We start from the raw sequence: 92431 nt of genomic DNA on the forward strand, positions 1-92431 counted from the left end.
AAACTTTCCAAATAGGTGCGCTCATCCTCAGTTAAACGCACAATATATTTCTTTGCCAATCTATCGTTCCCCAATAATGTAAAAAACCTACTCTATGGGGATTTTATACGACAAAACAAGACTGACTGAGTACTAGTCATCCAGCGAAAGCTGTTTGGGGAAGAGCATCCTGATGTGGCCATCTCACTGAACGACGTTTCCACTTACCTCAGTGCTTTACACAAACACAATGAAGCGCTTGATCTTACCCAACAGGCATTGATCATTCGGCAAAAACTATTGGGCGATACGCATCCCGACTCGATACTGTCTCTGCACAATGTGATTCGCTGTTTGAAAAATGCTGGCCGCAAAACAGAAGCTATCCAGCATTTCCATGTACAATTTCAGCGGCTGAAACCTGGCGACCCCCACTATCAGTATTTTCTTGAGCTAAGGGCCGACTTGTACCCCGGCTTTCGCAAGCCTACCCAGAAATCCGGTAAGGGCAAAAAAGGCCGTTGAGGCCGGTTGTTGCGCAGTCGGGTAACTCACAGCCGGATGGGGGTATGTTGCCCCGTCCGAAACGTTTTGCGTTGGTTAGGTGTAGCCACTTAGCTCAGACATCGTAAAAACGTTAGTGACTGAGTTGCAAACCCCGTTCCGCTTGGACCTAAGTTGATGCTAGCCATGCCGTAACCCAACCACAAACGGACAATTCATGAAAAATATGACCATCAACACCCGCACCGAAACCGACTCCTTCGGCCCCATACAAGTGCCTGCCGACAAATACTGGGGCGCGCAAACCCAGCGCTCCCTGATTAACTTCAAAATCGGCAATGAACGCATGCCTCGGCCTTTGATCCGCGCGCTGGGTATCGTCAAATATTGCGCCGCACTATCGAATATCGCACTGGACAACATCGATCCCAAAATCGGCAACGCGATAGCCGACGCGGCGCGCGAGGTTATCGACGGCAATCTCGATGACAACTTTCCTCTGGTGGTCTGGCAGACCGGTTCCGGTACGCAATCCAACATGAACGCCAACGAGGTCATTTCCAATCTGGCTATCGAACGCCTTGACGGCGTTCCGGGGTCTAAAACGCCGGTTCATCCCAACGATCACTGCAACCGCAGCCAGTCCTCGAATGATGCTTTTCCAACGGCCATGCATATCGCTACGGTCGAGCAGTTGCACCAGTTATTGATCCCCTCGCTTCAGCATTTGCAACGCGCGCTGTCCGATAAATCCCAGTCATGGAGCGACATAATCAAGATCGGGCGAACGCATTTGCAGGATGCGACCCCGCTGACATTGGGTCAGGAGTTTTCCGGTTACGCAGCCCAGGTGCAATTCGGTATCGACCGGATTAACGACAGTCTCAAACGGCTGTATCCTCTGGCGCAAGGCGGCACTGCGGTGGGCACCGGCCTGAATTCAAAGTCCGGTTTTGGCGAAAAGTTTGCCGAAGAAGTTGCGACGTTTACCCAGCTGCCTTTCGTTTCTGCGGCCAATAAATTCGAGGCATTGGCCGCGCATGATGCGATGGTGGAAATCTCCGGGGTGTTAAATACTATCGCGGTCAGCCTCAATAAAATCGCCAATGATATTCGCTTGTTGAGTTCGGGACCGCGCTCCGGCATCGGTGAACTGTCGCTGCCTGAAAACGAACCCGGCTCTTCGATCATGCCGGGCAAGGTGAATCCGACCCAATGCGAAGCGATGACGATGGTTTGCGCACAGGTCATGGGCAATCACACCACCGTCACCTTTGCCGGAGCGCAAGGGCATTTGGAACTCAATGTTTTCAAGCCGGTCATTATTTATAACGTGCTCCAGTCGATCCGGCTTATCGGCGATGCGGCGGTCAGTTTCACCGATCATTGCGTTGTCGGCATTGAGCCGAACATCGACCGTATTGCCGAGCTGATGGAACGTTCGCTGATGCTGGTGACTGCCTTGGCTCCGCGCATCGGTTACGACAATGCGGCAAAAATTGCGAAGCTGGCTTTAAAAAATCGCAGCACGTTACGTGAAGAGGCGGTTTCCGGCGGGTTTGTGACCGAAGAGGAATTCGACAAGCTTGTTCGTCCGGAAAATATGATTTTTCCCCAATAAAGAACGAAAGAGAATACCATTAAGCGGTTAAGTACTTTTGATAACGAATAGAGGAGAATAGACCATGCATGTAACATACGAACTGGCCGAACAGGCAATGGCTGCGGCCATTGCCGAGTCAAAAAAAATCGGTACACAGATGTGTATCGCCGTAGTGGATTCCGGCGCTGACTTAAAGGCGTTCGTGAGAATGGACAATGCCTGGGTAGGTAGCGTGGACATTGCGATCAAGAAAGCCAAGACCGCCTGTTTCTTCGCGATGAACACTGGACAAATCGGTCAGCTATCGCAACCGGGCGGGCCGCTTTACGGAATTGAACATTCTAACGACGGGCTGATTACCTTTCCCGGAGGCGTTCCTATCGTTGACAAGGATGGCGTTCTAATCGGCGCTGTCGGGGTCAGCGGCAGCTCGGTAGAAAACGATCATCGAGTCGCCAAAGCCGGGGCTGAAGCCATCGGCGTTTCCGATTTGCCGGAACACCCCTGGAGAACCTGAGTCCAGAACCATCTCCGGGTTGATCAGATAAAGAAATCTTTCAAATGCGGATTAGGCGCTCGGCGAAGTCTTTGATGATTTAAAGACTTCGCCGACAATAATCGGCTCAACTTTCTGTCTAGCCCGAATTGCTTGTAACAACAATGCCCCTTTTTTCAATCAGAGACGCTATTCAAGCGCTATTTTTCCCTCGATGCAGTGACTGATGCCGACAGCAGGAGCTTCCAGCGTCATTTTAATCTCTAGGGTCTCAGAACCGTTCAATTTTCCGGCCTCAACCGCTTTGAGAACAGCATGTTCGATTTCGCGTTGTGATGTGACTCCAACAATTTTGAGATATTTTCTGATTTCCATGTTAAATGTATCTTCATTCATTTTGACCTCCTAAAGGCAAAGTTTGTGCATTCCATAAACAGAATCGATGGAATTCGATGTTTAGCCTAGAAACTAGCACCCCATTCAGGGAGCCGTCAAGAAGTTACTCAAACGTTTAACAGAAGGACTCGTAAAGGTTTAGTCACCATAAAAAACAGAACACTGAGCACAATCGGCCTTTAGCTGATCGCCAGGAAACGCATATCCTGCTTGAATTCAATATCCATATCTTGTACAGAAATTAACGAAATTAGCGTGAAAACTTATGATATATTAAATAGAGGAACATCTAATTGAGGCTGGCTCTAGGGAAAATGCCAAGCAAATTGTCGGAGGTTTGTCCTGATACCTTGACAAGGCTGTTATTATCACAGTCATTGTCTCGTTAGGTGTAATCTGTGCCTATCGACGCACTATTCAGCGGCGCATGCATGCCCTGACCGATATTGAGGTTTCTTCCTCGGCTTCGGTTACGAATAGGTCCGGATCAAGGAAAAGAGTATTTACGCTAGCCGAAGTGGATTCTACGGAACAACGGGAGTATTTCATCATGCGCAGAGCCATTACCGCGATTTCGTTTATGTTGTTTGGGGCATCAGCACTGATTTTTATTTCAGCGCTTTTAATCCCTTTGCTGAGAGAATCGACTTTACAGGGGGGAGATAGCAAAACAGAAGTCTATAAATTGTTTGGCTCTCTCAAGAAAACTATCGAAAAATCGGCGCGGAAACTAACGCAGTATCCCGTTGTTATTAACAAATTGGACTCATCCGTAACGCAATCTGAAGGCAAGGTTGAGCAAGACCAAACGATTGGATCAAGCACATCCATTCAATTGGAAGATGCTGCCGTCCTTCCATCACCGGTTGCGTCAAACGATAACGCAATTGATAGAAACCGGGGGGATTCGAGCGCTATGCAAGCACTACAAACCTCTCCTGAGACAACTATCCCGCGAATCGATCAGAAGAAATCGCCAGAACAAGCAAATCCAGTGGGTACAGAGGAAGAACGTTCTCCTCAGCACGAACCGATAAGCCTGCTCGTTCTTGGCGAAGGCTCGTTTTCTCCGGGGGAGATAAGACCCAAAGCCAATGTATACAAAGCGATCGATAAAATTATCCCGCTTATCAACGCGCGGTCTTTGGATAAGGTCCTTGTTGAGGGGCATGCCGACAAAGCGATACCGGATGGTTTTAGTCCTGCCCAAGCGTCGAAATGGAATAAAATCGTCTCAATGCAACGTGCAAAAGCTGTTGCTCGGGCGCTGAAGAAAAAAGGAGTCGCCAGCGACAGAATCATTGTCAATGGTTTTGGTGACACTGTTCCGCTTGCTTCCAACCTGACTCAGGAGGGCAGGTCGAAGAATCGCCGAGTGGAGATAAAACTCTCGCCCGAGCGACAGTAATATTTAAATTTCACTCTGCTTGGAAAGCATTTGTCGTTAGAAAACCTGCCGATTGAAAACGTTTCTGATCCGGCATGTTTTTTCGACCAAGTCTACTATAGGTCATTGCTCAGTCGCATGATCGATAGTCTAGGACGGGAAGAAGTTTGATGGTGGTCGATCGGTACAGAAACAACCACCTTTACTCAGAAACTCATGGCGTCTGTTCCCGAGAAAATCAGAATAATCTGGTTGGGCGAGCCGCCGGATACCAGTGAAGAGTTGTTGCTTTTTCTCACACAGGAATTACAAGCCCTGAATCGTCCGATAGGGTTAAGCTATTAAAGTAGTATTCGCTAAAGCTCCACAACGGCGGCAATCGCTGCCTGGTGGTTATGGATGAAGTGCACAAAATAGCCGATGCTGTGCTGAGGTGTATCCGTCTTTTGAATAATCTGGAACAAGGTAGTATGTATGTATACAAATCATTTTTCATTACAAAGCCTGCCGTTTGAAAACGTTTCTGATCCGGCATGTTTTTTCGAGCAAGGCGATTATAGCCGTGTGCTCAGTCGCATGATCGATAGTTTATGGGCAGGAAAAGGCTTGATGGTGGTGGCGGGGCCAATTGGCACAGGGAAAACCACTTTGAGTCAAAAACTCATGGCGTCCGTTCCCGAGAAAACCAGGATAATCTGGTTGTCCGAGCCGCCGGATAGCAGTGAAGAGTTGTTGCTTTTTCTCACACAGGAATTGCATATCAGTTCCGAATCGTCCGGCAGAATTTTTGTTTTAAGGGATATTAAGGCGTATTTGCTAAAGCTTCATGACGAGGGCAATCGCTGCCTGGTGATTATAGATGAAGTGCACAAAATATCCGATGATGTACTGGAGTGCGTCCGGCTTTTGAATAATCTTGAACAAGGCAGTATTAAGCTTATCCAAATGCTCCTGATTGGGCAGGATGAATTCCTCGTTAAATTGTCCCGGCCTGATCTGGAGTCGTTTAAACAGCGGATTTCCTGGTTGGAGTCCATTGGCAAGATGACTCCTTTGCAAACGCATGAATATATTATGCATCGGTTGAAAGTCGCGGGGAGTCAGTCAAGGATTTTTACTGACGATGCCCTGGAAACTGTCATAGCTGTTGCTCGAGGTACTCCTCGCTTAGTTAATACGTTTTGCGATAGGGCGCTTCGTGTTAGCTATGAATCCAACAAAACTATAGTTGATCTGGATAGTGTGAGACGAGCAGCCGATGAAATAGGGTTAGGGAGCGAGGTTTTTTTGTGGCTGATGAGTCGTCGAGGGGAGAAAATGGCGCAAAATGCTGTACTGCAAACTTCGTCCTTAAAGGATGACTCCAACTCGGCTGCGTCCGATCCAAGAAGAAGAAGAGAAACCGCGCCCGTTGACAAAACCCGGTCGACGCGTACACATCAGGATAATTCCTCATGGACGTTTCCGATATTGCTACTTTGTGGCTCTATTTTATTGTTTGCAGCGAGTCTTTGGTTTCTCTTTGGCTTAGAGTAAACACGTGAGCGTGAACTCGATACGCTTATCAAATAAACTGAGGCAAATACAAACTCATCGTCTGAGATTGACCGTTACCTGTTATTCGCCAGTTTCAAAAAGCCAAGCTCAATAGCTGCGATCCAGATTTGTAATATTTTTAACGGGATCACAGTCGCCACTGCTCCTGGTAATTACTGTTATGCGGGATAACGTGGAGCAAAACGTATCCGCTTAAACGCTTTGTTGGGCGCTTTTTGACTAAGGAAATCTCAGTCATGGCTGCTGTAGTCTTCATCTATCGGACGTCCGCTAAGGGTCTTGCGTCCTGTGAACATTGCAGAAATAATGCTGCCACCTTCGCGCATATCAGTCATTATCACCGCTGCAACGTGCAATACAACGGTGGCAATCAGAAAATAAAAGTTATACACATGGGTCACGGCAAAAGGCTTTCGGAAAGCACGCATGCTCTGGTAAGCCGTTTCATCATACAGGGCCGGCGCATAGGGGACTAAGGCATCGGGCGCAATACTCGGTGCGGCCACCCACTGCGCTATCCAATGCCCGAAAGGCGGGAGAAACAAATCGGTGCCCGCCAGCACCAATCCGGTGACCGCCTGAATGGTGATCAGGAGAAACAGCAGGGCGGCTCCCAAGCGTCCTGCCGGATTGTGGCCGATATACTGTTCCGGGTGGTCGGAGAAGAGTGCGACGACATAGCGGCGCAACGCGTGAAAGTATCCCTTGCCGTTCGGAAGCACCGAGTTCAACTTCGCGTAGCGATTACCCAAAAAGGCCCAAATAAAACGCCAAATCAGATTGATCGCAAACACGTAGCCAATCCACGCATGGACTGTCTTGAGCTTTATTTTGCCTGCATTTGAGACGTCAAGACTGCCCGCATTCAGGATAACCAGACCGACAGCCATCAGTGCAACAACACACAATACATTAATCCAATGAAACCAACGGGTACCTGCATCCCAAACAGGGTGCGATTTGAGAACTGTCATTAAAGGTGCTCCTTAAGAATTTAAATATGTTGTTAGTGTGGAAACGCAACTTTCATTATATCGACACGAACCCGCCTTTTCAGCCGATTTTCAAGTACGGATAGCGCATGGCGCCCAACAAGCAGTTAAACAGGTCCGCATAATTTCCATCATAGTTTAACAAAAATCCAGGAATTACCGCCTAAGCTGGGTAACATGAGTTTTACTATTGCCAGATCAAATCTGAACTTCTGCAAATGACTCAAAGTCGTTTAATCGCGCTCGGATGACGGCTTAACATGGAAAACGTTCCCATGACTTCACTTGGCGTAGCGCGTAGGAACGAGGAAAGGCCTGAAGTTTGAATATCTACAGGCAAGCACTTAGGCAAAGATTGCGGATCATGATTTCCTCATCAGCCGGAACGATCAGCACCGGCTTGTGACCGGCAAGACTGATTTCATTGCTCCCGGAATGATTGGCCGTCCGGTCCAGAGCAAATCCCAGAAAGGCGAGCGGAGCGCAGATTTTTTCACGGACTTCGGCAGAATGCTCACCTATTCCGGCGGTAAAAACCAGTGCATCAATGCCGCCCGCCTTGGCCGCAAAACCGCCTATCGCCGCCCGCACTTGACGGCAAAAATAGTCGACGGCAAATTTTGCGTTGTCACTGTCACTGGCAAGCAGCTTATCCATTTCCGAACTTTCACCCGCAGACAAAGCCAGTAAGCCCATGTTGTGAAACACCATGTCGCTTAATTTTTCAGGAGTGTACCGTTTTGCCAGCTCCAGCATGACGCCCGGGTCGAGGTCGCCGCTACGGGTTCCCATCGGGATGCCGCCCGCCGGGGTATAACTCATCGTGGTGTCCACCGATTTCAGGTTTTCCAGCAAACAAAGACTGGCGCCGCTGCCCAAATGCGCGACGACCACTTTTTTATAAGCCACGTCGCCTAACATCCCCGCAAGCATGCCGGCAATGTAGGCGTAATTGAGCCCATGAAAACCGAAGCGGCGCATGCCAAGTTCGTTCGGAATCGGCAGGCGTTTAGCCAACTCGGGCAGGGTGCTGTGAAAAGCCGTATCGAAGCAGGCGATTTGCGGCACAGCGAAGCGTTGCAGACACAAATCCAGGCCGAGCAGATTGCCCGGCAAATGTAGCGGGGCAAGATGAATCAGCTGTTCCAGACGGGAACGCTCAGTAGCATCAACCCGCCTTGCCAGATCAGTCATGTCGCCGCCATGAACAAAGCGATGCCCCACCAGTTCCGGCACTTCACCGGCCAAATCGTGCAACAGCTGATCGAACGCTTCTCTTTGATCATGCAGCTGTTCATAGCGAAAATTGCGCCGCGCACCGCTAGCTGCAAACAGGCTCGCCTTGATCGAAGACGAGCCGCTGTTAATGGTTAAGACTGAACGGTTCATCGTAAAAACGGCGATTCGTCCACGAAAAACACGAAAGACACGAAATAAAACCGATTCAGCCATTCATTCTTTGCGCAACTATCTTCGGCAATTGCTCCATACATTGCTCTATCTCCTGCCTCCATGCAATCGATAGCTTGGTATCTCATTTTTCGTGCTTTTTGTAGTTTTCGTGGATAAATTATCTTTTTCAGGTTCATCAATACGGCCACACCCAGTTGTCGACCTCGGGCAGATCGGTGCCGTATTCGTAAGCATAGTTGCGGCATTCGATCTGCTTGTCGCGCATGTTTTCTTTGACATGGGCTCCCGCTACACGCAACGCCGGGATGCGGTTGATCGCGTCGATCACCAGGCTGAAACGGTCGATTTCGTTCTGGATGGCAAGCTCCAGCGGCGTATTGATGCTGCCTTTTTCCTTGTAGCCGCGCACATGCAGGTTTTTGTGGTTGTTGCGACGGTAGGCCAGACGATGAATCAACCAGGGATAACCGTGGAAGTTGAACAGAATAGGTTTATCCAGCGTGAACAGGCTGTCGAAATCCTTGTCCGATAAACCGTGCGGATGCTCGGCTGCGGGCGTCAGTTTGTAGAGATCGACTACGTTGATAAAGCGAACCTTGAGTTCGGGGAAATTCTCGCGCAGCAACACCACGGCGGCCAGCGCTTCCTTGGTGGGAATGTCGCCGGCGCTGGCTATCACCAGATCCGGTTCCACGCCTTGATCGTTGCAGGCCCAGTCCCAGATGCCGATACCCTTGGTGCAATGTTTGATCGCCGCATCCATGTCCAAAAATTGCAGATGCTTTTGCTTGTCGCAAACGATCACGTTGATGTAATTGACGCTCTTTAAACAATGATCGGCAACCGTCAACAGACAGTTCACGTCCGGCGGCAGATAGATGCGCGTCACTTTCGGACTTTTGTTGACTACCACATCGAGAAAGCCGGGGTCCTGGTGAGTAAAGCCGTTGTGGTCCTGCCGCCATACGGTGGAAGTAATCAGCAGGTTCAGCGAAGACACCGGCGCACGCCAAGGGACTTCCTTGGACATGGCCAGCCATTTGGCATGCTGGTTGAACATCGAATCGATCACATGCACAAAGGCTTCGTAGGTGGAGAAAAAGCCGTGGCGGCCGGTCAGCAAATAGCCTTCCAGCCAGCCTTCCAGCGTATGCTCGGACAGCATCTCCATGACCCGTCCGTCAGGCGACAGTTCGCCGCCATCGGCGTCTTCCGGCAGATAGTCGGCCAGCCAGGTTTTCTTGCTGACTTCATACACGTCGTCCAGCTTGTTCGAGCTGTTTTCGTCGGGGCCGAACACGCGGAAATTGTTCATATTCAGGCGCATGATGTCGCGCAGGAACTTGCCCAGCGGACGGGTGTTTTCAGCGCTGGTGGTGCCCGGCTGGGTCACGACGGTGGCGTATTCGCGGCAGTCCGGCATATGCAGGGCTTTGCGCAACAAGCCGCCATTGGCGTGAGGGTTGACGCTCATACGCCGTGCGCCCTTGGGTGCCAAGGCTTTAAGTTCGGGTAACAGGCGGCCGTCTTGGTCGAACAGTTCTTCCGGCTTGTAACTGCGCAGCCAGTCTTCGAGCTGCTTGAAATGCTCAGGCGTATCGCGCACGTTGCCCAAGGGTACCTGATGCGAGCGCCAGAAGCCTTCCACTTTTTTACCGTCAACCTGTTTCGGCCCGGTCCAGCCTTTGGGGCTGCGTAACACGATCATCGGCCAGCGAGGGCGAATAGGCTGACCGCTGCTGCGGGCTTCCTGCTGAATGCGGCGAATTTCCAGTACACAGTGTTCCATCGTCGCCGCCATGGCTTGATGCATGGTGTCCGGGTCGCTACCCTCGACAAAATAAGGCGTCCAGCCGTAGCCCTTGAACAGGTTTTCCAGTTCCTCGTGCGAGATGCGCGACAGGATGGTCGGGTTGTTGATCTTGTAACCGTTCAGATGCAGGATCGGCAATACTGCGCCATCACGGATCGGATTCAGGAATTTGTTGGAATGCCAGGAGGTCGCCAGCGGCGCGGTTTCGGATTCGCCATCGCCGACCATCACCGCGACGATCAGCTCGGGATTGTCGTAAGCCGCGCCGAAAGCATGCGAGACGCTGTAACCGAGTTCGCCGCCTTCATGAATCGAGCCCGGCGTTTCCGGCGTGCAATGGCTGCCGATGCCGCCGGGAAAAGAGAACTCTTTGAAGAACTGGCGCATGCCGTGCTCGTCTTCGCTCTTGTTCGGGTAAATCTCGCTGTAAGCGCCTTCCAGGTAAACAGGGCCGAGCACGCCCGGCGCGCCATGTCCTGGACCTGCCATGAAAATAGCGTTCAAATCGTACTTGTTGATCAGGCGGTTGAGATGGATATAAGTGAAGGAGAGACCGGGACTTGAACCCCAATGCCCCAGCAAGCGACTCTTCACATGCTCCAGCTTGAGCGGTTCGCGCAGCAGCGGATTGTCGCGCAGATAAATCATGCCTGCCGCAAGGTAATTACAGTCGCGCCAGTAGGCGTCGATCTTGCTGATGTCTTCTTGCGGTAGCGGGGTTTGCTGGACGGTCATGGCTTATACATCCTTGGGTTGGTTGCAAATGGGTCGGTTGATTTTCGGTGCTATACGTTCTGATTTTGACGTTGTTTGATCGTCATTTAAGATGATTTCCCGCGTTCATTTGGGGCATAGGTATCTACACAACTTTAAATATATATAATCAGTTGGTTAGGGAAATATAGTCGGTTTTTCATAAAGATAATCACCTTTACGAGGTGAGTTTTGACACTCAATGCAGTCAGTTGTTAACCAGAAATCATGAATAATCGAATTTAACCAATTGTTTTATAAGTCATTAAACTTGTGTAGATACTTATGCATTTGGGGTGGGCTTTTACGACCATGATCTTGCTAGGTTTTGGTCGATTCAAATAAATATATGCGGCATATGACCTATATTACCATGTGAAATGCCTCAGTCACTCGTGTAATGATTTGTTTTGAGTCCAGCAGCGATGCGGCTTTTAAGCACTTTCCATCGCGCAAACTAAAATATTTAGCAGTTACCGTGCCATTTTGCGCGGCTTATTGTCGCGCGGCAATCGGTCACATTTCCAAGGATGATTTTAGTCACTAGACTGGTTGCAACTCTTGCATCACTCCCTATGTTTAAGGGATTTAGAGTTGACTGTCCTTCCTTTTAAATGCGGTCAGCAGCCCTGGCCGCATCTTTTTAGCCTACGGGTGGAATCATGAAACGGAATTACCAAACTGATACATCCTACGCCATTAACGATCAGGATTTGTTCAGACAAATCGCTTTCCATGAGGCGGGTCACGCTGCCGCCATTTATCTTTACAATAAACAAAAACAACTGACTCCGGTGTATTTTCAAATCACTATTAAGGCCTCGAATCGCCAAAAAGACAGCCCCTGGAACACCGGCCCATTAGGCTATGATCACTTTGCCGCAGTTGTAGAAGGAGGTCGCCTTATCCACAGTCTGCCGGTTGCGATGATTGAAAGCACGCATTATTTCTCAGCCACTGAGCAAGATGCGTATCAGACCGCTTTTGAAGCGGATATGATCAATTTGTTGATCGGCCCTTTAGCGGAAGCAAAGCACGTGGCCTTACGTGATGATGAGCCGTTTAATGCTCAACTGGTTAACATCAATGCCTTGCATTATTACGGCGGCACATCCGATCTTGAAAAGGTTTATGAGTATCTGGATACTTTTATCGCAAGCAGGAGTCGGCAACAAGAGAAGTTGGTTGAGCTGTTTGACAAAGCCTTTCAGTTTATAAACTCACCGATTTATTGGCAGGCTATTGAACGTCTGGCGGATTATATTCTTAAAAACAGAGAAAACATCATCAGCTGCGAGGAGTCGATTGCGGTGATGGATCAAAGCGGGACGCGTCAGAAAAGGCGATTAATACCGGTGATGAGTCTTGTAAGCTAAGCATCCATCGCACATTTGATTTCACGTTAGTTCCCAAACTACGCAGATAGCGCGATCCAATGGCTTGTTTGCCGTATAATGAAAAATACGGACTTTGCATCGTGTAACTTACAGACCATGATTTATCGACTTTTAGCAGACTTCGTTCTTATTCTCCATTTCCTGTTTATCGGCTTCGTCATTTTTGGCGGTTTGCTGGCGTTACGCTATGCCTGGATTGCGCTGGCTCACATACCTGCTGCCTGCTGGGGGGCATTCATTGAATTGACCGGCGGCGTGTGTCCGCTTACGGTAATCGAAGTCGGGCTTCGCCGAATCGCCGGGGATTCCGGCTACTCGGATAGCTTTATTGAACATTATCTTCTACCCGTCATTTATCCCCTTGGACTCACCAGAGATATTCAATTTTGGCTGGCGGGTTTGGTCGTGCTGATCAATGTTGCAATATACGGGGGGCTTGTTTATCGATTGTGGATTTCCCGATCAATATGCCGTCGAAGAGGCAGTTGACATTAGCTGCGCTAAATAATTATTCCATTGAGTGCCTTTCCATACTTTAACCAATGGCACCGGTGATGGCGCTATCGAGTACAGCATGATTGTACAAACGGTCATTAATGCCGAGGCCGTCATACTGTTATAGCTGAATAATTTTAACGCAGTACCAAAGGATTTTTTCATCCTTAAATTGGATAAATTAGTGCTGTAGAGTTCGTCTAATAGCAAATGAACGATAAATCCCAGGGCAATGAAAATACCGTTTAGCCAAGCATGTAAAACATCCCAATGCAGTAAACGATAGCTGATGCAGGTCATTAATAAGCCAAAAAACAAGGCAGCCAACACTGAATGGAATACGCCGCGATGTACGGTAAGACCGTTAAACAAGGCAAATAGCCCATAACGAATAAACAGATAAGTGCCGGCCGCAATCAGCACTAACAGGTATGGCGCATAACCGCTTTTTAACGTATGGAGCGCCGCCGCTACGCCCATTAAAGATAACACGTTAAACAACAGTTTTACCGGTCTTGAGTTGTTCGCATCAATATCGGGCAATAGTCCGCCTAATGTGCCCAGGAAAACGAGCCAGGGTATGTCGGCGTTGGTGATCAAATGGACATTAGCGACGATCAGAGCGGCCCCGATGCTGGCAGCTGAAGCGACGAATAAATGGGTGTTAAAATTGGCCATGTAAAACAATAATCCCTTAAATCTAAAAAATCCAGTATGGCATTGCCTGGCTCTACATTAAGCCAGATATTTGCCTGCGATTACCTCGGTTATTCCCGTGTTAGGTAACTTACAGTGAATAAAATTGGAGGAGTGCAAGCTTTGCTTGTACAGCAGGGAGCCTGCACTCCTGAAACCATGAATGTCGGGCAACAGTTTTTTGTTGTCCGGCACAAGCTTACAACTGATTGGCTGAGTTACCTTAGGTTAATTTATACCAGTAAATTAACCAGAATTTGTTCATAAATACGGGACAAAATCTCCAGATCTTCCGCGCCGACATGTTCATTGATTTTATGGATGCTTTCATTCAACGGGCCGAGCTCGATAACCTGTGCGCCGGTCGGAGCGATAAAACGTCCGTCCGAGGTGCCGCCGCCGGTGTCATCGAGGGTTTCAAAGCCGGTCACGGTTTTGATCGCGGCGTGGGCGGCATTGATTAATGCGCCCGGTTGGGTCAGGAATGGATTGCCGGACAAGCGCCATTCCAATTCGTATTTGAAATCGTATTTGTCCAGTATCGCGCGGGTGCGTTGCTTGATGGTTTCCTCGTCCAGTTCGGTGCAAAAACGCAGGTTAAACTGAACGGCCACGCTGCCGGGGATGATGTTTTCTGCGCCGGTTCCGGAGTTGATATTGGAAACCTGCAAGCTGGTCGGCGGGAAAAACTCATTGCCCTGATCCCAGACTTCATCGATAAGGTCTTTTAATGCCGGGGCAAAAGTGTGTATCGGATTGTCGGCAAGCTCGGGATAGGCGACATGGCCTTGGATGCCTGCAATGGCCAGTTTGGCGCATAAAGAGCCGCGCCGACCGACGCGAATCACGTCGCCGACTTTTTTGTCGCTGGACGGCTCGCCTACCAGGCACCAGTCTATTTTCTCGTTGCGCTGTTCCAGCACTTCGACGACTTTAACCACGCCGTTGGTGGCGATGCCTTCTTCGTCGCTGGTCATCATCACCGCGATAGAGCCTTGATGGTCCGGGTGCCGATCAATAAAGCGTTCGACGGCGGTGATAAAGCAGGCGATGCCGCCCTTCATATCGGCAGCGCCCCGGCCATAAAGCTTGCCGTCACGAATCGTCGGTTCAAAAGGCGGTGAAACCCAGGCATCCAAAGGGCCGGTAGGCACAACATCGGTGTGACCGAGGAAGGTCAGTAGCGGTTTGGCTTCACCACGTCTCAGCCAGATGTTTTGGGTATCTTCAAAGTCCAGGCGTTCTTCTTTGAAGCCCAGTTTGGTCAAACGTGCGGCCAGCACATCCTGGCAACCCGCGTCTTTTGGGGTTACTGATTCGCGGCTGATAAGGTCTTTAAGCAGATCTAGGGTGTGGTTCATAGTCATTCGGTTGGATGGTTATTGGCAGGTTTGCAGCATACATCAAGCTGTAGGGGCGAATTCAGTCGCCCCTACAAAGTTTGCGGCATACCCACCATCCTTGGCGAAACCAAGGATTAACTGGTCGCCGACATCTAAAATCGGACGCTTAATCAGGGTGGGAGTGGTCAGCATCAGGTGCATGGCTTTTTCTAAAGTCAGATCGCTTTGCTGTTCGCTACTGAGCTGTCGCCAGCTGGTGCTGCTGCGGTTAAGCAGTTTGTTCCAGTCCAAATGCTCGGTAAAATGCTGTAGCAGTTCAGGCGTCAAGCCATCGGTTCGAAAATCGTGGAACCGATAGGCTATGCCGTTTTGATCCAGCCAATTGCGCGCTTTTTTGACAGTGTCGCAGTTTTTGATGCCGTAAAGCGTGTGCATGGTTTTTACAATTGGCCGTTTAGCAAATCATCTATGCTGGGCAGTTGTTTGTCGGATTTGCAGCGGATTTTATAAAGATCGACGAACTCCATAAAAGCTTGTTCAAGGTCTGCCAGAATTTCTTCTTCGTTTTCGCGCTCATCATCGGGAACATCCGTGGAGTCCAAATATTCATGCTGCAGGGCGACTTCGCTGTTTAAAGCAAGCGTCGCGTAAATGATGGCATTGTTTGAAATTTGTTCGCTCATGGTATTGGCCTTGGTTAGGTAATGGGTGGGTTAGTATAGCTATTTGGAAAAGCTTTGTCTGTATACGTAGGGCGTGCTGTGCGCGCCTTAGCTACCAAGGCGCGCACAGCATGTCCTACAGCGATGGGGGTGGCAGTCAGAATTAACTCTATGCGTAAGAGCAGTTCTTAGTCCTGCTCTCTAAAACGAATGGTTAGACCTTGTAAAAAATTCCTCAAAATCTGATCGCCGCATTCCCGGTGATGTTTATGGCCTTTTTGTCTGAAAAAAGAGCTGAGCTCGCCTTTGGACAATTCAAAGTCGGCCAGTTTTAAGGTGCTGAGCATGTCCTCTTCTTTAAATTCCAGCGCGATTCTCAGTTTTTTGAGTATGGTGTTATTGGTTAACGGCTCCGGTTTTTTGGGCTGCTCGGGTTGATTTTCCTGCTTGCCTCTTCTGTAGATAATCAAGCCGTCTAGAAATTTTCCCAGCAGCTTGTTGTCAAGATCGACATAGTCGGCTTCATTATCTTTTTTGAGCAGCGGCAGTAACTCATCTCGAGTCATTTCTACGTCGCTTAAGGCAAAAATATCGATCATGGTTTGATCTTTAAGCTCTAAAGCGTAGCGTACCCGGCGTAATACATCGTTGTTAATCATTGTTTGTTATTGATTGGGTTGTATTTTAGGACTTAAAGACTGGATTGATAAATCCAGTCTACACACTACTAATTTGTGCGGTCAATTAATAAGCCATTTCACCAGTTCTTTTGAAGCAGTGGCAAAAATAGCTCCGAATGCGAGCTAAACGACACCCATAATTTCTAGGGCTAGTCCTTCAACAGCAAATTCCTTAAGCTGCTGCTGAGCATTTTCATCGCCGACTTCTCGCTCACGGCTTTCATTGGTTAAAGCTTCTGACATACTTTGACTCTCTTGCTTAAGCATCTGTTGAATTACAAACATCGCCATATTCGTTTGATTGAGGTTTTCTTCCAACAGAGTAACTCGTTTATCAAGAGACAATGAGTTTGGTACTGGGCGTAAAATATGAGGAAACAATGAGCCCTGCGCACAGGTACTAGACATACCGTTGAGAGTAAGAGTGATGTCGTTATTTTTATCTTCGAATTTTGGGAAACGTTTAAACCATTCAGAAATTATGTCGTGTAGTTGTGGACGCTCAAGCGACTTTAGAGTTTCATTAACCCCATAGACCACCGTGCATATTCCTAATAATTCGAGTGTAAGTCCAGTCAATCGAAACCGATCTTCACCCTCCAGCTTTTCTGGGAATATGAGCCAGAAGAAGAAAAATACACCAATAATCGAAAGCACAGTAATCCAGACTTTCTTTTCTTCCCAAAGCCATTTGGCAACTCGAATAATCCAGCGTCCAAATTTTTTTATCCAATCGATTATTGGTTTCATTTATCACTTTTCTCAAGTTAATTCAGCGGTAGTTGCCGGGTTAGTTCAACACTAATCCGACTCTACATAATCAATCCCTCAACAACTCATTAATACCGGTTTTGCTGCGGGTTCTTTCATCAACCTGCTTGATGATCACGGCGCAATACAGGCTGTAGCTACCGTCAGCAGAAGGCAAGTTACCTGGAACCACAACTGAACCGGCTGGAACGCGGCCATAGCTGACTTCGCCTGTCATGCGGTTGAAGATTTTGGTGCTTTGACCGATGTAAACACCCATTGAAATAACCGAGCCTTGTTCAACGACAACGCCTTCGACGATTTCCGAGCGGGCGCCGATAAAGCAGTTGTCTTCAATGATCGTTGGACCTGCTTGTAAAGGCTCCAAAACGCCGCCGATGCCGACACCGCCGGAAAGATGCACGTTCTTGCCGATTTGTGCGCAAGAGCCGACGCTGGCCCAGGTGTCAACCATGGTGCCGCTGTCGACATAGCCGCCGATGTTAACGAACGAAGGCATTAACACGGCTCCCGGCGCAATGTAAGCGCCGTGACGGACGATGGCATTAGGTACGACGCGCACGCCGGATTTTGCAAAGTCGTCCGGTGAATAAGTGCTGAATTTGGCTTCAACCTTGTCGTAATAACGGCTGTTGCCGCCTTCGATCACACGGTTTTCGTTGATTCTGAATGACAGCAATACGGCTTTTTTCAGCCATTGGTTGACGACCCACTCGCCGCTGGTTTTTTCGGCAACACGGGCTTTGCCGCTATCCAGTAAGTTGATCGCTTCTTCAACGGCTGCGCGCACTTCAGCGGATACGTTGGCCGGGGAAATGTCGGCACGGATTTCAAAGGCTTCGTTAATGATGTTTTCTAGTTGTGACATGGTTTCTTTTATAAAGAGTTAAGGAAATTTTTTATGCGCTGCGCGGCTTCTATACATTCATCCAAGGGCGCAACCAGTGCAATTCTGACGTGGTTTAGGCCGGGATTGATGCCGTCAAAATCACGGGATAAGTAACTGCCGGGCAGTACGGTAATGTTTTGTTGGGCAAATAGCTGCTGGGCAAATTCGGTATCTGAAATCCCCCTCAATCCCCCTTTTTCAAAGGGGGAGGCCGAAGGCAGGGGGATTTTCAACCAGACGTAAAAACTGGCAGGCGGTTTGGTGACGGTGCAAACGTCGCCGAGAATATCGATGAAGGCCGCGAATTTTTCCCGGTACAAGCGACGGTTTTCGACAACATGATGCTCATCCTGCCAGGCTTGAATGCTGGCATGTTGGGTAGGCAAAGGCATCGCGCAGCCGTGATAAGTCCGGTATTGAAAATAGGGTTTCAATAGCTCGGCGTCACCCGCGACAAAGCCCGAGCGCAAGCCCGGCGCATTGGAGCGTTTGGACAAGCTGTGGAAAATAACGCAGCGCTTGAATGCCGTGTTGCCCATGTTATAGGCGGTTTGCAGCAAACCCGGCGGCGGATTGCTTTCGTCGTCATAGATTTCGGTGTAGCACTCGTCGGAAGCGATCACAAAATCATATTTTTCCGCCAGTTTCAGCAGTTTTTCATGGCCGGCCTGATCGATCACCGAGCCGGTCGGGTTGCCGGGCGAGCATATGTAAATCAACTGGCAGCGTTGCCATATTTCATCCGGCACTGCGTCAAAATCCGGTAAATAGCCGGAGTCTTCCAGCGTGTTCAGAAAATAGGGCTCAGCCCCTGCCAGCAGGGCCGCGCCTTCGTAAATCTGGTAAAACGGGTTCGGCATGATCACGACCGGGCGCGGTATCGCCAGGGATGGCGTGTATGCCGCAAGCCTGTCGGGAACGGGCGCGGCCTTGGTCGAATCGATCAGGCACTGGGCAAAGGAAAACAAGGCTTCGCGGGTGCCGTTGACCGGCAAAACCTGGGTTTCAGGGTTAATGACATCAGCCGGAATCTGAAAACGTCGGCTGATCCATTCGGCAATCGTCTGCCGGAGTTCAGGCAGACCTTTGGTAGTCGGGTAGTTAGACAAGCCATGCAAATGGGTTAACAGTGCTTCCTGGATCAAATGCGGGGTGGCATGAGTTGGCTCGCCCATAGACAGGGCGATATGCGTCTTGTCTTTAGACGGAACAATGCCTTGTTTAAGTTGCGCCAGTTTCTCGAATGGGTAGGGATGTAAGTATTTTAAATTAGGAGTCATCGATTAGTTACAACGCGGTTGTTTACCCTGTGCTTGAGCTTGCTGGAATAGTCCCATGGCTTGCGGCATGCGCTTTTCCAAGTCTTGAATACGGGTGGCATGCGAAGGGTGAGTCGACATGAATTCTATCGGTTGCTTGCCTTGCGATGCCTGTTCCATTTTTTGCCACAAGCCGATGCTTTGCCTTGGATCAAAGCCGGCTTTTGCCATTAAATCCACGCCGATCATGTCGGCCTCGCTTTCATGGACGCGGCTGTAAGGCATCAGTATGCCGTATTGCGCGCCGACTCCCAGCATGCCCAGCGCCGTTTGCCCGAGGGCGGTTTGGGGGGCGCTGACTGCCTGAATGATGCCCATGCCCGAACTGACCGCCATTTCTTGCGATGCCCGCTCATTGCTGTGTTTTGCGAGGACGTGGCCGATTTCATGGCCGATGACTGCAGCCAATTGATCCTGATTGTCGACCAGTGTGAGCATTCCGGTATGTACGCCGATTTTATTGCCGGGCAAGGCAAAAGCGTTAGGCGAGGCATCTTCAAAGACCACAACTTCCCAGTTGCCGCCTGTTTCCCGGGTAATGGCTCCGGCGATGCAGCTTGCCAGCTGATTATATTGACTGTTAGTGCTGACAGGTTTTTGTTTTTTCAGGTTATCAAAAGCCTGCAAGCCCATTTGATTAATTTGTGTATCAGGCATGAAAACAAGTTGGCTTCTACCTGTAGGGCTAGTGATGCAGGCGCTTAATAAGCAGGCAGTTATCAGAGCTGGGAATATTTTTTTTAACATAAAAAATGGCCGGTAGTTTCAGTAGTACCGGCCATTTTAACGTAACTTTTTATCTGAGGTTTAAAAATGTACTTACTCAGGTTGCAGAATTTTGGTGAACATCTCATCGTACTGTTCTTTTGACAATACGCCGCTGACCCCGGTACGTTGATGTGTCTTGTCGAAGAAATAGGTTCTGGGTAGTTCACCATACCATTTGGGATCGATTTCAAATTGCAATTTCTGGGGGTTTTCATCGGCATAAACCCAGTTTTCAATATCAGATAATTGATGTTTTTCAAGTATCGTCTGGATTTGTTCAGTTGCCGATAACTCATCTGCCGCCAGCATGATCATTTTGAGTTCAGGCCTGCTTGTATGAATGCGGCTTAACAGCTCCATGTCTTTCAGGCAGGAAGAGCAGTTTATCGACCAAACCACCAGCATGAACGGCTGATTGGGGTTATTTGCCAATAGTTGCTGATAGCTTCCTGAGGTAAATGCCGATGGCTCTGCTTGTGCAGGCGTGTTAAGGCAAACTAAAAGAGGCAACAAAAGGCAAGAAAAAAGTTTTTTTAGACGCATAATGAATTTTTTATCAAGTAATGGGTGATTCAATGCACTGGAATTAAACGGTAACCTTCGTTTTTGCTATTCCACGAGACGAAGACATCATTATTATTGCTCAGCAAGAACGGGAAGTCGACTTCGGAGGTGCTCTCTGCGATGACTTCGGTGGGTAGCCAAGTCCGGCCGCCATCGTTCGATTGCATCAGCAAAAGTTGCGTTTTGCTGCCGTCAAATTCGATCCAGGTCAGCATGATATGCTTGCCTTTAGCCATGATATCAGGATGACTGGGTAATTTATTCGGGTTGCCGAATGATAATGGCGGCGAGAAATGCTGTCCCCGGTCGGATGAATAAGCATAGAACAGTCCCTGGCGGACACTGCCTTGGGTAAACCAGGCGATATGGTAGTTATTATCGCTGATCGCAATTGCCGGACCGTGATCGGGACATGCTTCGATTTTCCAGTCGTCAAAAGTGGCCCGCCATGCAAGCGGCTCCTTGTCGTCAGCCTGGATTTTAATCAGCCCATGATCACGAATACCGCCGGGATAAATAAACCGGGTAAACAAAACAGGTAGTGCGTCGGCATCGAAAGCGGCGGCGACACGACAGCAATCACAGACAGAATCGGAGAGTTTCCGGGTGGAGAGGTTAAGAGCGCTCCGATCATCAATCGTTGTGTAGTAAATCGCGTTGCCTAACTGCTTCCAATCGGTGCGGTCGCGTTCGTCATGCCAGAAGACATAGGTCTGACCTGACGGACTTAAAGCCAAATGTCCCTGAAAAGAATTCGCTTCGGCCGCTTTATCGCTTAATGGCGATGGCGTCGAAAAACTGTGGCCATTATCGGCGGACACGCTAAAGTAAATGGATACCGGTTGATCGCCTTCGGCCGCATAAATAATAGTGATTCGGCCGGAGGGATCCACAGCGATGCCGGGTCGGTTTTCACCGCTTACCTTGATGCGTTGCGCTTTTGTATTGATAAGTACAGGGGCACTGAATGTTTTGCCCAGATCGGTCGAATAATCGACATAAACATGCTGTTTTTCCGGTACGACTCGCCACAAGCGCCCATCCGGGCCAAATGCGGCAGAGACGAACAGACCGCCGCCGGCAGGATAATGGCTGTAATCTGCCGTTCCGGCTTTAAGATGGTCCTGATTGCCATGGCTACAGGCGCTCAACGCTAAGGCGCTGATTAGCAGCAGGGTGGGCGCGACCTCAGTCGCCCAGTGTGCCAAAGAGCGACTGAAGTTGTGCCCACAGAGTCGTCCAATAGATCCCTTTTTAGTGGTTTGCTTACTGAGGTGAACGGCTTTTTTTATGACTGAAAAATCAGAAAAATTTATCATATAATTAATTTAAAACAGGCAAAAATATTAGAATACGGCGACAAAACGGTAAGTAATCCGGTACTCAGGGTCTGTCTGAAATCCGTTGTGGTCCGTCACTATTGGCGCACCTACCGAAAGGGCGGTGTTCCAGCTTTTTCCGCCGGAGTACCGGATGCCCGGTGAGATGTAAACAGTATGGGTTCCTGAATTCGGATCATTCTGTCCATCTGTTTTTTGTCGATCCTGCCACTCGCCGTTAAGCTCCAGAACAGCCGTCCATGGAGCATTATTGCTGGATGAGAACAGGTTGTTGCGAGCAGGTGCCCCAAAGGCGTAAGACAGCGCAAAGTTATAACCGAAAAGATCGCCAAGGTCAGTTCCCTGCGTGCCTTTGGTTGTTACTGTGTAAAGGGCGCTAGTATCAAAAGAAAACTGTCCCATGGCGCGGGTGAAAGAAAGCCCAAATGAAGGGTCCCAGGAGCCGCTGCCGGGCTGAGAGTGGGTCTCAAAATTGGTGCCTTGATTATCCTGTATTCCGGTGGCACCGGTCGGGGTTTTTAGGCCGATGACCAGCGAAGCATGGTTTAAGTTATCGGCACTGTGGAAAAAACGATATTGGCCAAAGAAGGATGCGTCGCCAATACCGTTAGAGTCGCCCTGGTTATTGACTTCATCGACAGGATCGCCGTCGTGGTGTGCGTGACCCGGTGAGCTTAAACCGAAACGCAGTACATAAGGAAGTCTGACACCCAGTGTCAAGTCATCGGTAAGGCCATAAGCGGCAAAAAGCGAAGGCTGAAAAAAAGATTTAACACTGTGAATATCGCCATGGGCATCATCAATCGCATTATTCTTGACGTCGAGTAAGGTGGCATCAGAAGCGTTGTCGATGCTCACAAATTGGGTGATCAGGCCGCCAGCCCATACGCCACTGGGTAGTGTGACCCCGGTTTGAGTGATAATCGGCGATGCGGTGCCAATCCCGAAACCCAGTGAGCCGTGGTCGGCCATAGCAGTGCCGCTGTAGATAGCAAACGCAGAGCTTAAAGCCAGCGTAAGCGGTATTTTTTTCGGGTGGATCATGGCTATCCTTTATATTTATTATTTAAGTTCTGTGGCGATACTGCAAAAATCTTTAGCTGACTAGGCTGGAACAGTATAAATAGATAATGGTGGCTTATCTTTTTAAAACATAACAACATTCTACTATAGTAACAAAAGACATTGGTAAGGCCCAGTAAAGTGAGTGGAATCGCGGTCTGTACAGTTAAAAAGCCCCAAAACAGCTGGATTAGAAATATTAATTGTAATCAGGATTCAATAAAAAGCAGTTATTGTGCCAGATATTGTTACCATTCCGTGAGGCCAGTAAATTCAGGGCCGGTAAGAATATTTCAGCGAGCTAGATGTTCTTTAAAAAGCAAAAGAGTGTCATATGACCTATTTTAGTGTGTTAAATAACACAGTTTAATTGCGAGTGGTGTGGCCGGTTTGCAGAAAGCAGCAAAGCGAGTCTTATAATTCAGCAAGTTTTCAAATACGGCGATCCTATCGCCATATATCTGTTGTAGAGTAAGGTTGTAGAGAAACAATGAATGCCCTTTTTGCTAAATACGGTATTGTGGTTTTGGAGTTCAAAACTTGCTCTGGTTGTTTTGCGGTTCCGGTCAGGCATCACCCAGCAATAGCGCAAAATTTCAGTGTAACAGGCTACCAATGCCGGTTTATTAGCTTAGCGGGCGCCAGTAATATGTGATACAACATGATAAGCCGATATTACCGGCTATTGCATCGGCTTTTGATTTGGAAGATCATTGGATAAACACAACAACCGGATAATATTATGGCGATAAATACCAACAGGCCCACATCCCCGCATTTGCAAGTCTACAAGCTGCCTTTAACCGGCATTATTTCTATCGCCCACCGAATCACCGGCATTATGCTCTCAGCCGGTTTGATCCTATTCGTTTATGTCATTTCGGCGCTGGCAGGCGGCGAAGATTCCTATACGGTAATGCAGGCCGTCATGAATCTATGGTTGTTCAAACTGGTCTGCTGGGGCTTTATTTATGCATTGTTTTTTCACCTGTGCCATGGCGTTCGCCATTTGATTTGGGATTCCGGCAACAGCTTTGAACTGGATACGCTAAACCGCTACGCGATGATTGAGCTGGCGGCATCATTGGCGCTGACTTTAATGACTTTTGCGTGGGGGTATTATGGACTATAGAACGCCTTTATCCAGGGCTAAGGGCTTGGGTTCTGCCAAGAGCGGAACGGCTCACTGGTGGATGCAGCGCGTCACCGCCGTAGCGCTGATTCCGTTGTCTTTTTGGTTAATCTATTTTCTGGGTTTGAGCGTGACGGCCCCTTATCAACAAACCGTAGACTGGTTGGCATCGCCTGTTAATAGCGTCTGCATCGTGGCGTGGATCATCGCCGTTTTCTATCATGCCGCCTTGGGTTTGCAGGTGGTGATTGAAGATTATGTCGCCGCCGAAGACCCCAAGATTATTTCAATCTGGGCTGTCAATCTGGCTTTCTTGTTTTTGGCGATTGCGGCTTTGCTGGCTGTGTTTCGCATTGTATCGATAGGGTAACTCATGTCTGCAGATTATAAAATTATTGAACATGCTTACGATGTGGTTGTGGTTGGCGCTGGCGGCGCTGGACTTCGCGCTACCTTGGGCATGGCCGAAAAAGGCCTGAAAACCGCCTGCATCACCAAAGTATTTCCCACCCGCAGCCATACCGTCGCCGCGCAAGGCGGCATCAGCGCGGCTCTGGGCAATATGGGCGAAGACGACTGGCGCTTTCACATGTACGACACCGTCAAAGGCTCCGACTGGCTGGGCGATCAGGACGCGATTGAATACATGTGCCGCGAAGCCATGGCTGCAGTTATCGAACTGGAGCATTACGGCGTGCCGTTTTCGCGCACCGCCGACGGCAAAATCTACCAGCGCGCCTTCGGCGGCATGACCACGCATTACGGCAAAGGCACCGCACAACGTACTTGCGCGGCGGCCGATAAGACCGGTCATGCGATTTTGCATACCTTGTACCAGCAGTCGTTAAAACATAAGGCCGAATTCTTCGTCGAATACATTGCGCTGGACTTGATCATGGAGGATGGAGAATGTCGCGGTATTTTGGCCTGGTGTCTGGATGACGGCTCGCTGCATTTGTTCAAATCCCATATGACTGTATTGGCGACCGGCGGTTATGGGCGTACCTTTTTTTCCTGCACCTCGGCGCATACCGTGACCGGCGACGGTAACGCGATGGTATTACGCGCCGGTTTGCCGTTACAGGATATGGAGTTTATCCAGTTTCACCCGACCGGCATTTACGGCGCAGGCTGTTTGATTACCGAAGGCGTCAGAGGCGAGGGCGGTTATCTGACTAACTCTGAGGGCGAGCGCTTCATGGAGCGCTATGCGCCAACCGCCAAAGACCTGGCTTCACGCGATGTGGTCAGCCGCGCGATGACCATTGAAATCAATGAAGGTCGCGGCGTAGGCCCACTGAAAGATCATCTCTATCTGCACATCGAACATCTTGATCCGGCTATTATTCACGAACGCTTGCCGGGTATTTCCGAAACCTCGCGGATTTTTGCCAATGTCGACATCACCAAAGAGCCGATCCCGGTGTTGCCGACCGCGCATTACAACATGGGCGGCATCCCCACCAATTATAAAGCCGAAGTGGTTACCTTGAATGGCGACGATCCTGATGCCGTGGTGCCGGGCTTGATGGCAATCGGCGAGGCGGCCTGCGTATCCGTGCATGGCGCCAACCGCTTAGGCTCAAACTCGTTACTGGATATTGTGGTGTTTGGTCGTGCTGCTGCTATCCGTTGCGCAGAGCTTATCAAACCAGGCACTGCATTAAAGCCACTAGCCAAGACTGCCTGTAATAAAGCCATCGCCCGCTTCGATAAAATCCGCCATGCCAATGGCAGTCGCTCGACTTCCGATATCCGTTTGGACATGCAAAAAGTCATGCAAACTAAAGCGACGGTGTTCAGAACCGGTTCCACCTTGACTGAAGGCATCAACGCGATGGCGGAAGTCAGAAAAACCTTTGCCGATGTCAGAGTCGTCGATAAGTCCTTGATCTGGAATACCGACCTGGTCGAAACGCTGGAGCTGGATAACTTGCTGAGCCAGGCCACCGTAGCGATTAACGCCGCAGGCAACCGCACCGAGAGCCGGGGCGGCCACGCACGGGAAGATTACCCGAGCCGCGACGACCAAAACTGGCTGAAGCATACGCTGACCTGGCTGGACGGCGATCAGGTAAAAATCGATTACCGGCCGGTGCATATGTACACATTAACCGATGATGTCGACGTAATTCCACCAAAAGAGAGGGTGTACTGATGGCTGAATTTACCCTGCCTAAAAACTCGGTGTTAACCGAAGGCAAAACCTTTAAAGCGCCAGCCGGAGCAACCAACATCCGCCGCTTTGAAGTGTATCGCTGGGACCCCGAGTCCGGCGAAAACCCGCGCATCGATGCATTCGAACTGGACATGGATAAGTGCGGCCCGATGGTGCTGGACGCGATCCTGAAAATCAAGAATGAAGTCGACAGCAGCCTGACCTTCCGGCGATCCTGTCGCGAAGGCGTGTGCGGCTCCTGCGCGATGAATATCAACGGTAGGAACAGTCTAGCCTGCACCAAAGCCATCGATGCTTATCCCGGTACCATCAAAATCTACCCGTTGCCGCATTTGCCAGTCGTTAAAGACCTGGTGGCGGATCTGACCCATTTTTATGCGCAATACGCGTCGATCAAGCCGTGGATAGAAACCCAAACCCCGCCGCCTGCGGATTCCGAGCGCCTGCAAAGCAAAGAAGACCGGGAAAAACTGGACGGCTTATACGACTGCGTGCTGTGCGCCTGTTGCTCGACCAGTTGCCCCAGTTACTGGTGGAACAGCGAGCGTTACCTGGGCCCTGCGGTGCTGCTGCAAGCCTACCGCTGGCTGGTCGACAGCCGCGACGAAAATACCGGCGAGCGGCTGGACGAACTGGAAGATCCGTTCAAATTGTACCGTTGCCATACGATTATGAATTGCACCGATACCTGTCCTAAGGGCTTGAATCCGGCCAAGGCCATTGCCGAAACCAAGAAACTGTTGGTGCAGAGAAAGTTGGGCTGATGGACGAACTGGCTCAATTAAAGTGGCAATGTCGGCGGGGGACCAAGGAGCTGGATTTTCTGTTGAATCGTTATCTGGAAGCGGGGTATTGGGTCGCGGATCAGGGAGAGAGGGCTTTGTTTGTTGAGCTGTTGAAGTTTGAGGATGATCAGTTGATCGGGGTTTTGATGGGGGATTTAGAAGTTAGGGGGATGGAGGTTTTGGCTGGCAAGGTCAGGGCGCTTGCGGTGGCTGGGGTTTATAGGATGTTTAATTAGTTAAGCCATGTTAGGTTACGGTATCGCTAACCCGACACTTCACGGTAAATTACACATTAATAGAGGCACTTATATGCAAACATTAAAAAAACAATTAAAACAAAATCTGATGTTGATTTTTTTCAGCATTCTGCTTCCTGCTAATATTGCAATGGCAGGGACAGACCAAGCAGACCAAGAAAAACTTCTTAGGGCGCGTGTAAAGAGCTATGAGCAAAATACAGATCACACAACCCATTTAACCCCTGTCGATAAGAGCCTGGAGTTTCATGGCGTTTTTTACGGTTATCTCCCTTGCAACGATTGCGATGGAATTAAAGCGACACTGTCGTTAAAACAAAACAACAATTATCTGCTGGTGACCCAGCCAGCAAAAGAATCCTCAAAAGAGTTTTATGAAAAGGGAAAATATAGCTGGAATGATGAGACCCATACCGTTGTTTTAACGTCACGTAAGGAATCAACCCTACGGCAATATCGTATTGAAAATGAAGGAACGCTCATTCAGCTTAACAGCGATGGAACGAAGGTGACAGGTAAGTCAGATCGCTATACTTTACGCAGAAGCGATACGGTAAAGTCACGTGAGGTACATATTCACTAGTTCTAACGTTTCTGTGATGCCTGAGCTAAGCGGCTACACATACCAACGTAAAATAGTTCGAACGGGGCAACATGCCCCGTCCGGCTATATGTAGCTCCGGCGGGGGCCAATCTACGCAGCAGGCTCTGGTTAACAAAAAACCAGTCCTCAGGTTGGGACGGCCTCCCAATAAACGGTTAAAGCTTACTTGATCTCTTTGGTAATATTTTATTAATTTTGATCATACAAGGTTGGGTTAGGCGCTAGCCGTAACCCAATGCTTCACGCAGAAAATGTCAGGTTATTATATTACGCTTGGCAATTGCTCCTGTATTTTTCTACCTCCTGCAGAACCCACGGGGATGTGGGGAATGCAGATATTGCAGGAGCAAATATCTGTTCATGGAGTCGTAACCGGATCTACCGGCAAGGTTACGGCAGCATCAAACGTTCGGGACAGGATTCAAAACGACTGGAAAAAGGTCTATATCCTTACGCGATTGGAAAGCAGCCATTAATCAGTTTATGATGCTGCTTCAGGATAAAAGTCTGATTTTTATGTAATGGCAACTTACACGATCCATGTCCAATCTGTTATAGATTATTGAAAACGAAGTTTTTAATTTGATGACTGTAAACAGGGTTACAATTGCTTCCATCCGACTTTGAAAACGTATAACTTTAAAAAATAAAACTCATTGAAAATCAATGGGTAAGGTCTTAAAAAGTATGCGATTTTAACTCGGATGATGGGCGTAGAGCAGTATCTCAACGAAATTAAGGATTTTATGGAAGAATTATTTATTGGTTGGCTTAAGGAGTACGGTTACATTATTTTGTTTCTGTGGAGCATATTCGAAGGGGAAATGGGCTTGATTATGGGGGGAATCCTGTCCCATACCGGTGATATGCAATACTGTATGACAATTTTTGTGGCGGGTCTGGGTGGTTTTACTGGCGATCAAATCTATTTTTACATTGGCCGCTTTAATAAAGGCTATATTCAGCGCAAACTGCATAAGCAGCGGCGTAAGTTTGCCATTGCGCATTTGCTGTTAAAAAAATATGGTTGGCCCATTATTTTTATGCAGCGCTATATGTATGGTTTGCGTACTGTCATTCCCATGTCTATTGGTATTACCAAGTATTCGGCAAGAAAATTTGCATTAATTAATCTTCTTAGCGCATGGGTATGGGCCGCAATTACCGTAACACCTGCTTATTTCTATGGTGAGGAGATATTAAGCTTATTGCGTGTTGCTAAAGAGCATTGGTATTTTGTACTGCCAATAGCTGGAGGGGTTCTATATGGAATCTATGCCTATGTTCAAAAACTTGAGCGACATTTTTTAGAAAAAAGGAATAACCGTTTTTTGAACATTGCTGAACAGAAGCCGGGTAGCTCCCAAGAGCTATAGCGATGCACATCGTATATCCTTTCCAAATGCTGTAAGGAGCATGCGGAACCCGGGGTTGCTGGCGGGCGATAAAATCCCCCTTTACACGCGATCTGCGTACATCTGGAATGTCGTTAACTCCCGCACCCGTGGCGGAATCGGCTTTGGCAACGACGATTTTGGGAGTATGCGATTTACGATGGCACCGATTTTCAAAGGCATATCGATTATATCCACTGGAATCCGGTATAACATGGGTTGACCCAATGCGTTGCCCTTTATGCTGCTGCTTGATCCGCTGTTGCTTTTAAACAGCAAAGAAGAGATTTTACTCTTTATGTCCTTTCGTCAACCAAAGAAACGCTCCGAGGGCCACAAGCAAAAAACTGCCGCCGAAAAGTATGCTGACCGGATAATACAGATTGCCAGCCAATTCTAACTCACTATATTTTATAATCATTATCAGGGCTTCCAATACAAGCGCAATGCAGACTGTTCCGACAAATCGGGTGATTATTCTTCTGATATTAGAGTATGTGTTTTCTTCTTCATCTGAAGAACAATATTCCTTACTAATGCCAGCACCAAGTTCAAACATAGCTAAGGCGATAACAAACGTATTAATGGAATGTATTACCGTTGACATGAATTCTCCCTGAGGATTGAACGCATAATCTACAAAGTTATAACTTGCGATAAGTATTAATAAAATCGACAAAGCATGAAACATTACGGCAAATATTGTTCCCACTATCTTTTTATAGCCTATCAAGATACAGCCTCCTATCGGTGAAAAGAAATCACTTTGGCCACTTTAACCCGTTAAGAGGATCCGCGCTAGAGACGGTTGGGGTGTTTCGGGGCAGGTTTTAAATGCTGCCTAAGCAGGTTTTATTTTGAAGAAATACAAAAATGCAAGGCTGCCTGCAAGCGGGACGGCGTTTGCAATCCCGTTCCTAACGTTTCTGCGATGTCAGATCTAGGCCGCTACATTTAGCCAACGCAAAATGTTTTGGGCTGGACAATATGCCCCGTCCTGCTGTCGGGCGAGGGAATAAAAAAGAGCAAGTTGTTTCATGCACGTTCCTCGACAGACATATCCCGAGCCTCTGACGAATCTAAAATTTGAATGTTCGGTAGCATTATTGAATTGCCCCTACCAGTTCTATTTCTGAAAGAATATCCTCCGAATTTTGAATGCCGATAAACCTTGCCCAACTGTTGCAAGCTAAAAATTGTCATCGCCCCGTCTTCTTCCAAAATAGAAATGTACAGGGCTATCAGCATATTAGAATAGTCTAGTTCAGCCTCTAACCAGTCGGCTAATTCTTTGCCGGACTCAAATTTTCTGGCCAGGGCTTTGTAATAAGCCGCTTCTGATATCCATTGATGCCGATTAACCGGCTTTACGGCATGGCTTAGCATTGACTGGAATCATGTTGTTTATCTCAACTGATATTTTGTAACGCCGCAATACGCTCTTCCAAGGGTGGATGGCTCATAAACAACTTGCTGAGGCCACCCCTGCCGTTAATACCGAATGCCGCCAGTTGCCCGGGCAGGTCTTGCGGCTCGTATTCACGTTGCAAGGCATGAAGAGCGCTGATCATTTTTCCCCGACCGGCCAGCTTGGCGCCGCCGGCATCGGCTTTAAATTCCCGGTAACGCGAGAACCACATGACCAGTAGTGAGGCAAGAAACCCCAAGGCAATTTGCGCAACCATCTGTGCGAGAAAATAACCCATGCCATGCCCCCGTTCGTTTTGGAGGATGACGCGGTCGACCACATGACCGATGATGCTGGCAAAAAAGTAAACGAAGGTGTTTACCACGCCCTGCATCAAGGCCATTGTCACCATATCGCCATTCGCGACATGAGTGATTTCATGACCGATCACGGCTTCAACCTCATCGTTGCTCATGCGTTGCAGCAAACCGGTACTGACAGCTACCAATGCGCTGTTCCGGTTCATTCCGGTAGCAAAGGCGTTGGCTTCCGGCGTCTGAAAAATACCGACTTCCGGCATGCCGATGCCCGCCTGTTGGGCTTGTTTAGCTACAATAGTCAGCAGCCATTGCTCGGTTTGGTTTCGTGGTTGCTCGATAAGCTGAACGCCCATGGCCTGTTTTGCCGACCACTTCGACATGGCTAAGGAAATGACCGAGCCGGTCATGCCGATGATTGCCGACATGACCAGCAGTGCGTTAAGGTCGATATTGATGCCCTGTGCATCTAAAGTACCGGTTAAGCCCAACAGGCTAAAGACAATACTGATTACAACCATTATTGCGACGTTGGTCGCCAGAAAAAGAAAAATTCGCATCATCGTGAAGCCTGCTATATCAAGTGAAATTATCAGGGGCTAAAAACTATGCCTTGGGAATCGTAATGGTCAGCACACCTTTATGGTATTCGGTTGTCATTTTGGCCGCGTTGATAGGGCCAGGTAGGGTTAATGCCCGTTGGAATTGACCGACGAAACGCTCCCGGTATTGGTAGCTACCATTTTTATCATCCGTTTCATCCTTTGCATGCTCGGTTTTAATGGAAATGCGCAAGACCTGATCTTCCAGTTTTACATCCATGGATGATTCATCGGCACCGGGCGCATTCACCGTCACAATATAACGATCCGACTTTTCCTGTAAATCCACGTCAGGTGCAGCGCTTAAATTGCCTAAAGGGGTTTTCATATGAAAACGCGAAAATGAATTATCGAACATCCGTTCCATTTGATTTTGCATGTGCTGGATTTCCGCATAAGGATTCCAGGTCCGTCCCTTAAAGAATTCGTCATCCATAACCGACTTGGGAAGACTCGATGGTTTGGTTCGTGGATCTTCAGCCTGACTATACGGCTCGGTCAGCTTATTAAGCCGGTCATTCAGTCGATAGGTCATATAAGCTTGTATTCCCAGAACAATCACTAGGGCAGCGGCTAAAGCGGCAATGGTTTCATTTTTCATTGGTTTTCTCCAGGAGAAAATGCCGGTGTGGCAAGGTCGTTTTAAGCCTTGTTATTCGTATTTATCCGCTTTCAATGTTTCGGAAGAGGCGGGAAACGCCGGTTTCAGCTTCCGCTAAACCGGTGTTTCCGATTTGCGGGACTAACTGATTTCAATGCTTTTGCGCTTGCTCTTTTCGGTTTTGGGAATGGTCACTTTCAATATGCCATCTTTGAACGATGCTTTTGCCTTGTCGCCATCGACATTGTCGGGTAAGGACAGGGTGCGCTGAAACTCGCCATGCGATATTTCGCGGCGAAAATATTTGCCTTTTTCCTCTTCCTTTTTTTCCACCTTGGTGGAAGAGCGGATGGTAATGGTCTGGTTGTTAATGGATATCTCCAGGTTTTCTTTTTTAACGCCTGGCAATGCCGCCTGAACTTCTATTTCATTGTCGTGATCAAGAATATCGACTTTTGGAATGCTGATTTCCGGCAGGGTAGGTACATTCCAGTCCAGCAAGCGTGGCCATCTGCGGGAGAGGAAATCATCAAAAAAATTATCAAATTCATTGAACGACACCAGTCCGCCTAGCGATGTTTTGGGTGATAATTCAGAACTTTTTTTTGTGGTATCTATCTCTTTATTTGACATGATTTACTCCGGTAAATTGATTGTAAAATAGTAGTCTAACGAGGCATCGCGACTTGTATCTTGTTGTATTGTTACAGCAAAAATTCCCGTTCGGCCTCAAGCCAGTCTTCAAGTTCATAGCCTGGTGAAAAATCCCTGTTTTCGGCCTTGAGATAGGCTATTTCAGCAATCTTGGCGTCACGATCGGGAAGACATATCGTTGAGCGGTCTTCGTCAGACGTTGAAACTTCTTGATTTTTAGTCGCTTTAGTTGCTTTAGTTTTTTTAGCAGTTACAGCCATTTTTCACCTCTTTATATGATGGATAAGGATCGCCCTTTGAGTTATTTATGAAACACAATCAACACTATGTATTCTAAATAGGAAAATAAAAAAAAATATTAGTACGAACACCTAATGCCCTGGCTTTATTGAGCATCCTAAAAAATCAGTTGAGCATCAAGCTAACGAGACCCTGCAAATGTGGTTTAATTGCATCAACTAAATTTAATCTGAGGAAAAGATGTTTAAGAAATATTGTGTCGTACTCCTTATAACAACCGTTTTTGGGATTGCGCAGGTTTATGCGGATCCAACCCGTGCTGCAATTGCCAGTGCGCATCCTCTGGCGACGGCAGCCGGTTTTGAGGTTTTGGATAAAGGCGGCAATGTTTTTGATGCGGCCGTGGCGGTCAGTGCAACATTGGCAGTGGTTGAACCCTCCGGTTCTGGGCTGGGCGGTGGCGGGTACTGGTTGTTGCACAGGGAGCAGGACGGTTTTGAAACCATGATCGACGGGCGCGAAAAAGCGCCGTTGGCGGCTCATCAGACGATGTTTTTGGATAAGGCCAGCAAGGTGATTCCCCGTTTATCGCTCGATGGCGCGTTAGCGGCTGCGATCCCCGGACTGCCTGCGGCTCTGGCGCATTTGTCGGAAAAATACGGACGCTTGCCGTTGGCGGAAAGTCTGCAACCTGCGATAAGGGCGGCACAAAGCGGTTTCGCCATCGGTGAAAGACATCGAAAGCTACTCAAGTTCAGGGCCGGGCTGATCAAAAAACACCCGCAGACTGCACGGATATTTCTTAACGACGGCGATATTCCCGAGCCTTATTCAATACTCCGGCAAAAAGACTTGGCTCATACCTTAAGGCAATTGGCTGATTCGGGACGGGATGGATTTTATCGCGGCGAAGTAGCCGATAAGCTGGTGGCAGGCGTCAACAAGGCGGGCGGCATCTGGACAAAACAGGATCTGGCGTCTTATCAGATTGTCGAGCGGGAGCCGGTAACGGGGAATTATCGCGGCATAAAAATCACCAGCGCCGCGCCGTCGTCATCCGGCGGTATCGTGTTGATTGAAGCACTGAATATTCTGTCCGGTTATGATTTGACGCAGGCCGATGAGCCAACCCGAAAGCATCTTATCGTCGAGGCCATGCGCCGTGCTTATCATGATCGGACCTTGTATCTGGGCGATTCGGACTTTATCGACATGCCGGTTAAGCGCTTGTTAAACGAGGATTATGCGGCCGGATTGCGCAGCAGTCTGCGACTCGATAAAGCGTTGCCCAGCGGCATGCTGTCAGGAGAAATTCAACCGCAGCCAGAGGGCGTCAACACCAGCCATTTTTCGATTATTGATGAACAAGGCAATCGGGTTGCCGCAACCTTAAGCATTAACTTTCCTTTTGGTGCGGGTTTGGTGGCGCCTGGAACCGGCGTATTGCTGAACGATCATATGGATGATTTTGCCAGTCTGCCAGGCGCTATGAACGGTTACGGGCTGGTAGGCGGTATCGCCAACGCGATTGCGCCGGGCAAGCGTATGTTGTCCAGTATGACGCCCACTTTTCTTGATGACGGGCATCATGTCGCGGTGTTGGGAACGCCGGGCGGCAGTCGAATTATTTCGATGGTGCTGTTAGCCGCGCTGGATTTTGCCAAAGGCCATGAGCCGGACTCATGGGTGCAAGTGCCGCGTTTTCATCATCAATTTATGCCGGATGTGATTGAATATGAACAAGGCGCACTGACGGCGGATGAGCAAACCCGGCTTGCCGCAATGGGGCATCAGCTGAAAGTAGCGCGTTACCACTATGGCAATATGCAGGCGGTACAGTGGAATAAAACCACGGGTCAATTGATTGCGGCCAGTGATCGTCGGGGCGAGGGCTGGGCTGTTGTTGGGCATTAAGTTTATATTGTGGGCGCGAATTTATTCGCGCCCACAACATTCGACCATAACGACTTTCGGCTTAACTTAATGGCACAGTGACATGGTGCATGGGAATGAGAAAATCAGTGAAAACATCAGGATTATGAATGCCGACATTATCCAAATATGGCATGGCAATATTGTTGCCGATGATGAGCATTACCAAAGCTGCTGGCGCGTTCTCGATGCAGCCGAGCAGGCTCAAGCCGAAAAATTCAAACACGATTGGCTGCGCAAACGCTACGTCGAAGTGCATGGTCGCTTAAGAAATGTTTTAGCCCAAACGCTTAACGTGGCGCCGGAAAAGATCAGTATAAAAAAAGCCGAACACGGCAAACCCTATCTTGCCGATAATCCTGAACTGGCGTTCAATCTGTCCCATTCAGCAAATACGATGGTGATTGCCGTAGGCTGGAATTGTCAGTTAGGTGTGGATGTGGAGTGCTGTAAACCCAGAGCCAGTCTTGCCGCGCTGGTCGATAAATGTTTTGCCGAAGAAGAAATAGCTTATTGGAGCCGGCTGCCGGAAGTTCAAAAAACAGTCGAGTTTTATCGCTTCTGGACGCGTAAAGAGGCTTTCGTTAAAGCCACCGGGCGCGGTATCGGCTTAGGGTTAAATCATTGTGTGGTTAATCCTGAAAACCAGGCTGGGTTTTTAAGGGTCCCGGTTAATTGCGGCCAGGCTGCAATGTGGCAGGTGCGGGATATAGCTTTAGGGCAGGGCATTTGTAGTGCATTAGTGACGGACAAGGAAATTGCTGGAGTTAAGCTTGTAGATTTGGATCTGTAACTCTCCTGAGAGGCTGTCCGAATCAAATCGTCGATGTGGCGTAGATAAAAAAGGGCGGGTAACTAACCCGCCCTTTTTGGTATGCGGAAACTCTGGAGCGTTTTCGGTTTGTCTGTATCCGTTAACCTTACTTAAGCACTTTCAGTTCCACTCTGCGGTTGTTGGCCCGACCTGCTTCGGTTTCATTGGTGTCGACGGGTTGGGTTAAGCCGTATCCGCGAGCGGTCAATGCGGTGTCTGCATGGACGTATTTGTCGCTTAAATAGTTTTTAACCGCCAGTGCGCGGCGTTCGGATAATGCTTGGTTGTATGCCGCAGTGCCGGTGCTGCTGGTGTGGCCTTGTACTTCAATATTGATGCCGGGATTGTGTTTGATGACGTTAACGGCATTATCGAGTTCAGCATAGTAATAGGGTTTGATGTCGCTCTTATCGTTGTCGAATTTTATATCAACAATCCAGCAGCCGAATGGGTTAACGTGAGCGCCTTTTAAGGTGTCCGGGCATCTGTCATCGCAATTATTAACGCCGTCGGCATCATCATCGAGCATTAAGCAGTCGGCAACCGGTGGTGTGCCGGATTTTAGAAAAACGCTTTGTACAAATTTGGCCATGTCGGCGGTACTGGAAATCCGATCAGCCGTGGTGCTAAATCCGCAGCCGCCCATGTTGGAGAGGTTATTTAATACGATTTGACCTTGATTGTCTTTTTTATTGCCTACCCAGACGGTATAAACGCATAATCTGTCGCCATACTGTTGCTTCAGGGATTGAACTGCGGCATAAGGATTAGCGTCCAGTCCATAGCCATCGCTGAGGATCAAAACGGCGATGTTGCCGGTTGTGTTTGATAAATCGTTGGCTGTTCCCTCAATTCCGTTAATCATCGGTGAGCCGCCGCTTGCGCAGGTCAATGTATCGATACCGCTACCGAATGATGATTTTGAGTAGGGGGTTGGAGCTTGGTTAAGCCGGGTGAATCCCCATTCCAGGCAGGGGCCGAAACCAAAGCTGCGAATGCTTGAAGTCATTTTTAGATCGGGAAGGGTCAGGTTTATTCTGTTCAGGATTTCTTTTTCAACGGAGAGTTTGGTAGGGGAGGACTGGGCCGGATAGCCTAGGCCACGATAAGTTTCGGCCATTGATGATGAGGAATCATTGAGGACAAAGAAATTATCGGTTTTTTGAACATACTGTCCTGAGGCGACCAAACCATTCAGCTCTGCCGGGTGAAATACATTGAAAGTGCTCAGCGGTTGCGAAGCGCAGCCCGATAGAAGTGCGCTGGCAATAGCGGCTGCAATGATAAATGTTTTTTTCATGGAATATCTCCTGGTTACCAAATCGTTTAAGATAACAGGATGTTATCCAGCAGCCATTGGCGTTAAATTGAACAGGTAAGCCTAAAACAATCACTTGGGATGGTTACCGGCTCCAGGATATAGGAAATAGACTACTTATAAAATCGGTGGAAATACTTATTGAAAAAAATGATTGGTTAAATTCGGGTCAATAGCAAGGCGCGATCCACGAAAGTACCAGAAAATCGATGGGATGTTGGTGCGGAAAACTTATATCCCCGGCTTGCATTCATCAATCTCATTGTTGAATGCAAGCGCTTTCATCACTACGTGGGGTGGATAATACGCAGGTAGTTGCTATCTGTAACATCAATTAATATTAGCCTTCAAAGGCAGCTGGTTTTCTGGGGTAATGTATCTTTAGCTCTCGGCGTGAAATAATGCGGGTTTTTCAATTAAAGAAAAAGGGGGTTCCATTGATGTTCAAATTAATCATGTTAGCTTTGTTATTGTTACTTGGCCCGGGTGTGCAGGCGGAACAACAAGCACTGCAGGATGATGTCCGACAAGCCGCAATGCAAGGCAATGCAATGGCTCAAGCTAAATTGGGGGCGATGTATTTATTAGGTCGTAACGGCGTTGAAATAGATGAGCAAAAAGCCGCCGAATGGATGTTAAAATCTGCAAATCAAGGCGTTATTGAGGCTGAAGTGGTTATGGCGGCGCTATACGACCGGGGCATCGGTGTGAAAAACGATGTTAAAATGGCGACAGCGTGGTACCAAAAAGCCGCCGCCCAAGGGCATGGCCCTTCATTGGCTATTTTGGGCAAGAATGCCGCCGCCAAGGGAGCGATTGCTTTTAATTATCAAGTGATGCGCTTGACTGCCTCCAAGCAAATCCCGAAAGAATACGCTAACAGAATTTTACTGACGAAATAATATCAAATGAGTATAAAAACACGTTTTGCCCCGAGTCCAACGGGTTATCTGCATGTAGGCGGTGCCCGCACTGCTTTGTTTTCCTGGCTTTATGCACGCAAGCATGGCGGAAAGTTTATTTTACGGATCGAGGATACCGATCTGGAACGGTCCACGCAGGAATCGGTCGATGCCATTTTGGAAGGCATGACCTGGTTGGGACTGGAATATGATGAAGGGCCGTTTTATCAGACCCATCATTTCGATCGGTATAAGCAGATTATTCAGCAGTTGCTGGATCAGGGCGATGCCTATTACTGCTATTGCAGTAAAGACGAACTGGAGCAGTTGCGTACCGAGCAAATGGCTAATAAGGAAAAGCCGCGCTATAACGGCAAGTGCAGGGATGTTGTCGGGCCTAAGAATGATCGGGAAGCCGTCATCCGTTTTAAAAATCCTGTCGATGGCGTAGTAACCATTCCCGACTTGATTAAAGGTGACATTGTGGTCGGTAATAAGGAATTGGATGATTTGATTATCGCCAGGGGCGATGGCACGCCGACTTATAACTTAACGGTGGTGGTTGACGACATGGATATGCAGGTCACGCATGTGATACGCGGCGACGATCATATCAATAACACGCCCAGGCAGATGAATATTCTTCAAGCCCTGGGTGCTAAACTGCCCAAATACGCGCATCTTCCGATGATTCTCGGTTCTGATGGCGCCAGGTTGTCAAAGCGCCACGGTGCGGTCAGTGTGATGCAGTTTCGTGACGACGGCTATTTGCCCGAAGCCTTGTTGAATTATCTGGTGCGTCTGGGTTGGTCGCATGGCGATCAGGAGATTTTTTCTGTTGATGAAATGATTGAACATTTTGAGTTGGAAAATGTCAATGTGTCGGCATCGACATTCAACACCGAAAAGCTGTTATGGCTGAATCATCATTACATTATGACGGGTGATCCTGCTCATGTGGCGCGTCATTTAAGCTGGCACATGGGCGAACTGGGTATCGACCCTACCGAAGGGCCGAGTCTTGTCGATATGGTCAAGGCGCAACGCGAACGCTGCAAGACCCTGGTTGAAATAGCGGCTGCCAGCGTTTATTTTTACAAGGATTTTGACGCCTATGATGAAAAAGCGGCTAAAAAGAATTTTACCCCAGCCGCGGCAGAGGTTTTGGCGCGGTTGCATGATGACTTTACTGAGGTAACAGAATGGCAGGGTGAGGCGCTGCATCAGATTGTACTAAATCTGGCTGAAACCATGGCGCTGGGTCTGGGTAAGGTTGCTCAGCCGTTACGTGTTGCCGTTTGCGGTTCAGCGGTTTCGCCGGCGATTGATATTACCTTGTCATTGCTGGGCAAAGAAAAGACTTTGGCGAGAATACGGCGAGCCATAAATCATATAAATAATTTAAATTAGTATTGGACAGGATGGATAATTAATGTACAATGCCGGTTCTCAACTTAGGGGCCATAGCTCAATTGGGAGAGCGCAACACTGGCAGTGTTGAGGTCAGCGGTTCGATCCCGCTTGGCTCCACCAATAGTTGATCAGTTCTAGTCCCCATCGTCTAGTGGCCTAGGACACCGCCCTTTCACGGCGGTAACGGGGGTTCGAACCCCCCTGGGGACGCCATTATATTAAGGCCTATAAGCATAGGCCTTTTTTTATAGTTTTGCTTTTTGTGCTGTTCGAAGCATAAATAAGTAAGTTGATGTACAGTTGAGTATAGGCTGACTAAACCAGTTTAGTCCCCATCGTCTAGTGGCCTAGGACACCGCCCTTTCACGGCGGTAACGGGGGTTCGAACCCCCCTGGGGACGCCATTAATAGAAGGGTTATCAGAATGATAACCCTTTTTTTATGCCTGTCAGTTTGATTTTGCGATCAGATCCTGCCAAATAATTCTTATCAAAAGCGATGGTTATTCTATAAAATAGAATTTCCGTCATCATGACGGCCTGACCAGAGAAATAGGCGCAGCACACTATTCTGTTCAGGACTGATTGTTTTAACGAATAGAAAAACAGGGTTTGGAATGCATGCGCACACATTAGATCGTCTGAAACACGAGCACGATTTTTCAGTCATTAATAGGAAAGGGGAGCGGCGAACCAAGCTGGTTCTGATACTCACTTTTTTAACCATGTTGCTGGAAATAGCGGCAGGTATTCTGTTTGGCTCGATGGCGCTGCTGGCCGATGGCTGGCACATGGGCACACATGTTGCCGCGTTCATGATCACCCTGGTTGCTTATCGCTATTCCCGAGTTCACGCGCATGACCAGACCTTTGCGTTTAGCTCTGGAAAAGTGGGCGTTTTAGGGGGATACACCAGTTCTGTTGTCTTGGGCGTTGTGGCTCTGATCATGTTGATCGAATCGGGGCAACGCATCGTTCATCCGCAGCTCATCCATTTTAATGAAGCTATCGCTGTTGCAGGCTTCGGCTTGTTGATTAATTTGATTAGTGCGCTGCTGCTCAAAGATCATCATGGACATGATCATAATGACCACCATGACCACCATGACCATAATCTCAAAGCGGCTTATCTGCATGTGCTTGCCGATGCGTTGACTTCAGTGCTGGCCATTATCGCACTGGTATTGGGTAAATATTATGGCTGGAACTGGCTGGATCCGGTTATGGGTATAGTGGGTGCGCTGATTATCATGCAATGGTCCTATTCTTTGATGAGAGAGACCAGTCCGGTTTTACTGGATGAAAGCATAGCGTTGAAATATAAATTGGCGATAAAGGAAAGAATAGAAAGCGACGCAGACAATCGCATTTCAGACCTGCATATCTGGCGGGTAGGCCCCGGGCACTTTGCGATAATCGTCTCGATAGTGTCGCATGATCCCAAAGCGCCGGAATATTATAAGGAGCTATTAAAAGGGTTCCGTTACGGAGGCATCAGTAAATTGTCGCATATTACCGTTGAGGTAAATCGATGTGCAGGGGATTTTTGTATTAAATGAGGCCGAAAATGTTTTCCTACATTCCTGTAGGAAAAGTAAAGCTGTCAGCTACCGGTTCAATTTGGAAAATTCTGTTAGGCATGCGCGTGTTATAGCTTTTTTCTAAGCCATCCTGATTGCGTTCGCGTAATTTAAAAGCATTACAATCGGCTATCAAATAGGTGCCAAATGGAGTTTCAATCGCATCCTGAACCCATTTAACCGGATAAAACCGGCTCGTGCCGGGAATCTTTTTTTGAAGAGTAAAGTTTTTATCAAACAACAACACTTCACCTTTGCGTGAATTCGATAACATATAGCCAGTGGAATGAGGGCGAATATGGTGTGCGCCATTCAAGTCTCTGATGACAATATCAAGCTTTAACGTCTCTCTGTCGATTCTGGCGACCACTCCTTGATAAAATAAAATAGTCAGGATTTTTGTCGGATCATAAGGGTCGACAATGGCAGAGTTAAGATGGGTTGTTTGTAACCGGCCGGGATAATTCTTAAGTCGATGATCCTGTTGCTTATCAATGACACGCGTGCCGCCGCCATGGGCCTGATCGTAACCCTGTTCAGTAGCCCACCATGACCAGATAAGGTTGCCGTTTAAATCGAACTCCAATAAAGCATCAATGCCGCTGGCAGTCACTAATAAACCCTTTTCGGTCCGGCGCAATGAACGGACTTGGGTGAGTAATGGGCTGCGTATTTCCAGATCGATCTCGCCTTTATCATTGATTCTGGCGATATGCTCATCCCCGGCGACGCCGTCCTTACAGCAGGGTAATCCGGTAATAAAATACAAGCCTTCGCCGGCAACATATTGCATGCCAAAAGGTTTGACCGGATGATAACTCGCCAGTGATTTCATTCCGCCTAGCTTGCCATTGTGTTCAAATAGTTCAATTTTTCCCCCAGGTAAACCGCTAAAGACATCATTAGAGCGGTCGGCGCCTCTGATTATTCTGTTTAGCCTAAATTTTACATAGTCCCAGTTAGTTTGAGGATAAGAAACAACAAACTTCATCGATTTATTCATTAAGTGCTCTTTTGGTTTAAATTTGCGAATTATCTGGCAACGGGGCTTAAAGTGAAATGGAACGGGAAGTAACGCCCGTACTCGCGATATGTCATATTTGCAGGAAACAATGATACTTTATGAAGCTTGAAAAACAAATGCCAAAGCCTGATTTTTTAATTTAAAAGAGATTTTCCAGGGACAATTAAGCTGCTCGGTTGGCTGTGTCATAGAAACTTAATAGAGATGTCATCAAGCTTTCACATGGCTTAATCAGAATAACCCTTTGAATTAATTATCAAGGGTTAATCGTCATGAATAGATTTACACCGAACAATCTCAATATAATGACGACATCATTGGCAGTGCTTGTTTTGGGTTTAATGGTAACTTGGGGCATTGAGCTATTGGTTAAGGAATTGTTTCGCATGGGGTAGGCTGTGCATCGCGCACCATTTACGAATGCCAACGGTTTGGGTAGCGAAAAGGGCGATGCCCAACTGAAGATTTATCAGATCGCGACCTGTGTGGCAACTTGATTTTTACTTTCACGCTTGTTGGCATACATGACTTGGTCGGCATGATGTAGCAATGCTTCCGCGGTGTCGCCGTGTTGTGGATAGGTGGCAATGCCGATGCTGATATCGGTGGTGATGGCGTTGTTTCGGTAGTTGAAACAGCTTGCGACCAATGTTTCCTTGATGCGCTTTGCCACCAGTTCTGCCGTTTCTATGGTGGTGTCCGGCAGTAATACGGTGAATTCGTCGCCCCCGTAGCGGGCTGCGGTGTCGCAGCCTCTTAAGCAGTGACGGAAGTTGTCGGCGATAGTTTGCAACAACAGGTTACCTGCTTCGTGACCGTATTGGTCATTGACGATTTTTAAGTTATCGCAATCTCCCAGTAATAGACTGAAAGTATGTCCACCGCGCCGGGCTTGTTGCAATTGTTTTTCCAATAGTTCCATGAAGGCGCGGCGGTTGTAGAGACTGGTTAATTCATCGGTTTGCGCGGTGGTTTTGATGCGGCTGAAAGCGTGGTAGATGTCGTTAGACAACATGGTGGTGATGTAACCCACCAGTAACATAGGAAATAGCCACATCAACAGGACGCTGCCTTGGCTTAGGGAAAAGAACTCGCCGCCAGGTAGGCCGCTTTTGCCCAAATACAGATAACAACTGCCGATTAATAGCACTTCCAATAATGTCGTTAGCTTGCCTAAAGCCAGGGCGCTGGTGATGATGGGTAGAAAGTACAAGTTAAGCAGCAGGCTGTCTTGGCGTCCGGTGTGCCAAACGAACCAGGTGATCAACAAGATCATGACCCACGTTTCTAAGGCTAGTTTCCAAATGTTGGCTTGGGTAAAAAAGTTGAGGTAATGAAATGCCATAACGAAGCCTGCGAAAGCGCAGAGGCCGCCTAATAAAAAGATTTTAACGCTTTCCTCGGTATGGCCCACCACCAGATAGAACAACATCAAGACCAGCAGTAGCCATTCAATTTCCGCGACGGTACGGGAAAAGCCGCTCAGGGCATCAGGCTCTTGATTGAGACGAAAAAATGGCTCTTTGGTCATGACGGATTTTCTCGGTTAATAGTGTTGAATATAAAGGGAGCCGGCTCAAATTCGCTATTCTAACATAATCATTACGCAGCAGCCGTGTAGGTTGCCGCGGTGGATGAGTAACACCTAACTCACAACCAGCCTTTCCGTTTAAAAAACCAATAAGGTGCAATCCCCGCCAGCAGCATTAAGCCCAGTGCGCCGGGATAACCCAGGCGCAAACTGAGCTCCGGCATAAAGCGAAAATTCATGCCGTAAATGCTGGCTACCAGGGTAGGAGGCAGAAATACCACGGCGGCAATGGAAAAAATTTTAATGATCTTGTTCTGGGCAATGTTGATAAAGCCCTGGGTCGAGTCCATCAAGAAATTGATTTTATCGAACAGGAAAGTGGTATGCGACATTAAGGTGTCTACGTCGCGCATGATTTCCCGCGCCGTTTCCTGCAATTCGGGTTGATTGCGCAAATGCCGTTGCAGAAAGGATATGGAGCGTTGTGTATCCATCAGGCATAGTCGAATTTTACCATTGCTGTCTTCCAATTGAGCCAGCTGATCAATGGCGTTTTCAAGATCGGAATCAATTTCTTCCAGTACCAGATAACTGACATCTTCCAGTTTACGATGAATATCTTCCAGCGCATCGGCGAGATTTTCCACTTTTTGTTCAAACATCAGCACCAGCAATTCCTGTGGTGAATGCGCCTCTACCTGCCCGCGCCGGGCGCGCATCCGTAGCAGGCGGAAATCGGCCAAGGCACCATCGCGCAGGGTAATTAAGCGGTCGTTTTGCAAGATAAAGGCGACGGTCGCTGTGCTGTGCCGACCTTCACTTTGAGCAAGAAACAAAGAGCGTACATGAATGCCGGTGTTGTCGGTAAAGTAACGCGCCGAAGACTCGATTTCTTCCACATCATCCGACTCTGGCAACTCCGTACGCAAAAAGGCTTGTAGTAGCGCCCGCTCACTGTCGCTGGCATCGTGGGCATCTATCCAGGCGGCTTTAGCCACTGCCTGCTTGAGTTGATTGTGATGCGGCGTTTGTTCTTTGAGCCGACCCTTGTCGATATTGAATAGTCGTAACATGAATATATTCTCTTTTTTATTATTCAGGCAGGCTATCCGGACGAATCAGCGTGACTAATGTGGCGGCACCTTCGGACAGTTCTGTCCAAGCGCCTTTGAAAGTGAGTTGGGCTAAAGCGGCGGTAGGCAGATATTTCCCGTTAGCCGATAACGGAGCCGAATGGGAGGTTAATTTTAATAACAAGTCTTCCAAGCCAGGGTTATGGCCGACCAGCAGCACGCGTTGATCTTGGTGGCGGGATTTTAGTACCGCAAGCAAAGTCAGGACGTCTGCTTGATAAATGCGCGAGTCGCAGACAATGGCCGACTCGTCTATGTCCAACTGCCTGCAAACCCGCTGCGCCGTTGTCAGTGCACGCGTAGCCGGAGAGCTGAGTATGGTATCGGGTATCAAGTGCTGCTCATGCAGCCAGCGTCCCACCCGCTTGGCGGCGCGCCGACCGCGTTTATTGAGCGGGCGGGAAAAATCATCCATATCAACCGACCAATCTGATTTGGCATGTCGTAATAATAAAAGTTCGTGAGTCATAAGATTTTTTGTCTATGGAAGGTGATATCAGGGCACTTTCGTGCCCGTAATACTATCGTAATACTATACCAGTTAATGTTTACAGTTTTGTTAAATCAAAAGTAAAAAAATACCTGAAGCGTAGGTAATGTAAGGTGTTTGGTATGACAGTTGTCCGGTCGGACTGGTGGTATTACGTATTGATTGCAGGGATTTGTTTCCCTATACTGCAAATGATTAAGTAATATCAACTGGTTTTTTAAGTTAATCAATGCGCGATAAAAATGAGGTGAGTCATGTCAATAAAAGAAGATTTTGAGAATTTATTAGTTAAGCTGCAAGTAGAACGCGATGAAATCAATTTAAAACTGCATCTGGCTTCTATGGAGGCCAAACAAGAATTTGAAGAAGCCGAAAAACAATGGCGCAGTTTAAAAATCAAAGCCGCTGAAATAGCGGATGATTCGGTGGAAACTTCAGAAGAGTTTATTGCCAAGGCCAAAATAGTCGGTGAAGAACTTAAAGATGCCTACTACCGTATTGGCAAGCGCTTGGCCGATTAAGCTGTATATAGAAAAATTTATAAGTTGAAAACACTCTCTTGCTAAGGGGGTGTTTTTACCGAGACATCAAATTTGTCGCTTATTTACTTCCATTTTCTGCGCGACATTGAGGTTCTGCCGGTTTTTGTTCTCCGATGCGATTAAGTCCGTTTTTTCCAGATGTCTAAATCTTAAACCCTATTCTTTTTTCAGCTAGCCGCGCCGGCACTGTATTCCTTTGCAGTGCATATTCTTATACACAAGTGTCTATGAGACATCTACGCTCGTCATTCTGTCCGTGGTGTGAGGGTTTCACAGACATCCGGCGCTTTTAAGCAACGTACGAGATTCGAAAGTTACCGTTCATGATGCTGAATAGCGACATTCATGCCGGTGCAAATTTGTGTATAAAGCACATGGAAGCGAGAAAATCCGATCCGCAAATCTTAATCGATACCACTTACATTTAACTGTCTGATATTAATCAAGACGACTTTTGTCTATAATCGGGAGAAATTTTAAACCCGCGTGGAGCAACGCAAATAAAACGTTGTTTTTTATCATAAGGGTCAGGTTCCAGTTAACAGGAGTCACAATGTGAACCCACAGAACAAGATTTTATTTGCAGGCGATCCGCATGGGAATTTCAAACCGTTGATAGCGGCAGTGCATGAATACAAACCGGAAGCCGTTGTGTTATTGGGGGATTATGATTTGGATATGCCCTTGGAAGTCTATTTGCAGGAAATTGTCGGCTTAACTCAAATCTGGTGGATTGCAGGGAACCATGATTTTGAAACGCCCAGCAAGCATAAGCATTTGTTTGATTCAGCGTTGGCTGATAACGGTTTGCACTTGAAGGTCACGGAAATAGCAGGATTGAGAATTGCCGGTTTAGGCGGTATTTTTTTGGGCCGGGTCTGGTATCCGCCGCAACAGCCTAAATGGCGAGGCAAGCAGCATTATCTGCATAATCAGCCTGCCAATAGTCGGCATACGGCCATGTCGTTAAAATACAAGGGGGCGATTTGGCATGATGAGTTTGAAGCATTAAAGACGCTGAGAGCGGATATTTTGGTGACCCATGAAGCGCCGGGGTCTCATCGGCACGGCTTTGATGTGATTAGTGAGTTGGCCGCTGCGATGGGAGTAAAAAATATCTTTCATGGTCATTTGCATGAAAATTATGCCGGCATGATTAAGAATAATATCAAGGTAGTCGGTGTGGCAGACAGGGCTGTTGCCGATTTGATGGGGAATACGTTAATGCATGGAAGTTAATCGCTGGGTTTTACGCGATTGCTTCAAACCCAGCTTACCATTTGCCGATCTACGCCTGACGGCTTAAATAATCCTCATAATTACCATTAAAATCAACAATCCCGTTCGGGGTTAATTCGATAATCCGTGTGGCTAGCGATGACACAAACTCCCGGTCATGGCTGACAAATATCAAGGTGCCGGGATAGTTTTCCAGCGCGGTATTCAGCGATTCAATCGATTCCATGTCCAAATGGTTGGTCGGTTCGTCCATTACCATGATGTTGTTCTTTTGCAGGATCAGCTTGCCGAACAACATGCGGCCTTGTTCGCCACCGGAGATGACTTTAACCGATTTGTTGATGTCGTCTGCGCTGAACAATAACCGCCCCAAGATGCCGCGTATGGCCTGGTCGTCGTCCGATTCTTTGCGCCATTGACTCATCCATTCGATAAGAGTGGTATCTTCGGCGAAGTCTTCGGCATGATCCTGAGCAAAATATCCCACTTCCGAGTTTTCCGACCATTTAACCTCGCCGGCATCCGCTGTTAAATCGCCGACCAAGGTGCGCAGCAGGGTTGTTTTACCGATACCGTTAGGGCCAATAACAGCAATGCGTTCACCGACCGGAACCATCAAATTCAAGTTTTTGAACAGGGGTTGGGCGTCGTAACCTTTAGTTAAGTTGTCGACTTCCAGTGCTAAACGGTGCAATTTTTTGGTCTGGTCAAAACGGAGAAACGGATTAACCCGGCTTGAGGGTTTAACTTCATCCAGTTTGATTTTATCCAGTTGTTTGGCGCGCGAAGTGGCTTGTTTGGCCTTGGAAGCATTCGCCGAGAAGCGTCTAACGAAGGTTTGCAGTTCGGCAATCTGGACTTTTTTCTTGGCGTTTCCAGCAAGTAAGCGTTCTCTAACCTCGGTAACGGCTACCATGTAATCGTCATAATTGCCGGGATAAACACGCAACTCGCCATAATCCATATCGGCCACATGGGTGCAGACGCTGTTTAAAAAGTGGCGATCATGCGAGATGATAACCATGGTGCAATCGCGTTGGTTCAGAATGTCTTCAAGCCAACGGATGGTGTTGATGTCCAGGTTGTTGGTCGGCTCATCGAGCAGCATGATGTCGGGATTGGAAAATAAAGCCTGTGCGAGCAAGACTCTCAGTTTCCAGCCCGGCGCTACCGAGCTCATCAGGCCGTTATGCTGTTCCAGCGGAATGTCCAGACCCAGCAATAGTTCGCTGGCTCTGGATTCGGCGGTATAGCCGTTAAATTCGGCGAATACTGATTCCAGCTCGGCGGCGTGCATGTAGTCGTCCTCGGTAGCCTCCATGTTGGCGTAGATCGCGTCGCGCTCGGACATGGCCGCCCACATCTCGGCGTGTCCCATCAGTACCACGTCCAGCACACGGTAGTCTTCATAAGCGAACTGATCCTGGCGCAAGTTACCCAGGCGCTCATTGGGGCTAATGCTGACGTTTCCCGCTGACGGTTCCAAATCACCGCTCAATATTTTCATGAAGGTCGATTTTCCGCAGCCGTTTGCGCCGATCAGGCCGTAACGGTTGCCGTCGCCGAATTTGACCGAGACGTTTTCAAACAGGGGTTTAGCCCCGAACTGCATGGTGATGTTAGCTGTAGAAATCAAGTTTTTGTTCCGAAAATTAAAAGTAAAAAAGGTAAAAGGTGCAAGGCTAAAGGCAAAAGGTTTAAAACGTGCTGTTAGGTTAAACAAGCCATGTTTCAGGCACTATAGTGGCCGTGTTTTGATCGTCGCTGACCCAAATCTGCCCGTCCTGGATGCTGATTTGTAATTGCATGGTGCGCTTTACCATCGGTGCGAGCTGATCGGTAGCTGATTTGGGCAGGTTAATAACCGTCAGGTTTTTAAAGCGTTCCAGCTTGGGTTGAATCTGGTTCCACCAGATAGTATTGCGTCCGCCATAGGTATAAAGGATGACTTTATCGGCACGACTGGAGGCTTTGCGGATGCGTTTTTCATCGGGCATGCCGACATCAATCCACAGTTCAATGTCGTCGGTCAGGCTTTTTTGCCAGAGCTCGGGTTCGTCGTCTGTACTCAGGCCCTTAGTAAATTGCAGGTGTTCATCGGCATTGATCACAAAAGCAAGCAGACGCGCCATCATGCGCTCTTCGGTTTCCGAAGGATGCAGGGCAATGGTCAGGTTATGCGGTTGATAATAGCCTCTGTCCATGTCGGCAATCTGACAGTCGGCTTTATAGATGGTTGACTTAAGCGCCATTGAGCGATTTTTTACGGCTTTGAAAAATAAAGCCGTATTCTAACAGATTTTAGCCTTCGAATGTTCTACAGTAACAGCTTATCGTCTATGGCTATAAAACGGTCGGCCGAATTAATCAGCGAGGGCGCGGTCAGCGCAGGGACTCCGTAGACTTCCGTCGTTACGCCGTAAACGGTTCGGGCCTTGTCCAGTAACAGATCGAAGTCGCCGTCGCCGGATAATAAAACAATCACATCAGCCTTGGCGGCATAGTCGATCGCATCCAGCGTAATGCCGACGTCCCAATCACCTTTTGCGGAACCGTCGCTACGCTGGATGTAAGGCTTTAGCTTGACGTCAAAGCCGATATTCCTGAGTATCTGCTGAAATCCCTGCTGCTTGCTGTCGCCCTTGTCGATCGCATAAGCAAACGCCGCGACCACTTCCCTGCCTGCGGTCGCCTGCGTCCAGAAAGCAGCGTAGTTAAAATGCCGCTGGTAGCTTTGCTTGGTGGTGTAATAGATATTCTGCACATCGACAAAGATGGCGACTTTTTCCATGTCGTTATTTGATGAATGAGCAGCAATAATCGCTAGGGGTTTTAACTTTCATGGTGAATGCCGCATTGACAGGCACATTGAAAGATTCGCCGCCTTTGATGCTTTGCCATTCGGCGCCGGGCAATAAAACGTCCAGATCGCCGTCGATGATTTCCATTAATTCCGGATCGGCGGTGTTGAAAGTGTATTCGCCGGGCAACATGAAGCCCAAGGTTTTTGACGAACCGTCTGCGAACTTGACAGTCCGGCTGCTGACATTGCCACCGAAGTAAACATTGGCTTTTTTGACGATAGTTACGTTATTGAATTCTGACATGGGTTTCCTTGATGGAGAATAGGTAATAAGGCGCGCAATGATACCAGATTGTGTTGATTTAGTCAGATGCCGGCTTTGTAAGGGAACTCGGATGCCAAAAGTAGGCGCCTCTAGGCGATGCTGATTAAGCAGATTTTTCTTTTCTTCTTTTATTGTTCACAGTCTCTGGAGCGTGGGAACGATACAAAGAAAGCACTCGAATGCCTGCTTACGACCAAAACCGTTCTTCCGACTCACAATCAACATTTTCAGTGAACAATACAAAGGATGGTTTATCATCAACCAAAAATAAAACCAATAAACTCTAATCAGTGGCTACTTTTCTCGAACTCTACCAAAGCTTGGACGATGATCCTTTAAAGCGGGGCAAGCAATTTGAACGCTTTACTAAATGGTTTCTCAAAAATGACCCCGAATGGGCAACTCAGGTTGATCAGGTCTGGCTGTGGGAGGAATATCCCAAACGCTGGGGCGTCGATTGCGGTGTCGACCTTGTTTTTCAACATAAAAATGGCGAAATCTGGGCAGTACAAGCCAAGTGTTACTCATCTAATCATGACATCACCAAACACGATGTAGACAAGTTCCTTAGCGAGTCTAACCGCACGGGTATCGACAAGCGCCTGCTGATTGCCACCACGGACCGGATTGGCAAGAATGCAATACAGGTCTGCGAAGCCCAGGAAAAAACGGTAATCAGATTCCTGCTCTCAGACTTCGAACATTCAGAGCTTGAATACCCCTCACGTTACGAAGACCTCCATAGCGGCAAGCGCAAAGAACCTCCCAAGCCGCGCCCACACCAGTTTGAGGCAATCGCCACAGTAACTGATAATTTTCAAAATGCCGAACGTGGTCAACTGATCATGGCCTGTGGAACAGGCAAAACCTTCACCACACTTTGGATCAAAGAAGAACTTGCGTCCAAACGAACACTGGTACTGTTGCCATCATTAAGCCTGTTGTCACAAACCCTCAGGGAATGGACATTTGCCGCAACTCAGCCATTCGATGTGCTTTGTGTATGCTCAGACGAAACCGTTGGAAAACGAGGCGAGGATGAAGCCATCCAGTCGGTTTCCGACTTGGCTTTTCCAGTAACTTCAGATGTAGAGGAAATCAGGCGATTCATAAAAGGGGATGGAGCAAAGGTCATTTTCTCCACCTACCAATCCTCGCCAATAGTAGCCGATGCGCAAGCCAGTGATTCCACTCTGGCATTCGACCTGGTTGTTGCCGATGAAGCCCACCGTTGCACCGGCAAGGTTACCAGTGCCTTCTCCACCGTGTTGGACAACAAGCGCATCGTCGCCACTAAACGCCTATTCGCAACCGCCACGCCACGCACCTATACTGCCTCGTTAAAGAAAACCGCCGAAGATCGCGGCATTGAAGTGGCTTGCATGGATGATGAAGCCGTGTTCGGCAAGGTGCTGTATTCGCTCCCCTTTGGTAAAGCCATCAGGCAAAACCTGCTGACCGATTACCGAATTGTGATTATTGGCGTGGATAGCCCGATGATTGCCGAATGGATTAAGAACAGAGAATTTATTAAAACCGACTCCGGCATTGAAAACGATGCTGAGTCCTTGGCCGCCCAGATTGGCCTGCTCAAGGCAATCAAGGATTACGACCTCAAGCGGGTCATAAGCTTTCACAACCGCGTCAGCCGGGCGGAATTATTCAAAAATGACGTGCATCAGGTACTCAACTGGATCGACGAAGAGCATCGCCCCAGCGGTGAGCTGTGGACTGATTTTGTGTCGGGGGCAATGGCAACGGATAAAAGACGGCAGAAACTGGATTACCTGAAAGGCTTGGGTGATAACCAAAGAGGCCTGCTCACCAATGCCCGATGCCTGTCCGAAGGGGTGGATGTCCCTTCATTGGATTGTGTTGCCTTTATTGATCCAAAAAACAGTCAGGTGGACATCGTTCAGGCAGTGGGTCGCGCCATTCGCTTAAGTGCTGACAAGAAGTTTGGAACCATCGTTATACCCGTATTTATTGAACAGGGCGACAACGCCATAGCCTCCATTGAGGCCAGCAACTTTAAACCAGTCTGGGAGGTGCTGAATGCGTTCAAAGCTCATGATGAAGTCTTATCGCAGCAACTGGATACGCTACGTACCGAGCTAGGCAGAAAGCCGGGGTCGAAGATCAATCCACAAGATCTATCAAAAATTACGATTGATCTACCGGCTTCTGTGGACAGTTCTTTTGGCGATTCGTTCTGCACTTATCTGGTTGAGCAGGTAACGGAGTCTTGGGGTTTTTGGTTTGGATTGCTGGAGGTTTTTGTGGAGCGGGAGGGACATGCCAATATCCCTACAAGTTACAAAACGAAAAATGGATACCGGATCGGTATCTGGGTTGCCACTCAGCGTATCAAAAGGAATAACCTAGCACCGGAGCGTAAAGCCCTGTTAGAAGCTTTGCCAGGTTGGGTTTGGAATGCAGTTTTTGAGCAGTGGGAAGAAGGATTTCGCCATCTAAAGGTATTCACAGATTGCGAGGGGTTTGCCAAGGTTCCGAAAAGATACAAGACAGTAGATGGTTTTCCACTTGGTCAATGGACTGGAGTTCAGCGAAAAACCAATGACAACATGTCAGTGGAGCGGAAAGCTCGACTGGAAGCATTACCAGAATGGAGCTGGGATCCTTTGTCTGATCTGTGGGAAGAAGGGTTCCGATACCTTAAAGAATTTGCAGATAGAGAGGGGCATTGTTTGTTGCCTGCTAGATATAAAACAGAAAATGGATTTCGAATTGGTAGTTGGGTACATAACCAACGAACAAAACAAGATGATCTGCTTTTAGAGCGTAAAGTCCGTCTCGAAGCATTGCCAGGATGGAGCTGGAGTCTGTTGACAGATATGTGGGAAAACAGTTTTCAAAATTTCAAAAAATTCGTAGAGTGCGAGGGATATGCCACGATTCCTGCAAATCACAAAACGGCAGATGGATTTCGAATCGGGTTATGGGTGAAAACCCAACGAACAACAAAAGACACTATGTCCCCAGAGCGAAAAAATCGTTTAGACGCATTGCCCGGATGGAGTTGGGATCCTTTCTCAGATTTGTGGGAAGAAGGTTTTCGAAATGTTGAGGAATTCGTAGAACGTGAGGGCCATGCTAAGGTTTATATAGGATACAAGACGGCAGGAGGCTATCGACTTGGTCTGTGGGTTAGTAATCAGCGAAGAAATAACAATATATCACTGGAGCGTAAAACTCGGTTGGAAGCATTGCCAGGATGGAGTTGGAGTCTTTTGCCTGATATGTGGGAAGAAGGATTCCGATATCTTAAGGAGTTTGCAAATCAGGAAGGTCATTGTGCCCCTAATAATAGATATAAATTAGAAAATGGATTTGGACTTGGTAACTGGGTACAGAACCAACGAGCAAAAAAGGTTAATCTTTCATTAGAGCATAAGGTGCGACTGGAAACATTACCCGGTTGGAGTTGGGACGTTCATGTAGATAATTGGGAAAAAAGGTTTCTCTATCTTAAGGAGTTTGCTGAATTAAAAGGACACGCTAAGGTTCCGCAAAATTACAAAACATCAGATGGGTATGTTCTTGGTCAGTGGGTGTCCGCTCAGCGGATAAAAAAGGACAATATGTCGCCAGAGCGTAAAGCACGTTTGGAAACATTACCAGGTTGGATTTGGCGAGTTGGTGGCTTGTAAATATCTTCTTGAGCGTAAATCTTAAATGGCATGATTAGCCTGATAAGGTAATCGCTTTTCTTTTCTTACAGATGTTTGCACAGTGTTTTGATATAACAATTATAGTCCAAAGCGGGACGGGGTTTGTAACCCCGTTCTTAACGTTTCTGCGATACCTCAGCTAAGTGGCTACACTTAACTAACGAAAAACGTTTCGGTCGGGGTTGCAAACCCCGACCGGCTTCGTTTTTTCTTTTATCAGTGATAATCGGTTCAATCCGCGTCATCTGTCGACTGCATGAACAGTCCGGTAGGTCGGGCATGCTGTTTATGCCCGACATTCAATACGTTGACGAATTTCGCGATTGACCACTGCCGCTCAATTTTCGGATGCTAAAATGTCGGGCAACGATAAAACTGTTGCCCGACCTACATTTGGAGAATCTTCATCATGCAATATCGTCGCGCTACCCCCCGGCGGCACTTATTTTTTCACCGTCGTGACTTTCCGGCGGCGTAAATTTCTCTGCGAACCGGATAACGTCGAATTGTTGCGTACGGTGTTTCGAATCGTTAAATCGGCTCATCCTTTCACATGCTTCAATAGTCGGGCAACGAAAAGCGGTTGCCCGGATCTATATGAGGAGCCCAACGACAAGATTGAGTAACGTGAGCACTAGGCTTCCCAGCAATGCGGGCCCAAAACCTTGAACGCGGATGCCCGGAACCAGCGCCGCCACTAACCAAAGCATGAGCGCGTTGACCACAAGGAGAAAGAGCCCAAAGGTGATAATCGTGAGGGGCAACGTGAACAGAACCATGAGCGGTCGCACTACGGCATTCACTAAACCGAGAACAATCGCGCCGATGAGTGCGGAACCCCAGCCCTCCACCTGAACGCCACGAACGAGGTTGGCCATGAGCAGCAACAAGGCTGCTGTCAAAATCAGATGTGCGAGGAACGTGAGCATAAATACCTCCGATCAGGCTTGAAAGTTGTAAGACGTAGGGTTTTACATCGCTACACGCTTGATTAAGCGTGATAAGGCGTAATCAAATAGAGTGCAATGGCGTTAGCCGTATTGCACCGCATGTTGGTCTTCAAACATGATGCGCCGCTCGCGGACGTTAAAACAAAGCCATCGAACTTTTAACATCGTCAATGCTCGTCGCGTCCTTTTGACCGACTTTTTAGGCATGAACCTCAACGAACGTGCTTGAAGAATGCGGCACCGGAATGCGCTCGCCTTCTTCTTTAAGTCCCTCGATGTGAAATTCAATAGCTTCTTGAATAAGTTGTAATGCTTCTTGTAATGATTCACCTACAGCTATGCAGCCCGGAAGATCAGGGACATAGGCTCCAAAGCTTGTTGGGCCTTCTTCAATAACAACCATATAACGCATATAAACCTCTACTGCTTGAGTCCTGCTTGTTTCAAAACACTGATAAGCGTTCCAGGCGGAACATCCACGCTGGGTTTGCCGGCAACTGTGACCGTACCGGATTTGACAGGATGGTGAAACTGACGATGGCTTCCTTTTTGCCGCACCTGTTGCCAACCATCCAGCTCAATCAGAGCGATAAGATCTTTGATTTTCATGCTGGGAGTCTAGCACAGTCTCTGTTTGATACTCAATTAGGAACAAGTCGTGCCCGATCGGAAAAGGAGAGCCAACTTCTAAGCGGGACGGGGTATGTACCCCGTCCTTAACGTTTGGTGTTGTCTGTAGCCAGTTGAAACGTTACGAACGGGGCAAATGCCCCGTCCGGCATGAGTAACCATTCAGTCCGGTCGGGCATGCTGTTTATGCCCGACATTCTCAAACTTCAATATGTTGACGAATTTCGCGATTGACCACTGCCGCTCAATTTTCGGATGCTAAAATGTCGGGCAACGATAAAACTGTTGCCCGACCTACATTTGGAGAATCTTCATCATGCAATATCGTCGCGCTAAAACCCCCGGCGGCACTTATTTTTTCACCGTCGTGACTTTCCTGCGGCGTAAATTTCTCTGCGAACCGGATAACGTCGAATTGTTGCGTACGGCGTTTCGAACCGTTAAATTGGCTCATCCTTTCATCATTGATGCCTTTGTACTGCTGCCGGAACATCTGCATTGCATTTGGACGTTGCCGCCAGACGACAATGATTATCCGATGCGCTGGAATGCAATCAAAAACTATTTCACCCGCCATTGCCCGGATGACCTCAAATTACCACCCTCTGCGTCCCAGCGACGTAAACGCGCACAAACCATCTGGCAACCGCGCTACTGGGAACACCAAATCCGCGATGACCGAGACTTCGAAAAACATTGCGATTACATCCATTGGAATCCGGTGAAACATGGCTTGGTATCCCATCCCGGTGCCTGGCCCTATTCGAGTTTTCACCGCTACCTTCGTCTTGGGCTTCATCCGTCAAATTGGGCGGAACTTCCAAAGCTTGAGGAGGGCGATACTTATGGGGAATAATAACTCCAAAGCGGGACGGGATTGTAATCCCCGTTCCTAATGCATAGCGGTGTGCTGAGTTCTATTTTTCATTTAACGCAGCTTGCGAATCACAAAAAGCCTGGGCGCTGTGTCTTTATGTTCGCTGCTGTAAATAGTGCTGACTTCAAATTGCTGAGTATCCAGTTGTTCGCACCAGTTTTTGACCCGATCGGTTTCCAGATCGCCGCCTGGGTGGCCTGGATAGGCCAGCAGGGTGATGATGCCGTTGACCGCTAAAATCCGGCTGGCGACAGTTAAGGCGGTCAAGGTGGAATCGGTTAGGGTGATGACGCTTTTATCGCCGCCCGGTAGATAGCCCAGGTTAAACATGATTGCGCTGATGTTGCCGTGAAGATCTGCGGGAATTTTATCAGTCATGTCGGCATGGCTGGCGTGGATCAAGGTCAGGGAGTCCGAAAGGTGTGCTTGCCGGAATTTGTCCAGAGTCGAATCGATGGCCGCTTGTTGTATGTCGAAGCCGTAAACATGGCCGGATGGGCCGACTTGTTCGGCGAGGAAAACGGTATCGTGACCGTTGCCCACTGTCGCATCGATCGCAATATCGCCGGGGCGGAGAATGTCCCGGATCAGGTCGTGAGCTGTGTTAACCAGTGAAATGCGTTTCATGTCTTCTTAAGTGTGAAAAATACTGACTGCTGGAGTGCAGGCTTTGCCTACAGGGATGTAGGTAAGGGGCGTGAGCAGGAGCGGAAGCTTCGCCTGCCAGCACAAGCAAAGCTTGCACTCCCGTTGCAACGTGTTGACTGCTTTGCCTAAGCATAATGCAGCAGGCGTTGTCTTCAATACTTAACAAGGACATAGCTTTCCATAATGACGTTGGATATTGCTGGAATGGGGTAGAGGAGCGCCGTTTAATAAGACATCGGCGAAATGTCGGCCGTGCCAAGGTATCTGTAAGCTGCCTTTTGCGCCAAAGCCGTTAAAAATGGCGAGTTGCTTGTGTTGCGGATGCAGGCCGATAAACGGCTGTCTGTCCAGAGTACATGGCCGGATATTGGCTTGGTGGTTGATCAGCATTGCCTGAGTCAAACCGGGTGAGACTTGGCTGAGCGCATTTAGCAAGTCACTTTTGCCCTGTTCGGTAGCCTGAGTATCCAGGTTTTCCCGGTCGAAGGTTGCGCCGATTCTAATTTGATGGGCATTTAACGGGATCAGCCAGTTGCCGTAGTTGAGGATTCTATCGGGCAATTCGGTCTGGTGTTGCAGCGTCAGGATTTCGCCCTTGACCGGTTGAAAAGGCAGCCAGGAAAACCAGGGGTTTTGTGTTGCCTGATAGCCTTCGCAGAAAATAATCTGCTTGGGAGCCATGTCCAGCCAGCGTAAAGACGGTTGCAGCTGTATGTCCCGGTAATCGAAATCAGCTTGTCGGTAGCTATTTTTGGCAATGAAAAATGCTTTCAGGCAACTTAATAGCGGCCGGGTTAATAAATAACCGGTTTGTTTTTGTTCCAGAAAACCGAACGGCGTTGCGAGATTGTCGATGGCTTTACCCGGCTGCTGTATGTCGCCCAAATAGGCTTGATAGTCAGGGTTGCTGAGGCGTTTATGGGCGTTTGTAAATTCGCTGTCGCTACGGAAAATCCGCCGCATCGGTTTTTCGATATAAAAGTCTTGCTGGAAAAAATCGGCTAGCCGGGAATAGCAGTGTTTTGCCGTCGGCAACAGCGTATCGACATCGGCGGATTTTACAAAGCGCATGCCGGTGATCGGGTTGATCAGTCCTGCGGCAACCTGCGAGGCATTTTCTAGGTCATTATCAATAATGAGGACTTTGCTGCCGCGTTGTATGAGTTCCCAGGTCAGCAAGCTGCCCGCTAGTCCCTGGCCGATGATTAGAAAGTCGATCATAATTAATAATTCACCACGAAGGACACGAAGAAAAACAAGGCGCGCTAGTTCCCAAGCTCCAGCTTGGGAATTCGGTGCGGGAAGCTCCAGCTTCCAGTCTCGCGAAGCTAGAGCTTCGTCATCTGGGTTCCCAAGCTGGAGCTTGGGAACCAGCGTATTTCTTATCTTAATGCGGTAACGCCGGAGCGTGGAAACAATAAAGAAAAACTTCGTGCCTTCGTGGTGAGTTTTTATATTTTGATGGTGATTAATGTTTATTTGGCCGTCAACGCCACACCGTTAAAACAAATCCCCTCCCAGCCGTATTGCATGAAATTCCTGATGTTCTGGTGGCCTGTGCCGTGCGGATCGTTTAAAACATCCCGGTAATAGTCGCCGAACAGGTTTAAAGTTTGTTGTTGATTAAGCCCGTTAATTTGAGCAAAATCGAAAATCTTGCAGGAGCCTTCGTTACTGCCTTCTTGATTGGTTAATATGTGCTCACCTAGGCCGTTGCGAAATTCGGTAGGCCGGTAATGATAGTTTTCGGTAATGACCTCGATAGTTTCATCAAAACTGACGGGATCATTATTTTTTATTTTTTCAAGAAATGATGCAAGCGACATAAGGTTTAACGAAGTAATCCGGAAATGCTTTTAAATTCAGGGTGCGTGGAATCTTTGACCCATTCGAACAATACCGATTCATAATTGGTAATGGTGGCATTTTGTTGTTGCATACGCTGCAAGGCATAGAATTTATGTTCCGCCTTGCGTGAGCAAATGGCGTCCTCGACGACATGCACCTGATAACCTAAATGCAGCAATTCCAATGCGGTCTGTAATACGCAAACATGGGCTTCCTGACCGACTAATATGACTTGCTTGCGATCGGTGTTGGCTACGGTGTCGGTAAAACCGTCCGCCGCACAACAGGAAAAACCGGTCTTGTCGAAAATGAGAGTGTCTTCCGACAACAAGTCGGTGATGCTGGTATCGGTAGAGCCTAAGCCTTGGGGATATTGTTCGGTTAATAACACCGGGATGCTTAACAGTCCTGCGGCTTCAACCAGGCTGCGGGCGTTGGCCGTCATCAGCTCGGCTTCGGCTTCCGGCATGGCCGCTGATAATTTGGTCTGCAAATCGACGACGATCAGCAGGCTGTTTTTTACAGATAGTAAATTAGGGTGTGTGGACATTTTAGTTTGAAGGAAAGGGTTAGGGGAAGAAGGCTAAAGGCTAAAGGCTAAAGGCTAAAAAACACATCCTTCGCCTTTTGCCTTGCGCCTTTAGCCCTTTTTCAAAATACGTCCTTTTTCACGTTGCCAATCGCGGTCTTTTGAGGCGGCGCGTTTGTCGTGCAATTGCTTGCCTTTTGCCAGACCGATTTCCAGTTTGGCTCTGCCGTTTTTCCAGTACATCGACAACGGAATCAAGGTGTAGCCTTTGCGTTCGACCGAGCCGATCAACTTGCTGAGTTCGTGCCGGTGAAGCAACAGTTTTTTGGCGCGGATAGAATCCGGATTAACATGGGTCGATGCAGATAACAGCGGTGAAATATGTGCGCCCGACAACCAGGCTTCGCCGCGTCTTATCACCACATAACTCTCTTTGAGTTGGATGCGTCCATCCCTCAGGCTTTTAACTTCCCAGCCTTCCAAAACGATCCCCGCTTCAAACCGCTCTTCAATCGTATACTCATGAGTCGCCTGGCGATTAACGGCAATATTGGCGTTTTGCTGCTTGATATTTTTCTTAGACTTTTTATCGGCCATAAGTGTGGATTAGGATTTTTAAACTGACGTAAAGGAATAATTTTGTTATTTTACTCGATATTACTGCAATAGTCAGAAAAGCTCACCACGAAAGAAACATCGGTGGTGAATTTATAACCTTTACGTTTTTACAGGCGCACAAATGACGGGTACAAAAAAATCAGTTCATGGTCAATGGTCTTCACGATTTGCATTTATCCTGGCTGCAACAGGTTCCGCAGTCGGTTTGGGTAATATTTGGAAGTTTCCCTATATTACTGGAGAAAATGGCGGCGGGGCCTTTGTGATCGTCTACTTGTTGTGCGTGTTACTGATCGGTATCCCCATTATGATGGCGGAAACCATGCTCGGGCGGCGAACCAGGCAGAATCCGATTGATACCATGATAACCCTGAGCGACGAAGCCGGGGCCGATAAGAACTGGCATTATTTAGGCTGGATGGGCGTTATTGCCGGTTTTTTAATACTTTCTTATTACAGCGTTATTGCAGGCTGGGCTTCGGCTTATGTGTTAAAGGCCTTTGCCGGCAGTTTTTTCGATGCCGATGCCTCAGAGATAAAAGGTCTCTTTGACGGTCTTATTGCCAGTCCGATACAGCTGATTTTCTGGCATAGTCTGTTCATGCTGGCAACCATGTCGATTGTAGCGCGTGGCGTTAAGACCGGTATCGAGAAAGCCGTACGTTTTTTAATGCCCAGCTTGTTTGTGATGCTGATTTTACTGGTGGCCTATGCAATGACTACCGGCAGCTATGACCAAGGTATCGAATTCCTGTTCACGCCCGATTTTAGCAAACTGACCGGTGATAGCGTATTGACCGCCATGGGGCATGCTTTTTTTACTCTGAGTATCGGTATGGGCGCGATTATGGTTTACGGTTCTTATTTGCCGAAAGACGTATCGATTTCCAAAACCGTATTTTTGATTGCAGGCACCGATACTGTTGTTGCCTTATTGGCAGGTATGGCTATTTTTCCGATTGTTTTTGCCAGCGGCCTGGAACCTGCCGCAGGTCCAGGATTGATATTTCAAACCTTGCCGATTGCATTCGGCAACATGACCGGCGGCTGGTTATTCGGATTGTTGTTTTTTGTGATGCTGGTGTTCGCGGCCTTGTCTTCGTCCATTTCATTGATCGAACCGGCGGTTGCGTGGTTGGTTGAAAACAGGGATATGAGCAGGAAGCAAGCCTGTATCTGGTCAGGTTCGATAACATGGCTGCTGGGATTTGGCACTGTTTTTTCATTCAACGTCTGGTCGGGGTTCAAGGTTTTCGACAGAACCATTTTTCAATTGCTGGATTATTTAACCGCCAATTTGCTGCTGCCTATCGGCGGTTTTTGTATAGCAGTATTCGCCGGTTGGATTATGTTGCAGCAACACACCGAGCATGAGCTGGATATGCCAAACCCGCTCAGCTATCAAGTGTGGAAGATTTTAATTTGCTATGTGGCGCCTGCCGCGGTGTTTTTGGTGTTTCTGCATGTGGTTGGAGTTCTTTAACCATGACCGTTGTTCAAAAAAGTGCCTTGGTCAAATTTTCAGCACAGCAGATGTTTGACCTGGTTAACAACATAGAAGCCTATCCGAAGTTTTTGCCCTGGTGCAGCGGCAGTCGAATCCTCAAGCGTGAAGATGACATAGTTGAAGCCGAGCTGATCATTTCCAAAGGCGGTTTTAAAAAATCCTTTTCGACCCGAAATAAAATAGTTAATGGACGCAGGATGACGGTCTCCCTGTTGAGCGGCCCGTTTTCCTCCCTGGAAGGGACCTGGGATTTTATACCGTTACGTGAAGATGCCAGCAAGATTTCCCTAAATCTGGAGTTTGAAATGTCGGGCAAACTGGCAAGTCTGGCTTTCGGCGCAGTCTTTAACCAGATCTGCAATACTATGGTGAGTTCGTTTACCGCACGGGCTAAAGCAGTTTATGGTTGAAATCGAAGTGGCCTACGCCAAACCCGAACAACAGGTAATAGTCACGGTGGCAATGGAGGAAGGCGCGACTGTTGAGGCTGCTATAAAAGCCTCTGGCTTGCTGGAGCTTTTCCCTGAGATTGCCTTGTCCGAGCTTAATGCGGGTATTTTTGGTGTAGCCTGCAAACTGGATCAGCCTGTTAGAGAGGCCGATAGAATAGAGATTTATCGGCCTTTGGTTCATGATCCTAAAGAGGCAAGACGGCAGCGGGCTTTGAAGCGTTTTTGATGGATTATAAACTGCTAAAGCGGCAGTTGCTCCGATGATGGCGCCGGTGACGGTTTTTTATCTGACCTATCTGTCGCAAGCTCGTCATCAATGCTATCGTAGCCAAACAGGCCGGTGATCATTTCCCACAGGGTTTTTTCAATATCACGCTTCGGTACATCGACTGTGGTTTCAGTCGATGCTTTGATTACGGGAACGGCGCTGGGTTTGAAATCGCCTTGTACGCCGATCAGCTGGTCATTATCAAAGTACAATGAAATTCTTTTTTGTTGTCTACTTCCGCCGTCCAGTTGCGCTGAATAGAGATAGTCCCAGCGTTGCTGATGAAAAAAATCAAGCAACATTGGTGAGCCCATTATGTATAGCACTTGGCGTTTGTTCATGCTGGGTCTGAGTTGGTCAATCATGTCTTGATCGACTATATTGCCTTGCTGGACATCTACGGTATAGACGCCGGGCAGGTTGGTCAGGATGGTGGTGCATGATACGAGTGTCAGGCTTGCCGCAATTGCAAGGATGCAGGAGTAGCGGTTTCCACGTAGGGTTAAAGCAAAAAGCGGCTTTCTCATGAGGCTGCGGATGTATTATAAAATTTAAAATGATACAGGATGTTAATGGATTATCCTATAAAACTGTCATGCGCAACTTACCAAAAAAAGGCTACAATGCTCGCAGTTGACTATAAAACTGCCTGCATTCAAGGCATAACCGGAGATTAATAGTGGAAACCCATGATTTAAGGAATGCAGGTTTGAAGGTGACTTTACCTCGGATCAAGATTCTGCAAATTTTAGAAAAGCAGGTTGATGAGCGTCATTTAACCGCTGAACAAGTTTATAAAATCCTGTTGAGTGAAAATGAAGAAATCGGTTTGGCTACGGTGTATCGGGTTTTAACTCAATTTGAAGCAGCCGGATTGGTGACTCGCCATCACTTTGAAGGCGGCAACTCTGTCTTTGAACTGGATTCGGGTACTCATCATGATCACATACTCTGTATGAAGTGCGGCAAGGTAGATGAATTTACCGATGAAGTTATTGAAGTCCGGCAAAAAGAAATTGCCGAAAAACTAGGTTATGAGTTAACCGATCATGGCCTTTATTTATACGGTTTTTGCGCTCAGTGCAGGAAATCCTGATTTTTAATTTTAGATTGTAGGCTTCATGTTTAAACCTCTTATTTTTTATATCGGCTTGCGTTATACGCGGGCCAAGCGTCGAACTCAATTCATTTCTTTTATTACCTTAACGTCCGTTCTGGGCATAGCTTTGGGCGTTACTGCGTTGATTACCGTGTTGTCGGTGATGAACGGCTTTGAATCCGAATTACGCGAGCGAATACTCGGCATGACCTCACATGCGACTGCTACCGGAAAATACGGCCAGTTGGATGATTGGCAGGAACTGGAACAGAAGTTAAAAAATTATCCGCATGTAGAAGGCACAGCGCCTTTTATTAATGGGCAGGTGATGATTAATGCCGACCGGCGTGTCAGCGGCACTATGCTGACCGGGATCTTGCCGGAATACGAATCCAGAGTGTCGGAAGTCGCCGATAAAATGAAAGAGGGCAAGCTGTCTGATCTGGTTCCGGGCGAATACGGTATTGTTTTAGGCGTGGAGTTGGCCAATTATCTGGGCGTTTTCATGGGCGAAAAAATTACCGTGATCAGTCCGCAGATCAACTCGACACCGGCCGGTATTGTGCCGCGCATGCGCCGGTTTACCGTGGTCGGTATTTTTAAGGTAGGCATGTATGAATATGATCGCAATATGGCGATGATTCATCTTGATGATGCGGCCAAGTTGTTCCGCCTGGAAAGTTCGGTTTCAGGCCTTCGGATCAAACTGGATGATTTGTTTAATGCGCCGAAAATAACCCGTGAACTTTCAACCGCTTTATCTGGCGATTATCAGGTCAGCGATTGGACGCTGGCGCACAGTAATTTCTTTCGGGCGATACAGACGGAAAAACGGGTGATGTTTATTATCCTGTTGCTGATCGTGGCGGTGGCGGCTTTTAATATCGTGTCTACGCTGGTCATGGTGGTTACCGATAAGCGTGGCGATATTGCTATTTTAAAAACGCAGGGATTAACCTCAGGTTCGGTGATGGGGATTTTTATGGTGTTGGGCGCGATTATCGGCGTGGTCGGCACTGCACTCGGAACCGTAGGCGGGGTGCTGCTGGCTTTGAATGTTGAAACCATCGTTCCGGCGATTGAAAAATTATTTCAGATTCAGTTTATGGCGGCCGATGTGTATTACATCAGCGAATTACCGTCCAAACTGGTTTGGTCGGATGTTTATGCGATAGCGGGCATGGCCTTTTCCCTGTCATTATTGGCAACTATTTATCCTGCCTGGCAGGCAGCCAAAGTAAATCCAGCGGAAGTTCTCAGATATGAATAATACCAGCATTTTGCAATGCCAGCAGTTGACCATGCGCTATGACCAGGGTGGGTTGGATGTTGAGGTTTTAAAAGGGGTCAATTTAAGCATCGGTGTCGGTGAGCGTGTCGCCATTATGGGCGCGTCGGGTTCAGGCAAAAGCACCTTGCTGCATTTATTGGGCGGACTTGAAAAACCCAGCGGTGGCAAGGTAGTTCTGGACGGTGTTAATCTTGGTGAAGTCGGTTCCGGGCAACTGGCTAAATTAAGAAATAAATCCTTAGGCTTTATCTATCAATCGCATCATCTGTTGGGCGAGTTTACCGTGTTGGAAAATGTGGCGATGCCTTTGTTGATTGCCGGACTATCGGTAAAGCTGGCGAGTGTTCGTGCCACTGAGTTATTAAAAAGAGTGGGCTTAGGTCATAGAATTGAACATAAACCCGGTGAATTGTCCGGCGGGGAAAGGCAACGTGCCACAGTGGCTCGGGCGTTAATTAATAAGCCAGGTGTGGTCCTGGCGGATGAGCCGACCGGAAACCTGGACAGCAAAACGGCTGACCAAGTTTATCAGTTAATGCTGGAATTGAATCAGGAACTGAATGTTAGTTTTTTGGTGGTTACCCATGATCATGAACTGGCTGCAAGAATGGGCAAGGTTCTGCACATGGAAGATGGGGTTATATTAGGCTAAAGATATTTGAATGGAAAGCGAAGGGCGGGGGGTGAATGCCGTTCCAAGGTGTTTGAGAATTATGTGCGTACATGAGATTAAACGTTACGGATGGGACATATATCCTGCAGATACCGGGGTGAAAGGCAAAAAGTACATAGGCCAATTCTTTTGCCTTTTACCTTTTGCCCTTAGTCTTTCGCCTTTAACCTTTTTTCCTTTCGTTCCTTCCATTTTTTGGCTATATGATATTGCCAGTAATATTGAATACCGAAATAACCGATGGTGGACGAGACTATGCCCATAATTAAACAACCAACCAGAAAAGGCTGCCAAATATCGCCAAGCCCTGAGAACATGGTGCTAAGTGAAAACTCGAAGTCATCGGCGCTGGCTGGTTGATTCATAAACCAGAGTCCCACTTTATAAGCAAAGTAAAACAGCGGCGGCATGGTGATAGGGTTGGTTATCCAGACGAGTCCCACCGAAAGCGGCAGGTTAGCGCTGAAATAAATGGCACCCGCTGCGGCAATAGCCATTTGCGTCGGCGTCGGAATCCAGGCACAAAAAAGACCCACGGCAAAAGCCATAGCGATAGAACGCCGGTTTAAATGCCAGAGGTTAGGTTCGTGCAGTTTATCGCCAAGAAATTGAAGGTTCTTGTGGCGCTTGATCACGTCAGGATCAGGAATGAGTTTGTCGATCAGTTGTTGTATGCGTTTTTTTGGCATCAGTATTTTTTATTAAAGTTACATTCGTCTAAGTCTATCAGGTTTTTGCCGGCCTAAAAAACACCAAGGTGCTGAATGGTTATTTCCGTCCTGTCATTTTTAGCCGGACTGCTGTTAGTTCAACAGTTTCCGGTGTTGCCGGATATTAAATGGCTGATAGTCGGTGCCGTAGTGGCGGGCATTATTGCATGGTTGCGTTATTGGCAGTGGCTATTTTTTGTTCTCGGCGTTCTGTGGGCGATAGTGTTTGCCATGCACCGATTGTCTAACCAGTTGCCAGAGCAATTAGAAGGTGTCGAGGTTCAGGTGACCGGCACTATAGCCGATTTGCCTGAACAGGACGAAAAGCGCGTTCGTTTCGATTTTATCCCCAGGGATGGGGTGTATGCCGCAAACCCGTCGGGAACGGGTGCGGCGATCACCAGGGATGGTATGTATGCCGCGAACCTGCCGGGAGCAGGTGCGGCGATTACCAGGGAGGGTGTGTATACCAAAAATCAGTCGGAAACTGGTGCAGCGATCATCACCGAATCTGCACAACAATTGCCCGCTAAACTGAGATTGAGTTGGTATTATCCGGATCAACAAATCAAGGCAGGGCAGCATTGGACTTTTACGGTTAAATTGAAGCGCATCCACGGCACCATGAATCCCGGCGGCTTTGATTATGAGCGTTGGCTATTTACCGAAGGTATCGGTGCAACAGGCTATGTGCGTCCGAATCAAAAGCCTGTTTTGCTGGGTCGCGATTCGGCCTGGAACAGCATTTCCGTCTGGCGGCAAAGTATCGCCGATCAGCTCTCAAGCCTATTGGGCAACAGCCCGAGTTTTGCGCTGATAAAGGCGCTGACTATTGGCGATGGCAGCAGTATCATTCAACAGCAATGGGAGGTTTTTCGTAAAACCGGCACCACTCATCTGGTGGTAATTTCCGGCTCGCATATCGGTCTGGTTGCCGGGCTGGTTTATTTCTTGGTGCTGAAATTGTGGGCGTGGACAGGGTTGCTGGCGTGGCCGCCGCAAAGAGTTGCGGCGGTTTCGGCGGTGCTGGTTGCCGTTTTTTATTCAGGGTTGGCTGGATTTTCCGTGCCGACCCAGCGCTCCGTAGTTATGTTGTCTATCGCGATGACCGCCATTATTCTGCAACGCAACAGTCGCCCCTTTAATACCTTGGTCATCGCCCTATTCGCGGTGTTGCTATTCGATCCGTTAGCGGTGTTGGCAGCGGGATTCTGGTTGTCGTTTTTGGCCGTGAGTGTGATTGTTTATGCCGTTTCCGGGCGCCTGGGCAAGCTTGGGTATTTCCGGGGCGCAATAAAATTACATTGGGTCACGTCGCTGGGTTTATCGCCGTTGTTATTGCTGTTTTTTCAACAGGTTTCATTGATTGCTCCGCTGGCTAATTTGGTCGCCGTGCCGGTCATCAGTCTACTGGTTGTGCCCTTGTCGCTGCTGGCAGTCATGGTCATGTTTGTTTCACCAATGCTGGCTGGCAAGTTGTTCTATTGGGTAGATCATGTGTTGCAAGGTTTATGGTGGCTATTGGATTATTTAGCAGGACTTCCGATGGCATCGATAACGCATGCGTCACCCTCGTATTGGGCGTTGTTTTTTGCAGTGCCGGGGGTGTTGCTGTTACTTGCTCCAATCGGCATTCCGGCGCGGTGGCTAAGCTTGGTGATGTTTTTACCGTTAGTAGTTACTGATACAAAACGGCCTGAAACCGGCGACATCAATATGACTTTGCTGGATGTCGGGCAAGGTTTATCGGTGGTTGTGCAAACGACTGATCATCTGCTGGTTTACGATACCGGTATGAGGTTTTCTGCTGACAGCGACATGGGGCAACGGGTATTGCTGCCTTTTTTGCATGCGCAAGGCATAGCCAAAATCGACAGCTTAATCATTAGTCATGGCGATAATGATCATATCGGCGGCGCGGCATCGTTAATGCGCGGCATGGATACTGAAAAGGTGTTGACCAGCGTTCCGCAATTGCTAAGCGAGTATGCGCCAACCGAGTGTATAGCCGGGCAATCGTGGCTATGGGATCAGGTCAAGTTTACGATGCTGGCGCCGCAGCAGGCGTTTGTATCGGAAAACAACAATTCCTGTGTGCTGAAAATCCAGTCGGTACACGGTACGGTATTGTTGACCGGCGACATTGAAGCTGCAGCAGAATCCTGGCTGGTCGAGACTTACGGCGAGGCTTTAAAAGCCGATGTGTTAGTCGCCCCGCATCATGGCAGCAAGACCTCATCGACAGCCGGTTTTTTGCGCGCCGTACAACCTGACTACGTGTTGATTCCGGCAGGTTATCGCAATCAATTCGGTCATCCGCATCAGAATGTTTTAACGCGCTATCGGCGAGTCAATGCTAAATGGCTGAGTAGTGCCGACAGCGGGGCGATTGTCGTTAATGTTGAAAATAATGCCTGGCTCGTGCAGGGGATGCGGCAGACGGAAAGTAAATATTGGAATGTTAAGTAATTCAGTCACGGATTGATACGGATGTGCGCTCAAGAATAAGACGAAAGACGAAAGACGATGGGTGAGCGTGTTGAAGTTAAGTTTTTTCGTCTTTAGCCCTGTGCCTTTCGCCTGATCGGTTTAATCTGTGTTGATCTGTGGCCGAATAGTTACATTAATAATTACCGACAACTTTACTCTGTAATTAAATAGGACTAGAATGGTCCTCAATTAATGAGGGCAACATATGTTACGGTTGAGTAAGTTAACTGATTATGCAACAGTCATTTTAAGTTTTATGGCTAAAGACAAAATACAGGTGCATGCCGCTATGGAAATAGCGGCAGTAACCGGCATTGCTTTGCCTACGGTCAGTAAAATCCTTAAAATGCTGGTTAACGCCAAGATGTTGATTTCTACGCGCGGGGCCAAAGGCGGTTATATTTTAGCCAGAATGCCGGAAGAAATCAGTGTGGCGGCGGTTATCAGCGCACTGGAAGGGCCGATTGCCCTGACCGAATGCAGCATTTCCCATCAGGGCTGCGAGCAGGCTTCGGGCTGTGATATTCGGGGGAGCTGGGGTTTGATTAACCAGACTATTCATAATGCGTTAGAGTCGGTGACGTTGGCCGATTTAACCAGACCTGCTGCTGTGCCGGAAGAAGTGATGATTCCGCTCAGCAGTTTATATCGATAGGAAGTTTTTATGTCAGCAAGCACACAAGAAATCAGTAATTTGATCAGTCAGGGTTACAAACAGGGTTTTGTCACTGAACTGGAAACCGATACTTTCCCGCCGGGACTGGATGAGGCGGTTATTCACCGCTTATCGAAGGTCAAAAACGAGCCTGAGTTTATGCTGGAATACCGGCTGAAAGCGTTCCGTCATTGGCAAACCATGAAGACTCCGAAATGGGCGTTCGTCAAGTTCGATCCTATCGATTATCAGGCGATCAGCTACTATTCAGCGCCTAAACGCAAGGAAGACGGGCCGCAAAGTCTGGATGAAATCGATCCTCAAGTATTGGAAGCCTACAAAAAACTGGGTATTCCTCTGGATGAACAGGAGCGTCTGGCTGGTGTTGCGGTCGATGCGGTTTTCGACAGCGTGTCGGTAGCGACTACCTTTAAAGGCAAGCTGAAAGATGCTGGCGTTATTTTTTGCCCCATTTCAGAAGCCTTGCGCGATCATCCCGAACTGATCAAGCAATATCTTGGTTCGGTCGTGCCGCCTACCGACAATTACTTTGCTGCCTTAAATGCCGCCGTATTTACCGACGGCTCGTTCGTCTATATTCCCAAAGGCGTGCGTTGCCCGATGGAATTGTCGACTTATTTCCGGATCAACGCCGCCAATACCGGACAGTTTGAACGGACCTTGATTATTGCCGACGAAGGCAGTTACGTCAGTTATCTGGAAGGCTGCACTGCGCCGATGCGGGATGAAAATCAGCTGCATGCGGCCGTGGTTGAATTGATCGCAATGAAAGATGCCCAGATCAAATATTCCACCGTGCAGAACTGGTATCCCGGCGATAAAGAGGGCAAAGGCGGTATTTATAACTTTGTGACCAAACGCGCCGATTGCCGGGGCGAGAATTCCAAAGTGTCGTGGACGCAGGTGGAAACCGGTTCGGCCATTACCTGGAAATATCCAAGCTGCATCCTGACCGGCGATAATTCGACTGGCGAGTTTTATTCGGTGGCGCTGACCAATAATTATCAGCAGGCCGATACCGGCACCAAGATGATCCATATCGGCAAAAACACCAGCAGCACCATTATTTCCAAAGGTATTTCGGCAGGCAAGGCGCAGAACACCTATCGCGGTTTGGTCAAGGTGCTGAAAAGCGCGGAAAATGCCCGTAACTATACCCAGTGCGATTCGCTGTTAATCGGCGATAAATGCGGCGCGCATACTTTCCCTTATGTGGAAGTCAGGCAGCCCTCGGCTCAGGTCGAACATGAAGCGACGACCTCCAAGATCAGCGAAGATCAGCTGTTCTTTTGCCAGCAACGCGGCTTGTCGGCCGAAGATGCGGTATCGATGATCGTCAACGGTTTTTGCAAGGAAGTATTCAGGGAACTGCCGATGGAGTTTGCGGTTGAGGCGCAGGCTTTATTGGGGCTTAGTCTGGAAGGTTCAGTAGGCTAAATCGTATTAAATACGGTCATTTCACCGTCGGAATGACTTATAACAGTTTAAAAATATATTTAGGTAAAACAACATGCTCAGCATAAAAAATCTTCACGTCAGCATCGGCGACAAGCCCATTCTTAAAGGCATTAACCTTGAGATTAAAGCCGGTGAAATCCACGCGATTATGGGGCCGAACGGTTCCGGTAAAAGTACCTTGGCGCATGTGTTGTCAGGTAAGGGTGGTTACACCGTCACCGAAGGCTCGGCGACTTATCAGGGTAAAGATTTACTGGAAATGGCTCCTGAAATCAGGGCGCGTGAAGGCGTGTTTTTGGCATTCCAATATCCGGTGGAAATTCCCGGCGTCAGCAATATCTATTTGTTGAAAGCGGCGCTGAACTCCATACGCAAACATAATGGACAACCTGAAGTTGATGCGATGGATTTTTTAACGCTGGTTAAAGATAAAGTGCGCTTGTTGGAAATGGATGAGAAGTTTCTTTACCGTGCGGTTAACGAAGGTTTTTCCGGAGGCGAAAAGAAACGTAATGAAATCCTGCAAATGGCTATTTTGGAACCCAAGCTGTGCATTATGGATGAAACCGATTCAGGTTTGGACATAGACGCTTTAAAAATCGTCTCGGAAGGCGTTAATTCCTTGCGTTCGCCGGAGCGCGCGTTTGTGATGGTGACGCATTACCAGCGCTTGCTGGACTACATCAAACCGGATTTTGTTCACGTTTTGGCGCACGGCCAGATCGTCAAATCTGGCGGTGCCGATCTGGCATTGGAGCTGGAAGAAAAAGGTTACGGTTGGGTCGAAGAGGCGGTAGCGTAATGAATACGGCAACAGCAAGCCGTTATGCGGCTGAATATCAAACCATAGCATCGGCATTGCCGGGGCAAAATTTGCCTTGGTTGCAGGCGTTAAGAACACAGGCATTGACGGAATTCTCAGCACATGGCTTTCCATCGCCACGTGAAGAAGAATGGCGCTACACCAACGTGTCCGGCATTGAAAAGAAACTGTTTTCGCCGTCGATAAGTTTAAGCATCGATGAAGTCGATGCCGAGTGGCTGAAATCGGTTCAACTGGAAGATGCCTGGGTCTTGGTTTTAGTGAACGGCCATTTCTCGGCAGAGCTTTCGGTTTTAGACGGTCTGCCCGAAGCTGTTTCAGTGACGAGCATGGCTGATGCCTTGGCAAAACAGCCGGGCACAGTGGAAAAATATTTAGGTCTGGCCGCCGATCAATCGGAGCACAGTTTCATTGCTTTCAATACCGCGTGGTTTACCGACGGTTTGTTTGTACATGTACCGGCCAAGCAGATTTTAGACAGACCGATACAGGTTCTGCATGTTGTGACCGGCGTCGATCAAATGGCGACCACCCGCAATATCATTATTACCGACGCTTTGGCCGAAGTTAAGGTGATAGAAACTTTTATCTCCAGGGATGGAGTGTATGCCGCAAGTCTGCCGGGAGCAGATGCGGCGATCGGTGCGACTAATGCCTATTTAACCGCCGCAGTTACCGAGGTTTTTGTCGGCCAGAATGCCGATGTGACTCTGTATAAGCTACAAAGCGAGTCTGAAAAAGCCTATCATTTTGGCGGCAGCTACATTAAGCAGGAGAGAGATGCCCGGTTTACCCATCACAATTTCGCCTTTGGCGGTTTACTGGCGCGTAGCGATATTCATGTCGATCTGGATCATGCGTCGGCGTGCGAACTGAATGGTTTGTACTTGGGCGTCAAGCGTCAGCATATCGACAACCATACCCGCATCAATCACTTGAAACCTCACGCGATCAGCCGCGAGCTGTACAAAGGCGTGCTGGATGACAGGGCCAGAGGCGTGTTTCAGGGGCGGGTGATTGTGGCTGAAGACGCCCAAAAAACCGATTCGCAAATGAATAACCGCAACTTGCTGTTATCGGATGATGCCGAAGTAGACACCAAGCCGCAGTTGGAAATTTATGCCGATGATGTAAAATGCGGACATGGAGTCACGGTTGGGCAACTGGATGAAAAATCCATTTTTTATCTGCAATCGCGCTGCGTTGATGAAGAAACCGCGCGTAACATGCTGACCTTTGCCTTTGCCAACGAAATGGTCGATAAGATCAAGATTAAAAGTTTGCACGACAGGGTCTTAGAACAGGTATTGGCGCGCTTCCCGCAGCAAGGCGTGAACAAGGAATGGTTATGACGACAAGTTTAGACATCAATAAAATTCGCGCCGATTTTCCGATATTGGCTGAACTTATACGCAACAAACCGCTGGTTTATCTGGATAATGCGGCCACTTGCCAAAAACCGCAGGCGGTTATCGACAGCATCGTACATTTATACAGCCATGATTACGCCAATGTGCATCGCGGCGTACATACCTTAAGCATACGCTCTACCGATAAGTATGAAGGCGCACGCACCAAGGTTAAAGACTTCATTAATGCGGCCAGCGAAAAAGAGATTATTTTTGTCAGAGGCGCTACCGAAGCCATCAATCTGGTCGCGCAGACCTACGGCAAAGCCAATATCAAAGCCGGTGATGAGATTTTGATTACCGCCATGGAGCATCATTCCAATATCGTGCCTTGGCAATTGCTTTGCCAGCAGACCGGCGCAATCTTGAAAGTTGCACCGATTAATCTGCAAGGCGAATTGATCTATGCTGAGTTTGAAAAACTGATCAGCGATAAAACCAGGCTGGTTTCAGTCGTGCATATGTCCAACGCGTTGGGCACGATTAATCCGGTTAAAAAGATTATCGCAGCGGCTCATGCCAAAGGTATTCCGGTGTTGCTGGATGGCGCGCAGGCTATTCCGCATATGGCGGTGGACGTGCAGGATCTGGATTGCGATTTTTATGCTTTTTCCGGCCATAAACTCTATGGGCCTTCTGGCATAGGCGTGTTATACGGCAAACAGGCTTTGCTGGAAGCCCTGCCTCCGTATCAGGGCGGCGGCGATATGATCCGCAAGGTCACCTTCAAAGAAACCGAATATAATACGCTGCCTTACAAGTTTGAGGCAGGTACGCCCAGTATTGCCGATGTAGTCGGTTTGGGTGCGGCCATCGATTATCTGAATGCCATCGGCATGGATAATATCGCCGCCTATGAAGCCGAGCTGCTGGCCTATGCCACTGAAAAAGCTAGGCAAATTAAAGGGCTGCGGATTATTGGCGAGGCGGAGCATAAAGGTGCGATTCTGTCTTTTGTGTTGGATAAGATACACCCCCATGATATTGGCACCATGCTGGATAGCTTGGGGATTGCAGTCAGGGCAGGGCACCATTGCGCGATGCCGGTCATGGACTTTTTTGAAGTCCCCGCGACGGCGAGAGCATCCTTTGCAATGTATAACACCAAAGAAGAAATTGACGTTTTAATGAAAGGCATAGAGTCCCTGATTGAGGTATTTGGCTAATGCTTTCGACTATCAAAGCAACTATTTGTGCAGGCGAAGAGTCGGGCTTTGTTGCCGAATGTCTTGAGTTGCCTATTGTCATTCAGGGTCAAACACTTGATGAAGTGACACTAAACTTGCGTGAAGCGATAAGCTTGCATTTGGAAGGAGAAGATTTAGTCGCTTTGGGTTTTACACCTAATGTGCCGATTGTGATTAGTTACGAAATATCAGTTCCGCTATCTTCAGGTATTCGTCAGCCTGTAGTTTCGTGGTTAAAACGGAAAATGCGAAAGAATATACTGGTATTGGCTGGTGTCTCAGTGGTTACGCTTTGGTTGGCTGCACTGCTTATGGGGCAACTATTCTTTACGTCATGGGAAGAACGAGGTCAGTTTGGCGACCTTTTTGGTTCAGTTAATGCTTTATTTAGTGGTCTTGCCTTTGTTGCTTTGATTTACACCATCCATCTTCAAAGGCAGGAGCTGTCGTTACAACGCATAGAACTTAAGTTACAGAGAGAAGAAATGGTGGCATCGCGAGGTGAGTTGGCTGCCCAGGTTGCAGCTCAGAAGTCTTTGGTAGAGTCCATAAATAATTTAAGCTTGATGCTGAAACAAGCATTTATGCAAATGAACTTTAATAGGCCTCGTTGAGCATAATCGATTAAATCGTTAATGAATTAGAAAGCGGCTAATTTTATCTTTAAATAATTGTTAGCCATTTTGATTCTGAATAAATTTCACAGAGAATAAATATGTTTGATGATTTACGCGACCTCTATCAAGAGGTTATTTTTGACCACAACCGTAATCCACGCAATTTTCGCGTCATGGAAAATGCAGACCGAAAAGTGGAAGGCTTTAATCCGCTATGTGGTGATCGCCTGACTTTATATTTAAAAATGGATGGCGATGTGATTGCCGATGCCAGTTTTCAGGGTTCAGGTTGTGCCATATCGACTGCGTCTGTTTCGTTAATGACCGAGATAGTCAAAGGTAAAACCGAACAGGAAGCCGAGAATTTGTTTAAAAAATTCCATGAAATGACCACAGGTAAAGATGAAAACTTTAATCTTGAAGCGGTCGGAAAACTGGCGGTATTAGCCGGAGTTCGGGAATATCCGGCGCGGGTTAAATGTGCGACATTGGCCTGGCACACACTTGATGCTGCGTTGAAAAACGAACAAAAATCGATTTCTACAGAGTAATAGTTGAGCACGAAAATTTCACAGCAAAAATATATCGGCGCCGCGCCTGTTCCCGACAGGCTTGCGGCATACACACCATCCCTGGCGATTGCCGCGCCTGCTCCAGACAGGCTTGTGGTATACACACCATCCCTGGCGATAAAGCTGGCCGTACTTTACCAAGGGCAGGGCGATGTTCTCCCGTTCCAACAGTTGGCAGAAAGATTGCACGTTCCTTTGTACCAGTCGCTTAGCGAAGATAGCCCAGAAGATTTTTTTTTAAGCTGGCGGGACGGCTGTTTAAAACTGCTTGACAGAGAGTTGCTTAAAAAAGGCGGTTTGGTCGTCGATATAGAGCCGCGTAATGGTGAGCAGCGTTCATGGCCTGCGCCGAAAGACGGCGCTTTGGCTCAGGCGCTTGGCCGCAAAACCAGAACCGTTATCGATGCGACTACCGGCTGGGCTCAGGACAGCTTGCATATCTTTCGCATGGGCTATGAGCTACTGTGTATCGAACGTTCTCCTGTTATGGCGGAACTGCTGACAGACGGCTTTGCCCGACTGGCGCAACTGGACTGGATGCTGCGGCTTAATCTTGAGCCTCCCAGCTTGCTGCAGGGTAATGCTATCGAGCTGTTGGCCGAATTGGAAAGTGCTCCCGATTGCATTTATCTTGACCCTATGTTTCCGCCTAAACGCAAAAAATCGGCATTAGCCAAAAAATCGATGATGGTATTGCGCGATCTGCTGGGCGACGATCAGGATAAGGAGCAACTTTTTGAGGCCGCCTTAAAAGTCGCCGGGAAGCGCGTGGTGGTCAAAAGTCCCGATTATGCCGAACCTTTGGGCGGCAAGCCCAGTCAAAGTTTTCAGGGTAAGTTGTTGCGTTATGATGTTTATTTGAAGGGCTAAAGACGAAAGACACATATGTGACCTACCAGCGGTCGCCAAGTTTAACATGCAACGATAACGGATAAAAAATGTCAGATTGGATAGATGTAGTAGATCAAAATGCCTTGGCGAATGGCGAGAACATCGTCATAGATGTCGATGGTACCGATGTCGCGATTTTTAAAATCAACGATGCATTTTATGCGATTGAAGATGTTTGTACCCATGACGGGGCTGAAATCGCCAGCGGCATACTGGATGGGGATGAGATTATCTGCCCCCGCCATGGCGCACGTTTTTGTGTCAAAACCGGCGTAGTAAAATCCCCGCCCGCCTATGAGAACATCGACTGTTTTCCGGTCAGAATCGAAAACGGTAAAGTACAGGTCAGAGACAATCGCTGGGATTAACGTTGATCCGTGCAGTAATACCCTCTTGGAAAATGTAAAATAGGCTTGCCTATAAAATATTTTTCAAATCTGCGTTGAGTATTCTTACCGATATTCCGCATCCTTAAAAAACAAGCATTTAAAATCAGTCGATTGAAAATAATATCATTCAATATCAATAGGATGCCAAGGGGTGTGGAATGTCGGTTCGTCACGCTGCAACAGGCTTAGATTTATTCGTAAAGAGAATCGCTTAAATCGGGTGCTTTAGCCGGTTTGGATAGCTTGCTCTGATGGATCATTTGAAAGGCTTTATCGAAATCCGCATTGATAAAACTTCTGGTTAAATGCACGCACAAGCAATAAACCGCCGAATAATCATCGGTGCGGCCGGAAGTGCAGTTATGGATTTTGTCAGACAGGGCGCGCATGAGCGATATCACAAAGCCATCGTGCCGCCATGTTACCTGATGATCGATAACATCGTCGCCTCGCATAGCCACAGCGCCCAATGCACAATAGGCCAGATTAATCAGCCCTGCCAATATTTCTACCATCTCGCCCGCTTTAATGGCTTTTAAAACCGCGCTACCTTCATCCATCAATAAGGCTTGGCGGAAAACGACATCCATGTCGGATAGCGGCACATTTGTTCCGTGTTCTGCTTGCGGAAATGAAAATGTGTCGTGGAATTCCCTAACTAATTTCAAGTGCTTGTTCATGCTTTTGTCCTCTGTCCGGTCTATTTAATCGAGCGCTATTTTCCCCTCGATGCAATGGCTGACGCCAATAGCAGGAGCTTCCAGCGTCATTTTAATTTCTATGGTCTCGGAACCGTTCAGCTTTCCGCTTTCAACGGCTTTGAATACAGCGTGTTCGATCTCGCGTTGTGAGGTGATGCCGACATTTTTGAGGAATTTTCTGATGTCTAGATTTAAGGTATCTTCATTCATTTGGATCTCCTAAAGGTAAAGTGATGGTTTTTTTATGGTTGAAAAATTGACAGCACGTCATTGCAAATAACGCCCAAAATGATCCAGCAGATTTTCCAGTACATCTTCGCGCTCGGTATTCAGCGTTATTACACTCGCCTGTTCATGTTCCGATAGCGGTTGCGCCGATCGCTGTTGCTGATGCAATATGGTTACCGTCGCTTCCGAAGCATCGTCTTGCCGTTGCTTGATGCGTCTATATAATTCCTGCTCAGACGCTTGAAAATTAATGATATGAAACGGCACGCCGCAGCCTGCCGCAAGCTGCCGGAAAAGGTCGCGTTGTCCGGCTTTAAGAAAAGCCGCATCGATAATGACCGGAAAACCGGCTTCAAGCACGGCTTGGGCAAGTTCTTTAAGATGCAGGTAAGTTTTTATGCTTGCCTGTGGGGTATAAACTCCGCTGTCTATGTTGCTGCCGGTTTGCTCTAATGGCCGGTAGTCGAACAGCCGTTTGCGTTCTATGTCGGAACGTATCTGGAATGCGCCGATTTGTTCGGCGAGTTGGCAGGCGAAAGTCGATTTACCGGAACCTGAATAGCCGTGGGTGATAATCAGAAAGGTTGATCGTCGTTGGGTAAGCCGTTCGGCCAGATCTGCAAAAACTGTGTATTCATCGCGCGCCTGTTTAACAACGGTATCGTCATCTTGCTGCTGAGCCATGCGCAATAAGGACACTTTAGCCCGAACCAGCGCACGGTAAATCAGGTAATAGCGAAGCAATGCCAGTCCTGGATAATCGCCGGTGTGTTGCAAATAGCGATTAAGAAAACGGTAAGCATAGCGATTGTAACCAAAGTGCAACAGGTCGATAAACAAAAAAGCCACTTCGCTGATTACATCAATCCAGCACAGCATCGGGTTAAATTCGATGCAGTCGAACAGGGTTACTTTGCCGTTTATCATCGTCATGTTGCCCAGATGCAGGTCACCGTGACATTCGCGCACATGGCCTTGATGCTTGCGCCGCTGCATCAAATCAGCCAGATAACGCCATTCGCTATCGCCCCATTGCTGAATATTTTGAAGTTGCTGTTTTTGACCGTTATCGACCAGCAAAGGCCTGATATGATCGAAATTCTCTATAAACCAATGGTTGATGTTGGCACTATCGCCATAAGGGGAATTTTCGCCCGCCTGAGCAATCGTTTGATGAAAACAGGCGACACTGTCGACCAGTTGATCGATTTGATCTGTGCCTAGCTGTCCGCGCGCTGCATACTCACTTAGCAACTGCCCGGAAGGAAACTGAATCATCTTGACGGCGTATTCGATGGCTACATCAGCACCACCTATGTGCGGATGATCCGGGGTGCCGGTTATCGGCACGACCTCAAGATACAGCTCGGCGGCCAAGCGCCTGTTGAGTCTTAATTCTTCATTGCAGCAAAAACGGCGTTTTTCCAACGTGGAAAAATCCAGGAAACCGAAGTTAACCGGCTTTTTGATTTTGTAGGCGTATTGACCGGTCAGCAGCACCCAGGAAATATGGGTTTCAACGAGGCTACAGGTATTCATTCCAGATAATGCCTTGATGAGGGCTAGGCTAGAATCCAGCGCTGTGTTATTGCTCATGTTGTTAACCCCGACGCAGTCAATAACCTAATGATATTACGATCATGACATCAAGCGCAATGCCGGAAGGATCGGGCGGTTAAAAATACGTAATTCGCGCAGCGCCAAGACTAAGGTTTTAATGCGCTGTTTTTATCGCCAGCGTCAAAATAAAGTCGGTTTCAATGTCGAGTTGGTCGGCATCTTTAATGGCTTGCTGGGCGCTTTCATTGGCTCGCCACGCAAAAGGCGTCATCTGTAACAGCGCGATTCGTTGTTGGGGAATCGGGGAGATTTTATAACTGACGCGTTGGGTATCGATGCGCTCAAAGCCTTGGGGTACAACGTTCTCTAAAGCATGCTCTCGCACCTCGGCATAGATCAGTTCTTTTAATTGCCATAGATGCCTGGGGCCCGGCGTGACCGTTAGCAAAAGTCCTGACGGTTTCAGTATCCGCCTCAGTTCATCATCATTTGACGGGGCAAATACTCTCAGCACAAAATCAAAATACTGATCTGCATAAGGCAGCCGGTTTGAGCTTGCGACTATAAAGCGGGCATTGGGTTGTTTTTGGGCGGCAGCGCGTATCGCAAACTTGGCAATGTCGACGCCGTGCAACATCATTAGGTTTGAGCAATGAGCTTCAATTTTCCGGCTGTAGTAGCCCTCGCCGCAGCCCAGATCCAGCAGATGTGTAGGCTGGCTTGCCTTGAGCATCATCGCTACCGTTTTGGCCATCGGTTCATAATATCCGGCTTCCAAAAACTCGCGTCTGGCCTGCATCATTTGCTTGCTATCGCCCGGTTCTCCGGAGCGTTTATGCTGCACCGGCAACAGATTTAAATAACCTTCTTTTGCAAGATCAAAGTGATGGTTGTTTTCGCAAATATAACTTTTAGTGGATGGCTTTAGCGGTAGTGGGGCACCACAGAGCGGACATAAATAACAGGAGCTTGGCTTGTGATGTTGATGCATGAAAACAGGGATGGGGCTTTTACTCGTACTTAGCTTAAGCTAGGCCGTATAGAGATTTTAGCGGGATTAAGCGATGGTTTTTAATATAAGACAGGATCAACAACGTTAACCCTGTCCTAATCAAAAGTCAGATCTAATGATTAGATAGACTTGTAAAAACCTAATGCTTTATTTAATTCAGCAATGGCTTTTTCAGCATCTGCTTTTTTACCGAGTATCTGCGCTTGAATCAAGCTTTGGTATCCTTGTTTGGCAACGGCTTCGTTGCTGGTGATTTGCTCGGAAGCTTCACGCGCTGCTTTCTCATGCAAATAAGCGGCATTGAAATCGTGTTTGTCGATTTCAGCTAAAGCGGCTTCAATATGCGTAATAACTTCAGTGGCTTTTGCATCTTCGGCGAAAGCAGCGTTAGTTGCGCCTAAAGACATTGCCATAAAAAAAGTAAGTACTGCTTTTTTGATTAAATTCATCATATACCTATGAAGTGTTTTGATATGATTTCCAGACACTGTCCGAAAATTAATGATTGGAAAAGAAAATTCTTTCCGGGCTCTATGATATAGGATTAATCGAATTGCTTATACAGTCAATTTCAAATTAAAAGTTTTTCCCAAGCTAAATAAGGCTGGAGTTATTTTAGCTTAAAATATATTAATATTTTGATTTTAAAGAATAATTTTTAGTTTTTTTCATGGGTGAAATCGGCCAAATGACAGTGCAATATTATTTGCCGACAGCCTATAAATTTATCTGTAAAACGCGCAGTCACCAACAGGGTCTAAGTAAATCTCGGTATTTTCACTGTTTCCCAATCTCCAGATTGGGAAACAGTGAAATCGCTATAGATAACTATTTACTAACCTGGGCAATCCAGTCTTGCAGGTTGTAATAATTGGTAATGCGGGCAACTTTATTATCACGGATTTCAAAAAAAGCCCCGGCAGGCAGGCGGTATTTTTGCCCCTGTGCGGCAGGTAAGCCTTCGTCGGTTTTAATGTATTCACCCAGCACGACAAATTCAGCCGCCGCGCGGTTGCCGTCAGACGTAGCCATGATGACCATGTCGGCCAGCTGTTCTTGGTAATTGTTGTTCATGCAGGCCATGAACTGGGTGAATGCTTCCTTGCCGATTTCGCGTTTGCCTTGATTGATGTCGTGGATGACATCGTCAGTCAGCAGGTTAAGGAAAGACTCCATGTCGCCGCCGTTGAATGCGGCATAGTATTGTTCTACAAGCTTGATGCTGTCTTGGTTCATAGTGATTCCGAGGTCAATAAGTTAGAGTGATATGTGATTAGCCTTTTTCTCCATTATCCCGCAAGGTCACGGTGCGGTTAAATACCAGTTTGCCATCAATGCTGTCTAGCGCATCAAAGCAGAAATAACCGATTCGTTCAAACTGGTAACGGCTTTCCGGTTGCGGATTAGCCAGGCTGGCTTCCACTCTGCAATCAGTCAGGACTTCAAGGGAATTCGGGTTTATCGCATCCAGGAAGTTAGGTTCATTGTCCGGATTAGGCACGTTGAATAAGCGGTCATATAAACGCAGTTCCGCCGGTTGCGAGTGTTGCTCGGAAACCCAGTGGATCACGCCTTTGACTTTACGACCTTCAGGATTTTTGCCCAGGGTGTCCGGGTCGTAGCTGCAACGCAATTCGGTGATATTGCCGCCTTCATCCTTGATGATTTCGTTGCACTGGATAACGTAAGAACCGCGTAAGCGGACTTCGCCACCGGCTATCAAACGTTTGAACTTCGGCGGAGGGACTTCCGCAAAATCATCCTGTTCGATCAGTATGACTTTGGAAAAAGGCACGATGCGTTTGCCCAGTCCCGGTTTTTGCGGGTGATTGCCGACTTCCAGTTGTTCGCATTGATCTTCCGGATAATTATCGATGACCACGCGTAACGGCTGTAACACCGCCATGGCTCTGGGGGCGTTGTCGTTTAAATCTTCGCGGATGCAGTATTCCAGCACACCCATTTCTATCCATGAGTTTTGCTTGGTCAGGCCGATGCGCTCGCAAAAATCGCGTATCGATTTTGGCGTAAAACCGGCGCGGCGCAAACCGGCGATAGTCGGCATGCGCGGGTCGTCCCAGCCGCCCACGTGTTTTTCGGTGACTAACTGGTTGAGTTTGCGTTTGCTGACGATCGTGTATTCGAGCTGCAAACGGGCAAATTCGATTTGTTGCGGATGACTAGGCGTTTTAAGCTGATCCAGCACCCAGTCGTAAAGCGGGCGGTGATCTTCAAATTCCAGCGTACACAGCGAATGAGTGATGCCTTCCAGCGCGTCGGAAATACAGTGGGTGTAATCGTACATCGGATAGATGCACCAGTCGTTGCCGGTGCGCTGGTGATGCACGCGGCGAATCCGGTACAGCGCCGGGTCGCGCATATTGATGTTGGGTGAGGCCATGTCGATCTTGGCGCGCAGTACGTATTGACCGTCGGCAAATTCACCGGCGCGCATGCGTTTAAATAAATCGAGGTTGTCCGCTATCGTGCGGCTGCGGTCGGGGCTTTCTTTGCCGGGTTGGGTCAGTGTGCCGCGATATTCCCTGATTTGTTCGGCCGATAGGCTGTCGACATAGGCTTGGTCCTGTTCGATCAATTGCACAGCATAATCGTAAAGCTGTTCAAAATAATCCGAGGCGTGGTGCAATTCCGACCATTCAAAGCCCAGCCAGTGTACGTCGCGTTTGATCGCTTCCACATATTCATCGCTTTCTTTTTCGGGATTGGTGTCGTCAAAACGCAGATTACAGGCACCGTTATTTTCGGCGGCGATGCCGAAATTCAGGCAGATCGATTTGGCGTGACCGATATGCAGATAGCCGTTAGGTTCAGGTGGAAAGCGGGTGACGACTTTGCCGTTGTTTTTGTTGTCTTTGAGGTCATTGGCAATGATCTGGCGGATAAAGTTTGACGCAGCTGGGGTATCGTTTGTAGACATTGAGTTGGTATCAGTTATTGAAGGAAATTTGTGTGTCAAAAAATCAAATTATACATTGAATGAATCTGGAAAAAGCGCTTGGTCCACGAAAAACACTAAAAGCACGAAATAGGAAAAAGGGGTCAGGTTATTTTTTCATTGCCATTATTCATTTTTTTTGGTCGTCCCTGCGGTACAATTTTGGAGCGCCGACCCAAAATGGCTTCGATTTCATCCTGAAATTTGCCCGAACCAAGCGCACAATCCTTATTCAGATGTGTACGTATGGCTTCAATATCATGGGTTACCAGCGGTTGCTTGAAAAGCTCGCGATAAGTCAGCGCACATGCTTCTGGATTCGTGGCTAGGTGGAGGTACTCCTGCGGCTCGGTCAACCACTCCATGGAACGTCCAGTGGCATGATGCTGGTAGCTGGACCAGCGGTAATCCCCTGGATCAGCCACCATTCCAGCACGCACCGGGTTGAGTTCGATATAGCGCATGCACGTCAACAAATAACGCTCGCTGTCGACCAAACTTGATTTGAAGCGCCCTTCGAAGAGAGTTCCTGAACGCCGGTACGTCCTATTGATATAGCGCACATAACGCCGACCTACCGATTGCATTAAGCCGGAAATCCCACCCGATGTTTCACCTAGCGTTAACAAGTGGACGTGATTAGTCATCTGTACGAACGCATAAAGTTTGCAGTTGTTCTTCACCAAAGCTTCACGCAGGTATTCGAGGTAGATGCAATAATCGTCTTCGTGAAAGAAAATGGGCTGGCGGTTGTTGCCGCGTTGCACAATATGTTGCGGAACATTCGGCAAGTTAAGGCGAGGAAGACGGGGCATAATGGTTAAGTATTTGATAAATCACTTTTATGATAACACACAGCCCACAGAAATGTAACCTGACCCCTTTTCTACCGACCCCTTTTCTACCCTTTTCGGCCCCCTTTTCGGCCGAACAGTCATTCTGGCAACTTGAACACCGATTCTGGAAAAATCCAGAAAAGTGTTCAGCTTGAAACCAGAATTGGTGTTCAACATGAATCGGAATAGGTGTTCAGATTGGATCAGAATGACTGCCCAGGTTGGGCCAGAATATGCAATAATGTCTAATGCAGTAATTTCACACATTAAACACTAGCTTTAAGCATCATTCGCATCATTATGAACCCAACCATTTTTTTAACTATTTTCTCCGGAGTTACTGTTTATGTGCTCGGTCAAATAGCCGTAAAGTTAGTCATTGATCCAGTTCAAGACTTCAAAAAAACAATTGGTCAAATTTCTCATTATCTTATTGAATATAAAAACATAATAGACAATCCAGGTGTTGGCGATAATGATAAGATATGTGACGCATCGCAACACTTACGTAAGCTTTCTTCACAATTGCAAGCTCACCTTTACTTAGTTCCTCTATACACCATAACCGCATCCACATTTAGACTCCCAGGAAAAGAACAAATATCAATTGCAGGTAAAGCATTAATCGGCTTATCAAACAGCCTTCATCATGCAAGTGAAAACGTATATGCTGGAAATTCCAAAGATATTGATGACATTTGTAACTCGTTAAATATCTATAAAGACGTTAGTTGATTATTCTAAATAAATACAATAAGTGAATAAATATATATTACTAATAGTTCTTTCTATTCTAAGCCATAGCGCAATGGCGGAATGGGTCTTACTTAATAAGGCTCCTTGATGGTAGCCTAACCACTTACGTTGATACTGACACCCATAAGAAAGGCTCTAATGTAACAATATTAGTGCTGTATGATTTTACAGATATTCATTCTGGACCTCATTATGAAAAATATTTATCAGCTTTTTATTCCCAGGAGTATGACTGTGAAAATGAACAAGTTAAAATATTAAATGAAAAATTATTTTCAGGAAATATGGCGAAAGGCAAAATGATTGCTAGTCCAACTATGGATAATAAGTGGATTGCCGTAGAACCTAAAACCATATCAGATTGGATATGGAAGATAGCATGCACTAAAAAATGGACTAAAAATTAAAAACACGAATATGAATTATCTGAGCCAACCTAATAACGTGAACTCTATTAAATTGTTTTCACTCACTCCTAAAAAATGAGATATTAATATGTGGTTTATACAGCTATTAGCCTATATGTTACCTTCAACACTTGTAGTATATGTTTTTGGAGCAGTGTTGATTTATAAAATCAGACTAGCAATAGCTACAAAAATTGTTGGATTTTTAGTTGCTTGGCTTGCAACGGCAATAACTGCATTATTAATGGCTGATAGTAAAACGGTTTTATCCGCACAGCTTAAAGCACTGCCAGCATCAGTAGTTGGTGTAATAATTGCGTTAGTTGTGATTATTGTGGCAGGTAAAAGAAGATCTACAGCAGCGTAAATATCTAAAATCAGCTAAAACAAAATCAAGTTTATAGATCACTTCCCATTTAATCGGCCTGTAATCCTTTCACATTCTGCGGCAACCGCAATTGGCTCAGGCGGCGCATCAAAAAAAACAGCAGCGGCTATTTGAGCTTGAGACATATCTTGATAGTACTTAGATTGCATATATTCTATAACTTCCCTGTCATTAAGAATGCTCATCTCTGGAACAGCTCGCCTAGCTTTTTCTATGCGTGCCGACTTTAAAGACCTCGCGTCAACTTCATTTGAAACTTGTGCAAGACGGTCAGTGTTTTCTTGACAATACGATCTGGTAACCCAAATAGACGGTAAAAACGTCTCAGGAAAATTCTTTTTACATTCAGTCTTTAACGATCTCTCCCTCCATTCCCATTCAACACCGCCATGACTACTCATGTACTCGGCCCACTGCTTTTCATTAGTCCTACATTGTGAAAGAGTTACTTTTGGCAATTTTCTACACTCCGCAATCATTGCCTTTGCTGCGGCCTCTGTCTTCGCATTGGCGACATCCTTAATACATTCAGCTTCTGTTGTTGGAGTACAACCCAATGGATTGAAACAAATGGCTTCTGCACTGTCGATTGAAATAGACAATGTCATTGCTAAAATAATTTTACGTATACGTGAATTCATTAATTCGATAATAAAAAGGGTGGGTAATAGGTAAAAATAAATTACTAACCAATTGATTATTAATTATATTTTAATATATTGCTCAACAGATTCGCCATTTTTATCGTCGTCCACGATAACGTCCAATGTGCAATCCATCTAAGGCATGATTAAGACTATAATATAGTCACTGAAAAGTAATAGAAAGGGGCCTGGTTACTTTTAGTTCGGATAAAGTTTGACGCGGCTTGAGTATCGTTTGTGGGCATTGGGTTGGTATGAGTTATTGAAGGAACATAGAAAGGGGTCAGGTTACTTTTAGTTCGAAGTGCCATTCGGGTCAGGTTACTTTTCATTGCCATTGTTCATTTTTTTTGGTCGTCCCTGCGGTACAATTTTGGAGCGCCGACCCAAAATGACTTCGATTTCATCCCATAGAAAGGGGTCGGGTTACTTTTAGTTCGCGTCCGTAATGTAACCTAACTTGACCCCTTTTTACGCTTTTTATTGCCCCATTTTTATTACAGCCTATTGATTTATTTCGTGTCTTTCGTGCTTTTAGTGGATAAATCGCCGTTTTAAGGATGAAGGCCGGGGAACTATTCGCCAGCCATGGTCTGTATCCGGTAAAAGCCTTCGCCATTATGGCCTAAAACATCGGCCAACCAGGGTAAAATCTGTTTCATCTCAGCGGTTAACGTCCACGGCGGATTGATCACGATCATGCCGCTGGCGGTCATGCCGTGTTCATCGCTAACTGCGCGTATGCCCAGCTCAAATAACTGCACATTGTTGATGCCGCAGGCTTTTATCGCGCGTTCCAGCTTTTGGTTTCGACTGCGTTCAATGACCGGATACCAGAGCGCATAAGTGCCGGTGGCAAAGCGTTTATGCATGGCGGTCAGCGTTTCAACCACCTGTTGGTAATCGCTTTTCATCTCATAAGAAGGGTCGATCAGTACCAGTCCCCGGCGCTCGAACGGCGGCAACAATTTTAAACAGCTGGTTAAACCGTCGGCATGAAACACGCTGATGCGTTTGTCTTTGTTGGCTTCAGCGGTTAATAGCTTTATTTCGGTGTTATGCAGTTCAAATAAACACAGGCGATCTTTGTCGCGCAGCAATTGTTTGGCAATTAACGGCGAGCCGGGATAGCGGGTTAATTTGTCAGAGCTGTTAAAGCGTTTGATTAGGCTGACATAGTGGGCAACACTGTCCGGTAAGTCATTACGTTGCCATAACTTGGCGATGCCGTTGTCAAATTCCCGGTTTTTTAAGGCGTAGTCACCGTCCAGCGCATATTTTCCGGGGCCGGCATGGGTATCGATGCAGCAGAATGGTTTGTCTTTTTTTCTTAAGTACTCAAGGCCTTGTATCAGGGTAATATGTTTTAAAACGTCGGCAAAATTGCCTGCGTGAAACGAGTGTCGGTAGCTGAGCATGATGAATTTAATTGTTTAGAGTACTTTGTCGACTATTGCCATGCCTATTTCAAAAGCAATCAGCCAGATAATAATCCATTCCAGTATTGATGAATGTCGGTGTTTTTGCTCATCGGCCAGCATTTCAAATAACTCGTGGATAGTTTCCAGCTTTTTTGACAATACGTCAGTTCGCGGGCTTACTTCGAGGTATTTTGCGGTGACTCCGTAAAAGGCCTCATATTCCGGATATTCCCAAAAGAAATCAGGCGTATCCAGCAAGTCGTAATTTAAAATGATGTCGCTTTTGGTTAAAAACAGTTGTCCGCGAATTTTCGCGATTTGATGGCGGCTTAAGTTGATTTTTCCGGTTTTAGCCAATGACTTGGGAATGTAGCTGGTATTGTTGATGGTGGTTATCGCGTTGGTTTCAAAAGAGGCCAGCTTAATCGATTGGGCCATACCTTGGGATAATGAAAATATCAGGATGGGATCGGAAGACTCGATTTCAAGATGATCTTCAATAATACGTGTGATCGGGCAATCAAGAATAAAAGTGAAATGGTCTTCCTCTGTAGAGGTCAGTATGTTTTCTGCATGATCCAATAATAAATGATGCAGCTTGATCTGCTGTTCTGAGCTGACATTCCAGTGTACGACAGCACCATAAGCAAAGACCACCGACCAGGATTGATCATGCTCAATCAGCAATGCGCCTTTAATAATGCGTATCAGCGTTGAGTCTGACAGCAATTTTGCTAAGGTACTAATATCAAAGCGTTGCGCCAGACAGTAAGCTACACATTGTTTAATTGACTTGTTTGCAGGCATAAAGTACTCCCAAAAGTTGGGTCGGTGTGGTAGTGAAGTGAGTGGGGCTCGCCACGAGTGCCCTACAAAAGTATCATTATTTTTCGGTAATTTTTACCAGCCAGCCATTTTCGCCATCACATCTTGAAATTTTACTATTCACCTTGATATTGATTCTTGCAGTGGTGTTAACCAACTCGGCGGGTAATTTCCCTTTTACCAGAAAAAATGTCTCTTTATTTTCCGTAGTCACTTCAACCGGAATCGTCTTAACGGTAACGTGAATTTGTTCAGGCTTGGCAACATTGAAAGCCATAAAAGAGAACGCCGATCCCGGCGCAACGGTTGCTAAGTTGGCAGGCAAAAACTTGGTCAGCTGCGGTTTTAAGCAGGCATTCTCGCCGCCGCCGCCGCCGCCGCCGCCGCTTGCGCCGTGTCCGCTATGATGCTCAGAGGCGTTGACGGTGCTAAAGCAAGATGCGATAAAAAATACAGCGAGTAGTCTTGGTGTTTTCATAGGTCTACCTTTAAATTGTTATTTTTGTCGTGACCGGTATAAGGCGAACACTCGTTACGCTTTGGACTGTGATTAAAGCCAAAAATTCTGTAGGTGAAACCGTCTCTACATGTCACTAATTATATTCATAAATAAGGTGTCATCATAAAACATTGGCATAGTCTTGTTCCAGTTGCTTGAAATTCATTGACGACATGAAGCGGCTGAAACTCAGCCAGGATGACAGTCCCATCAGGTCTTTGAACTGCGGCGGCAAAAAGCGTGGCGCTATCACCGTGCCTTCTTCAACCAGATCGACCAGCACTTTCATATCTTCGATCATGGTTTTGCCGCAAAACAGCAGCGGAATGCGATCCGGTTTGCCCTTGCTGACGGCCAGACGCATGAAATTATAGGTCAGCACGAAACCTTTGATATAGGTCAGGTCTTTGGTAAACGGCATACCGTCAGAACTGCTGCCCCTGAATACCCGGCTGCTGAGCGTATAACTCTCTTCCTTGTCCAAGCCTTTATCCCTAAAGAAATCGAATATGTCCAAGAAGTCCGCGCCTTCTTCGGCCAGCGTGATCGCGCGCACCCGGTTGATCAGGCGCATCAGCCGGTTGGGTGTGGAACTGAAGGTTAATATCTCCATCAATACCGCCAGTCCTTCCTGGGTGATGGTCGCGGACGGCGGCCCTTTGCCGAGAAAGGTGCAATAAGGCTGGGCCAGACCGTTCAGGGTAGTGCCGAGATGCACCCATATCTCGTGAACCTCAAGCACACGCAGATCGCGCATGTTGAACAGCGCATCGGTACGTAATTTGATGTAATCGGTACCGGCGGCGGCATCGGCGACGATGCCATCGCTGAGCATCGCGCGCAGGCCTTCGCCGGGAAACACGGTTTGAATTTTTTCGTTAAGGAGGTCTACCGCATCCTTGGCATTAATGGTCTTGGGTTCTTCAACCAGAAAATCCAGTTGTAATAATTGCGACAGGGTTCCTTCCATCATGCTGCCCAGATCGGCTATGGTCGGGTCGCCGACATGAAAAACGTCCTGGGATGAGCCGTATAATTCCTGGGAAATATTGGAGAAGGTCGGCTTGCCTCTGGCCTCCAGCATACGCACTACGTCCAGATATTCCTTGCAGATTCGGCGCATGATCACGCTGAGCGGGTTGAGCTGGCCGAGCTTGCGCATTAAATCGCGTTCAATCTGGTAAAACTCGTGTTTCTTTTCGTTCGGATCAAAGCCCAGCGGGCGATTTTGATAATAATCCGGCGTCACGATCGGCAGTTTTTTACAGTTGCCATCGAAAAAAGCCTGCTTGATTTGGTCGTCCCATTTGATCGCGTCGAGTATGCGGATCGGCTGTTGAGCCTTGACGATCCGATCCGACAGCGTTTTGACTTCGGTCAGATAAGCGGAAGGTTTAGCGGCTTTTTTGCGCATGTGTGTCGTCCATTAGCGGTGCAGTGTTTAAATGGGAAGGCGGTCAGCCGTACCAGCAGCGAAACCATAACCAGTATATCAATAGATTGCCTAAGCCCAATGGAATTCCGACACGGGCAAATTCAAAAAAACCGAGGGTGGCTGCATGTTTTTCCGCATGCTGAATAATAATCACATTACTGGCGGCACCCAGAATCAGCAGATTGCCGGCGATAGTGCTGCCGGCTGCCAGGGCCATCAGCGATTCGGCACTGGGATGGCTCAGCATCGGCAGGTACAGCGCAACCAGCGGCACATTGGAAATCAGCTGACTGAGCGAGGCGCTGAGCAGCATGATAGCCGGAAGGGTCGTCAGGTCCATGTGCAACGCATTGACCTGTCGCTGCATGATGCCGGTTTGCCAGACGCTGGACATCAGCACAAACATGGCCGCAAAAAACAGCAAGGTTGACCAGTCCAGGCTTTTTAACAGGTTTAGCCGGGCAGAGCCGAACAACAACGGCGGCAGGGCGGCGATAAGGGCGATATGGCTTAATTCAAGCTGCACCGTGCTGTGCGTGGCGGATAGAATGATGTTGAGCGTTATCAGTCCGATCAGCAAAAACAAGGAGGCTTGGGCCAGTTTGGCCAGTTTTTTATCCAATAGTTTGACGGGGCTATGGGTAAGCGGCATAGCGGTGATGAATTGTTGCCGATAAACCAGGCGTAAAATCCAATAAGCGACAATCAAATTAATCAGAGTAGGGATGGCGAGCGCCTTAAAAAAAGTCAGAAAAGGCGCGGACAAGCCACCCTGACTGGCAATCAGAAAATTCTGGGGATTGCCGATAGGGCTCATCACGCTGCCGATGGTGATGGCATAAGCCAGAGTCAATAACAGCAGCCGGCTGTTGATGTTGTGTTCCCGAGCCAGGCGCAACACCAGCGGCGTGCCTATAATCGCGAGCGTATCGTTCATCAGCAGTGCAGAGCTCAAGGCCGCACCGAACAAAATGCCGCAAACCAGTTGCGGCACCGAGGTCATCCGGTTAAATAAATGATAGGCGAGGGCGTACAGGTAGCCGCTGGCGACCAGCGCCTGACCGATGACAAACATGCCGAACAGAAACAGCATCACATTAAAATCGATAGCCTTTAGGGCGTCGGGCCCGCTAATTTCGCCGGTAGCCAATACCGTCAGTGCGCCGCAGGTCATTGATTGCCAGATCTTGATATTAAAATGGCCGATTTTACGCACGGCGATCAACGCAAATACCGCAAACAGGGTTAGCACCGATATGTTCATTTTGTTCCTGATAAGGGGGCTGTTTTAAAAATGGTAATAGTTTCAATATGCTACGCAAGCAGCACCGGAAAGATAATTTTGTCTGGAATATTTAAAGGTTGCTTAAGACTAATTTAAGATTAAATGATCAAAATAACGATACCAGTATTAATACCTATCAAGTATCAGCGCGAGCAGAACCCACTATGAATGAAAGTGACATTATTTCATCACGACGCAAGTTTTTGAAAAATATGGCTTATGGTTCCTTGTTAATGGTGGGAGGAATCGATGTCGTCAATGCCAGAGCTAGACATCATATAGCCCCACATGCACATGCTTCTCATAAAACCCATGTTCATGACATGTTACATCATCACCTTTCCTCAAAAAAGTCCTTACATAGGATTGATGCCTATACCAATCTGGCTCAAAACTCGCCTTCGCATAAGGTTCTAGCTTTACATAATACGCATACCGGCGACCGCTTAAAGCTGACTTATTTTGAGCGGGGGAATTATGTCGAAGACGCACTTCTCGAAATCAATCATCTGTTTCGTGATTACCATGACGGTAGTGTTCATCCCATTGACCCTGCATTGCTGGATCAGTTGTATGATTTAAAACATAGTCTCGAAGTCAGGAAGCCTTTTAATATCGTTTCCGGTTATCGATCGCCGGCTACCAATGCCGATTTGCGCAGACACAGCGATGGCGTTGCCAAAAACAGCCTGCATATGCAGGGCAGGGCGATTGATATACGTCTTGAGGGCATAGATACCAAACGGATTAGAAATGCAGCTTTGGCCCTGCGCCGTGGCGGCGTTGGTTATTACCCAAGATCCAATTTTGTGCATTTGGATACCGGCAGCGTAAGAAGCTGGGGCAGCTAGTACTCAGTCATTCTTGTAATGTCGGATAAAGTTTCTTCAACTTTACCCGAGCGTCCTCATTAGTAAAGCGCCATTCCATAGGTCGAACAATAGCATTTTTTTTTTCTTGCCATGCTGCGATTTCCTTTTTTAATGTTTCTTGGTCCGGAATGCGACGATCCAAACATTGACGAGAAAGAATGCTCAATTCTATTTCCGCCATATTTAACCAGCTGCCATGTTTTGG

At 47.7% G+C, this 92431-nt stretch carries 99 protein-coding genes, 3 tRNA genes and 1 pseudogene; 47 read left to right on the forward strand and 56 right to left on the reverse strand.

Translation table 11 applies throughout. The annotated features are described in order from the left end of the window. Window positions 1-174: 174 nt before the first annotated feature. From RW114_RS06310 to RW114_RS06320, 3 genes are all read left to right on the forward strand, one after another. Window positions 175-504, forward strand: a complete 330-nt coding sequence (locus RW114_RS06310) for a tetratricopeptide repeat protein (RefSeq protein WP_340121887.1) — start codon at window positions 175-177, stop codon at window positions 502-504. A gap of 196 nt (window positions 505-700) precedes the next feature. Further along, window positions 701-2104, forward strand: coding sequence for a class II fumarate hydratase (fumC, locus tag RW114_RS06315; protein ID WP_422614793.1), 1404 nt, complete (start codon window positions 701-703; stop codon window positions 2102-2104). A gap of 64 nt (window positions 2105-2168) precedes the next feature. Next, entirely contained in the window at window positions 2169-2603 is a 435-nt protein-coding gene (locus tag RW114_RS06320; RefSeq protein WP_340121888.1) for a GlcG/HbpS family heme-binding protein, read from the forward strand. 168 nt (window positions 2604-2771) lie between these two features. Here the strand turns inward: RW114_RS06320 and RW114_RS06325 are convergent, their stop codons facing one another. Beyond that, window positions 2772-2978: a DUF6494 family protein gene (locus RW114_RS06325; protein ID WP_340121889.1), complete on the reverse strand. Its 207-nt coding sequence runs from the start codon at window positions 2976-2978 to the stop codon at window positions 2772-2774. Window positions 2979-3528: 550 nt separating this feature from the next. Between RW114_RS06325 and RW114_RS06330 the strand changes: the two genes are divergently transcribed. The 3 genes from RW114_RS06330 to RW114_RS06340 all read left to right on the forward strand — a co-directional run bounded on the left by RW114_RS06330 (window position 3529) and on the right by RW114_RS06340 (window position 5901). Further along, complete coding sequence (locus tag RW114_RS06330; protein ID WP_340121890.1) at window positions 3529-4386, forward strand: OmpA family protein; 858 nt, start codon at window positions 3529-3531, stop codon at window positions 4384-4386. 195 nt (window positions 4387-4581) lie between these two features. Continuing rightward, window positions 4582-4710, forward strand: coding sequence for a hypothetical protein (locus RW114_RS06335; RefSeq protein WP_340121891.1), 129 nt, complete (start codon window positions 4582-4584; stop codon window positions 4708-4710). Between the two features lie 129 nt (window positions 4711-4839). Further along, complete coding sequence (locus RW114_RS06340; RefSeq protein WP_340121892.1) at window positions 4840-5901, forward strand: ExeA family protein; 1062 nt, start codon at window positions 4840-4842, stop codon at window positions 5899-5901. Window positions 5902-6152: 251 nt separating this feature from the next. Here RW114_RS06340 and RW114_RS06345 read toward each other — a convergent pair whose 3' ends face one another. The 3 genes from RW114_RS06345 to RW114_RS06355 form a co-directional block, all read right to left on the reverse strand. Continuing rightward, window positions 6153-6896 (reverse strand): cytochrome b/b6 domain-containing protein, encoded by a 744-nt coding sequence (locus tag RW114_RS06345; RefSeq protein ID WP_340121893.1) that lies wholly within the window; start codon window positions 6894-6896, stop codon window positions 6153-6155. A gap of 348 nt (window positions 6897-7244) precedes the next feature. Next, a complete protein-coding gene (locus RW114_RS06350; RefSeq protein ID WP_340121894.1) occupies window positions 7245-8366 on the reverse strand; it encodes an acetate/propionate family kinase in 1122 nt (373 codons plus the stop codon). Window positions 8367-8502: 136 nt separating this feature from the next. Then, window positions 8503-10875 (reverse strand): phosphoketolase family protein, encoded by a 2373-nt coding sequence (locus RW114_RS06355; RefSeq protein ID WP_340121895.1) that lies wholly within the window; start codon window positions 10873-10875, stop codon window positions 8503-8505. Window positions 10876-11555: 680 nt separating this feature from the next. On the opposite strand from RW114_RS06355, the gene RW114_RS06360 reads away from it, so the two are divergent. Beyond that, complete coding sequence (locus tag RW114_RS06360; RefSeq protein WP_340121896.1) at window positions 11556-12269, forward strand: hypothetical protein; 714 nt, start codon at window positions 11556-11558, stop codon at window positions 12267-12269. A gap of 117 nt (window positions 12270-12386) precedes the next feature. Next, entirely contained in the window at window positions 12387-12779 is a 393-nt protein-coding gene (locus RW114_RS06365; RefSeq protein ID WP_340121897.1) for a DUF2784 domain-containing protein, read from the forward strand. Here the strand turns inward: RW114_RS06365 and RW114_RS06370 are convergent. The 12 genes from RW114_RS06370 to RW114_RS06425 all read right to left on the reverse strand — a co-directional run bounded on the left by RW114_RS06370 (window position 12753) and on the right by RW114_RS06425 (window position 22861). Then, a complete protein-coding gene (locus RW114_RS06370) occupies window positions 12753-13463 on the reverse strand; it encodes a metal-dependent hydrolase (protein ID WP_340121898.1) in 711 nt (236 codons plus the stop codon). The genes RW114_RS06365 and RW114_RS06370 overlap by 27 nt on opposite strands. Before the next feature lie 251 nt (window positions 13464-13714). Further along, window positions 13715-14842, reverse strand: a complete 1128-nt coding sequence (dapE, locus tag RW114_RS06375) for a succinyl-diaminopimelate desuccinylase (RefSeq protein ID WP_340121899.1) — start codon at window positions 14840-14842, stop codon at window positions 13715-13717. 42 nt (window positions 14843-14884) lie between these two features. Then, the gene (locus RW114_RS06380) at window positions 14885-15259 is read right to left on the reverse strand and encodes an ArsC family reductase (protein WP_340121900.1); all 375 of its coding nucleotides are present in this window, start codon (window positions 15257-15259) and stop codon (window positions 14885-14887) included. Window positions 15260-15264: 5 nt separating this feature from the next. Next, on the reverse strand, window positions 15265-15507 hold the full coding sequence (locus tag RW114_RS06385) for a hypothetical protein (protein WP_340121901.1): 243 nt from the start codon (window positions 15505-15507) through the stop codon (window positions 15265-15267). Between the two features lie 167 nt (window positions 15508-15674). Beyond that, window positions 15675-16145, reverse strand: coding sequence for a YehS family protein (locus RW114_RS06390; RefSeq protein WP_340121902.1), 471 nt, complete (start codon window positions 16143-16145; stop codon window positions 15675-15677). Between the two features lie 144 nt (window positions 16146-16289). After that, on the reverse strand, window positions 16290-16916 hold the full coding sequence (locus RW114_RS06395) for a hypothetical protein (RefSeq protein ID WP_340121903.1): 627 nt from the start codon (window positions 16914-16916) through the stop codon (window positions 16290-16292). Between the two features lie 70 nt (window positions 16917-16986). Continuing rightward, on the reverse strand, window positions 16987-17805 hold the full coding sequence (dapD, locus tag RW114_RS06400) for a 2,3,4,5-tetrahydropyridine-2,6-dicarboxylate N-succinyltransferase (protein WP_340121904.1): 819 nt from the start codon (window positions 17803-17805) through the stop codon (window positions 16987-16989). An 8-nt stretch (window positions 17806-17813) separates the two neighbouring features. Then, window positions 17814-19106 (reverse strand): succinyldiaminopimelate transaminase, encoded by a 1293-nt coding sequence (gene dapC / locus RW114_RS06405; protein WP_340121905.1) that lies wholly within the window; start codon window positions 19104-19106, stop codon window positions 17814-17816. Between the two features lie 3 nt (window positions 19107-19109). Continuing rightward, a complete protein-coding gene (locus tag RW114_RS06410; RefSeq protein ID WP_340121906.1) occupies window positions 19110-19892 on the reverse strand; it encodes a M48 family metallopeptidase in 783 nt (260 codons plus the stop codon). Between the two features lie 72 nt (window positions 19893-19964). Beyond that, the gene (locus RW114_RS06415; protein ID WP_340121907.1) at window positions 19965-20426 is read right to left on the reverse strand and encodes a TlpA family protein disulfide reductase; all 462 of its coding nucleotides are present in this window, start codon (window positions 20424-20426) and stop codon (window positions 19965-19967) included. 59 nt (window positions 20427-20485) lie between these two features. Beyond that, a complete protein-coding gene (locus RW114_RS06420) occupies window positions 20486-21796 on the reverse strand; it encodes a sialidase family protein (RefSeq protein WP_340121908.1) in 1311 nt (436 codons plus the stop codon). A 27-nt stretch (window positions 21797-21823) separates the two neighbouring features. Continuing rightward, the gene (locus tag RW114_RS06425; RefSeq protein WP_340121909.1) at window positions 21824-22861 is read right to left on the reverse strand and encodes a transporter; all 1038 of its coding nucleotides are present in this window, start codon (window positions 22859-22861) and stop codon (window positions 21824-21826) included. A 760-nt stretch (window positions 22862-23621) separates the two neighbouring features. Between RW114_RS06425 and sdhC the strand changes: the two genes are divergently transcribed. The 7 genes from sdhC (at window position 23622) to RW114_RS06460 (ending at window position 29212) form a co-directional block, all read left to right on the forward strand. Then, the gene (sdhC, locus tag RW114_RS06430; RefSeq protein ID WP_340121910.1) at window positions 23622-24011 is read left to right on the forward strand and encodes a succinate dehydrogenase, cytochrome b556 subunit; all 390 of its coding nucleotides are present in this window, start codon (window positions 23622-23624) and stop codon (window positions 24009-24011) included. Further along, window positions 24001-24381, forward strand: coding sequence for a succinate dehydrogenase, hydrophobic membrane anchor protein (sdhD, locus tag RW114_RS06435; protein WP_340121911.1), 381 nt, complete (start codon window positions 24001-24003; stop codon window positions 24379-24381). The genes sdhC and sdhD overlap by 11 nt, the downstream gene beginning before the upstream one ends. Before the next feature lie 3 nt (window positions 24382-24384). Further along, entirely contained in the window at window positions 24385-26169 is a 1785-nt protein-coding gene (gene sdhA / locus RW114_RS06440) for a succinate dehydrogenase flavoprotein subunit (protein WP_340121912.1), read from the forward strand. Then, entirely contained in the window at window positions 26169-26954 is a 786-nt protein-coding gene (locus tag RW114_RS06445; protein ID WP_340121913.1) for a succinate dehydrogenase iron-sulfur subunit, read from the forward strand. The genes sdhA and RW114_RS06445 overlap by 1 nt, the downstream gene beginning before the upstream one ends. Next, complete coding sequence (locus tag RW114_RS06450; RefSeq protein WP_340121914.1) at window positions 26954-27211, forward strand: FAD assembly factor SdhE; 258 nt, start codon at window positions 26954-26956, stop codon at window positions 27209-27211. The genes RW114_RS06445 and RW114_RS06450 overlap by 1 nt, the downstream gene beginning before the upstream one ends. 73 nt (window positions 27212-27284) lie before the next feature. After that, the gene (locus tag RW114_RS06455) at window positions 27285-27815 is read left to right on the forward strand and encodes a copper resistance protein NlpE (RefSeq protein WP_340121915.1); all 531 of its coding nucleotides are present in this window, start codon (window positions 27285-27287) and stop codon (window positions 27813-27815) included. Window positions 27816-28543: 728 nt separating this feature from the next. Next, entirely contained in the window at window positions 28544-29212 is a 669-nt protein-coding gene (locus tag RW114_RS06460; protein ID WP_340121916.1) for a DedA family protein, read from the forward strand. 307 nt (window positions 29213-29519) lie between these two features. Here RW114_RS06460 and RW114_RS06465 read toward each other — a convergent pair whose 3' ends face one another. The 6 genes from RW114_RS06465 to RW114_RS06490 form a co-directional block, all read right to left on the reverse strand. Next, on the reverse strand, window positions 29520-29963 hold the full coding sequence (locus RW114_RS06465) for a hypothetical protein (protein ID WP_340121917.1): 444 nt from the start codon (window positions 29961-29963) through the stop codon (window positions 29520-29522). A 302-nt stretch (window positions 29964-30265) separates the two neighbouring features. Further along, the gene (locus RW114_RS06470; RefSeq protein WP_340121918.1) at window positions 30266-30616 is read right to left on the reverse strand and encodes a DUF2934 domain-containing protein; all 351 of its coding nucleotides are present in this window, start codon (window positions 30614-30616) and stop codon (window positions 30266-30268) included. A gap of 23 nt (window positions 30617-30639) precedes the next feature. Then, the gene (gene htpX / locus RW114_RS06475; RefSeq protein ID WP_340121919.1) at window positions 30640-31518 is read right to left on the reverse strand and encodes a protease HtpX; all 879 of its coding nucleotides are present in this window, start codon (window positions 31516-31518) and stop codon (window positions 30640-30642) included. 43 nt (window positions 31519-31561) lie between these two features. Then, entirely contained in the window at window positions 31562-32158 is a 597-nt protein-coding gene (locus RW114_RS06480) for an Hsp20/alpha crystallin family protein (RefSeq protein ID WP_340121920.1), read from the reverse strand. Between the two features lie 141 nt (window positions 32159-32299). After that, window positions 32300-32791, reverse strand: a complete 492-nt coding sequence (locus tag RW114_RS06485) for an Hsp20/alpha crystallin family protein (RefSeq protein WP_340121921.1) — start codon at window positions 32789-32791, stop codon at window positions 32300-32302. Between the two features lie 71 nt (window positions 32792-32862). Beyond that, on the reverse strand, window positions 32863-33072 hold the full coding sequence (locus RW114_RS06490) for a DUF2934 domain-containing protein (RefSeq protein ID WP_340121922.1): 210 nt from the start codon (window positions 33070-33072) through the stop codon (window positions 32863-32865). 220 nt (window positions 33073-33292) lie between these two features. On the opposite strand from RW114_RS06490, the gene ggt reads away from it, so the two are divergent. After that, complete coding sequence (gene ggt, locus RW114_RS06495) at window positions 33293-34966, forward strand: gamma-glutamyltransferase (RefSeq protein WP_340121923.1); 1674 nt, start codon at window positions 33293-33295, stop codon at window positions 34964-34966. Between the two features lie 82 nt (window positions 34967-35048). Next, window positions 35049-35777: a 4'-phosphopantetheinyl transferase family protein gene (locus tag RW114_RS06500; RefSeq protein ID WP_340121924.1), complete on the forward strand. Its 729-nt coding sequence runs from the start codon at window positions 35049-35051 to the stop codon at window positions 35775-35777. Window positions 35778-35904: 127 nt separating this feature from the next. Here RW114_RS06500 and RW114_RS06505 read toward each other — a convergent pair whose 3' ends face one another. Further along, complete coding sequence (locus RW114_RS06505; protein ID WP_340121925.1) at window positions 35905-37098, reverse strand: OmpA family protein; 1194 nt, start codon at window positions 37096-37098, stop codon at window positions 35905-35907. A gap of 458 nt (window positions 37099-37556) precedes the next feature. On the opposite strand from RW114_RS06505, the gene RW114_RS06510 reads away from it, so the two are divergent. The 6 genes from RW114_RS06510 (at window position 37557) to dmeF (ending at window position 40989) form a co-directional block, all read left to right on the forward strand. Continuing rightward, the gene (locus tag RW114_RS06510) at window positions 37557-38018 is read left to right on the forward strand and encodes a tetratricopeptide repeat protein (RefSeq protein WP_340121926.1); all 462 of its coding nucleotides are present in this window, start codon (window positions 37557-37559) and stop codon (window positions 38016-38018) included. A gap of 6 nt (window positions 38019-38024) precedes the next feature. Beyond that, entirely contained in the window at window positions 38025-39428 is a 1404-nt protein-coding gene (gltX, locus tag RW114_RS06515) for a glutamate--tRNA ligase (protein WP_340121927.1), read from the forward strand. A 47-nt stretch (window positions 39429-39475) separates the two neighbouring features. After that, window positions 39476-39551 (forward strand) — tRNA-Ala (locus RW114_RS06520). A 17-nt stretch (window positions 39552-39568) separates the two neighbouring features. Continuing rightward, window positions 39569-39644 (forward strand) — tRNA-Glu (locus tag RW114_RS06525). A 115-nt stretch (window positions 39645-39759) separates the two neighbouring features. Then, a tRNA-Glu gene (locus RW114_RS06530) sits at window positions 39760-39835 on the forward strand. A gap of 212 nt (window positions 39836-40047) precedes the next feature. Further along, window positions 40048-40989 (forward strand): CDF family Co(II)/Ni(II) efflux transporter DmeF, encoded by a 942-nt coding sequence (gene dmeF, locus RW114_RS06535; protein ID WP_340121928.1) that lies wholly within the window; start codon window positions 40048-40050, stop codon window positions 40987-40989. Between the two features lie 16 nt (window positions 40990-41005). On the opposite strand, the gene RW114_RS06540 is transcribed toward dmeF, so the two are convergent. The 4 genes from RW114_RS06540 to RW114_RS06555 all read right to left on the reverse strand — a co-directional run bounded on the left by RW114_RS06540 (window position 41006) and on the right by RW114_RS06555 (window position 45167). Beyond that, on the reverse strand, window positions 41006-42013 hold the full coding sequence (locus RW114_RS06540; RefSeq protein WP_340121929.1) for an RHS repeat protein: 1008 nt from the start codon (window positions 42011-42013) through the stop codon (window positions 41006-41008). Window positions 42014-42503: 490 nt separating this feature from the next. Then, window positions 42504-43565 carry a GGDEF domain-containing protein gene (locus RW114_RS06545; RefSeq protein WP_340121930.1) on the reverse strand — a complete coding sequence of 354 codons (1062 nt, stop codon included), beginning with the start codon at window positions 43563-43565 and terminating at the stop codon, window positions 42504-42506. Window positions 43566-43684: 119 nt separating this feature from the next. Next, a complete protein-coding gene (corA, locus tag RW114_RS06550) occupies window positions 43685-44638 on the reverse strand; it encodes a magnesium/cobalt transporter CorA (protein ID WP_340121931.1) in 954 nt (317 codons plus the stop codon). A gap of 19 nt (window positions 44639-44657) precedes the next feature. Further along, window positions 44658-45167, reverse strand: a complete 510-nt coding sequence (locus RW114_RS06555) for a SixA phosphatase family protein (protein ID WP_340121932.1) — start codon at window positions 45165-45167, stop codon at window positions 44658-44660. 275 nt (window positions 45168-45442) lie between these two features. Between RW114_RS06555 and RW114_RS06560 the strand changes: the two genes are divergently transcribed. Together RW114_RS06560 and RW114_RS06565 are read left to right on the forward strand one after the other, a co-directional pair. After that, complete coding sequence (locus tag RW114_RS06560) at window positions 45443-45709, forward strand: hypothetical protein (protein ID WP_340121934.1); 267 nt, start codon at window positions 45443-45445, stop codon at window positions 45707-45709. A gap of 576 nt (window positions 45710-46285) precedes the next feature. After that, complete coding sequence (locus RW114_RS06565) at window positions 46286-46969, forward strand: metallophosphoesterase family protein (RefSeq protein WP_340121935.1); 684 nt, start codon at window positions 46286-46288, stop codon at window positions 46967-46969. A 49-nt stretch (window positions 46970-47018) separates the two neighbouring features. On the opposite strand, the gene RW114_RS06570 is transcribed toward RW114_RS06565, so the two are convergent. From RW114_RS06570 to ppnP, 4 genes are all read right to left on the reverse strand, one after another. Further along, a complete protein-coding gene (locus tag RW114_RS06570; protein WP_340121937.1) occupies window positions 47019-48605 on the reverse strand; it encodes an ABC-F family ATPase in 1587 nt (528 codons plus the stop codon). A gap of 79 nt (window positions 48606-48684) precedes the next feature. Further along, a complete protein-coding gene (locus RW114_RS06575; RefSeq protein ID WP_340121938.1) occupies window positions 48685-49221 on the reverse strand; it encodes a YaeQ family protein in 537 nt (178 codons plus the stop codon). A gap of 65 nt (window positions 49222-49286) precedes the next feature. Beyond that, window positions 49287-49760 (reverse strand): NYN domain-containing protein, encoded by a 474-nt coding sequence (locus tag RW114_RS06580; RefSeq protein WP_340121939.1) that lies wholly within the window; start codon window positions 49758-49760, stop codon window positions 49287-49289. Window positions 49761-49764: 4 nt separating this feature from the next. Continuing rightward, window positions 49765-50076, reverse strand: coding sequence for a pyrimidine/purine nucleoside phosphorylase (gene ppnP, locus RW114_RS06585; protein WP_340121940.1), 312 nt, complete (start codon window positions 50074-50076; stop codon window positions 49765-49767). A 311-nt stretch (window positions 50077-50387) separates the two neighbouring features. Between ppnP and RW114_RS06590 the strand changes: the two genes are divergently transcribed. Continuing rightward, window positions 50388-53768: a DEAD/DEAH box helicase gene (locus RW114_RS06590; protein ID WP_340121941.1), complete on the forward strand. Its 3381-nt coding sequence runs from the start codon at window positions 50388-50390 to the stop codon at window positions 53766-53768. Between the two features lie 614 nt (window positions 53769-54382). Here the strand turns inward: RW114_RS06590 and RW114_RS06595 are convergent. The 3 genes from RW114_RS06595 to RW114_RS06605 form a co-directional block, all read right to left on the reverse strand. Further along, window positions 54383-54718 carry a phage holin family protein gene (locus tag RW114_RS06595; protein ID WP_340121942.1) on the reverse strand — a complete coding sequence of 112 codons (336 nt, stop codon included), beginning with the start codon at window positions 54716-54718 and terminating at the stop codon, window positions 54383-54385. Between the two features lie 220 nt (window positions 54719-54938). Next, the gene (locus RW114_RS06600) at window positions 54939-55151 is read right to left on the reverse strand and encodes a type II toxin-antitoxin system HicB family antitoxin (protein WP_340121943.1); all 213 of its coding nucleotides are present in this window, start codon (window positions 55149-55151) and stop codon (window positions 54939-54941) included. An 8-nt stretch (window positions 55152-55159) separates the two neighbouring features. Next, the gene (locus tag RW114_RS06605) at window positions 55160-55348 is read right to left on the reverse strand and encodes a type II toxin-antitoxin system HicA family toxin (protein ID WP_340121944.1); all 189 of its coding nucleotides are present in this window, start codon (window positions 55346-55348) and stop codon (window positions 55160-55162) included. A gap of 337 nt (window positions 55349-55685) precedes the next feature. Between RW114_RS06605 and RW114_RS06610 the strand changes: the two genes are divergently transcribed. Beyond that, window positions 55686-56225, forward strand: coding sequence for an REP-associated tyrosine transposase (locus RW114_RS06610; RefSeq protein WP_340121945.1), 540 nt, complete (start codon window positions 55686-55688; stop codon window positions 56223-56225). A gap of 72 nt (window positions 56226-56297) precedes the next feature. Here RW114_RS06610 and mnmM read toward each other — a convergent pair whose 3' ends face one another. From mnmM to smpB, 5 genes are all read right to left on the reverse strand, one after another. Continuing rightward, window positions 56298-56873: a tRNA 5-(aminomethyl)-2-thiouridylate-methyltransferase MnmM gene (gene mnmM / locus RW114_RS06615; RefSeq protein ID WP_340121946.1), complete on the reverse strand. Its 576-nt coding sequence runs from the start codon at window positions 56871-56873 to the stop codon at window positions 56298-56300. Window positions 56874-57053: 180 nt separating this feature from the next. Further along, entirely contained in the window at window positions 57054-58115 is a 1062-nt protein-coding gene (locus RW114_RS06620; RefSeq protein ID WP_340121947.1) for an NAD(P)/FAD-dependent oxidoreductase, read from the reverse strand. Between the two features lie 254 nt (window positions 58116-58369). Then, window positions 58370-58720 (reverse strand): HopJ type III effector protein, encoded by a 351-nt coding sequence (locus RW114_RS06625; protein ID WP_340121948.1) that lies wholly within the window; start codon window positions 58718-58720, stop codon window positions 58370-58372. Between the two features lie 5 nt (window positions 58721-58725). Then, on the reverse strand, window positions 58726-59292 hold the full coding sequence (locus RW114_RS06630; RefSeq protein WP_340121949.1) for an isochorismatase family protein: 567 nt from the start codon (window positions 59290-59292) through the stop codon (window positions 58726-58728). Window positions 59293-59382: 90 nt separating this feature from the next. Continuing rightward, window positions 59383-59868, reverse strand: coding sequence for an SsrA-binding protein SmpB (gene smpB / locus RW114_RS06635; protein WP_340121950.1), 486 nt, complete (start codon window positions 59866-59868; stop codon window positions 59383-59385). Window positions 59869-60010: 142 nt separating this feature from the next. Here smpB and RW114_RS06640 point away from each other — a divergent pair, with 142 nt between their 5' ends. From RW114_RS06640 to RW114_RS06650, 3 genes are read left to right on the forward strand one after another with little or no spacing between them, the layout of a single operon-like run. After that, complete coding sequence (locus tag RW114_RS06640; RefSeq protein WP_340121951.1) at window positions 60011-61372, forward strand: sodium-dependent transporter; 1362 nt, start codon at window positions 60011-60013, stop codon at window positions 61370-61372. 2 nt (window positions 61373-61374) lie between these two features. Next, window positions 61375-61806, forward strand: a complete 432-nt coding sequence (locus RW114_RS06645; RefSeq protein WP_340121952.1) for a type II toxin-antitoxin system RatA family toxin — start codon at window positions 61375-61377, stop codon at window positions 61804-61806. Continuing rightward, the gene (locus tag RW114_RS06650) at window positions 61799-62074 is read left to right on the forward strand and encodes an RnfH family protein (RefSeq protein WP_340121953.1); all 276 of its coding nucleotides are present in this window, start codon (window positions 61799-61801) and stop codon (window positions 62072-62074) included. The genes RW114_RS06645 and RW114_RS06650 overlap by 8 nt, the downstream gene beginning before the upstream one ends. A 14-nt stretch (window positions 62075-62088) precedes the next feature. Here the strand turns inward: RW114_RS06650 and RW114_RS06655 are convergent, their stop codons facing one another. After that, a complete protein-coding gene (locus tag RW114_RS06655) occupies window positions 62089-62643 on the reverse strand; it encodes an outer membrane protein assembly factor BamE (RefSeq protein WP_340121955.1) in 555 nt (184 codons plus the stop codon). Window positions 62644-62795: 152 nt separating this feature from the next. Here RW114_RS06655 and fur point away from each other — a divergent pair, with 152 nt between their 5' ends. Genes fur through lolD form a run of 3 tightly spaced genes read left to right on the forward strand, consistent with a single transcriptional unit; the run spans window position 62796 to window position 65158 of the window. Then, window positions 62796-63212: a ferric iron uptake transcriptional regulator gene (gene fur, locus RW114_RS06660; RefSeq protein WP_340121956.1), complete on the forward strand. Its 417-nt coding sequence runs from the start codon at window positions 62796-62798 to the stop codon at window positions 63210-63212. A 25-nt stretch (window positions 63213-63237) separates the two neighbouring features. Further along, window positions 63238-64485 carry a lipoprotein-releasing ABC transporter permease subunit gene (locus tag RW114_RS06665; RefSeq protein WP_340121957.1) on the forward strand — a complete coding sequence of 416 codons (1248 nt, stop codon included), beginning with the start codon at window positions 63238-63240 and terminating at the stop codon, window positions 64483-64485. Continuing rightward, window positions 64478-65158: a lipoprotein-releasing ABC transporter ATP-binding protein LolD gene (gene lolD / locus RW114_RS06670; RefSeq protein WP_340121958.1), complete on the forward strand. Its 681-nt coding sequence runs from the start codon at window positions 64478-64480 to the stop codon at window positions 65156-65158. Before RW114_RS06665 ends, lolD begins: the two co-directional genes overlap by 8 nt. A gap of 170 nt (window positions 65159-65328) precedes the next feature. Here the strand turns inward: lolD and RW114_RS06675 are convergent, their stop codons facing one another. After that, window positions 65329-65868 carry a DUF2062 domain-containing protein gene (locus RW114_RS06675; protein ID WP_340121959.1) on the reverse strand — a complete coding sequence of 180 codons (540 nt, stop codon included), beginning with the start codon at window positions 65866-65868 and terminating at the stop codon, window positions 65329-65331. 75 nt (window positions 65869-65943) lie between these two features. Here RW114_RS06675 and RW114_RS06680 point away from each other — a divergent pair, with 75 nt between their 5' ends. The 10 genes from RW114_RS06680 (at window position 65944) to RW114_RS06725 (ending at window position 76380) form a co-directional block, all read left to right on the forward strand. Beyond that, entirely contained in the window at window positions 65944-68358 is a 2415-nt protein-coding gene (locus RW114_RS06680) for a DNA internalization-related competence protein ComEC/Rec2 (protein ID WP_340121960.1), read from the forward strand. Window positions 68359-68584: 226 nt separating this feature from the next. Beyond that, complete coding sequence (locus tag RW114_RS06685) at window positions 68585-69034, forward strand: SUF system Fe-S cluster assembly regulator (protein ID WP_340121961.1); 450 nt, start codon at window positions 68585-68587, stop codon at window positions 69032-69034. 9 nt (window positions 69035-69043) lie between these two features. Continuing rightward, window positions 69044-70492: a Fe-S cluster assembly protein SufB gene (gene sufB / locus RW114_RS06690; protein WP_340121962.1), complete on the forward strand. Its 1449-nt coding sequence runs from the start codon at window positions 69044-69046 to the stop codon at window positions 70490-70492. A gap of 73 nt (window positions 70493-70565) precedes the next feature. Continuing rightward, entirely contained in the window at window positions 70566-71315 is a 750-nt protein-coding gene (gene sufC, locus RW114_RS06695) for a Fe-S cluster assembly ATPase SufC (protein WP_340121963.1), read from the forward strand. After that, a complete protein-coding gene (gene sufD, locus RW114_RS06700) occupies window positions 71315-72688 on the forward strand; it encodes a Fe-S cluster assembly protein SufD (RefSeq protein WP_340121964.1) in 1374 nt (457 codons plus the stop codon). Before sufC ends, sufD begins: the two co-directional genes overlap by 1 nt. Further along, a complete protein-coding gene (locus RW114_RS06705) occupies window positions 72685-73911 on the forward strand; it encodes a SufS family cysteine desulfurase (protein WP_340121965.1) in 1227 nt (408 codons plus the stop codon). Before sufD ends, RW114_RS06705 begins: the two co-directional genes overlap by 4 nt. Further along, window positions 73911-74546 carry a type II toxin-antitoxin system HicB family antitoxin gene (locus RW114_RS06710; protein ID WP_340121966.1) on the forward strand — a complete coding sequence of 212 codons (636 nt, stop codon included), beginning with the start codon at window positions 73911-73913 and terminating at the stop codon, window positions 74544-74546. The genes RW114_RS06705 and RW114_RS06710 overlap by 1 nt, the downstream gene beginning before the upstream one ends. Window positions 74547-74647: 101 nt before the next feature. After that, window positions 74648-75100, forward strand: coding sequence for a Fe-S cluster assembly sulfur transfer protein SufU (gene sufU / locus RW114_RS06715; RefSeq protein WP_340121967.1), 453 nt, complete (start codon window positions 74648-74650; stop codon window positions 75098-75100). Window positions 75101-75232: 132 nt separating this feature from the next. Continuing rightward, a complete protein-coding gene (locus RW114_RS06720) occupies window positions 75233-75991 on the forward strand; it encodes a class I SAM-dependent methyltransferase (protein ID WP_340121987.1) in 759 nt (252 codons plus the stop codon). 68 nt (window positions 75992-76059) lie between these two features. Further along, window positions 76060-76380, forward strand: coding sequence for a non-heme iron oxygenase ferredoxin subunit (locus RW114_RS06725; protein WP_340121968.1), 321 nt, complete (start codon window positions 76060-76062; stop codon window positions 76378-76380). Between the two features lie 212 nt (window positions 76381-76592). On the opposite strand, the gene RW114_RS06730 is transcribed toward RW114_RS06725, so the two are convergent. The 8 genes from RW114_RS06730 to RW114_RS06765 form a co-directional block, all read right to left on the reverse strand. Beyond that, entirely contained in the window at window positions 76593-77081 is a 489-nt protein-coding gene (locus tag RW114_RS06730) for a nucleoside triphosphate pyrophosphohydrolase family protein (protein WP_340121969.1), read from the reverse strand. 24 nt (window positions 77082-77105) lie between these two features. Next, complete coding sequence (locus RW114_RS06735) at window positions 77106-77312, reverse strand: DUF6494 family protein (RefSeq protein WP_340121970.1); 207 nt, start codon at window positions 77310-77312, stop codon at window positions 77106-77108. Window positions 77313-77369: 57 nt separating this feature from the next. After that, window positions 77370-78926 (reverse strand): bifunctional aminoglycoside phosphotransferase/ATP-binding protein, encoded by a 1557-nt coding sequence (locus RW114_RS06740; protein ID WP_340121971.1) that lies wholly within the window; start codon window positions 78924-78926, stop codon window positions 77370-77372. 118 nt (window positions 78927-79044) lie between these two features. Next, window positions 79045-79881 carry a 23S rRNA (guanine(745)-N(1))-methyltransferase gene (rlmA, locus tag RW114_RS06745; RefSeq protein ID WP_340121972.1) on the reverse strand — a complete coding sequence of 279 codons (837 nt, stop codon included), beginning with the start codon at window positions 79879-79881 and terminating at the stop codon, window positions 79045-79047. A 140-nt stretch (window positions 79882-80021) separates the two neighbouring features. Next, a complete protein-coding gene (locus RW114_RS06750) occupies window positions 80022-80351 on the reverse strand; it encodes a hypothetical protein (protein WP_340121973.1) in 330 nt (109 codons plus the stop codon). A 379-nt stretch (window positions 80352-80730) separates the two neighbouring features. After that, window positions 80731-81138, reverse strand: coding sequence for a ketosteroid isomerase-related protein (locus RW114_RS06755; protein WP_340121974.1), 408 nt, complete (start codon window positions 81136-81138; stop codon window positions 80731-80733). A gap of 37 nt (window positions 81139-81175) precedes the next feature. Further along, a complete protein-coding gene (locus tag RW114_RS06760; RefSeq protein ID WP_340121975.1) occupies window positions 81176-82840 on the reverse strand; it encodes a glutamine--tRNA ligase/YqeY domain fusion protein in 1665 nt (554 codons plus the stop codon). Window positions 82841-82962: 122 nt separating this feature from the next. Continuing rightward, window positions 82963-83673, reverse strand: a complete 711-nt coding sequence (locus RW114_RS06765; RefSeq protein ID WP_340121976.1) for a transposase — start codon at window positions 83671-83673, stop codon at window positions 82963-82965. A 321-nt stretch (window positions 83674-83994) separates the two neighbouring features. Between RW114_RS06765 and RW114_RS06770 the strand changes: the two genes are divergently transcribed. From RW114_RS06770 to RW114_RS06780, 3 genes are all read left to right on the forward strand, one after another. Beyond that, window positions 83995-84429: a hypothetical protein gene (locus RW114_RS06770; protein WP_340121977.1), complete on the forward strand. Its 435-nt coding sequence runs from the start codon at window positions 83995-83997 to the stop codon at window positions 84427-84429. Between the two features lie 95 nt (window positions 84430-84524). Beyond that, a complete protein-coding gene (locus tag RW114_RS06775; RefSeq protein ID WP_340121988.1) occupies window positions 84525-84857 on the forward strand; it encodes a surface-adhesin E family protein in 333 nt (110 codons plus the stop codon). A 115-nt stretch (window positions 84858-84972) separates the two neighbouring features. Next, on the forward strand, window positions 84973-85224 hold the full coding sequence (locus RW114_RS06780; RefSeq protein WP_340121978.1) for a hypothetical protein: 252 nt from the start codon (window positions 84973-84975) through the stop codon (window positions 85222-85224). A 38-nt stretch (window positions 85225-85262) separates the two neighbouring features. On the opposite strand, the gene RW114_RS06785 is transcribed toward RW114_RS06780, so the two are convergent. The 6 genes from RW114_RS06785 to RW114_RS06810 all read right to left on the reverse strand — a co-directional run bounded on the left by RW114_RS06785 (window position 85263) and on the right by RW114_RS06810 (window position 91333). Next, on the reverse strand, window positions 85263-85886 hold the full coding sequence (locus tag RW114_RS06785; RefSeq protein ID WP_340121979.1) for a hypothetical protein: 624 nt from the start codon (window positions 85884-85886) through the stop codon (window positions 85263-85265). 578 nt (window positions 85887-86464) lie between these two features. Further along, entirely contained in the window at window positions 86465-87307 is an 843-nt protein-coding gene (locus RW114_RS06790; RefSeq protein WP_340121980.1) for a 23S rRNA (adenine(2030)-N(6))-methyltransferase RlmJ, read from the reverse strand. Between the two features lie 15 nt (window positions 87308-87322). Continuing rightward, the gene (locus RW114_RS06795) at window positions 87323-88117 is read right to left on the reverse strand and encodes an RMD1 family protein (protein WP_340121981.1); all 795 of its coding nucleotides are present in this window, start codon (window positions 88115-88117) and stop codon (window positions 87323-87325) included. Between the two features lie 76 nt (window positions 88118-88193). After that, window positions 88194-88613 (reverse strand): hypothetical protein, encoded by a 420-nt coding sequence (locus RW114_RS06800; RefSeq protein WP_340121982.1) that lies wholly within the window; start codon window positions 88611-88613, stop codon window positions 88194-88196. Between the two features lie 142 nt (window positions 88614-88755). Further along, the gene (locus RW114_RS06805; RefSeq protein ID WP_340121983.1) at window positions 88756-90048 is read right to left on the reverse strand and encodes a flavohemoglobin expression-modulating QEGLA motif protein; all 1293 of its coding nucleotides are present in this window, start codon (window positions 90046-90048) and stop codon (window positions 88756-88758) included. Window positions 90049-90091: 43 nt separating this feature from the next. Beyond that, window positions 90092-91333, reverse strand: a complete 1242-nt coding sequence (locus RW114_RS06810) for an ArsB/NhaD family transporter (protein WP_340121984.1) — start codon at window positions 91331-91333, stop codon at window positions 90092-90094. A 185-nt stretch (window positions 91334-91518) separates the two neighbouring features. Here RW114_RS06810 and mepK point away from each other — a divergent pair, with 185 nt between their 5' ends. After that, entirely contained in the window at window positions 91519-92205 is a 687-nt protein-coding gene (gene mepK, locus RW114_RS06815; protein WP_340121985.1) for a peptidoglycan L,D-endopeptidase MepK, read from the forward strand. 7 nt (window positions 92206-92212) lie between these two features. On the opposite strand, the pseudogene RW114_RS06820 reads toward mepK, so the two are convergent. Then, a pseudogene (locus RW114_RS06820) lies at window positions 92213-92431 on the reverse strand (IS630 family transposase); the annotation flags it as partial.

Origin of the sequence: Methylobacter svalbardensis (genome assembly GCF_037671525.1) — a bacterium.
Classification (GTDB): Bacteria; Pseudomonadota; Gammaproteobacteria; order Methylococcales; family Methylomonadaceae; genus Methylobacter_A; species Methylobacter_A svalbardensis.

Excerpts from the sequence above, each read along its gene's own strand:
- gltX (WP_340121927.1), top strand. The coding sequence starts at position 38,025 with ATGAGTATAAAAACACGTTTTGCCCCGAGTCCAACGGGTTATCTGCAT.
- RW114_RS06385 (WP_340121901.1), bottom strand. The coding sequence starts at position 15,507 with ATGAGCGAACAAATTTCAAACAATGCCATCATTTACGCGACGCTTGCT.
- sufC (WP_340121963.1), top strand. The coding sequence starts at position 70,566 with ATGCTCAGCATAAAAAATCTTCACGTCAGCATCGGCGACAAGCCCATT.
- RW114_RS06760 (WP_340121975.1), bottom strand. The coding sequence starts at position 82,840 with ATGTCTACAAACGATACCCCAGCTGCGTCAAACTTTATCCGCCAGATC.
- RW114_RS06785 (WP_340121979.1), bottom strand. The coding sequence starts at position 85,886 with ATGAATTCACGTATACGTAAAATTATTTTAGCAATGACATTGTCTATT.
- RW114_RS06605 (WP_340121944.1), bottom strand. The coding sequence starts at position 55,348 with ATGAAAATCAAAGATCTTATCGCTCTGATTGAGCTGGATGGTTGGCAA.
- RW114_RS06790 (WP_340121980.1), bottom strand. The coding sequence starts at position 87,307 with ATGCTCAGCTACCGACACTCGTTTCACGCAGGCAATTTTGCCGACGTT.
- RW114_RS06610 (WP_340121945.1), top strand. The coding sequence starts at position 55,686 with ATGCAATATCGTCGCGCTAAAACCCCCGGCGGCACTTATTTTTTCACC.
- RW114_RS06655 (WP_340121955.1), bottom strand. The coding sequence starts at position 62,643 with ATGAGAAAGCCGCTTTTTGCTTTAACCCTACGTGGAAACCGCTACTCC.
- RW114_RS06560 (WP_340121934.1), top strand. The coding sequence starts at position 45,443 with ATGTCAATAAAAGAAGATTTTGAGAATTTATTAGTTAAGCTGCAAGTA.
- RW114_RS06505 (WP_340121925.1), bottom strand. The coding sequence starts at position 37,098 with ATGAAAAAAACATTTATCATTGCAGCCGCTATTGCCAGCGCACTTCTA.
- RW114_RS06675 (WP_340121959.1), bottom strand. The coding sequence starts at position 65,868 with ATGCCAAAAAAACGCATACAACAACTGATCGACAAACTCATTCCTGAT.
- RW114_RS06725 (WP_340121968.1), top strand. The coding sequence starts at position 76,060 with ATGTCAGATTGGATAGATGTAGTAGATCAAAATGCCTTGGCGAATGGC.
- RW114_RS06420 (WP_340121908.1), bottom strand. The coding sequence starts at position 21,796 with ATGATAAATTTTTCTGATTTTTCAGTCATAAAAAAAGCCGTTCACCTC.
- RW114_RS06395 (WP_340121903.1), bottom strand. The coding sequence starts at position 16,916 with ATGAAACCAATAATCGATTGGATAAAAAAATTTGGACGCTGGATTATT.
- RW114_RS06480 (WP_340121920.1), bottom strand. The coding sequence starts at position 32,158 with ATGAAAAATGAAACCATTGCCGCTTTAGCCGCTGCCCTAGTGATTGTT.
- RW114_RS06750 (WP_340121973.1), bottom strand. The coding sequence starts at position 80,351 with ATGAATTTAATCAAAAAAGCAGTACTTACTTTTTTTATGGCAATGTCT.
- RW114_RS06350 (WP_340121894.1), bottom strand. The coding sequence starts at position 8,366 with ATGGCTGAATCGGTTTTATTTCGTGTCTTTCGTGTTTTTCGTGGACGA.
- RW114_RS06645 (WP_340121952.1), top strand. The coding sequence starts at position 61,375 with ATGACCGTTGTTCAAAAAAGTGCCTTGGTCAAATTTTCAGCACAGCAG.
- RW114_RS06540 (WP_340121929.1), bottom strand. The coding sequence starts at position 42,013 with ATGAATAAATCGATGAAGTTTGTTGTTTCTTATCCTCAAACTAACTGG.
- RW114_RS06805 (WP_340121983.1), bottom strand. The coding sequence starts at position 90,048 with ATGCGCAAAAAAGCCGCTAAACCTTCCGCTTATCTGACCGAAGTCAAA.
- smpB (WP_340121950.1), bottom strand. The coding sequence starts at position 59,868 with ATGGCCGATAAAAAGTCTAAGAAAAATATCAAGCAGCAAAACGCCAAT.
- dapD (WP_340121904.1), bottom strand. The coding sequence starts at position 17,805 with ATGTCACAACTAGAAAACATCATTAACGAAGCCTTTGAAATCCGTGCC.
- RW114_RS06490 (WP_340121922.1), bottom strand. The coding sequence starts at position 33,072 with ATGGCTGTAACTGCTAAAAAAACTAAAGCAACTAAAGCGACTAAAAAT.
- dmeF (WP_340121928.1), top strand. The coding sequence starts at position 40,048 with ATGCATGCGCACACATTAGATCGTCTGAAACACGAGCACGATTTTTCA.
- RW114_RS06485 (WP_340121921.1), bottom strand. The coding sequence starts at position 32,791 with ATGTCAAATAAAGAGATAGATACCACAAAAAAAAGTTCTGAATTATCA.
- RW114_RS06460 (WP_340121916.1), top strand. The coding sequence starts at position 28,544 with ATGGGCGTAGAGCAGTATCTCAACGAAATTAAGGATTTTATGGAAGAA.
- lolD (WP_340121958.1), top strand. The coding sequence starts at position 64,478 with ATGAATAATACCAGCATTTTGCAATGCCAGCAGTTGACCATGCGCTAT.
- corA (WP_340121931.1), bottom strand. The coding sequence starts at position 44,638 with ATGTTACGACTATTCAATATCGACAAGGGTCGGCTCAAAGAACAAACG.
- fumC (WP_422614793.1), top strand. The coding sequence starts at position 701 with ATGAAAAATATGACCATCAACACCCGCACCGAAACCGACTCCTTCGGC.
- RW114_RS06795 (WP_340121981.1), bottom strand. The coding sequence starts at position 88,117 with ATGCCTGCAAACAAGTCAATTAAACAATGTGTAGCTTACTGTCTGGCG.
- RW114_RS06640 (WP_340121951.1), top strand. The coding sequence starts at position 60,011 with ATGACGGGTACAAAAAAATCAGTTCATGGTCAATGGTCTTCACGATTT.
- RW114_RS06330 (WP_340121890.1), top strand. The coding sequence starts at position 3,529 with ATGCGCAGAGCCATTACCGCGATTTCGTTTATGTTGTTTGGGGCATCA.
- RW114_RS06595 (WP_340121942.1), bottom strand. The coding sequence starts at position 54,718 with ATGCTCACGTTCCTCGCACATCTGATTTTGACAGCAGCCTTGTTGCTG.
- RW114_RS06685 (WP_340121961.1), top strand. The coding sequence starts at position 68,585 with ATGTTACGGTTGAGTAAGTTAACTGATTATGCAACAGTCATTTTAAGT.
- RW114_RS06320 (WP_340121888.1), top strand. The coding sequence starts at position 2,169 with ATGCATGTAACATACGAACTGGCCGAACAGGCAATGGCTGCGGCCATT.
- RW114_RS06445 (WP_340121913.1), top strand. The coding sequence starts at position 26,169 with ATGGCTGAATTTACCCTGCCTAAAAACTCGGTGTTAACCGAAGGCAAA.
- RW114_RS06500 (WP_340121924.1), top strand. The coding sequence starts at position 35,049 with ATGGTGCATGGGAATGAGAAAATCAGTGAAAACATCAGGATTATGAAT.
- RW114_RS06510 (WP_340121926.1), top strand. The coding sequence starts at position 37,557 with ATGTTCAAATTAATCATGTTAGCTTTGTTATTGTTACTTGGCCCGGGT.
- RW114_RS06630 (WP_340121949.1), bottom strand. The coding sequence starts at position 59,292 with ATGTCCACACACCCTAATTTACTATCTGTAAAAAACAGCCTGCTGATC.
- RW114_RS06340 (WP_340121892.1), top strand. The coding sequence starts at position 4,840 with ATGTATACAAATCATTTTTCATTACAAAGCCTGCCGTTTGAAAACGTT.
- htpX (WP_340121919.1), bottom strand. The coding sequence starts at position 31,518 with ATGATGCGAATTTTTCTTTTTCTGGCGACCAACGTCGCAATAATGGTT.
- RW114_RS06335 (WP_340121891.1), top strand. The coding sequence starts at position 4,582 with ATGGCGTCTGTTCCCGAGAAAATCAGAATAATCTGGTTGGGCGAGCCG.
- RW114_RS06740 (WP_340121971.1), bottom strand. The coding sequence starts at position 78,926 with ATGAGCAATAACACAGCGCTGGATTCTAGCCTAGCCCTCATCAAGGCA.
- RW114_RS06370 (WP_340121898.1), bottom strand. The coding sequence starts at position 13,463 with ATGGCCAATTTTAACACCCATTTATTCGTCGCTTCAGCTGCCAGCATC.
- RW114_RS06470 (WP_340121918.1), bottom strand. The coding sequence starts at position 30,616 with ATGCTAAGCCATGCCGTAAAGCCGGTTAATCGGCATCAATGGATATCA.
- RW114_RS06455 (WP_340121915.1), top strand. The coding sequence starts at position 27,285 with ATGCAAACATTAAAAAAACAATTAAAACAAAATCTGATGTTGATTTTT.
- RW114_RS06325 (WP_340121889.1), bottom strand. The coding sequence starts at position 2,978 with ATGAATGAAGATACATTTAACATGGAAATCAGAAAATATCTCAAAATT.
- sufU (WP_340121967.1), top strand. The coding sequence starts at position 74,648 with ATGTTTGATGATTTACGCGACCTCTATCAAGAGGTTATTTTTGACCAC.
- RW114_RS06625 (WP_340121948.1), bottom strand. The coding sequence starts at position 58,720 with ATGTCGCTTGCATCATTTCTTGAAAAAATAAAAAATAATGATCCCGTC.
- RW114_RS06780 (WP_340121978.1), top strand. The coding sequence starts at position 84,973 with ATGTTACCTTCAACACTTGTAGTATATGTTTTTGGAGCAGTGTTGATT.
- RW114_RS06705 (WP_340121965.1), top strand. The coding sequence starts at position 72,685 with ATGACGACAAGTTTAGACATCAATAAAATTCGCGCCGATTTTCCGATA.
- RW114_RS06410 (WP_340121906.1), bottom strand. The coding sequence starts at position 19,892 with ATGTTAAAAAAAATATTCCCAGCTCTGATAACTGCCTGCTTATTAAGC.
- RW114_RS06365 (WP_340121897.1), top strand. The coding sequence starts at position 12,387 with ATGATTTATCGACTTTTAGCAGACTTCGTTCTTATTCTCCATTTCCTG.
- RW114_RS06545 (WP_340121930.1), bottom strand. The coding sequence starts at position 43,565 with ATGACCAAAGAGCCATTTTTTCGTCTCAATCAAGAGCCTGATGCCCTG.
- RW114_RS06730 (WP_340121969.1), bottom strand. The coding sequence starts at position 77,081 with ATGAACAAGCACTTGAAATTAGTTAGGGAATTCCACGACACATTTTCA.
- mnmM (WP_340121946.1), bottom strand. The coding sequence starts at position 56,873 with ATGAAACGCATTTCACTGGTTAACACAGCTCACGACCTGATCCGGGAC.
- RW114_RS06575 (WP_340121938.1), bottom strand. The coding sequence starts at position 49,221 with ATGGCGCTTAAGTCAACCATCTATAAAGCCGACTGTCAGATTGCCGAC.
- RW114_RS06380 (WP_340121900.1), bottom strand. The coding sequence starts at position 15,259 with ATGCACACGCTTTACGGCATCAAAAACTGCGACACTGTCAAAAAAGCG.
- RW114_RS06710 (WP_340121966.1), top strand. The coding sequence starts at position 73,911 with ATGCTTTCGACTATCAAAGCAACTATTTGTGCAGGCGAAGAGTCGGGC.
- sdhC (WP_340121910.1), top strand. The coding sequence starts at position 23,622 with ATGGCGATAAATACCAACAGGCCCACATCCCCGCATTTGCAAGTCTAC.
- RW114_RS06680 (WP_340121960.1), top strand. The coding sequence starts at position 65,944 with ATGGTTATTTCCGTCCTGTCATTTTTAGCCGGACTGCTGTTAGTTCAA.
- RW114_RS06755 (WP_340121974.1), bottom strand. The coding sequence starts at position 81,138 with ATGAACCAAGACAGCATCAAGCTTGTAGAACAATACTATGCCGCATTC.
- sdhA (WP_340121912.1), top strand. The coding sequence starts at position 24,385 with ATGTCTGCAGATTATAAAATTATTGAACATGCTTACGATGTGGTTGTG.
- dapE (WP_340121899.1), bottom strand. The coding sequence starts at position 14,842 with ATGAACCACACCCTAGATCTGCTTAAAGACCTTATCAGCCGCGAATCA.
- ggt (WP_340121923.1), top strand. The coding sequence starts at position 33,293 with ATGTTTAAGAAATATTGTGTCGTACTCCTTATAACAACCGTTTTTGGG.
- rlmA (WP_340121972.1), bottom strand. The coding sequence starts at position 79,881 with ATGCATCAACATCACAAGCCAAGCTCCTGTTATTTATGTCCGCTCTGT.
- sufD (WP_340121964.1), top strand. The coding sequence starts at position 71,315 with ATGAATACGGCAACAGCAAGCCGTTATGCGGCTGAATATCAAACCATA.
- RW114_RS06345 (WP_340121893.1), bottom strand. The coding sequence starts at position 6,896 with ATGACAGTTCTCAAATCGCACCCTGTTTGGGATGCAGGTACCCGTTGG.
- RW114_RS06360 (WP_340121896.1), top strand. The coding sequence starts at position 11,556 with ATGAAACGGAATTACCAAACTGATACATCCTACGCCATTAACGATCAG.
- RW114_RS06600 (WP_340121943.1), bottom strand. The coding sequence starts at position 55,151 with ATGCGTTATATGGTTGTTATTGAAGAAGGCCCAACAAGCTTTGGAGCC.
- RW114_RS06450 (WP_340121914.1), top strand. The coding sequence starts at position 26,954 with ATGGACGAACTGGCTCAATTAAAGTGGCAATGTCGGCGGGGGACCAAG.
- RW114_RS06765 (WP_340121976.1), bottom strand. The coding sequence starts at position 83,673 with ATGCCCCGTCTTCCTCGCCTTAACTTGCCGAATGTTCCGCAACATATT.
- RW114_RS06650 (WP_340121953.1), top strand. The coding sequence starts at position 61,799 with ATGGTTGAAATCGAAGTGGCCTACGCCAAACCCGAACAACAGGTAATA.
- sdhD (WP_340121911.1), top strand. The coding sequence starts at position 24,001 with ATGGACTATAGAACGCCTTTATCCAGGGCTAAGGGCTTGGGTTCTGCC.
- ppnP (WP_340121940.1), bottom strand. The coding sequence starts at position 50,076 with ATGTCAGAATTCAATAACGTAACTATCGTCAAAAAAGCCAATGTTTAC.
- RW114_RS06390 (WP_340121902.1), bottom strand. The coding sequence starts at position 16,145 with ATGATTAACAACGATGTATTACGCCGGGTACGCTACGCTTTAGAGCTT.
- RW114_RS06620 (WP_340121947.1), bottom strand. The coding sequence starts at position 58,115 with ATGATCGACTTTCTAATCATCGGCCAGGGACTAGCGGGCAGCTTGCTG.
- RW114_RS06355 (WP_340121895.1), bottom strand. The coding sequence starts at position 10,875 with ATGACCGTCCAGCAAACCCCGCTACCGCAAGAAGACATCAGCAAGATC.
- sufB (WP_340121962.1), top strand. The coding sequence starts at position 69,044 with ATGTCAGCAAGCACACAAGAAATCAGTAATTTGATCAGTCAGGGTTAC.
- RW114_RS06800 (WP_340121982.1), bottom strand. The coding sequence starts at position 88,613 with ATGAAAACACCAAGACTACTCGCTGTATTTTTTATCGCATCTTGCTTT.
- RW114_RS06735 (WP_340121970.1), bottom strand. The coding sequence starts at position 77,312 with ATGAATGAAGATACCTTAAATCTAGACATCAGAAAATTCCTCAAAAAT.
- RW114_RS06665 (WP_340121957.1), top strand. The coding sequence starts at position 63,238 with ATGTTTAAACCTCTTATTTTTTATATCGGCTTGCGTTATACGCGGGCC.
- RW114_RS06770 (WP_340121977.1), top strand. The coding sequence starts at position 83,995 with ATGAACCCAACCATTTTTTTAACTATTTTCTCCGGAGTTACTGTTTAT.
- RW114_RS06810 (WP_340121984.1), bottom strand. The coding sequence starts at position 91,333 with ATGAACATATCGGTGCTAACCCTGTTTGCGGTATTTGCGTTGATCGCC.
- mepK (WP_340121985.1), top strand. The coding sequence starts at position 91,519 with ATGAATGAAAGTGACATTATTTCATCACGACGCAAGTTTTTGAAAAAT.
- RW114_RS06425 (WP_340121909.1), bottom strand. The coding sequence starts at position 22,861 with ATGATCCACCCGAAAAAAATACCGCTTACGCTGGCTTTAAGCTCTGCG.
- dapC (WP_340121905.1), bottom strand. The coding sequence starts at position 19,106 with ATGACTCCTAATTTAAAATACTTACATCCCTACCCATTCGAGAAACTG.
- RW114_RS06580 (WP_340121939.1), bottom strand. The coding sequence starts at position 49,760 with ATGGAAAAAGTCGCCATCTTTGTCGATGTGCAGAATATCTATTACACC.
- RW114_RS06555 (WP_340121932.1), bottom strand. The coding sequence starts at position 45,167 with ATGACTCACGAACTTTTATTATTACGACATGCCAAATCAGATTGGTCG.